This is a genomic window from Saccharopolyspora oryzae, assembly GCF_027853915.1.
Classification (GTDB): Bacteria; Actinomycetota; Actinomycetes; order Mycobacteriales; family Pseudonocardiaceae; genus Saccharopolyspora; species Saccharopolyspora oryzae.
This window is the reverse complement of sequence record NZ_JAQGLA010000002.1, coordinates 1-114,649: the sequence shown is the minus strand read 5'-3', so window position 1 is coordinate 114,649 and position 114,649 is coordinate 1. Positions and strand designations below refer to the sequence as shown.

Sequence of the window (114,649 nt, the reverse complement as noted above, 5' to 3'; positions counted from 1 at the left end):
CAAATAGTGGCACAGCAGGGCTCGCGGAGGCGGACACCTCGTGGCCCGCGGGCGCTCACATCGCCCCGCCACCAACGCACTTGACAACAGGAGAGGACCGATGACGTCCACGGGACACGGCCCGCTGACCGGGATCCGGGTCGTCGAGCTGGGCAACTTCATCGCCGCGCCGACCGCGGGCCGGATCCTGGCCGAGTTCGGCGCCGACGTGATCAAGGTCGAGCGGCCGCGCACCGGGGACGAGCTGCGCAGCTGGCGCCTGCACGGCGGCGACGTGTCGCTGCTGTTCCGGGCCATGGCGCGCAACAAGCGCTCGATCACCCTGGACCTGCGGTCCGACCGCGGGCAGGACATCGCGCGGCGGCTCATCGGCGGCGCCGACATCGTCCTGGAGAACTTCCGGCCCGGCACCCTCGAGAAGTGGGGGCTCGGCCCGGACGAGATCCGCGCGATCAACCCGGAAGCGGTGCTGGTGCGGATCTCCGGATTCGGCCAGACCGGCCCCTACCGGGAGCGCCCCGGCTTCGGCGGCGTCGCCGAAGCCTTCGGCGGAGTGCGGCACCTGACTGGTTACCCGGGCCTGCCGCCGGTGCGCACCGGGGTCAGCCTGGCCGACTCGGTCGCCGGGCTCTACGCGGTGATCGGTGCGCTGATGGGGCTGCTCCGCCGCCGCGCCGGCCAGCCGGGCGAGACCGTCGACGTCGCGCTGTACGAGGCGATCTACTCGCTCATGGAGTCCTCCGTACCCGACTTCGACGCCTTCGGCGTCACGCGGGAAGCCACCGGTCCGACGATCCCCGGCGTGGTCCCGTCCAGCACCTACCAGTGCGCGGACGGCAAGTACGTGGTCGTCGGCGGCAACAACAACGCCATCTTCGGCCGGTTCATGCGGCTGATCGACCGCCCGGACCTGGCCGAGGACCCGCAGCTGCAGACCAACGTCGGCCGGGTCGAGCGCAGCGACGAGATCGATGCGGCGATCAGCGCCTGGACCGCGACCGCCGACAGCGCGCGGATCCTGGAGCTGCTCGCGGAGGCGTCCGTCCCCAGTGGACCGATCTACGACGTGCCGGACATCGTGGCCGATCCGCACTACGCGGCGCGCGGCATGCACGAACGCCACGAGGTGCGCATCGAGCAGGACCAGACCCGCGAGGTCCTGTTCCCCGGCATCGTGCCCAAGCTCTCCGAGGAACCGGGCCGCACCCGCTGGCTCGGCCCGGAACTGGGCGCGCACACCGGCGAAGTCCTCGGCGAACTGGGGATCTCGCCCGAACAAGCCGCTGACCTGCGGGCCGAAGGAGTGATCTGAATTGGTGCTCATCACCGAGGTTTCGCTGCGCGACGGGCTGCAGATCGAACCGGTCGTCGTGCCCACCGCGGACAAGATCCGGTTCGGGGAGCTGCTGGTCGACGCCGGGTTCCGGCACCTGGAGATCGGATCGTTCGTCAGCCCGAAGCGGGTGCCGACGATGGCCGACACCGCCGAGGTCGTCGCCGGGCTCGCCGATCGGCCCGCGACCTTCCACACGCTCGTGCTCAACGAGCGCGGTGCGCAGCGCGCGGTCGAGGCCGGGGTGAAGAACGCGCGGCTGGTGATGTCGGCCAGCGAAGGCCACAGCACGTCGAACTCCGGTGTCAGCACAGCGGAAGCGATGCAGCGGCTGGCCCGGTCGGCGGAGATCCTGCACGACGCCGGCGTCAGCACCGAGGGGTGCATCGCGACGGCGTTCGTGTGCCCGTTCGACGGTGACACCCCGGTCGAGCGCGTGGTCCGGGTCGCCCGGCACTACGAGGAGATCGGCGTCGACGTGCTGCACCTCGCCGACACCATCGGCGCAGCTTCGCCCGGCGACATCAACCGGGCGGTCACCGCGGTGCGCGACGTGTTCCCGATCGAGCGGATCGGGCTGCACCTGCACAGCACCTACGGCATGGCCGACGCCAACGCCTGGGAGGCCTACCGCTGCGGCATCCGGCGCTTCGACGCCGCGCTCGGCGGACTCGGCGGCTGCCCCTTCGCGCCGGGCGCGACCGGCAACATCGCCGCCGACGACCTGATCCACCTGTTCCACCGGGAAGGCATCGACACCGGCATCGACGTCTCCAAGCTCGGCGAGCTGCGCGAACACCTCGCCGGACTGGTCGGGCACGCGCTGCCGTCGGCGCTGGCGAAGATCCCGGCCGCACCGGCCGAAGTCCGGCGGTAGGCCATGGGCGAAGCGTTCACCACGGGTGTCGGGGTGCTGGACCGGTCGGTGGCGATCCTCGACTGCGTCGAGATCAAGCCCATGGGCACCAGCGAACTCGCCAGGACCCTGGGCCTGACCACGTCCACCGCGCACCGGCTGGCCACCGCGCTCGTCGCGCACGGCCTGCTGCGACGCGACAGCGCGGGCTGCTTCCACCTCGGCTCGCGGTTCGCCACCTCGCGGCTGACCGAAGCGGCACGCCCGGTGCTGGTGGAACTGGTTGCTGCAGTGGGGGAATCCGCGCAGCTGTGGGTGCGCCGCGCGGACCACCGGCTGTGCGTGGTGAGCATCGAGTCGGCGGAGGAGCTGCGCGCGAGCCAGCCCGTGGGAAGCCTGCTCCCGCTGCCGCACGGATCGGCGGCGCAGGTCCTGCTCGGTGAGCGGGATCCGGAGGGCCACGACTGGGTGGAGAGCGTGGGAGCCCGGGCGCCGGGTGTCGGATCGGTCAGCGCACCGGTGCGCCTGCACGGCGACATCGCCGCAGCGGTCTGCCTCTCGGCCCCGACCCAACGCCACCCCAGCCCCGGCCAGAGCTTCGGAGCCGACGTGGTCGCCGCAGCGGCCCGCATCGAATCCGCGCTGAAGAAGGTCTAGCTCTTCCGGCGCACCATCTCGTTGATCCAGATGGGTGCGAACGGAGACGTGCAGTTCGGCGGGGTCGGGTAGTCCTTGAGCACCTCCAGGCGCTCGCCGATGTCGAGCGCACGGGCGCGGTGCTCGGCGTGGTCGATCCCGATCTGGGCCAGGCAGCTGTTCATCGCCCACTGGAGGCGGTCCGGGGCGTCCTTCATCTCCGCCTCGATGACGTCGAGCAGGCCGTCGAGGTCGAGCCCGTCGGGCTTCTTCGCCACGCGTTCGGTGGTCAGCGCCCAGCCGGCGCTGGCGACCACCGGGTCCGGATCCGAGGTCCAGGCCAGCCGCAGCTCCTCGGCGTGCGGGCTCTTCTTCACCACGTAGTTCACGAGCCAGTCGTGCACCTTGGGCGTGCGCGCCTCGCGCAGCATGGCGTCCAGCTCGTCGCGCTCGAAGGCCTTCGGCCGGCAGATCAGGGTCGCCAGCAGCCTCGCTGCGGAGTCACCCGTCGCCCACAGCTGCTGCGCGAGTTCCTGCTGCGTCTTCAGCTGCTTGGCGAGTGCCCGCAGCTTGCTGAGGTTCACACCGTGATCGTCACCGTGCTTCTCGTTGACCTTGCGCGCCTTCGGATCTTCGAGCGCGGCCAGCTCGGCCATCACCTCGGTCACCGCGGTCCCAACCACCCAAGCCTCCTGTCCACCACGTGGGAGGTCCACCCTATGCGAGACCACGATGCCCGAGGCGACGACGAACCGCCCGACCAAGCCCCGGCGCCAGGTCAACCGATTTTCCGCAGTTTCAATTGAAACTGCGCTCGGGCCCGGGGCAGGACCGCAGTTTCAATTGAAACTGCGGTCCGGGACCCGGCGCGGGGGACGCAAATTCAATGGAAATTGGACGTCTGAATTCCATTGAATTTGCGGGACGGAGCCAGCGCAGGCCGGGCTGGGCGGGCAGATCTGGTCAGGTCGGATTGCCGGTGAGCTCGGCGACGGTGCGGATGGTGGCGAAGCGACCGGAGAGGGCGTACTCGGTGCGGGCGATGATCTCCTCGCTGTGCAGGGTCCGGGGGTCCGCCAGGAGTTCGGGCACCGTCAGGTCGGCCGGGGCGTCGCGGTGGGGGATCGGGTTCGTCGCCGTCGCATCGGTCACGAACGTGACGTCGTAGCCGAGGTCGGAGGCGACGCGGGTCGTCGTCTCGCAGCACTGCTCGGTGCGGATGCCGGATACGCTGAGCTCGCGGATCCCGCGCTGCGTCAGCAGCTGGTGCAGGTTCGTGGTGGTGAAGGCGTTGTGCGAGGTCTTGTTCAGCAGCGGTTCGCCCTCGGCGGGGACGAGTCCGTCCTGCAGGACGTTGTGCCCGTTGACCGGGTCGAACACGCCACCGGTGCCCGGTTCGTTGTGCAGCACCCAGACCACCAGGTCGCCTTCGGCGCGGGCGAGGTCGACCAGGCGGTTGACGCGGGTGACGATGTCGGGGTTGGAGATGGCCTGCCACAGCGGGCGCTGCCGGAAGGATTCCTGGACGTCGACGACGAGGAGTGCTTTGTTCACGTCGACGAGTCTCGTCGCCCGCGCCGCGACCGGGAAGGCACGATCACGGCGCGAGGCGGAACGATCCGGTCAAGCTAGACGGCCGGGTTGGCCACCGCGGTCAGCGTGCTGAACCCGATCGGCCCCTTCGCGTCGTGGAACGTGCAGCTGCCCGCCGCGACGCCGTCCTCGCTCAGGTGGCCGGTCGCCTCGACGCCGATGGCCTCGCTCAGCGGCAGGCGGGAGAGGGTGAGCGTGTAGTCGGCGTTGATGAACTCGAGCTTGCCGTCCTCGCCGAAGTTCACCACCGGGCTGGCGAAGTCGCCCGCGATCGCGACCCGCACGAGCGGCGACATCGACTCGCCCGCCACCAGGTCGCACCGGTCCCGCACCCAGGCGCGGCGCGGACCGCTGCTGCGCCAGTCCTCGGTGGGGTTGCCGTCGGAGTCGAGGATCCAGACGTCGAACGGCGGCGGCCAGCCGTCGGAGTCGGTGCGCGGCGGCCCGATCTCCTCGGGCGCCGGAGCATCCCAAGGCGGAGTGCTCGACACCGCGCCCGCGGGCTGCTCGCCGCGGCGCAGCAGCACCGCGCTCGCCCGCGCGACCGGGGTCTCACCGGAGAACACCGTCGCATCGGCGACCCGGATCCGGCGCCCGTCGCGCACGCGCTGCGTTTCCACCCGCACCGGTGCGAGCTTGGTGTTGCGGAACAGGTCGACGGTCAACCGGCTGAAGTGCAGACCCGGCTCGCCGTGCTCGCGCTCCAGGGCCCTGGCGAGCAAACCGCCGAACAGGCGCCCGTGCATCATGTCCGGCGCCCACGGGCTGTTCGCGTGCGCAGCGGGGACGAGGTGGTCCCCGCCCGGGCTGAAGAACGGTCCCAGATCAGAGGTTCCGGCCATCGATCCTCCCAAGTTCCCAACACATCCCGCGCCCAGCACCCTACGACAAGCCCCGGACGCCGGAGCGCCGTCGCGGTGAGGCCTTCGTCATCCCGATTGAGCGGTTCTAGGCCTTGACGGGGTGAGCGACAGTTTCCGTTGACTCGTCCCCTTCGTCCCCGAACAGCGCTTGTTCCGCTGGTGACGGCGTGGTCAACTCGCTCGGCAATTCCGCACTCAGGGATGGGCGGTCTCATGGCGATGTTCGCGTTACGGGGCGCTGGTCGCTCGAAGTGGTTGACCGGCGCAGCCGCGCTGCTCGTGTCCTTGCCGATGCTCGCGGTACCCCAGGCGGCCGCGGCGCCGTCGTGCGACCCGTTCACCCCACCAGCGGTGGACGATTCGGTGCCGACGGCGCGCGACGTCCTGGGCATCGACCTCGGCGAGCGGGAGGTCACCTCGGAGGAGTCCGACACCTACCTCCAGGCCCTCGCCGACAAGAGCCCGAAGGTCGTCGACGGCACGCTGGCCACTTCGGTGGAGGGGCGTCCGCTGCACTACGCGGTGGTCGGCCAGGAGAAGTGGGTGAATCCTGGAGCGCTGCAGAACATCGGCAAGCAGCTCAACGCGTTGCGCGACCCGAAGACGCCGGAGCCCGTCGCGCAGCAGATCGTCCGCGACACCCCAGCCGTCCTGTGGCTCGGCGGGAACGTGCACGGCAACGAGGAGAGCGGCACGGACGCCGCGCTGCGCGTGCTCTACGAGCTGGCCGCCCGCACCGACTGCACCGCGCAGACGATCCTCGACAACGCCATCGTCGTGGTGCTGCCGACGCAGAACCCGGACGGGCGCGAGGCCGACACCCGCCGCAACGCCAACGGTTTCGACATGAACCGCGACTGGTTCGCCCGCACCCAGCCCGAGACCGAGGGCAAGCTGGAGAAGCTGCGCGAACTGCCGCCGCAGATGTTCATCGACGCCCACGAGATGGGCAGCAAGGGCTACTTCTTCCCGCCCAACGCCGACCCGGTCTACCACGACATCGGGGAAACACCGCTGACCTGGGTCTACGACGTGTACGGCCCGGCGATGCAGCAGGCCTTCGGCCGGTTCGGCATCCCGTACTTCAACGGCCGCTCCTACGACCTGATGTACCTCGGCTACGGCGACACCGTGCCGCTGACCGGCTTCAACGCGGCCGGGATGACCTTCGAGAAGAACTCCGAGGACCCGATTCCCCAGCGGCTCCAGGAGCAGTACACCGCGATCTGGTCGACGTTGATGGCCGCCGGTGCGCAGGACCAGCAGCTGCTCGCCGAGTGGCGCGCCGAGCACCTGGAGGCCAACCGGCAGGGCGCGGCCGGTGAGCTGGAACCGAACCAGCTGTACTGGAACGACGGCGAGATCACCAACCCGGTGCCCGACGTCAAGGTCAAGCACTACTTCCTGCGCACCGACGACCCGGCGAAGGCCGCCGAGGTGCAGCGCCTCGCGCGGCGGCTGCAGCGGATGGACGTCGACGTCTACCGGCTGACCACGCCGCTGGAGGTCCCGGACTACACCGAGTACGGGCGAGCCGAGCAGTCGACGACGCTCCCGGCCGGGACGTTGTGGATCCCGATGGCGCAGGGCCAGAAGCACTGGGTGCAGGCGATGCTCAACGAGAACAGCTACGTGCCGTTCCCGTACTTCTACGACGTCACGGCCTGGAGCGGCCCGTTGCTGGAGAACGTCAGCGGCGGACGTTCGGGCACCGACCTGCAACCGCGCGCGATGCCACTGCCGGAGCAGGCAGAACCGGCAGCGCGACCGGTCGCCGGCGCCCCGCGCACGGCGGTCTGGCAGATCTCCAACAGCGGCGCGGCGACCGAGTCGTCGGGCTGGCTGCGCTGGTGGCTGGGCGATCAGAAGATGGACTTCGGCGACGTGGCCGCCGACCAGATCGCGGCCGGTGCGCTGGCCGACTACGACGTGCTGGTGGTCCCGAACGGTTCGGACCAGGAGGCCTTCGACTCGCTCGGCGAGCAGGGCCGGGCGGCGCTGACCGAGTGGGTCCGCGGCGGCGGAACGCTGATCGCGTTGCGGGACGCCTCGCGGCTGGCGACGCGCCTCGGGCTCACCTCGGCGACCTACGCCGAACCGACCTCCGACATCCCCGGCGCGCTCGTCCGGATGCAGGTCGACCCGGACAGCCCGTTGGCCGAGGGAGTGGGCGAGACCGCTTGGGCGATGTACGAGTACGACGCGGTGTGGTCGGCCCCGGCCGAGTCGTCGGTGGCGAACTTCCCCGCCGAAGGCGACCCGGACTGGTACATCTCCGGGTTCGCGGCTGCTCCCGAGCAGCTGCACGGCAAGACCGCGGTCGTGGACGAAGCGTCCGGCAGCGGCCGGGTGGTGCTGTTCGGCTTCGACCCGAACTACCGCGCCTTCACCAACGGCACGGCGAAGCTGCTGCGCAACGCCATGACCGGACCGAAGCCGGCGAACGCGCCCCAGGCGGTCGCGAAGGCCGTCGAGGCGCCCAGCGCTGCAACGCCGGACCGGATGGTCCTCTCGGTGCGGCCGGCCGTCGCCGACCAGGTGCAGCGGCTGCTCGCCGAGCGCGGCGCGAACACCGAGGTGGTGCGCGGCGCGGACGTGGTGCGCTTCAAGGTCGACCTCGGCGGGATGAGCCCCGACGAGCACCCGTGGGCGCGCAGCGTCGCCGACCAGGTCGCCGGTTTCGGCCGCGAGGTGGTGGCGATCAGCTTGCCGTGACGGCGGCGTGGCCAGTTCCCGACGTTCACCGCCGCGACGGTCGTTCGTGATCTGCTCGATGCCCGTGATCGGCAGAATCCGGCCCGTTGTCCGATTCGCGGAAGGAGCAGTGAATGCCAGGGAAGTTCAATCGCCGCAAGGTGTTGGGCATCGGTGGTGCGAGCGCGGCCGCCGTCCTGCTGGGCACGGGAGCCTGGAGCAGTGCGGCGGCCGGCGTGCGGCTGCGCGGCGAGTACCCGTTCTCGCTGGGTGTGGCCTCCGGAGATCCGCTGCCCGGCGGAGTGGTGATCTGGACCCGGCTGGCCCCGGAACCGTTAGCGGCCGACGGTTCCGGGGGAATGCCGGCGAAACCGGTGGAGGTGCAGTACGAAGTCGCCACCGACGAGCGGTTCCGCGATGTGGTGCAGCGCGGTTCGGCCACCGCGACCCCGGAGCTCGGGCACTCCGTGCACGCCGAGATCTCCGGTCTGGAACCGGGCCGCGACTACTTCTACCGCTTCCGGGCCGCCGGCGAGCTGAGCCCCGTCGGCCGGACCAGGACCGCGCCCGCCGCTGCGGCCGCGCTGACTTCGCTGTCCTTCGCCTTCGCGTCCTGCCAGAACTGGAGCGCGGGCTTCTTCACCCCCTACGAGCACCTGGCCGCCGAGGACCTCGACTTCGTGGTGCACCTCGGCGACTACATCTACGAGTACGACCAGACCGACAACAAGCGGGGCATCGCGCTGGGCTCGGAGTTCAAGTCGGAGACCCAGACCCTGGACCGCTACCGCCTGCAGTACTCGCTGTTCAAGACCGATCCGAGCCTGCAGGCCGCGCACGCGGCGTTCCCGTGGATCACCACGATGGACGACCACGAGGTGGACAACAACTGGGCCGGTGACATCTCCCAGGACGACGACGACCCCGAGGTGTTCCGGAAGCGAAGGGCCGCGGCGTTCCAGGTGATGTACGAGAACCTGCCGCTGCGGCGCACCGCGCTGCCCGACGGCCCGCACGTGCGCCTGCACCGCCGGTTGGCGTTCGGCGACCTGGCCGACCTCACCATGATCGACACCCGCCAGTACCGCGACGACCAGCCCTGCGGTGACGGTTCGAAGTACGACTGCGACGAGCGGCTGGACCCGGACCGCACGATCCTCGGCGAGCAGCAGCGGCAGTGGCTGCTGGACGGCTTCTCCGGGAGCCGTTCGCGCTGGCAGATCATCGGCAACCAGGCCCCGATGGGCGAGACCGACCTCGACGCGGGCCCGGAGAAGAAGCTGTTCATGGACCCGTGGGACGGCTACGTGGCGGAACGCAACGCGGTGCTGGCGGGCGCGACCGAGCGCGGGGTGCGCAACCTGGTGGTGATCACCGGTGACCGGCACCAGAACTACGCCTGGGACCTCAAGAGCGACTTCGAGGACGCCGCCTCGCCCACGGTGGCCAGCGAGTTCGTCGGCACGTCGATCACCAGCGGCGGAGACGGCGCGGACATGACCGACGAGGGCCGAACGATGCTCGCGGCCAACCCGCACATGAAGTTCTTCAACTCCCAGCGCGGTTACGTCCGCTGCACCCTGACACCGGAGCTCTGGCGCAGCGACTACCGGGTGGTCCCGTTCGTCGAACGCCCCGGCGCGGAGATCTCGACCCGCGCCACCTACGTGGTCGAAGACCGCCACCCCGGGGTCAAACCAGCCTGACCCGTTCCCGCCACCGGCGCTTCTTCAGGCCGGTGGCGGGGTCGGCTTCAGCCCCGCGGTTTGGCGAACTCGACTGCGGTGGCGCAGTTCTCGCCGATGGCCGACCACGGGTTCGGCGTGCTCAGGACCGCGATCGCTGCGGTCTTGAGCACCGCGGGTTCTCCGGTGAGCAGGCTGACCAGGTCCTCCAGGCCGGGGTTGTGGCCGATGACGGCTGCGGTCATGACCGTCGGCGGGATCTCGTGGATGACCGACAGGAGTTCGCGGGCCGAGGCGACGTAGATCCGGTCGTCGTACTTCAGCTTCGGTTCGGCCGGGATCTCGGGTGCGGCCAGTTCCCAGGTCTGCCGGGCTCGGATCGCGGGGGAGCAGAGCACCAGCTCGATGGCTGCTGCGTGGTCGCGCAGCCAGTGGCCGACGGCCGGTGCGTCGCGGCGGCCGCGGGTGGCCAGCGGTCGGTCGAAGTCGTCGGCGTCGTCCGGCCAGGCCGATTTCGCGTGCCGGATCAGCACCAGCTTCCGCTGCGCGTCCACCATGTCCCACCCCACCCGCTCGCCGAGGTTCCCACCACACGGTAGAGGTCGGACCGGGCCGGCGCCTGCTTCCGGATCGCGGAGGGGATTGAGTCGGTGGGAGTCTCAGCGGGGGGACGATTCGGTATTGGACAGCTCAGGACGGGCGGTGGAAACGTGCTGGGCATGAACTTCGCCGATGCCGATCCAGCTCTGCGCCCGCTGCTCGCCCGGTACGTCGACTCGATGGAGCGGGTGGAACCCGTGCTGCGCGACGTCGGCGCGGTCGCGGCCGGGGAGCTGGACGAGCTGGCCGCGGTCGCGGAGGTCAACCCGCCGCAGCTGCGCCAGTACGACGCCGCGGGCGAGCGGGTCGACGAAGTGGTCTACCACCCGGCCTACACCGGGATGTCGCGGTTGGCGTTCGAGCGGTTCGGGTTCGCCGCGATGTCGCACCGGCCGGGCGTGCACGGCTGGCCGACCGCGGTGCCGCACGTGGTCAAGTACGGCCTGTCGTACGTGTTCGTGCAGGCCGAGTTCGGCTTGTTCTGCCCGGTTTCGATGACCGACTCGGCGGCCCGGGTGCTGCGCCGCTTCGGCGACCAGTCGCTGTTCGCCCGCGAGATCGACGGGTTGAGCTCGCCGGACTTCGACTCGCTGCTGACCGGCGCGATGTTCATGACCGAGAAGCAGGGCGGCAGCGACGTCGGCCGCACCGCCACCGAGGCCACCCCGAACGGTTCGCATTGGACGCTGCGCGGCCAGAAGTGGTTCGCCTCCAACGTGTCCGCCGACGTGATCCTCACCCTGGCCCGGGTTCCGGGCGGCCCGGAAGGCACCAAGGGGCTCGGGATGTTCATGGTGCCGAGGCTGCGCCCGGACGGCAGCCGCAACACCTACCGGATCGACCGGCTCAAGGACAAGATGGGCAGCCGCTCGATGGCCAGCGGCGAGGTGACGCTGGAGGACTGCTACGCGCTGCCCGTCGGCGACCTGTCCCGCGGATTCCTGCAGATGGCCGAGATGGTCAACGTGTCGCGCCTGTCCAACGCCATGCGAGCGGTGGCGCTGATGCGGCGCGCGCTGAACGAGTCGGTCGCGCACACCCGCCAGCGGGTGGCCTTCGGCAAACCGCTCTTCGACCAGCCGCTGATGCGCAAGACCCTGCTGCCGATGCTGCTGCACGCCGAAGCAGGCCTCGGATTCGTGCTGGAAGCCGCCGCCGCGCTCGACCGCGCCGACGCCGGCGACCCCGAAGCCCGCCGGCTGATCCGCGTCCTGACCCCGCTGGGCAAGTACCACCTGTGCAAGAAGGCGCGCGTGGTGACCGGCGAGGCGATGGAGATCCGCGGCGGCAACGGCTACATCGAGGACTGGATCAACCCCAGGCTCGTGCGCGACGCCCACCTGGGCTCGATCTGGGAGGGCTCCAGCAACGTGATCGCCCTCGACGTCCTGCGCTGCATCCGAAAGGACAACGCCCACGAGCTGCTCGCCGACACCGCCCAGCAGCGGCTGGAACGCATCACCGACCCGGACGTCGCGGCCGGAGCCGAGCCGCTGATGTCCGAAGTGGACAGTATCCGGTCCCTCGGCAAGTCCCTGCTGGCCGAGAGCGACGACTACGCCCAGGCGATGTGCGGGGAGTTCACCGACCTGGCTGCCCAGACCACGATGGCGGCGCTGCTCTTCGAACAAGCCGACCACGAAGCCCGAACCGGCCTCGGCCGCCGGAAGCTGGTGGTGGCCAACACCTACCTCCACCACGTCCTCCGAACCACCGACCCGGTCCCAGAAGCCCTGCGCCACCTGGACGAACTCGTCGACGGATGAGCAGCGGTCAGTCCTGGACGAGGAACGGCGGGACGCTGTCCCTGACCGTTCTGAACGTGAAGCGTTCGATCCACGCCTGCAGCTCGTCCGGGTCCGATGTGATCCCCACGTCCCCCAGCTCTTCGGCGCGCTTGATGCGGGACGGCGTGACGCGGCGGGTGTAGAAGACGACCGGGCCGTCGTAGATCCCCTCGGACCGCAGTGCGGCCAAGTCGTCCAGCCCGGCGTTCGGGTTGTCACCGCGGTTGATGTCCGAGATCAGCAAGTGCGGTTTGGCACGCCGCATGACGAATCGGGCGGTCTCGGGATCGGAGATCGTCTCGATCCGGATGCCGGCGCGCGCGGCGAACTCGAGCACCTGCGCTTTGGTGCCTCCGGCGAAGCTCAGGACGTCCGAACCGAAGTCGTCGTCGATCCAGAGGATCCGGGGCGCATCGGGGAGGTGGAGCGGGAGCGGTGAACTCAGCTCGCCACCGAACGGCAGCTCGTAGTCCTCGTCGTCGAGCGAAGCGGCGGGTCCGGACACCTGCGGCTCCGGGACCTCGGCCCCGACCGCGCCGGCTCGTCGGCCGTGCTGCAGGTGATCGCGGATCTCCTCGAAGTGCTCCTCGTCGGCCAGTTCGGTCACCAGCGAGGTGAAGTTCGCGTCCGCCACGAGATCGGGGAAGGACACCGGGAGCTCCTGCTCGAGCTGGCGCAGCGAGTTCAGGAGGTCTTCCGGGCCTGCGCCCGAGTTCGGCGGCGTGACCTCGTGCGCGGTGAAGAACTCCGCGGCTTCCGGTCGTTGCCCGGCTCGGCACTCGATGCGGATCCTGCTGTAGGTGAGGAACTCGTGGATGATGTCGCTGTTGGCCGGTTCGGTGACGTCCCGGTAGAAACCGGGGTAGTAGTGCTGCAACAGCACCACGCGGACCAGCGCCGATGCGCCGATCTGCTGCCACTGCGGGCTCAGGTTGTACTCGAGCACGAAGCTGTTGATCAGCCGTTTGATCCGGCGCGGGTTCCGGTTGGTGCGCCGGGCGATCAGCGCGGGCAGGTTGGTGCCGAGGAGGTGCTTGGTGCCGGAGCGGACGGCGAAGCCGTCGACCAGCCGCAGCAGCAGCTCGTTGTCCGGCGCCGGTGTCCGGTAGTTGACCTGCACGATCTTCTCCAGCAGGTCCTGCGCCTGAGCGGCTGAGCCGCCGGACTCCCGCACCTTGGCGTCCAGCACTGCCTGGTCGCAGCCGATCACGAACACCAGGCCCGGCACGTCGAGGTAGAGCTTGATCGCCTCGCACACGGTCAGCGCGACCTCGCCGGAGCACCTGTCGAGGTCGTCGACGAACACCACGAGCTGCCTGCCGCCGGTGGAGCCGTTGTCGACCCAGTCCTCGGCCATCTCGCGGACGACATCGCGAATTTCGTTGCGCGCCTTGGCGTTGACCGACAGCTCTTGCCAGATGCGGTCCACCACCGGGACCACCCGGGACGCACCCACGACGAGGTTGAACAGCACCCGGAGCACGCCGACGACGCGGCGGCGCCGCATGAGCCGGTGGTAGGCGCGCCGGACGATGTTGCGGTCGAAGGTGAGCAGCACGGTCTTGATCAGCACTTCGAGCGCATCGGGGCCGGACGTCCACGCGTTGAACCACGCGGTCGGCGTGCCCCGCTGGTCCAGCTCCGTGCGCATCAGCCGCATCAGGCTGCTCTTGCCCATGCCCCAACCGGCGTCGATGGCGATGGTGAACGGGGTGGCGGTGCGGGAGTCGGTGATCAGGTCGACCAGTCCGCGCGCGGTTGCCGAAGCCCCGAGCAGGTCCTCCGCAGCAACCTCGACGGGCTGGTCGTTGAGCACGACGAACCGGCCCTGGTCGCTCGACGAATCCGGTGGCACGAAGCGGATTATGGCAGGACGAGCACCTCGTCCGAGGCCGATCCGATCAGCTCGACCGGGTCTGGTCGACGCTGGGGTCGCTGTCGACGAGGGAGGTCAGGGCGCAGGCTGCGTCGGCGATCTGCGGATCGGCTACCAGACAGCGGCTCCGGTGATCTTCGCCGTCTCCCTGGCAGCCGCCGCACGGTCGAATCAGGGGCGAGTCCCGTAGGCGCCACACATTAACGCCATCCGACGTGGGCGACCTGCTGGCCGGAGCTCACCAATGGCCCACTCGCCCTGTGGAACACTCATGACAGTCCGCTGAACCGCAACCTTCCAGCTCGTTCCTGGGGCTGAGTGTCTGTTCACGCGTGGATGTGCGTGGACACTACCCATCGTCCGCCGCCTAGTGATATGGCCTTTCGCAGTGCCAGGTCGGCGGCCCACATTATGTGCGCCGATGTTGCGTCGGCGTCGGTATTTCGAACAGCACCTATGTTTACTGTGGCTGTGGGGCTGTGGCTGTCGGAATCGATGGGCGCGGAGAGTTTTCGGGTGGCCAGTTCGGCGAATTGTGATTCGTCTGGTGTCTGATGTGAGTGTTGAATAGCGATCGCAAAATCAGTGTCACCGAAGCATGCGAGAATACTGTTCTCGGATTCGGTTAGCTCTTCGAGGCGTTGCACAATTGTTTCGATGGCCCTCGTGCTTGGGGGGGAGTCGAAATTCAGTGCGATCCGGTAGGTGCTCAGTAGGTTGCCGCGGTGGGATCTGTTGAGTTCGTCCTGCAGACGGATGCGAAAGAAGTTGATGTTGGGTAGCCTGCTCGTGGAGTCGTGTATGGCGTTGTAGCGAAACCTTTCCTGTAGCATATGGAGATCTGTAATGTCTTCCACGTTCGCGACAAAGCTGTATGGGTCGCCGTTTGTGTCGTGTAGAACGGAGAATGCGAGGGAGGCCAGAATGGTCCGATCGCCAGCGCACATCAGGGGCAGCTCGGTTCGGCTCCGGTAGCTTGACTTTGCCTCCGTTAGGTTGGACAGGGTGGCGGCCAGGAAGTCTATGTAATCGGGGTGCACCAGCTCGTGAATTGTCATCGATGACAGGTTGTGTGTGTCGATTCCCAGTATTTCTTGCAGCGCGGGATTAGTGTCGATAAATTGTCCAGACTTGTCGAGGATTGCAATCCCGGTTGGTGCAGTATTGAATACCTTGCGAAACCGTTCCTCGCTCGATCGCAGCGCTTGATCGGCCTTTAGTTTCGCCCTCTCAATGGCCTGCTTCAACGCTTCTTTTTGTTCGAAAGCACTCGTGATCTCCGCGGCAAAATAGGAGGCCGATATAGTCTGCAGGAGGGATTTGCGAGTCTTACTGCTGGCAGTCGTCATGGCCAGGTGTTCCCGAAGAATGGCCAGGGTGCAGGGCAGGCTGTCTTGTCCAGTGGCGTGAATCTCGACCAGTCGGTTCCCCACCAGACGCGCCGCTTCGTCAACCGACTCTGGGGTCTCCAACGCGTCAGCGATGTGATCTACGAGGTCCAGCAGGCGAAGCCGAAGCTCGTCGCGAGAGAAGGGGATGTACGCGGTTGAGCGCAGTTCGGAGGCCCACCGTCCTGCGAGAACGGATCTCCAGTGCTTTCCGGGCGGGTCGAGTGTGAGTAGCCTCAGGGGAGCGGCGCCGTCGGATTCATGCAGAGGCATCCCCTCTTGTTCGAGGTGGTGTCCTCTGGTCGGCTTGGCTGCCGCTGTTGAGCCTCCGGTGCCGGGCTTCCGTGCGCGGACTGTCCGTGGTTCTGCGGTTCGTTCAGGCTCCTGGGGCGCGGTACTGGCCTCGCGCAGGTACGTGGCGAGCCTTACTGCGTAGGCAGCCTTCTCCGAGGAAGTACGAGCTTTCAGGTCACTGGTGTCGGTGCCGAATGAAGACCTTTCGAGAAGCCCTTCCAGGAGGGCTAGATCCTCGTGCCCGTTGGGGTCGATGGTGTCACTGTTCATTTCGACCTCCTCTCGCCGGAGCGGCGGCGTTGGGCCATGCGCCGCAGAACCGCGCTGACTGCTCCTGGGCTCATGCCCATCACGTGTGCGATCTCCGCTGGAGTGTGTTCGTAGAGGTGGTAGAGGCCCCAGATGGCTCGGTTGCGTTCGTTCTCCCCACTGGACAAACGCTTCAGGGCGTCCACTGCGTCGACGACGTCAACCGGTTTGATGTAGTCCTCTCGCGCAGCAACCTCCTGCTTCAGGAAGTCCTTCGCCTTGCGGTAGCGGGTTCGCTCGGATTGCCACCGGCGAAGCACGTTGGGGAACGCGAGCACGCAGCTTCCAACGAAGTAGGTGCGCAGGGACGCGCCTTGGTCCGGCTTCCAGCGCCCGGATTCGAGGGCCTGTCGAAAAGTCTCTAATCCCGTGGCCACCGCAGCGGCCACGAGTTCCTCCCGGTCTTCAGGGGTCCAGTCCCGAGGCAGCTCGACAGGTCGACCTTTCTCCCGGCACTTCCCCGCGATCACACCGGTGACGAGCCACGCCTCCATGACAGACCAGCCGAGCTTCGCGAACGTGACCGCGGCACGCTCCCACAGCGGTCCCTTGCATCCTGCCTCCCGGAGGCGGTCGCACAGCGCTTTGTCCTCATGCGGAACCTCCTCCGTGGCGGTGTCCTCTTCGATCATCCAAGCCCTCAGGTCAGGATCTCTTCTTGCCCAGGCGTAGGTCAGATGCTGGTTCCGGACGTACGGGAAGGTAGAAGTTCAGAGCGATGTATTTGCAAAAGTGAACAACGACGAAATGGGCGTACCTATGTGCCTCGTGGTGGTGCCTATACATGCGGTAGATGACCACGAACACGTCAGGTAGGTGACCGCGTGACCCCGCTCCTCGGGGCTGTACTGATCTGTCTGATCACAACAGCCCCGCTGCTGATCGCAGTCCTTGGTGCAGTGTTGTCTCGAGACCCGGACCGTCGCTCTAGCGCTCTGGCGATCGTTGAAATGCTCCGATCAAAGACCCGGGATATCCCGACGAGGAAACCGAACAGGATTCGGAGCACACCGACGACGCGGGGGCGCCGCACGAGCCGGTGGTAAGCGCAGCGGATCCGGCATCGATGGCGATAGCGAACGGGCGTGGAGATGTGCAGAGGCGATGATCAGGTTGGCTAGGCCGCGCCATCGCCGAAGCAGCGAGCAGATCGTCTTCGACGTCGTTGCGCACCACGAACCGCACGTTCGCCTGCGCTCTAGTGCTTTCCGCGCCATGTGGCGGAGCGTCGCAGGCGCAACGCCCCGCTCAGACAGTGTCGAGCACGAGCCGCCACATGATTTCGCCGTCGTGGGTGTCGGGGGTCGGGCTTAGGCCGGCGGCCTCCGCGACTGCGGCCGAGGCGCGGTGTCGCGGGTGGACGTGGGCGATGACGCAGCGCACCGGCAGTTGGCGGAGCCAGTCGACCAGGGCGAGCGCCGCTTCCTTCGCGATGCCGCGCTTCTGCCAGGGCGTTCCCACCATCCAGGCGATCTGGGCCGCCGGGCCGGGGTAGCCGGGGCTGATCGTCGCCTGCACCGCGCCGACGAGGCAGTCCTCCGCGCGCAGGCGGATCACCCAGTTGCACCACGACACCTCCGGATCCGGCGAACCCGCCAGCATCCGCTCGTATCGGGCGCGCAGTTCGGTCGCGGTGAGCGGGACTCCGCCGATGAAGTCGTAGAGCTCCGGAGCGGCGAGCACTTCGGACATCTCCTCGGCGTGATCGGCGCGCAGCGGTTCCAGGGTGAGCCGGTCGGTTCGGAGCACCGGTGGTGCGACGCGTCCTTTCATCCCAGGTCCTTTCGGAAGTGGATCAGCTCGTAGCGACCGGCCGAGGTCCGGTGCGTTTCCCGGTAGCCCAGACGCCGGTAGAGGCGCAGGTTCGAGGTGCTGTGCTCGCCGGTGAACAGCTCGATCGCGGTGATCCTCGGCGGGAGGTGCTGCTCGACGTGCGCCAGCAGGGCGGTGCCCAGACCCCGGCGCTGGCAGTCCGGCGCGACCACCAGCCGACCGAGCGCGGCCGTGGTCTCGCCCAGCTCCACGCGGACCGCGGATACCAGGCGTCCCGACTCGCGGACACCCCATGCCCGGCAGTCCGGCCGGGCGAGAGCGGCGCGGACGTCGTCGAGGCTCTCCACCAGCGGCGGCAGCCGGAAGTCGTCGTGCGCCTGCGCTTCGGTGACGTATGCAGCGCGCTGCAACGTCAGCACCTCGCCCGCGTCGGCGGTCGTCAGCGGTTGCGGGGTCACCCCAGGACCTTCTCGAACCAGTGCTCTGCGTAAGGACCGTTGTTGAAGGCGGGGATCTCCTGGTACCCGTGCTTGGCGTAGAGGCCTCGCGCCTCCACCAGGTCGTTGCGGGTGTCCAGGCGAATCGCGCGGTAGCCCAGATCCCGGGCGTGCTCCTCGACCGCGGCGAGGAGCCGGGCGCCGGCGCCGAGCCCGCGCGCCTGCGGCCTGACGTACATCCGCTTCAGCTCCGCGACACCGGGTTCGAGCTCGCGGATGCCGACGCACCCCGCTGGTTCGGTTCCTTCGCGGGCCACCAGGAACACACCGGTGGGCGGGTGCAGCCCCTTGTTGGGGTCCTCGGCGATCGCAGCATCCACCTCGGCGTCGGTCGCGGGACGACCGTAGTACCGACTGGCCATCTCGTCGGTGTACTCGCGCAGCAAGCGGACCACGGCGGGCTGGTCCACTCCGGTGGGCTCGATGCTCAGGTTGTTCACCCGTCGATTCTCACCCGGCTGTCCACCGGATATAGGCCGAACCTTCAGCTCCGTTCGCGAACCGGACTTTGACCGCTGCCGCGCGGCGTGCCTTGAATTGGCCGAGCACACCGGTGTGGAAGGGATCTGCGCATGCGTCTGGAAGGCATTTCAGCAGCGGTGACCGGCGGCGCGTCCGGTCTGGGATTGGCGACCGCTCGGAAGTTGGTCAAGGCCGGTGCGGCGGTCACCATCATCGACCTGCCCACCTCGCAGGGGGCTGAAGTCGCCTCCGAACTCGGCGAATCCGCCCGCTTCGAGGCCGCCGACATCACCGACGTGGAGCAGTTCGAGGCCGCCCTGGACGCTGCCGAGGAGGCCGGTCCGCTGCGCGCGCTGGTGCACTGCGCCGGTCGCGGGGCACGCATCAGGCTGGTCGAGAAGGACGGCCGGCCTGGAGCGCTGGAGCCCTTCGAGGACGTCATCCAGCTGAACCTGATCGGCTCGTACAACGCGCTGCGCTTGGGTGCCGCGCGGATGGCCAAGCACGACGCCGTCGACGACGAGCGCGGAGCGATCGTGCTGACCGCGTCGGTGGCCGCGTTCGAGGGGCAGATCGGGCAGATCGCCTACACCGCGTCGAAGGCGGGCATCGTCGGCATGACGCTGTGCGCGGCGCGCGACCTGGCGAGCAAGGCGATCCGGGTGTGCACCATCGCGCCGGGCATCATGGACACCCCGCTGCTGGGGCGCCTGCGCGAAGACGTCCGCAAGTCGCTCGAGGACTCGGTGCCCAGCCCCAAGCGGCTCGGCGACCCGGCCGAGTTCGGCGCACTGGCCTGTAACATCCTCGAGAACCCCTACCTCAACGGTGAGACCATCCGCCTCGACGGTGCGATCCGGATGGCGCCGCGCTGACCTGATCACCGGGCCGGGCCGGGGTCTTTAGGCCCGGTGCCCGGTGATGTGCCGGTTTGTAGGGTGGAAGTGTCTTCGTCACCGACTCATCGATCGGAGGCGGAACGAGATGCGTTCCACCTTGCGGGGCTTGGCCGGTTTCGCGTTGGTGGTGCCCTTGTTGCTCGGCGCCCCCGCACTGGCCTCCGCCACGCCGCTCGAATTGCACGCACAGGTTCCGGCGAACTGCACCAACATGAACGACTCGGTCTGCCAACCGGGGAACACGGTGATCGGGCACAACACGCACCACCAGTCGACTCAGCACGAGAACGCGAGCGAGCATCCGCACCACGGCCACAAGTGACGTTGCCGGTCAGTCGATTACGCCGAAGACGCTCACCAGGGAGTAGACGCCCAGCAGGCTGATCGCGACGCTGCTCACCACCAGCAGGGTGTTGAACGCCCGTGAGCCGTGCAGCCGCTTGTCGACCTGCGTGTTGCGCAGGTACCAGGTCGCCACCACCACCGCGGGCAGGAAGATCCCGGTCATGATGCCGCCGATCTGCACCATGACCACCGGTGAGTTGATGAACAGGTAGGTCGCGCCCCACACGATCGGCAGCCCGACCGTGAAACCGCGGATCCACTTCTGGCGGGACCGCGCGTCCGACCAGTCCAGCACGCCCAACGTCGCCAGCACGTTGACGTACATCCGCGACCAGCTCGGGATCGCCGCCCACAGGGTCGAGCCGAGCACCGCGATCGCGCCGATGAGGAACCCGACCGCCGCCCACTCGCCGATCACGTCGGTGTACATCTGCGACAGGGTGGTGATCATCGCGTTGCCCTCGAGCACCAGCCCCTGCGGGTGGAGCACCGCCGCGCCCATCACGAAGAAGGCCAGGGTGCTGAAGGTGTAGATCACCCAGGACAGGAAGACGTCCTTGTACATCACGCGGATCCAGCCCTGGGCGCGCCGCTGCCAGTCCTCGCTGCCGTCGTTCGGCCCGACCCAGCGGGCGTAGCCCTTCTCGACGCACCAGTACGTGTAGAACGTGATCTCGTCGGCGCCGACGCCGGTGATGCCGAACATCGCCACCGCCGCTCCGATCGCGCCGACCGGGATGGTGAAGGTCAGGCCGGACAGCAGGTCGCCGCCGCCGTAGCCGAACGGCGTGAACGGCAGGCCGAGCGCGATCACCACGGTCGCCACCGAGAAGACGGCGACCAGCGCGAAGGCGCCGCGCTCGATGAGGCTGTAGTTGTTGGAGTACAGCAGCGCGATGCTGCCGGCGACCAGGATCGTCGTCCACACCGCCAGCGAGGTGAAGCCGAGCGGATCTCCGCCGACCGGCACCAGCATGCTCAGCGAGACCGCCGTGCCGCCGATGATCCCGCCGACCTGCAGCAGCTTGGACAGCGCCATCAGCATCCACAGCAGGTTGATCCAGCCGATTCGGCCGATCTTCGGCGGCACCTCGTTGTAGCCGGTCAGGGCGGGCTTGCCGGTGATGATCGTCCAGCGGGCGAGCTCGGCCTGCACGGCCACCTTCACCGCGGTGGACAGGATCACCATCCACAGCAGGGCGAAACCGACTTCGGCGCCCAGCGCGGTGGTGGCGATCAGCTCGCCGGAGCCGACGATGGAGGCGCTGACGATGAGTCCGGGGCCGAGGTAGCGCAGGCTGGACTTCCAGCCGCGCGGTGGTTCTTTGATCCCGTCCGCGGTGAGGAGGTAGGGGTCGTCGCTGGTCGCGTTGGGCGCACCCATCTGGCACTCCTTCGTGCAGGCTGGGCATTTTCACATCTGTGAACGAAATGCGATGGACGTGAAAACTACAGTCGCGGACAGGGCCGGTCAACGGGCAGCGCGACAGGTTTTCGATCGTCGCGCGGCGGGCATCTCGGAAGCGCGGTCGTGTGCCCGGAGGTGCCGATGGATCCTCGCCGGTGGTCGCCGAAGGCGGGCTGGCAACTGCTGCTCGCCGCGGAAGGACTGCTGCTGATCGCGCTCGGCCTGCTGGGGCTGGCCAACGCCGGCTGGCACGCATCGGGTGACGTCCCGGTGCTCCTCGTCTTCCAGCTCAACACCGCGCACAGCCTGCTGCTGCTCAGCTTCGGCGCGGTCGCGGTGCTCGCCGCCCCGTGGCGCCGCTGCGCAGTGCTGTGCACGACGGTGCAGACGGTCGGCGGGGTGCTGCTGTTCGTCTACGGGACCGCGGAAAGCACGCTGGACAAGGGAAGAACGCCGCTCCTGCTCGGCCCGGCGGAGAACTTCCTGCACGCGGGGCTCGCGGTGCTGGGCTTCGTGATCCTCTGCGGACTGGAATCGATGCCGAGACCGACCCACCGGCGGCGCATGGTCCCCCGGCACTGAGCACACCGCTCCGAACGGCGTGCAGAAGGGACGGTGGGGTCGTTGCGGCCAGGACGTGCAGCAGCTTCGTTCGATTCCGCGACCGGGATGCTCCGGGCGTTGTCGCGCTACCTCGCGGGGCGGGACATCCCCGCGATCGGCCAGGCGCCGAGAGCGTTGGAACCGGTGCTCGGCGCCGTGCTGTCCGGGGTCAACCGGCTGCCACCGCGATGGGCGGACCGGATCTACGCGGCCAGCGGCGTGAGCGAGGCGTTGCCGCCCACGCGCTTGGGCGAGGTCGATTCCGATCGGCTCGCGTCCTGGGTCGTCGACCACTACCCGCGCCGCCGGTACCCGGTGGTTTTCATCGGCTCCTCGAACGGAGCGCTGGTGCACCTGGCCGCGGCCTTGGGCGCACCGTGGTTGCCGCAAACCCTCCTGATCCCGGTGCGGCGGCGCGGTGTGGACCGCGACGACCCGCAAGCCGAGATGGAGTGCGGGCGAGCTCCGGCCGCCAGGTTGCTGGCCGCGAACCCGGACCTCGTGCTGCACCACATGCACGACCCGAACCAGGACCGGCTGATGATCGCCGGGATGTCCTATTTCCGCGTCAAGTGGCGGCGGTTGCCGGACGCCTACCGCCGGTTCCTGCGCGACCACCTGGAGTCCGGCGGCGTGGTGGTGTCGGTCGAGTGCGGCCTGTCCTGGCCGGTGACCCGGCTCGGGCCGCGCCACGTCTTCCAGTTCGGTGCCCTCGGCGGGGCGTCCGCGGCCGAGTACCACGCCGGCGGTCCGCGCGTGGCCGACCTGCTGCGCCGCTACGGCGCGGAGCGCAGCACCTGGCGTCCGCCGGAACCCGACGAGCAGGCACCGGAAGCCGAGTGGGGCTTCGAGCCGGAGCTGCTGGTGGACCTGGACGAGGCCGCCAAGCAGCACCGCTTCTCGTTGCGGCGCATGAAGTTCGACCACCCCGAGCAGTTGAGCCCGCTGGTCGCCGACCAGTACCGGGCCTGGTACGCGCAGCGCGGCCTGCCCACCGGTCGGCTGCTGGTGGAGTCCTTCCTGCTGCTGGAACCCTGGTGGACCCTGCGCACCGGATCGGTGCCGTTCTGGATGGCGTTCAACACCGAGGGATCGCACCGCGCCCTGCGCGACTACCTCGACACCCGGACCTTCGACGAGATCAGGCTGATGCTCTTCTCGCACGGCACCGAGTCGATCGGGCTGATGGGCATCGAGGGCTGGCAGGAGCTGGTGGCGCGGGCGCAGCAGCGAGGGATGCTGCTCGGCGTGGACCGGCGGGCGTTCCCGCGGGACTTCGCCGGTCTGGTCCGCGCGCACCGGGAACTGAGCGAGGTCCGGCCGTGCTGGGAACTGCCGACGCCGCACCGCCTGGCCGAGGTGGAACCGTCGTTGTGGGAGCGCATCGGGTGAGCGCGGGAATTTCGCCGGCCTGCAGTGCGTTGATCCACTCCCGCAACCACAATTTTCGCTGCTTCGCGACGGCGTGACGGATAGGGTTTCGCACATGGTGGGTTCATTGCTGGGGACCGAGGTCCAACGGGTCGAGGACCCGGAACTGCTCCGCGGTCGGGGCACCTACGTCGGCAACCTGAACATCGACGGCGCGCTGCACCTCGGATTCGTCCGCTCGCCGGTCGCGCACGCCGAGATCACCGGCGTCGACGTCGCGGCGGCCGCCGACGCACCGGGCATCGTCGGTGCTTTCGCCGCGGCCGACCTCGACGTCCCGATCCCGCCGCCGTTCGTCGAGCTCAACCCGAACTGCGCGCGTCCGCCGCTGGCCACCGACCGGGTGCGCTTCGTGGGCGAGCCCGTCGCGGTGATCGTGGGGGAGAGCGCCGCCGCGGTGGCCGACGCGATCGAACTGGTCGACGTCGACTACGAGGAGCTGCCCGCCGTCGCCGACCCGGAGCAGGCGCTGGCCCCGGACGCCGAACAGCAGTTCCCGGAACTCGGGTCGAACGTGGCCGGCGGGTTCCGCGACCCGGCCGGTGCCGATGTGCTCGCCGACGCCGAAGTGGTGGTGCGCGCCCGCATCGAGAACCAGCGCGTCGCGGTGGTGCCGCTGGAGGGCAACGCGATCGCGGTGGAACCCGGCGGCCCGGACCAGGACTACGACGTCACGGTGCACGTGTCCACCCAGATGCCGCACGGGTTGCGGGACGGGCTGGCCAAGACGTTCGGCTGGGAACCGGAGCGGGTGCGGACGATCTCCCCGCACGTCGGCGGCGGTTTCGGCGGCAAGGCCGGAGCGATCTCCGAGCACGCGGTCGCCGTCGCGGTCGCGCTGCGCCTGGGCCGTCCGGTCCGATGGGTGGAAACGCGCTCGGAGAACATGCAGGGCATGCCGCACGGTCGTGCCCAGGTGCAGTTCGCGGAACTGGGCCTGCGCCGCGACGGCACCATCACCGGGCTGCGCTGCCGGGTGATCGGTGACGGCGGTGCCTACGCCGGTTTCGGCGGGGCTCTCGCGCTGAGCTCGACGCGGATGATGGCGCAGGGCGTCTACGACATCCCGAAGATCAGCTACGACGGCGTGGCGGTGCTGACCAACACGACCCCGGTCGGCGCGTTCCGCGGTGCTGGACGGCCGGAGGCCGCCGCGATGCTGGAGCGGATGGTCGACCTGGCCGCCGCGGAGCTGGAGATGGACCCGGTTGCGTTGCGGCGCAAGAACTTCCTCGTCCCGGAGTCGTTCCCGCACAAGACGCTGCTCGGTGCCACCTACGACAGCGGCGACTACGCGCTGCCCTACGACGAGGCCCTGCGCCTGGCCGACTACGAGGCGCTGCGCGCTGAGCAGGCCCGGCGCATCGAAGCCGGGGAGAAGGTGCTGCTCGGCATCGGGACCAGCGCCTACGTGGAGATCACCGGCGGTGGTTCGGGGGAGTACGCCGAGGTCGAGGTGCACGAGCACGGCGCCCGGATCAAGGTCGGGACCTCCGCGCACGGCCAGGGGCACGCGACCTCGTTCGCGATGATCGTGTCCGACACCCTGGGCATCCCGATGGAGGACATCGAGTTCGTCCAGTCCGACACCGCCGAAGTGCCGCGCGGGGGTGGCACCGGCGGGTCGCGGTCGCTGCAGATCGCCGGAAGCGCGGTGCAGGAGGCCGGTGGCGAGGTGCTGCGCAAGGCCAAGGAACTGGCCGCGGCCCGGCTGGAGGCCTCCGTCGACGACATCGAGCTGACCGACGGCGGGGAGCTGGGCGTGGCCGGGGTGCCCAGCGCGACCATCGCCTGGGCGGAACTGGCCCGCGCTGCGGCCGAGGACGGCGAGCGGTTGGCAGCGAACATCGACTTCGCGCCCGGTGGTGCGACGTTCCCGTTCGGCGCGCACGTCTCGGTGGTCGAGGTGGACTTGGAGACCGGTTTCGTCCGCCCGCTGCGGCACATCGCGGTGGACGACTGCGGCCGGATCATCAACCCGATGCTGGTGCGCGGACAGCAGCACGGCGGTGCGGCGCAGGGCATCGCCCAGGCGCTGTGGGAGCAGGTGACCTTCGACGCGGAGGGCAACCCGGAGACCGGTACCCTCGCCGACTACACCATCCCGTCGGCGGCGGACCTGCCCTCGTTCGAGGTGACCAACACCGAGACCCCGAGCCCGCTGAACCCGTTGGGCGCCAAGGGAATCGGCGAGTCGGCGACGGTCGGTTCGACGCCGGCGGTGCAGAACGCGGTGGTCGACGCGGTCAAGCACCTCGGAGTCCGCCACATCGACATGCCGACGACCCCGGAACGCGTCTGGCAGGCCATCCAGGACGGCGCCTCGGCGACGTACTGGCAGGAACCGCCGGCGGCCTTCGCGACCCTTCCGGTGCGGGACGACAGCACCCCGGAAGACGCCGAAGAAGCAGTCGTCTGACCGTGCCCTCCGCGTCGAGGCACCTCCGGGGCCTCGACGCGGAGGGCACGGTTCAGGGGCTGATGCCGAGCAGGAGCCGGAGGAAATCGTCTTCGAACCAGCTCCCGTGCTCGTCGGACTCCAGCACGCGCACCGTTCCGCGGCCGCGGAAGTAGTGCAGGGCGGCAGCCTCGCCGCGACTGCCGGGATGCGGGAACGCGATCTTCAGCACGGCGGGCTCATCGCCCCTCCGCACAGGGACGGCGATCGCGACCTCGCCGTGCTGCGCTTCGCCGACGATCTCGCAGCACCACTCCCCGGTGAACCGGGTGATCAGGGAAGGCAGTTCGGACAACCAACGTCGTCCTGCCTCACCCTCCCGCTGCACGGTTGCACGGGCCAGCGCAGCCGGTATCAGCACCCGTTCACCATCCCGGGTCAGGTGTCCTTGCGGCGGGCGCGGTAGGCGCGCATCTTGTGGCGGGCACCGCAGATGTCCATGCTGCACCAGATGCTGTTGTTGCCGGGGGAGCGGTCGTAGTAGAGCCAGCGGCAGTCCTCGGCCTGGCAGACCTTGAGGCGTCCGGGCTTCCCGCTCAGATCCGCCACCACCAGTGCGACCACGAGGTCGCCGATCATCCGCTCCGCCGCGGTGCTTCCGTCGACCGGGATCGCGATCTCGCCGTGTTGCCACTGAGGTGCCCGGAGCAGGCGGCGGGCGTAGTCGTTGAGCGGCGCGGAGTCGGTCCCGGCGAGGTGTTCGCGGATCGCTTCGCGCGCTCTGAACAGCTCTTCCCTCGTGGAGTCGTCCAGCTCGTCGGCGACTTCGCCCCAGCCGTGCTCGCGCAACCACGTCCGGGCGTCCCCGAGATCGACGAGCGCATCCTCGTCGTACAGGAATCGTGCGGAGTTGCCGAACGCCTCCACTGGTTGCAGCTCGGGCGGTGCGGGCGGGCGGTCGTAGGCCATGCCTCCATGTTACCGGCTTATTGACATAGGGGGTAACGTTACTGGCATAGGCAGTTAGAAGGTAACGGAGGTGCGTGATGGGTTGGGAGCTGCCGGAGCGGTTCGAGTCGGCGCACGGGACGGTTCGCTGGGCGAGCTTCGGGCAGGGGGATCCGGTGGTGCTGATGCACGGCACGCCGTTCTCCTCCTACGTCTGGCGGGACGTCGCCGCGGCGCTGAGCAGCCGGTACCGGGTGTTCGTCTGGGACATGCCGGGCTACGGGCAGTCCGAGAAGCGCGACGGTCAGAACGTCTCGCTGGCCGCCCAGCAGGAGGTGTTCGCCGAGCTGCTGCAGCACTGGGGACTGCGGGAACCGGCTGTCATCGCCCACGACTTCGGTGGTGCGGTGGCGCTGCGGACGGCGCTGCTCAGCGGGGCCCGCTACCAGCGGCTGATGCTGGTGGACGCGGTGAGCGTTCGGCCGTGGGGATCGGAGTTCTTCCGGCTGGTGCACGACAACTCCGAGGTCTTCGCCGCACTGCCCCCGCTGCTGCACGAAGCGCTGGTCCGCCGCTACATCGCCACTGCGGCCCACCGGGAACTGCGCAGCGACGTGCTGGACGAGCTGGTCGCGCCGTGGCTCGGCGAAGCGGGGCAACCGGCCTTCTACCGCCAGATCGGCCAGGCCGACGAGCGCTACACCCGCGAGGTCGAGGACCGGTACTCCGAGCTCGACTGCCCGGTGCTCATCGCATGGGGTGACCAGGACCAGTGGCTGCCGGCCGACCGGGCGGAACAGCTGGCCGAGCGCATCCCGCGCGCCGACCTGACCTGGATCGACCAGAGCGGCCACCTGGTGCAGGAGGACAACCCGGCGCAGCTGACCGCATTGATCACCGAGTTCCTGGCCCGGTGAGCGGCCGGTCAGCGCAGGGCGATGAGCCCGGCGTCGGTGGGGCGGAAACCGCAGGCGTCGAAGTAGAAACCGCGCAGGTGCGGCTCGAAGTCGACGTGCAGCCAAGTGCATCCGGCGCGCGCCGCACCGTCGGCGGCACGACGCACCAGTTCGGTCCCGATCCCGCCGCGCTGGTGCTCGGGGTTGACCTTCGTGTCGAGCAGGAACGCGTGATCGGACCCGTCCCACGCGACGTTGACGAAGCCGATCAGAGCCCCGTCGGGGAGTCGGCCGGTCACCCAGCCCAAGCTGTGCGCCCGAATCCGGTCCCACCAACCGGATTCCGGGTTCCCGCCGTGTGACAGGGTCAGGTCGACCAGCTCGTCGTCGGACACCTCGCCCCGCCAGCGGTAGTCGACGTCCCCGCCTGTGTCGGTGTTGCAATGCCGAGGCGTGTGGAGCTTGTTCGAGCGGCTGCGATCCTGCTCTGTCCGCATCTCCGGCACGTCCGTTGACTCGGTATCGGGCATGGAACTCCTCGGGCAAAACGACTGTGCCGCCCCATGATGCGCGCCGAATCTCACTGGAGCGACCGATTTTTCGGTCGGTGGGGACGTGCAGGATCCGGCTCAACGATGCGTGTTGAACTGATCGCCTCAGGTGGATTGTCCAGAACCGGCACCGTTTCCGGCGAGCCCGCAGGTGCGGCAAGACGGCCGATGTCAGGCGTCACCGCCGCGTGCATGTGGTGGTGACGTCAGCGCTCGTGCCCGAAACCGGCTCGCTGCCCGCAGCGTGAATGGTTGGATGCGGAGAGCGATCGAACGCTGGGGCTGTTGTATCCGCTGGTCTCGATTGGTTGTTGCGATCGGCAGGTCTGGTCACCGGGGGCGAGGACCGGCTCTTCTCGAAATATGGGACACGTGTGCTTGGTCGTGCTGCGCGCAGCACGAGGTGGGCCGGTCATCTCGCCTCGAAAACCGACATCAGCGGCCAGTTCCCGGTCGCTCGCGGAGAGTGCGCATCAGGTGATGATGTCCACCATTCGGGAACCCCGTCTCGGCAAGTGGTCGGCCGCGGATTACAGTGCAGTGGTCCGATCGTGTTAACGAGGAGGTTGTGGCGCCATGGCTGTCGGCCACGTCCCAGCACCAGAGGTGCGGGGATCAGGAGCATCGGGGAATCCCACCCCGCGGAACTCGACGCGACAGGTGGTCCTCGCCAGCCTCGTAGGCACGTCGATCGAGTTCTACGACTTCTACGTCTACGCGACCGCAGCCGTGCTGGTGTTCCCGCACCTGTTCTTCCCAGCGGGCGACGCCACCGCCGCGACCCTGCAATCGCTGGCCACCTTCGCGATCGCCTTCGTGGCCCGGCCGGTCGGCTCCGCGCTCTTCGGCCACTTCGGCGACCGCATCGGCCGCAAGTCGACGCTGGTGGCCTCGCTGCTGACCATGGGAATCTCCACCGTGGTGATCGGCCTGCTGCCCGGCTACGAGCAGATCGGCATCGTCGCGCCGCTGCTGCTGGCGCTGTGCCGGTTCGGGCAAGGGCTGGGCCTCGGCGGTGAGTGGGGTGGTGCCGCGCTGCTGGCCACCGAGAACGCCCCCGCGCACAAGCGCGCGTTCTTCGGCACCTTCCCGCAGCTCGGCGCGCCGATCGGGTTCTTCTTCGCCAACGGCCTGTTCCTGCTGCTGTCCGAGGTGATGGACGACCAGACGTTCCTGGCCTGGGGCTGGCGAGTGCCGTTCCTGGTCTCGGCGGCGCTGGTGATCGTCGGCCTGTGGGTGCGCCTGAGCATGCACGAGACCCCGGCGTTCTCGAAGGTCGTGGAGCGCAACGAGCGGGCCAAGGTCCCCTTCGCGCAGGTCTTCCGCAGCGACTTCAAGGCGTTGGTGCTGGGCACCTTCATCATGCTGGCCACCTACGTGCTGTTCTACCTGATGACGGTGTTCTCGCTGTCGTTCGGCACGGCCAAGACCGGTCTGGGCTACGAGCGCTCGCCGTTCCTGATCATGCTGATGATCGGCGTGGTGTTCTTCGGCCTGACGGTGCCGGTTGCGGGTCTGCTGGCCGACCGCTACGGGCGCCGGCCCACGCTGATCGTCACCACCATCGCGATCATCGTGTTCGGCCTGCTGCTGGGTCCGTGGTTCGGTGCGAACTCGTCGGTCGCGACCCTGTCGTTCCTGATCGTCGGCCTCGGCTTGATGGGCATGACGTTCGGTCCGATGGGCGCGGTGCTGCCGGAGTTGTTCCCCACCGCCGTGCGCTACACGGGCGCTTCGGTGTCCTACAACCTGGCCAGCCTGCTGGGCGCCTCCGTCGCGCCCTACATCGCGACCTGGCTGGCCAGCTCCTACGGCCTGGGCTGGGTCGGCGTCTACCTGGCGGCGATGGGCGCGATCACGCTGATCGCCCTGCTGCTCGCCAAGGAGACCAAGGAAACCTCGATCGAGGACTGAGCCCGTCCGCGCTCTGCCAGCAGCGGCAGCGAAGTTGCGCAGGTGAACGAACGAAGCCCCGCCCGGCCATCGAGCCGGGCGGGGCTTCGCTGTGGACGTGACCGGCACGTGGGTTCGCTGCTGCATGGCCACGTGCCGGGTTCTCAGTCCAGTCGGTCGGTTTCGCGGAGGAGGTTGAGGAGGCGGTCGACGAACTCCGCTTGTGCTGGGTTGAGCTTCTCCCGCGCTGTGCTCGGGTCGCACCAGAGGGCGCGGTCGACTTCCGGGAACTTCTGGCGGCGGCCTGAGCGCGGTGGCCACTCCAGCTCGAACTCGTTGCTGCGCAGGGATGTCTCGTCGAAGTCCCCTTCGACCGCCCAAGCCGCGACGAGCTTGCCGTTGCGCTGCTTGACCTCGCCGAGCGGGAGCAGGTCTTGGCTGGTCAGCGCGGTTCCGGTCTCCTCGGCGAACTCTCGGATCGCGGCAGCTCGCGCGTCTTCGTCGGGTTCGTGCTCGCCCTTGGGGACCGACCAGGCACCTGCGTCCTTGTTCTTCCAGAACGGGCCGCCCGGGTGGACCAGCAGGACCTGCGGGACACCGTCGGCGAGCCGGAACAGCAGGATGCCGGCGCTTCGCTTGCTCATCTCGCCAGTGTCGCGCACCCGAGGCCTGGCGGAATCGGCGGAACCCGTCGATGCTGGCAGCGTGGAACGGGTCGTGCTGCACGTGGATCTTGATCAGTTCATCGTGGCCGTCGAGTTGTTGCGCCATCCCGAGCTGCGAGGACGGCCGGTGCTCGTCGGGGGCAGCGGCGATCCGACGCAACGCGGTGTGGTGGCCGGCGCCTCCTACGAGGCCCGCGAGTTCGGAGTTCGCTCCGGGACTCCGCTGCGGACGGCTGCGGCCCGCTGCCCCGAAGCGGTGTTCCTGGCTGCCGATCGCGAAACCTACCTCGCCGCTTCGGCCGACGTGATGAACGCGTTGCGCGATCTGGGCGGCATCCTGGAAGTGGCCGGGTGGGACGAGGCGTTCATGCTCGTCGACACCGAGGACGCGGAGCAGACCGCGCGCGTCGTGCAGAAGCAGGTGTGGGAGCGCACTGCGCTGGCGTGCTCGGTGGGCATCGGGGACAACAAGCTGCGCGCGAAGATCGCTTCCGGTTTCGCCAAACCGGCCGGGGTGTTCCGGTTGGAGATGGCGAACTGGGTCGAGGTCATGGCCGAGCTGCCCACGGACGCGCTGTGGGGCGTCGGCGCGAAGACCGCGAAGAAGCTCGCCGCCCGCGGCATCGCGACCGTGGGCGACCTGGCCCGCACGAAGATGGACGACCTGGTAGGGGAGTTCGGCCCCAACGTCGGGCCGTGGCTGGTCGCGCACGCGCACGGGTACGACTCCACGCCCGTCACGGACGAGCCCTACGAGGCCCGTTCGCACGGCCGGGAGGTGACCTTCCAGCGGGACCTCCGCGACGTGGAGGAGATGCGCGCGGAGGTCCGGCGCTTGTCGCACGTGGTGGCCGACGACCTCGCCGTGGAGGACAAGCTGGCCCGTCGGATCGTGGTCAAGGTGCGCAACTCCAGCTTCGCCACGCACACGCACGGTGTGTCGTTGCCGAGCCCCACGCGGGACGCCGATGCCCTCGAGCGTGCTGCCCGCACCGCGCTGGACCGCTTCCCGCTGGACCGGCCGGTCCGGTTGCTGGGGGTCCGCGCCGAGCTGCCCCGGGGCAGGGGCTAGGCGCCCGCCTCCGGGAATGTGAACCCGGCTGCGATGGTCAGGAGGAGCCTCGTGCAGTGTTCGACCACGTCCGGCTCGTCCAGCCGGAGCGTGCCGTCGAGCCAGGCCGTGAGCGCTTGAGCGAGTCCGCCCACGATGAAGTGCGTGGTCAGCTCCAGGTCCGGGCTCTCGGTGATGCCGTAGAAGTCCTGCGCCTGACCGCCGAGCAGCGCGGCGAACAGCCGGGAGGAGTCCAACCGCCGCCGGGCGAGCAGCGGACTGCTCAGGCTGACCGAGAACAGCAGGCGACCCCGTCGTGGATCCCGGGCGATGGTCCGCACGATGTTCTCCACCCCGGCACGGGCCTTGGCGTGCTCGTCCGGTCCCGCGGTGGTCACCGCTTCGAGCGTGGTGCTCGCCAGGTCGTCCACCACGTGGTCGTACACAGCGGCGGCCAGCGCGTCGCGGTCGGCGAAGCTCTCGTAGAAGTAGCGTGTGGCCAACCCGGCCTGCTGGCACGCGCCGCGCACCGTCAGGGCAGGGCTGTCGCTGGGCGCGCCGAGCAGGTCCAGTCCGGCCTCGAGCAGTTGCGCTCGGCGTTCCGCCGTGCGGTCATCGCCCCGCACTCCGCCGTAGACCCGCAGGGGAGACGTGCTCATGGGCACATCTTGACAGATCGGCGGGGCTGCTGGTCTCCTAACTGAAAACGGCCGTGTGCAGATTGGCCTCGTGGCGGAGGGCGGCGACGGTGACGGTTTCGGCGGGCACGACCCCCCAGGTCCGGGACGCGGTGTTCGGGGCCGGGCTCCTCGCAGGCAACGCGAACGTCATCATGCAGCTCGCCAGGCCCGGAGTGGGTTACGGAGTGGTCGAGAGCCGAGTGGAGAGCGGTCAGCTCTTCCGGCACCCGGTCAAGCGGACCCGCACCACCCTGGCCTACATCGCCGTCGCGACGATGGGCACCGAGCGCGAGCGGGAACTGTTCCGCCGCGGCGTCAACCGCGCTCACGCTCAAGTGCGCTCGACCGACTCCAGTCCGGTCAGCTACAACGCGTTCGACCCGGATCTTCAGCTGTGGGTCGCGGCATGCTTGTACAAGGGGTTCGAAGACCTCCACCTCCTCTTCTTCGGCGAGCCCGATGCAGCAACCGCCGAGGCGTTCTACCGCGACGGTGCGGTGCTGGGCACGACGTTGCAGGTGCCACCTGATGCGTGGCCGCGCGACTTGGCCTCGTTCAGGCGGTACTGGACCGAGTCGCTGGAGCGGATCTCCATCGACGACACGGTTCGGGAGTACCTCCTGGACGTGACGATGTTGGCCTGGCTGCCGCGTCCGCTGTCGATGCTGTTCGGGCGCTTCAACAAGTTCGTCACGACCGGGTTCCTGCCCGCACCCTTCCGGGCTGAGATGCGGCTGCCCTGGACCGCCCAGGATCAGCGCCGGTTCGACCGGTTGATGGCTGTGATCGCTGCGATCGTCCGACGCTCGCCGGCAGTGCTGCGGCACTTCCCGTTCAACCTGGTCCTCTGGGATCTCCGCCGTCGGATCCGAGCGGGCCGTCCGCTGGTCTGACCGCCGACGTCCGGGCCTGCGCCGGCCACTGTGGACGTTCCGAGTCGTTGGTCGTTGTTCGCGTTTTCGTCACCTGTCTGGGGGTGGACTGCGCCCGGAAAACGTGAAAGTTTTTCCGATAACTTCGATGTTCAGGGCGCATGGGCTGGTGGACAGGTATGGCAGGGATCAACAGGCGCGGCTTCCTCCGAGTTGCGGGCATTACCGGAACCGTTCTCGGCGCCGGGTTGCTGGGTTCGACACCGTCGTTCGCGCGAGGCGCGAGCCCGCAGCTGGCGCACAGCGCCGGCACCACGCTGCAGGCCGCGGCCCAGCCGGTCGCGGGCGACGGGTACCGGCGGCTCACGGCCGGTCCGGGGTGGCCGCAGGTGGTCCGGACCGACCTGGTGGTGGCCCGGGCGGACCGCGTTGACCGCAGGGTTCCAGTTGCTGCGTTCACGCAGTTCACGGACCTGCACCTGGTGGATGCGCAGAGCCCGGCCCGCTTCGAGTACGTCCACCCGCTGGCGGCCGGGGCGCACCGCCCGCAGGAGACGCTCACCGCGCTCGGTGCGGCGCACCTCGTGCGGCGGGTGAACTCGTTGCCCGGGGCGCCGGTGACCGGACGCCCGATCGACTTCATGATCACCACTGGGGACAGCACCGACAACCACGAACTCGCCGAGCTCGACTGGTACTTCGGCGTGCTCAACGGTGGTCGGATCACGCCGAACACCGGCGACCTGACCACTTACGAAGGTGTGCAGGACTCCGGCGATCCGCTGTACTGGCATCCCGATGGGGATGTCTCGGACCGGTTCCGGGAGGCCGGTTTCCCGGTGCTGGCCGGCCTGCTCGACGACGCCATCCGCTCCTTCGACAGCCCGGGACTGCGCATGCCCTGGTACGCCGTGTTCGGCAACCACGACAACAGCGTCGTGGGAACCGTGCCGGACCAACTGATCCCAGGACTGGCCGACTGGTACACCGGATCGCGCAAGATCATCGGTCGGGACGAGCGCGAAACCCGCGAGATCGTCGCCCTCATGGAAGGGCGCAGCGAGCAGCGCACGGCCGATGTCATGGACACCCGCACCGGGCTGGTGCGCACCGTGACCCCGGACGAACGGCGTCGGCCGTTCAACACCGAGGAGTTCATCCGGGCGCACCTCGACCCGGCCAACACCGGGCCCGGTCCGGTCGGCCACGGGTTCAGCTCGGACGACGAGTCGTACTACACCTTCCCGATCGCGCCCGGCGTGACCGGGATCAGCCTGGACAGCACCAACACCGCCGGCTTCGCCGAGGGTTCGCTGGGCCTCGCGCAGTTCCGCTGGCTGGAGAAGGTGCTCACCGCCGGCAGCTCCGTCTACTACGACGAACTCGGCCGGAAGCAGCAGCAGTCGGCCACTGACGAGCTGTTCGTGCTGTTCAGCCACCACACCAGCGGGACGATGACCGCGCTGCTGCCGGACTTCCGCCGCCCCGGCGAAATCCGCATGAGCGGTGCCTCGGTGGTGCGGCTGCTCAAGCGCTTCCCGAACGTGCTGGCCTGGGTCAACGGGCACACCCACCAGAACACGATCACCCCGCACCACGCCGACGACCCGGCCTGCGGCTTCTGGGAGATCAACACCGCGTCCCACGTGGACTTCCCGCAGCTGGCCCGGATCATCGAAGTGGTGGACAACGCGGACGGCACGCTGTCGCTGTTCACCACGCTGATCGAAGCCGACAGCCCCTACCAGGTCGACTACGACGACCGGTCCCCGGAGGCGCTGGCCTCCCTGTACCGGGAGCTGTCCTTCAACAACCCGCACACCGACCTCGCCAAGCTCGGCGAGCTCGGCGACCGGAACACGGAGCTGCTGGTCCCCGGACGCATGCCGACCCGGTAGCAGCGGCCGTTCCGGCGAGCGGACCCCGGCGGACTCGCCCACCCTGGAGCTGTCGTCCTGCGCAGTGCTGGGAGGGCCGGGATGGGCGAGAACGGACACGTGGTGGCCGGGGTGGACGGTTCCGCCGTGGCGCTCAACGCCGCACGCTGGGCAGCGCGGGAGGCGGCTCGACGTCGATCCGGCTTGCGGATCGTTTACGCCGACCCCACTGCCGCGCCCGTGCTGCCGGAGTTCCCCGGCCTGCACTGGCCGGAGGAGCACCGCGAACACGTGCGCGACCAGGTCGCGCACCGGCTGGACGTCGCGGCGGAGGCGGCGCGGGAGCAGGAACCGGGGGTCGCGGTGAGCACGGCGGCCTGCCCGGGGTCGCCGGAGCACGTGCTGATCGACGAGTCCCGAACGGCGGCTCTGGTCGTCGTGGGCGACCGCGGCTTCGGCGGGTTCACCGGACTGCTCGCCGGAGCGGTCGCTGTGAAGGTCGCTGCGCACGCGAAGTCTTCCGTCGCGGTCGTGCCGGACACCGGCGACCCGCTCACCTTCCCGGTGACCGGCCCAGTGCTGGCAGGTGTCGATGACGCGCTGTCCGCCGAGCCGGTACTGGCGCACGCCTTCGGCGCGGCTGCGGACTGGGACGTCCCGCTGCACGTGGTGCACACCTGGGAAGTGGTCGGCATCGACCTGAAGTGGCTGCGTTCCCGACTTCCCTCGGAGATGGTCGGGGACGACGCCGAGAGCTTCGTCGAGGAAGTCCTCGCGGGCTGGGACGAGCGGTATCCGGGTGTGGAGGTGCTCAGGTTCGTCAGGCGTGGCGCACCGACCGCCGAGCTGCTCTCTCGGGCGAAGGAGGCGCAGCTCGTGGTGGTGGGCGCACGCGGCCGGGGCGGTGTTTCCGGGGCGCACTTGGGCTCCACGAGCCACAAGTTGCTGCACCACTCGCCATGTCCGGTGCTGATCGTTCGAACCCCCGTGCCGGCCTCGTCCACATGACATGACGGTGGGGGAGAGCGCTATCGCTGCGCCGTGGTTCACTACGGTCCATCGGTACTTCGACATCATGAGAGCGGTCCTTTCGCGTTCTGAACGGTCAATGGTCGTTCGGTGAAGGAGGATCCAGCGATCCACAGTGGATTTATGATTCGGTCCAATGGTTTTCGAGTGCCGAACCTGGATCCTGGAGGGCTGCAGTGATCGGCTGACGCGTTCCAGTGTGCCACCCGTCGAACGTGGATTCGAGTAAATATCGGTCGCCCGATGAGGTGATCAACTTTGAGGGCAATTCGCTTTTTCGTTGTCTAGACTGGGATTTGGTGATCGTCGGCGCCGGAAGACGACGTAGCGTCACCGGGACGTGCGGCAGCAGCCGCACGGGCTGTCCCTTGTGCGGTGAGGTTCGAGGGCACGCTCGATGGCGCCGGAGCGCGTGGTCGTCAGGTGGCGTGCGTTCGGACGTCCGTTCTTCCGATGCCTCCGAAATTCGGTGTGCTGGCCGAGGGCTCGGGCTCGGTGGTTCCGCGCGCGACGCTGAGTTGTGGAGCGCTTGGTGCGAAACGGTCGTGCGCGCTCGGCCCCTTGACTGCGATCACCCGACTTCCCATGCTCAGGAAGCCATAAGTCCTTCTGCGCCCATTCGACGAGGAGTGGATATGAAGACCAAGGCCGCCTTGCTGCACAGTCCCGGCAAGGACTGGGAGATCGAAGAGGTCGAGCTGGGCGATCCCGTTGCCGGAGAGGTGCAGGTGCGGTTGGCGGCCTCGGGGCTGTGCCACTCCGACGAGCACCTGCGCACCGGTGCCAACCCGGTGGAGTTCTACCCCGTCGTGGGCGGGCACGAGGGCGCTGGCGTGGTGACGAAGGTGGGTGCGGAGGTCACCGGGCTCAAGGAGGGCGACCACGTCGTGCTCGCGTTCATCCCGGGGTGCGGCACGTGTCGCCCCTGCGCGCGTGGCATGCAGAACCTCTGCGACGCGGGCATGGGCCTGTTGTCCGGCCGGGCGATCTCCGACGGGACCTACCGGACGACTTACCGGGGCAACCCGGTCATCCCGATGTGCCTGCTGGGGACCTTCTCGCCGTACGTGACGGTCAACCAGGCGTCGGTGATCAAGATCGAGGACGACATCCCGCTGGACAAGGCCGCGCTGCTGGGGTGCGGGGTGTCCACTGGGTGGGGGTCGGCGACCGAGATCGGCAACACGCGTGCAGGTGACACGGTGGTCGTCGTGGGCATCGGTGGCGTCGGCATCAACGCGGTGCAGGGCGCTGCGGCGGCCGGTGCGCGATACGTGGTGGCGGTCGATCCGGTGGAGTTCAAGCGGGAGAAGGCCCTGGAACTGGGTGCTACCCATGCCTTCTCGTCGATGGAGGAAGCCGCCGGTCCGGTCTCGGAGATGACCTGGGGGCAGAACGCCAACACGGTGGTCATCACGATCGGCGAGACCACCGGCGATCACCTGCAGCCGGCGATGTCGATGACCGCCAAGGGCGGCCAGGTGGTCGTCACGGGCATGGGGCACTTCGAGCAGACCGACGCCAAGGTCGGCCTGTTCGAGCTGACCCTGCTGCAGAAGCGGATCCAGGGCGCGATCTTCGGCGGGGTCAGCCCACGCACTCAGATCCCGCGGCTGCTGGAGCTCTACCGGCACGGCACGTTGAAGCTGGACGAGCTGATCACCACCACATACCGGCTCGAAGACATCAACACCGGCTACCAGGACATGCGCGACGGGAAGAACCTGCGCGGCGTCGTGATCTACGACGAATCCGACTACTGATCGGACGGGGCCGGGTGTCGTGCCACCGCGTCATGGCACCCGGCCCGGCTGGTCGGTCGTTTCCGAACCGGCGAACCCGGTGGCGAGCTCGCGCATCGCTGCGTCCAGCAGATCGGTGAGCTCGGCGTCCGGCTCGTCGAGCCACCGCTCGTAGGCCGCTAGCGCCACGCCCAGCGTCGCGTGCGCGATGGTCTGGGGAGCGAGCGCGTCAGCGGGTTTTCCGGTCTGCGCGCCGACGAACTCGGCGATGACCTGGCGCCACGCCTGGAACCGCAAGGTCGAGTGGGCTTGCAGCGCGGGGATGCCGAGGATCAGGCGCATCCGGCGCCAGTGCGCCGGGACCTGCTCCGGCGGCACCCGGTTGAACTCGACCAGGCAGTGCCGGATGTTGTCCATGAGCGGAGTTCCGGCGGGGGAGGCGCGCAGGTCCGCGCGCAGTCGCGCCAGCTCGGCGTCGAAATCGCCCCACGGGACATCGTTCTTCGACGGGAAGTAGTGGAAGAACGTGCGGCGCGCGATGCCGGCGGCACGCGCGATGTCGGTGACCGTGGTGTTCTCGAACCCCTGCTCGTCGAACAGGTCGAAGGCCACCTGCTCCAGCTCGGCAGCGCTGGTCGCCCGCTGCCGTCCACCGGTTCGCGCGGTTGCTCCAACAGTGTTGCGTCCCAAGATTTCCTGCTCCACGTCTTTCAAAATGCACCGGGTGCAAATACGGTGTCGGCGGTGGATCGGTCAACGTCGACAGGAGCATCCCATGGCTGAGGAACAGGTCGAAGCGGGAACCACCGAGCCGGTCGTCGAGGAGGAACTGCTCGTCGAAGAGGTCTCGATCGACGGGATGTGCGGGGTCTACTGATGGCCACCGCAGCGGAGTTCGACACGAGCCTGGGCTACCGGTTGAATCCGCAGGTCGCGTTGCGCCCCGAGCCGTTCGGGGCGCTCGCGTACCACTTCGGCAACCGGAAGTTGTCGTTCTTGAAGGTTCCCGAGCTGGTGGATCTGGTGCGCGGGCTGGGCGAGCACACCAGCGTCGAGGACGCGCTGCTGGCCGTGCCGCAGCAGCGGCGGCCGCAGTTCCGGCGGGCCCTGGCCTCGCTGGCCGCCTCGGACATGATCCGGCCTCGTTGACCCGGCCTCGTTGACAGAGTGGAGACGACGTGACTGCGGTGGAACCGGTGCCCTCCCTGGTCGAGCAGTTCAAAGGTGGTTTGGACGCCCCGATCTGCCTGACCTGGGAGTGGACCTACGCCTGCAACCTGGCCTGCGAGCACTGCCTCTCGTCCTCGGGCCGGCGCGATCCGCGGGAGTTGAGCACCGCGGAGATGAAGTCGGTGATCGACGAGCTGCAGCGGATGCAGGTGTTCTACGTCAACGTCGGCGGTGGTGAACCGACGGTGCGGCCGGACTTCTGGGAGCTGCTGGACTACGCCGTCGAGCACCAGGTGGGGGTGAAGTTCTCCACCAACGGCCTGCGGATCGACCGCGAGCGGGCGGAGCGGCTCGCCGCCACCGACTACGTGGACGTGCAGATCTCGCTGGACGGCGCCACGCGGGAGGTCAACGACGCGGTCCGCGGACCCGGTTCGTTCGACATGGCGATGCGGGCGTTGCGGAACCTGTCGGACGCCGGGATGCGGGACTTCAAGATCTCGGTGGTGATGACCAGGCAGAACGTCGCGCAGCTGGACGACTTCCTGGCCATCGCCGACGAGTTCGGCGCGCAGCTGCGGATCACCCGGTTGCGGCCGTCGGGGCGCGGCGCGGACGTGTGGGACGAGCTGCACCCGACCGACGCGCAGCAGCACGAGATCTACTCGTGGCTGATCGAGCACGGCGATCGCGTGCTCACCGGTGATTCGTTCTTCCACCTCAACGCGTTGGGGCCCACTCCGCTGCCGGGGCTGAACCTGTGCGGTGCGGGCCGGGTGGTGTGCTTGATCGACCCGGTGGGCGATGTCTACGCCTGCCCGTTCGCGATCCACGACGTGTTCAAGGCGGGCAACGTCCGGGACGAGGGCGGTTTCGCCCGGGTGTGGCGTGAATCGGAGCTGTTCACCGAGTTGCGCCAGCCGCAGTCGGGCGGCGCGTGCCAGTCCTGCTCGGAGTTCGACGCCTGCCAGGGCGGGTGCATGGCGGCGAAGTTCTTCACCGGCCTCCCGCTGGACGGTCCCGATCCGGAATGCGTGAAGGGGCACGGTGAAACCGCGCTGTCCGTTGTGGACAGAGGTGGGTTGCCGAAGCCGTCGCAGGACCACTCCCGGTCGTCCCGGCGCAAGGTGAGCCTGGGGTTGCCCGCAGTTCCGGCCAAGCCCTGCGACTCCAGTCCGCTGGCGGCCGGCACATGAGACTCACCGAAGGCCTGCGGCTGGGCTCCGCGGACGCCCCGTCCCGGGTTCTGTTCGGGCCGCACGAGACGAATTTGGGGCGTGGCCGGGCCATTTCGGACCGGCACGTCGCCTACTACCAGGCGCGCGCTGCCGGTGGTGCCGGTGTGATCGTCACCGAAAGCGCCAGCGTGCACGCCTCGGACTGGCCCTACGAGCGGGCACCGCTGGCCGCTGAGTGCGCTCCCGGGTGGGCGGCGGTTGCCGAAGCGTGCCGCCCGCATGGCACGGTCGTCCTCGCCGGGCTCGGCCACTCCGGTGCGCAGGGATCATCGGCGTTCTCCCAGCAAGTGCTGTGGGGACCTTCCCGAATCCCGGACGTCGTCAGCCGAGAGCTGCCGATGGAGATCGAGCAGGAGCAGATCGACGAGCTGGTCGCCGGTTTCGGCGCCGCGGCGGCCTCGGCCGTGCGTGCCGGGTTGCACGGCGTGGAGCTGGAAGCAGGGCAGTTCTCCCTGCTCAGGCAGTTCCTCTCCGGGCTCACCAACCAGCGCTCGGACGGCTACGGCGAGGACCGCAAGCGGCTGCTGCACGAGGTGCTGACCGCGGTCCGGGACGCTGTTGGCGAGGGAGTCGTGGGTCTGCGGCTGTCCTGCGACGAACTCGCACCGTGGGCGGGCATCACCCCGGAACAGGCGACGGAGATCGCCCAGGCGGTCTCCGACCTGATCGACTACCTCGTGGTGGTGCGCGGATCCGCGATGGCGATCTCGGCGACCCGCCCGGACCTGCACACCGAGCCGGGGTTCAACAGCGACCTCTGCCACCAGATCCGCCAAGCCGTGAGCGGTCCTCAGGTGGTCCTGCAGGGCAGCGTCGTGGACCCAGGGCAGGCGCAGCAGGCCCTGGACGACGGTGTTGCGGACCTGGTCGAGATGACGCGGGCGCAGATCGCCGAGCCGCGGCTGGTCGAGCTCGTCCGTTCCGGCCAGCCGGGTCGAGTCAGGCCGTGCGTGCTGTGCAACCAGAAGTGCCGGGTGCGGGACAACCGCAATCCGATCGTTTCGTGCATCGGCGAGCCGTTCAGCGGTCATGAGGGGACCGAACAGATCGGTGTCCCGTCGGCTCCGCGCGAGGTGCTCGTCGTCGGTGGTGGTCCGGCCGGCATGGAGGCCGCGCGGGTGCTCGCCCTGGCTGGGCACGCAGTGGAGATCGTCGAGCGCGGGCAACGCCTGGGTGGCTCGTTGCTGCTGGCAGCGAAGGTGGGCGGCCGCGAACGGCTGCGACGGCTCGCGGACTGGCTGGAGGCGGAGGTGCGTCGGCTCGGCGTCCGCGTCACCCTCGGCACCGAGATCGGCGACGCTGACCTCATCGGCCGGGACGTGATGGTCGCGACGGGCTCCATTCCAGGCCCGCGCGCCTACCAGGACTTCGGCGGTGAGGTCCTCGACGTCGCTGACCTGCTGGCGCGCGAAGCACTTCCGGAAGGGCCGGTCGTGGTGGTCGATCCGATCGGCGACGCGGTGGGCGTCGGGGTCGCTGAGCTGCTCGCCGAGCAGGGGCGGGAGACCGCGATCGTCACCCAGGACCAGGTCGTGGGCACCCAGCTGGCCCTGACCGGAGACCTGGCCGATGCGAACGGGCGGCTGCAACGAGCTGGCGTGCGCCTGGAGAAGCGTTCCCTGCTGCGCGAGGTCCATCCAGGTCACGTTGTGCTGGAGGACGTCTTCACCGCCCAACGCCATGAGGTGCCGTGCGCGGTGGTCGTCCACTGCGGACATCGCCTGCCGAATCCGGAACCCGCCGGTGCGCTGCGTGCCGGGGACTGCGTGGCGCCGCGCACGATCCACGAAGCGATCCTGGAAGGCCGACGCGCCGCGCACCGGATCACCGCACTCGAGGGAGCGCGATGAGCGAACACCGCTACCTGTTCTCGCCGCTGCGCATCGGGCCGCTGACCGTCCGGAACCGGATCGTGTTCTCCGCGCACCTGACGAACTACGCCCGGGACGGAGTGCCGACCGACCAGCACGCCGCTTACTACGCGGCGCGTGCCGAGGGCGGTGCTGGGCTGATCATCACCGAGGAGCACTCCACCCACCCGACCGACTGGCCCTACGAGAAGCTGATCCACGGGTTCCGGCCTGAGGTGGTGTCCGGTTACCGGCGGATCACCGAGGCAGTCCACGCCCACGACGTCCCGATCCTCGCGCAGCTCAACCACAACGGAGGACAGGCGTCCTCGATGTACTCGAGGCTGCCGGTGTGGGCGCCGTCCGCGGTGCCCGACCCGATGTTCCGCGAGGTGCCCAAGGCCATCGACACCGGTGAGATCGCCGAGGTCGTCGCGGGTTACGGCACCGTGGCCGGCCACTGCGCGGAAGGCGGGTTCGACGGTGTCGAGCTGCAGTGCTCGCACTCCTCGATCGTGCGCGGATTCCTGTCCCCGGCGACGAACACGCGCACCGATGCCTACGGCGGTCCGCTGGTCAACCGCGCCCGGATCCTGCTGGAGATCATCGACGTCGTCCGGGAGGCGATCGGACCGGATCGGGCTCTCGGGGTCCGGTTGTGCGGTGACGAGCTGATCGAGGGCGGCACCACCATCGAGGAGGCCGTCGAGGTCGCGAAGCTGGTCGAGGCCACCGGCAAGGTCGACTACATCAACACCTCGATCGGCGTGGCCACCTCCACGCTCTACATGATCGAGGCCTCCATGACCGTTCCGCCCGGGTACGCGCTGTTCATCTCGAACGCGATCCGACGTGCGGTGAACCTGCCGGTCGTCGGTGTCGGGCGGATCAAGGATCCGCTGCAGGCCGAACGCGCTCTGGAAGAGGGGCACTGCGATCTGGTCGGCGTGGTGCGCGGCCAGATCGCGGACCCGGACTTCGCGGCCAAGGCCCGTTCCGGGCATCGCAACGACATCCGGACCTGCTTGTCCTGCAACCAGGAATGCGTCGGCAGGATGGGGCTGAACCGCTGGCTGGGCTGCATCGAGAACCCGCGCACCGGTCGCGAGTCCACCCCGCTGCCGATGCCTCGCCTGCGCAAGCGGGTGCTCGTCGTCGGTGGTGGACCGGCCGGTCTGCAGGCCGCGGCGACCGCAGCCGAGCGCGGCCACCACGTGACCCTGTTCGAGCGCGAACCGTCCACCGGGGGCCAGGTCGCGGTCGCGGCTTCGGTGCCCAGTCGTGCGGAATTCCTCGACGTGGTGCGCAACCTCCGCGCGGAGTGCGAGCGCTTCGGCGTGGACGTCAAGACCAACGTGGCAGCCACGGCCGAGATGCTGCGCGGTGAGCACCCCGACGTCGTCGTGCTGGCCACCGGCGCCCGGCCGCAGCCGGTCCACTGGGCCGGGGATGCGGAGCGGGTGGTCGACGTCCGCGACGTGCTGGAGGGACGCGTCGCGCCTGAAGGTGATGTGCTGGTGGTCGATGAGCTCGGCTTCCACCAGGCCGCTTCGGTCGCCGAGCTGCTGGCCGATCGCGGTTGCCGGGTGCAGATCACGACGCCGGGCATGGTGGTCTGCCAGGACCTCGGCGTGACCCTGGACATGGAGACCTTCAACATCCGCGCGCACGCCAAGGGCATCGAGCAGCGCACCGACGAGGTCGTGATGTCCGCGGCCGGTGACTCCGGTGGTGTGGTGCTGCAGATCCTCAAGCACACCACGGGGGACATGGCCGAGGCGCGCTTCGACTGGGTGGTTTGCGCTGCTCACCAGGCGCCCGAGGACGATCTGTGGCATGAGTTGAAGGGCTCGGCGTTCGCGGTTCACCGCGCGGGCGACTGCATCGCCCCGCGACGTGCGCACGCCGCTGTGGTCGAAGGACATCGATTGGCGGTGGGCTTGTGACCGAGCTGCCCGAGGTGCTGGCCGTCGTGGTCGTCCGCGACGCGGCGCTACCCAGCGGAGCTGACGAAGCCATCGCCGAGTGCGGGGGAGCGGTCCTGCTGGTCGGGACGGGAACGCGGGCCGCGGCTGGCGAGCTGACCGCTGCCCGGACTGTCTGGACCAGCGAGGTGCCGAGAGTTGCGCCCGGCGCGTTGGCTGCAGCCCTCGCTCCGGTTCTGGACAGCGTTCCGGTCGTGTTGCTCCCCGCGTCCCCCGACGGACGTGATCTCGCAGCGAGACTGGCTTTCCAGATGGACCGGCGGTTGTTCGCCGGTGCCACCAGCTGCACGTCGACGCACGTTGAACTGTCCAGAGTGGATGATCAGCTGGCGGTGGAGGTGCAGCTCAAAAGCCCGGTCGTGGTGACGCTCCAGCCCGGAGCGCGGGGAGTGCCCGAACCGGTGCCGAGCTCGGAACCGGTCGAGCTGCCCTTGGAACTCCCCGACGACGTCCTCGACGCCGAGACGGTCCAAGTCCTGGCACCTGACCCGGAAACGGTGGAACTCACCGAAGCCGACCGGATCCTCGGCGCAGGCGCCGGACTCGTGCGACCAGGCGAGGACGGCACCACCGCGATGCGCACGCTCACCGAGGTCGCCGCCGCGCTCGGGGCTTCCGCCGGCGCGACCAGGGTCATCACCGACGCAGGATGGGCCGGGCACGACCGCCAGATCGGCACCACCGGGGTGGTCGTCGACCCGGACCTCTACGTCGCGTTCGGCATCTCCGGTGCCTCCCAGCACGTCGGTGGGCTCGGCCGCCCCGAGCACGTGATCAGCGTGAACACCGATCCGTCCTGTCCGATGACGGCGATGGCCGACCTCGGCATCATCGCCGATGCACCAGCCGTCCTGGACGAACTCGCCCGCCGACTGAACGGAGCCGCCGATGAGCGTTGAGCGGGTGGATGCGGTGGTGGTCGGCGCCGGGCCAGCCGGTTCGGCCGCCGCGCTGGAACTGGCCCGTGCCGGGCGGAGCGTCATCCTGCTGGAACGCGGGCCCTTCCCCGGCGCCAAGAACGTCTACGGCGGGGTCGTCTACGGCCGAGTGCTCGACGAGGTCCTGCCGAACTGGTGGGAAGAAGTGCCGGTGCAGCGCTGGGTCACCCGCCGCAGCACAATGGTGCTGACCGACACCCAGGCCCTGACCGTCGACTTCCGCACGCAGGACTGGGGGAGAGCCCCGCACAACGGCATGACGACCTACCGCGCCGACTTCGACTCCTGGCTGGCCGGCAAAGCGGTCGCGGCCGGAGCGCAGCTGGTGACTTCCACCGTGGCCACCGAGCTGCTGCGCGAGGGCGGGCGCGTGGTCGGGGTGCGCACCGATCGCCCGGACGGCGACATCCGCGCCGACGTGGTCATCGCCTGCGACGGCGTCAACTCCTTCCTGGCCAAGCAAGCCGGTCTGCTCCCCACGGCCGATGCCCAGCACCACACGCTCGGCGTCAAGGAAACCCTCGCGTTGCCGCGCCGCGCCATCGACGAGCGGTTCGGGCTGCGGGGCGACGACGGTGCGGACTTCGAGGTCCTCGGCTGCACCGGAGGCATCCCGGGCGGCGGATTCCTCTACACCAACCGGGACACGATCAGCATCGGCGTGGTGCTGTCGCTGACCGGCCTGGCCGAGGCGGGGCGCCGCCCCGAAGACGTGCTCGCCGACTTCAAATCCCACCCGGCGATCGCGCCGTACCTGCGCGGCGCCGAGCTCAAGGAGTACTCGGCGCACATGATCCCCGAAGGCGGCTACCGCAGCATGCCACCGCTGAGCACCGACGGAATGCTCGTCGCAGGCGATGCCGCCGCGATGTGCTTGGCGGCCGGGATCTGGCTGGAGGGCGTCAACTTCGCCATCGGATCCGGACTGGCGGCAGGCCGCGCGGCAGCCGAAGCGATCGCCACCGGCAGCCGGGACCTGTCCGGCTACCGCCGGCGGCTGCGCGACAACTTCGTCCTGACCGACCACGAGAACCTGCAGCGCGCCCCGCACCTGGTGCTCTCCGAGCGGGTCCAGCGGCAGTACCCGAAGCTGCTCTGCGACCTGGCCCAAGAGGTCTTCACGGTCCGCAACCCGGAACCGAAACCGGGGTTGCGCAAGCTTTTCCGACGAACCGCCGCCAGGCACGGCATCCGCCTCCGCGAACTCGCCGCGGATGCCTGGGCGGGCTTCCGGACCTTCGGCTGAGGAGCGAACATGCACGAGATGTCCTTCGCGGACCGGATGGCCACCGTCGAGTTCGACGTCGGGGACCGCCCGCACATCGCGGTCGACACCGAGGTCTGCCGCTCCTGCACGACCAAGGCGTGCGTACCGGCGTGCCCGGCGAAGCTGTTCGTGCCCACCGATGACGGCGGAATCCTGTTCAACTACGAGCAGTGCTTCGAATGCGGCACCTGCTACCAGCTCTGCAACTCGGCCGGCGCCATCACTTGGACCTACCCCGACGGCGGGCACGGCGTCGTGTTCCGGAAGGGCTGACATGCAGATCGTCGCAGCGCTGAGCTGGTCCTGGCAGCGCACCCAAGTGGACCCGCTGACAGGAGCTGTCACCGCCGAGCATCGGGGCTCCAACGCTGCGGAGCTCGCGGCGCTCGAACATGCTCTAAGGCTCGCTGAGGAACTGGACGGCCATGTCCTGGCTGTGACGGTTGGGCCGCCAGAGGCGGATGAAGTGCTGCGCACCGCGCTGGCCGCTGGAGCGCACGAAGCGATCCGAGTGGAGTGCGACGGCTCACCGGATCCTCGCTTGTTGGCATCCAATGGCGCCGAGACCGCTAGAGCGATCGCAACCGCGCTGAGCACAACCCCTGACCTGGTGCTGTGCGGCGACAGGTCGTCCGACGGTGCAACCGGCACCACGCCGGCGTTCCTGGCCGCTCGCCTAGGCGCCGCGCAGGCTCTTGGCGCGGTCAGGCTCGAAACGGAGGGGAGCAAGGTCCTGGCCCACCGGCGTTTGGACGGAGGTAGTCGCGAAGTCCTCCGCCTGCCGGCTCCAGCGGTCGTCTCCGTTGAAGGCGGCACTCGCCTGCGCCGCGCGAGCCTGCCAGCGGTGCTGGCCGCTCAGAACACCGCAATCCCCTCGGTGCCCTTCGAAACTCAGCCGGGCCCAGCGGTTTCCACCCGCCCGCGCCGCCCACGTCCGCGAGAACTCCCGCCCCCGGCTGCACCGGCCGCGCACGACCGGATCTTGGAGCTGACCGGCGCGTTGGTCGAGCGCACCCCACCGACGATCGTCGGCCCGCTCTCGGCATCAGAAGCCGCCGACGCTCTGCTGGAGTACCTGCAACGCCACGGCTACTCAACTGTCCAGCGAGAAGCAGCGGAGCAGTCATGAGCAGGGTCGCGATCGTCACCGGCGCGGCACGCGGCATCGGCGCAGCGGTCGTCCGCCAGCTCGCCGCAGGCGGTTGGCGCGTGGTCGCAGTCGACGTCTGCGAGGACATCCCGGGCGCGTCCTACCCGCTCGGCACCCGGGCACAGCTGCGAGAACTGGCCGAGCAGTGGCCGGAGTCGGTGCGCGACGTCGTCGCAGACGTTCGCGACGAGACCGCCGTTCGACGAGCCGCCGGGGTGGCGGAGGCCGAATTCGGCGGGATCGACGCAGCAGTCGCGGCGGCAGCCGTCATGGCAGGCGGCCAACCGCTGTGGGAAACCACCGACGAGCAGTGGAACGCGCTGTTCGACGTAGGTGTCCGAGGCGTCGCGAACCTGGCCCGCGCCACCGTGCCGACGATGCTGCAACGACCCGAACCCCGCTCGGGACGCTTCGTCGCCCTGGCTTCCTCCGCTGCGCACCAAGGCCTCTACCACCTCGCCGGGTACAACGCGGCCAAGCACGCGGTGGTCGGCCTGATCCGCGGCCTGGCCACCGACCTGCGCGGCACCGGGATCACCGCCACCGCGGTGTCGCCCGGATCGACCCGCACCGACATGCTCACCGCCACCGCGGCCTACTACGACCTGCCCGACGTCGAGGAGTTCAGCCAGCACCAACTCGTCGAACGACTCCTGGAGCCCGAGGAGGTGGCGGCGGCGGTGTGCTGGCTGTGCGACGAGAAGTCCTCGGCCATCACCGGCACCGTGGTGCACGCCGACGGAGGTTTCACCGCATGACCCTCCGGCTGGCGCCCGACCCCGGACTCCGCCGCTTCGCCGACGGCCGGACCCTCGCCGGCGGATCACCGTTCCGCATCCTCCGGCTGAGCGCAGCCGGAGCGAGCCTGGTCGATGGCTGGGTCGCAGGTGAACCGGTGACAGCGGGAGCAACGCTCGCGCAACGCCTGGTCCGAGCAGGCATGATGCACCCCCGCTACGACCAGGCGCGGTTCCGGCCGGAAGACGTGACGCTGGTGCTGCCGGTGCGCGACGACCACCACCGAGCGCCGGACTCGGCGATCGTCGTGGACGACGGATCCCAGCCCCCGGTTCCCGGCGCGGCGATCCGGCACGAGACCCCGCGGGGCCCGGCAGCGGCCCGCAACGCGGGCTTGCGGCTGGTCGACACGCCGCTCGTGGCGTTCCTCGATGCGGACGTCAGCGTCGAACCAGGTTGGCTCGAACCGCTGCTCCGCCACTTCGAAGATCCGGAAGTCGCGGCGGTGGCGCCCCGCGTTCGCAGCGTGTCAGGCGACACCGCGCTCGCCCGCTACGAGTGCGCGAGATCCCCGCTCGACCTCGGCGAACAACCAGGGCTGGTCCAGCCGGGCAGCCGGATCAGCTACGTGCCCACGGCGGCCCTGGTGGTCCGGACCGACGTCCTCCGCGAAGTCGGCGGGTTCGACGAGAGCCTCCGCTTCGGCGAAGACGTCGACCTGATCTGGCGCCTGGCCCAACACCACCAGGTCCGCTACGAACCCGCGGCGACGGTGCACCACCGACCACGCCGGACCTGGATGGCCCTGATCCGCCAGCGCTACGGCTACGGAACCTCGGCCGGCCCCCTGGCAGTCCGCCACGGCACTGCGGTCGCCCCGGCCCGGACGTCGCTGTGGAGCGCTGCTGCGTGGGCGCTGATCAGCACCCGCCGCATCGGTCCAGCTCTCGCCGTCATCGGAGGCTCGGCGGCACTGCTCGCCCGAAAGCTCGGCAAGACCGGAGTCCCGACGACGGAGTCACTGCGACTGACCGCACTCGGAACCCTCGGCGCGGGTCGCTGCTTGGCCGACGCCATCGGCAGACCTTGGGCCCCGATCGCCATCCCGCTGCTGGCCACGACCCGCAGCGGTCGGCGAGTGCTGACCGCAGTGGCGCTGCGGCACCTGCTGGACTGGGCCCGCGAACGCCCACCCCTGGACCCGGCCCGCTGGACCCTCGCACGCATCGCCGACGACGCGGCCTATGGCTGCGGAGTGCTCCGCGGCGCGCTTAAAGCACGCACCGCGACGCCGCTGCTACCGGTCCTGTCAGACGTCGGCGGCCGCAGCAGCGTCCCGACAGCGGGGGAGCGGTCATGACGAACCTGGCGGACCTGACCTGGCCGGAGATCGACGAGTCGGCCCTTCTGGCGGTGCCGGTGGGAGCCACCGAGCAGCACGGCCCCCACCTGCCCTTCACCGTGGACACCGAAATCGCGGTCGCCCTGTGCGAACGGTTGGCGCAGCAACGTCCGGTCCTGGTGGCCCCGCCGGTGGCCTACGGCTCGAGCGGCGAGCACGCGGGCTTCCCGGGAACCCTGTCGATCGGCCAACGAGCCGTGGAACTCCTCCTCGTCGAACTGGTCCGCTCAGCCGATGCCTACGCAGGAGTGGTCCTGATCTCGGCCCACGGAGGCAACGCCGACCCCCTCCGCCGAGCGCTCCGAACCCTCACCGAGGAGAACCGCCGAGCCCTCGCCTGGTCCCCACCCGGACGACCCACCGACACCCACGCAGGCCGCACGGAAACATCGGTGATGCTGGCCCTGCGCCCAGAGGCAGTCCACCTCGACCGCGCGGAACCAGGAACCACCACGCCGCTCCCGGAGCTCCTCCCCACCCTCCGCGCGAAGGGCCTGGCCGCGGTGACGCCCAACGGCGTCCTCGGTGACCCCAGAGGAGCGACGGCAGCCGAGGGCGAGCGAATCCTGACCACCTGGACCCACTCCCTGACGACGGCAGTCGACGCCTGGACCAGCGAAAACACCAAACGAGGGGGGTAGATGATCGCCCGTTCAGCGGTGCGGTAGGCTATCTGCACACCCAAGAGGTGGGCCGGGACGTAGCGCAGCTTGGTAGCGCACTTGACTGGGGGTCAAGGGGTCGTGGGTTCGAATCCCGCCGTCCCGACGGTCTGAGAAGCCCGTTGATCAGCACGAAAGTGCAGGTCAACGGGCTTCTTTGCGTACGATTGTGGATCTTCGATGATCGTCCCGGAGGGGCCTGTCTCGAATTTCGGCGATTTTTGGGAGGATTTTGGGAGGATGGCCTTTGACCAGTCGGAATGGGGTCGGGGTTGAGCGTGATCGGATATGCGCCCGTCTGGGTGAACTGAGCTGTGGCGTGGGTCACTGTTGATCATCTGGGTGGTGTTGCGCCCCGCGGTCCTGATGACCTTGAAAGTGCGAGCCTGATTGACCGCGTAGCTCGCTGGCGGCTCCCGTGGTGCTGGGTGGTGACCGGCAGGGGGCGACGTTTGCTCTTGGTTGCTGATTCGGAAGCAGCTGTGACACGTGAAGCGATCTGCTGACGAAACAGGAACTTCGTGATGGTGCGATTTTCTTAAGTGTTCTATGTGCTAAGGGAATTCCGCCGGGATTCGGGTGTCCGAAGAGGGGACTTGAACCCCCACGCGTAGCAGATTCGCGCAAAGCGTGTCTGCATGCGCCCGATCTTAACTGAGTTTTCCATCAATCCGCCACGGACTCACGGGGCGCGGTGAGGGGCCTCCGGTTTGAGCTGCGAGGGTGGTAGCGACGCAGGGTTCGTCCTGTCGCGACCGGGATGGAAGGCAGACATCGTGTGGTTTCGGTGGTTAGTCGGTTTGGCTGCGGGCACCTCTGAAGTCCGCGAAAACGGCTCCGGTAGGTCGTCGTCGGCCAGGATTTTCTCGCCCGTCCTTCGACAGGGTGAGTTTCGAGCGGCGTTGATGCTTCTGGCTTTCGGGTCCGTGTGTTGATCAGGAGTTGAGTCGCAGGCATGCTCCCGGCCGTTGCCGCGCCGCTGTCAGGCCGCGGAGCCCGGGCGGGGCTTGCAGCGGCGCAAACCGAGGCGACGCCCCGGGCTTCCCATTGCGCGGCCGGTTGAGTACCGCAGCCGGATAGTCGGCCCAGAGCGTGTCCTGCTCGTCGACGCTGTCGAGGAATTCGGCCGCCTCATCGGGAATCACGGCGGTGCCGTGCCCGGCCACCACCCCTTGGGGTGGTGGCCGGGCATAGATCGGCTGCGATGCTGTACCTCGTCAGAAGATTATCGACGAGCCGCCTCGAGGATCTTATCTGTGTGATGTGGTGACGGGTGATGCCAGACGTCACAACTGTTCACAGTCGGTTTCACTAGGTCGAGTGACACGCTAGGGGTGTGCTGCCCGGACGGCTAACGTTTCTTTGGTGTCAGCGCTAGGTCCAGCCGTGCCCAACGGGATGGCATGGCAGATGATTTTGCACCAAGCCGCTGCCCCGGTATCGGTGCTCGACTTGGAGGGACGCATCGTTTACTCCAACCCGGCCGTATGCGATCTCGTTGGTTACGACCTTGCTGACCTGCTGGGCCGCCCAGCCCGGGAGTTCGTCCATGCCGATGACCCCGCGGTGGATCGTACGTTCGTCCAGGACATGATCACGAATGGCCTGGACAAGTTAAGCGCGGAGGTACGCGCCGTGCGATCCGACGGCGAGGTCGTCTGGGTGCTCGTCAGCTACGCGCTCATCAAGGACTCGGAAGGCAACCCGCGGTTCGTTCTGGTGCAATTCCAGGACATCACCGAGAGACGCGCGGCTGAGCTGCGCTGGCGCCAGACTTTCGCGAATGCGCCGATCGGCATGGCCCTGCTCGATCTCACCGGACGCTGGTTGGAGGTCAACGACAGGTTGTGCGAGATGGTTGGGTACGCCCGTGAAGAGATGCTGACCATGCGCTTCACCGACCTGACCTACCCCGACGATGAGTCCGGGATGTCTCTTCTCGCTGATCAGGTCGCAGGCCGACGGGACACCGCCAGCATTGAGAAGCGCTACCGACACAAGGACGGACATCCGATCTGGATCCTCATCCGAACCACCGTCGTCGCAGGACCCGATGACCAGCCGGCCTATCTGGTCGGACAGTACGAAGCCATCGGCGACCGGGAGACACGGGACCTCCACTTAGCACACCTGGCCCTGCACGACCCGTTGACCGGCCTGGCCAACCGCGTCCTGCTCATGGACCGACTCGACCAAGAGCTCGCGGCGCTTCCGCAGCACGGTGGCGTCCTGACCGTCCTCCTGGCCGACCTCGACAACCTCAAACCGATCAACGACAGCTACGGCCACGCCGTTGGCGACCAACTCCTGATCACCGCCGCGGACGAGCTACTGAACGCCGTCCGACCCGGTGACACGGTGGCGCGCCTCGGCGGCGACGAATTCGTCGTGCTCACACGAATGCCCAACCTCCACGACGCCAAAGCATTCCGCAACAACGTCGCCCAACGCCTAGACACCACCATCGTGCTGGCCGGTCACGAAACCAAGCTCAGTGCCAGCGTCGGACTCGCCACCACCCAGACTGCTGCCGCCGCGTCGGATTTGCTGCACAGCGCCGACATCGACATGTACACGTACAAGATCGCCAGCCGTCCGTAGGCGGCAGACGAGCTGCGCCCCGGGGCACGGCAGGAACGACACCGGACTCGCCGGTGCGACGACGTCCTAGTTGGTCCCGACCAGCAATCCCCGCTAGTAGCGTGTCTCGTTTGGATCTTGGTCGTGGTTCGCGGCGGTTGGTGCCTGATGAGCTGTGGGCGCCGTGCTGACCAGTGGGTGCGCCTGGCGGCACCCTCCGCCCAGCTTCGGAGTGAAGGTCCCCACCGCGCATTGCCGCTTCACCGAGTGGACGAAAGCCGGATTATGGCGCAAGTTGCATAGCGCTGTTCATACGCTGGTGACCATCGATCCGTGATCGACCTGGTCCGTGCGGGGAAGATCGACCTGGAGCCCTTCATCACCGCGCGGATCGAGGTGAAGGACTTCGTCGAGGGCGGCCTGAAGCTGCTCCAGGCCGAGACGGACTCGCAGGTCAAGATGCTCGTTCGGCTCTGACCCGCACGTGCAGCGCCCGAGAGAACTCGCGCGGCCTTGTCGTCCACGGCGCTTCGGTCGGCGGGGCCATCGGGTTTCGGCCGCGCGGTGGACCGAGCAGCGTGCTCGTGGGGGACAGCAGGCGGTGAGTCCGCGCGACCTTCCGGCTGGGGGCAGCAAACCGTTCGATGTGCTCAGGGGCAGGAGGACATCGCTGTCAGCGCTCCTGTCCGGTCCCGACCTCGCGCGGGTCCAGGGTGTCCGACGCGTTCAGGAGTGCGCTGACGGAAGTCATGCCGAGGATGCCACGACGGTCGAAGACGGTCGCGTTGCCGACCGCGACGCCATCCTCTTCGATCCGCTGCTCGCACGCCAGCCCCATCTCCTGGCTGGTTTCGGGGAGCCGGGCCAGTGCGAGCGTGACGTCGGCGTTGATGAACTCAAGGCCGGCGTCACCCCAGTTCGTCACGATGTTCACCACGTCGGCGACCATCGCCGCCTGTTGAAACGGGGTCGGCTGCTCTCCTTCGACGACCGGACTGGGGAAGTGCCATGTCATCTTCCTGCTGGAGTTCTGGTGCGGCTGGGGCGATCCGGTCCAGCCGATGTCGTCGCTGTAGTAGAGCCGTGGTTCCGCGGTCGACGGGTGCAACGCCGGTGGTGGAGCGCTGGGGGAGGTGTCCGGGCACCAGACCTTCCCGCGCGCGGGTCCGCCCGCCGCGAGGAACAGAGCGCTACCCCTGGCCACGATTCGGTCCTGCTGGTGCAGAACGGAGTCGACGAGGCAGATGCGGCGCCCTCGGCGCACGACCGTGGCCGCGACTGAGCACGGAGCGACCGAGGCGGGTCGAAATAGGTCCAGGGTCCACCGCGCCGGGCGAAGGTTTCCGGTGCTGTCGGGCTGGTGGGCCGCTTGCTCGGCCACGCGTGCCAGCGCGCCGCTGACCGCCATGCCGCGCAACTGGCCGCCGCCGCCCCACTGGGCACGCGCCCGGGACTGGGGATGAAGAATCTCGGAGCCAGGTGCGCCCTCGGCCTGGAAGAAGGCAGTGTGCATCTAAAATATATAGCATATTGAATTATTCATTCCCCCGTCGAAGGCATGGCTGCAGGAGACAGCCGTCGGTTCCGCCTGCTCGATTTCGGTTCTTCGAAGTGCCGATTCGAGAACTGTGAATTGATTCCTGGTTTCTGGTCCACCTAATATCTTCCGTGCGGTGGCCGGGCGCTGGGATCGCCGGTGAGAATGCGATCTGCTGCCGATTGGCGCGCCGCCGACGGACCTTCCACGCGCATGTGCAGAAGGAGACTCAACGATGAGCGGACCGACGCGGAGTGCGTACTCGGCAGGGGTAGTTCCGTGCTGACCCGGGGAGCGGTGCTGCGGGAGGTGCCGGGTCGCTACGAGGTCGTCGAGCTGGAGGTCGACGATCCGCGTCCCGGCGAGCTCCGGGTGAAGATGGTCGCCAGCGGCATGTGCCACTCGGACGACCACTTCGCCACCGGCGACCAGACGCCCCCGATCCTGCCCCTGGCGGGCGGGCACGAGGGCGCCGGCATCGTCGAGGCCGTGGGCCCGGCGACCAGCGGGTTCGCTGAGGGCGACCACGTGGTGTTCTCGTTCCTCCCGGTCTGCGGACGGTGCCGGTGGTGCGCCCGCGGCCAGCAGAACCTCTGCGACCTGGGCGCCTCGATCGGCACCGCGGCGCGCCCCGAAGACCCGACCTCGTTCCGGCTTTCCCTCGACGGGCGCCCGGTCGGGCAGATGGCGGGACTGTCGACCTACTGCGAGTACACGACGGTTTCCACGGCCGCCGCCATCAAGATCGACCCGTCGATTCCGCTCGACGTCGCATGCCTCACGGGATGTGGTGTCGGCACCGGCTGGGGTGCGGCGGTGAATTCGGCGGAGGTCCGGCCCGGGCAGGTGGTCATCGTCATGGGCATCGGTGGCATCGGGATCAACGCCGTGCAGGGTGCCTCCCACGCCGGGGCTGCTGCGGTGATCGGCGTCGATCCCGTGGCGTTCAAACGGGAATCCGCGCTGAAACTCGGCGCCACCCACGCCGTCGCGAGCATCGAGGAGGCTACCGAGCTGGCGCGGTCGATGACCAACGGCCAGGGCGCCGACGCGGCGATCGTCACCGTCGGCGTGGTGACCGGTCAGCACGTGGGGCAGGCGCTGCACGCTGTCCGCAAGGCCGGCACGTGCGTCGTCGTGGGGCTGGGCGACGCGTTCGTCCGGGACGGCGACATCAACCTGCATGAGCTGACGCTGTACCAGAAGCGGTTGCAGGGTTCGTTGTTCGGCGCGAGCTCTCCGACCGCGGATATCCCCGCGCAGCTGGAGATGTACCGGCGGGGTGCGCTCAAACTCGACGAGCTCATCACCGCCCGCTACGCCCTCGACGAGGTCGCCACCGGCTTCGACGACATGAAGGCCGGGCGCAACCTCCGCGGCGTCATCGTCCATGACGCCTGATCAGCTACGGAATGGGGAACGATGTCGACTCAGGCCGCGCCCCGGAAATCGGTGGACGTCGGGACCGGGATGGCCGCTCCGGGAACGGTCACCGAGTACTTCGAGATCGAGTCGTCGGCGGTGGGCGGTTGCTTCGGGATCAGCGTTTCCCTGCCGCGGTCATATGCGCGGGAAAGCAGGGATTATCCGCTGATCTACGCGACGGACGGGAACCTCATTGCGCCGTTGGCGGACGCGCTGCGCACCGGTCTGTCGGACCGTCAGGCCGAACGCTACGTCGAGCCGTACATCCAGGTGAGCATCGGCTACACGGCGGTCGATGCGCCGAACCAGCTGGTGCTCCGCAACCGCGATCTCGTGCCGCCGGGGGAGGGCGTTCCGGATTTCATGCCCGCTCACATCCGGCAACGGCTCGGAGCGGGCTCACCGGAGTCGGCTGTCGAGGACTTCTTCGCGCAGCAGAAGAATGGGCGAGCGGACAACTTCCTGACGTTCATCGAGGACGAGCTGCACGCCGAGATCGCCGCCCGCTACCGCTTCCGGGCCGATGACGTGGGGCTTTTCGGCTACTCCTACGGCGGGCTGTTCACGCTCTACGCGCTGACCTCGGGCAGCGAGCTGTTCTCCCGCTTCGGTGCCTGCAGCCCGGGGATTCTGCTTCCGGACAGCAGGATTTTCGCGCGGTACGACGAGCTCATCTCGAGTTCGGACGTCGTGGAGCGGAGCGAACATCTGCATCTGACGCTGAACTCGTACGAAATGCTCGGCCCAAGCAGGGTCTACCGGCACCTGTCGATGGAGTTCCTCAGGTTCCTCGACGTGGTGAGCGAAAGGCCGCTGCCAGGGCTGCGGGTGACGACGGAGTTGATCCCCGGTGAGTCGCACGGCAGCGGGATCGCGGACGCGTACCGGAGCTTCCTCCGCAACTGCTACCCGGGAGGCGACGAATGAAGACGATGCCGCTGGAAGTCGTCGAGTGCGCGAGTTCCGTCGCCAGGCCCGCGGGAGGGATGACACCCGCGCAGCTCGGCGCGGACGTCGTGCGCATCGATCCGATCGGGGCGGCTACCACCGCTGGCCGATGAGGGCCGTGAGTTCGGCCTGACCGACCCAGCTGCTCGGGAGGTCTTCGCCAGGCTGCTGACCAAAGCCGACGTGCTGGTCAGCAGCCTGGCGCCGGGACGGCTGGGGCAGGCGGAGCTGCTGGAGCGGCATCCGCGGCTGGTCGTGGTCGACATCCTCGAGCTTCCGCCCGGAATGGGTGTCGGGTACCTGCTTGACCAGCGCAACAACATTCATTTCCAGCAACGCCTTTCTGCGCCACCGGCGGTGAAGGCGCGTGCCGTCAGAACTCGAAGACCCCTTTGCCATCGGACTGCTTGTCGAACCACTGGTAGGCCTCTTCTGCTCGGTCGAGTGACCAGCTGTGGCTGAAGAGCTCGTCGACTGGCAGCCGCCGCGAGACGACGAAGTCGGCGCAGCGCTTCTGCTCGATCGACGACATGGTCCACGAGGTCATGAGGGTCCACTGCTTCTTGTAGACCTCTTCGGTCTTGATCCGCACGTCACCGGGAAGCCCGATGAAGCAGGCACGTCCCCACTTGCCGAGGACGCTGAGCGCGTCGTCGGCGGCGACACCCGAGGTCTCCAGGACCAGTTCGGCGCCTCGCCCCCCGGTGAGGTCGGCCATCGCTTCGGCGAGGTCCGCCGAGGCGGAGTTGATCACCTCGCTCGCACCGAATTCGCGCGCGCGGTCGAGCCTCGAATCCTCGACGTCCACGGCGATGACCCGCGCCCCCAAGGCGGCTCCGAACATGGTGCCGGACAGGCCGACCGGGCCCTGGCCGAAGACGACCAGCGTGGAGCCGCCCACGTCGCCCAGGCGCTTGATCCCGCCCCACGCGGTGCCGGTCCCGCAACCGATGGCGGCACCCGCCTTGTAGCTGAGCGAGTCGGGCAGCGGCAGCAGCGTCCTGGCCGGGACCAGCAGGTAGGGAGCATGCCCACCGTGGGCGGTGAGGCAGAGGGTCTTCCCGGATCCCCGGGCGCACATCTGCGGCCACCCGGACCGGCACTGCTCGCACGAATCGCAGCCCCAGTAGTGGTGGATCATGACCCTGTCGCCGACGGACGCCAGGTCCGCGGTGACGCCCGGGCCCACCGCGTGCACATCGCCGCACGGCTCGTGCCCCTGGATGGTGTCCGCGCCCCCGCCGAAGGAGGCCGTGCCTCGGTAGAAGTGGAGATCGCTCCCGCACATCCCGGAGGCCCGCACTCTGACGACGACTTCTCCCGGCCCCGGTTCGGGGTCCGGGAAGTCCTTCAGGACCGCGCGGCGGTCTCCTGGGAACGTGATTCCTTGCACGGGCACTTCCTCCTCTTCTCAGCTCACCGGACTTCGCCGATCGGAGCGCTCCCGCCGCGATGTGCGAAAGAGCGGGGTTGCGGCCAATCCAAGTGATGGTTTTCGAATCCGGGATTCGTTCGCGTCGAATCCGTCTGTCCTCAATGGATCGTCAGGCCGCCAGTGGGGCTGACGGTCGCGCCGGTGAGGTAGCGGGCGTCGTCGGAGGCGAGGAACGCCACGACGTTGCCGATGTCGTGCGGGTCGGCGACGCCGAGCGGACTGCGTTCGATGATCTTCTCGTACTGCCGGCGGTGCCGTTCGGACACGCCGCCCTCGAGCTCGAAGGCAGCCTCCCAGGACGGCGAGTCGCGCACCACGGTCACGCACACGCAGTTCACGCGGATCTGGTCGCGGGCCAGCTCTTTGGACAGCACCTTGCCGGCCATGATCAGCCCGCCGGAGAAGGTGGCGATCGCGGTCTGCCCGGGTGTTGGCACCCGTCCGCCTTCTGAGGTGACGAAGACGACGCTGCCGCCACCGCGTTCCCGCATGTAGGGCACGGCGGCCTGCGCCACGAGCAGCTTCGCCGCCACCGCCTGCCCGACGAACGTCGTCACGCGGGAGAGGTCGATGTCGGCGAAGGGGCCGCGGACCTCGGGTGAACGGGCTTCGTCGTCGTTGCCACCGGCATTGGGCACCACGATGTCGACGCCGCCGAAGCGGCGCGCGGCTTCCGCCACCACCGCATCCATGTCGCTCTTCGAACACACGTCGCCGGCGACGAAGCACCCCGATGCGCCCGAGTCGTGGATCTCGGCGAGCACGGCCTCTGCCTTGCGCTCGTTCCGGCCGTTGATCACGACCGTCGCGCCGTCGGCGGCGAGCCGCAGCGCCACGCCCCTGCCGATCCCACCGGTACCACCGGTAACAACGGCCACCTTGTCCTTGAGCCTGCTCATCGCGAAATCCCCTCGCTGGTGCCGTTGGCGAGGCTGACCGCATGCAGTGCGCGTGCGGGGTCGTCGTAGACGGGGATTCCGGCGTCGCGGAGGACGCTGAGGCCGCGGGCAGCGAGCTCGGCGGCGATGGTCCAGGCCACGATGACGGGGTTGGTGGTGGTGGCCACCTGGTCGACGATCTGCTCGGCGAGTTGTTCGGCCATAGGGTCGGCGACGGTGGTGACCATGACGGCGACGGCGTCGGTTTCGTCGGAGGCGAGGATCGCTTCGAGGCTGCGGCCGAAGATGGTCGGATCAGCGGTGACCCGGCCGGTCACGTCGACGGGGTTGGCGAATGCGGCGTATCCGGGCAGGATTCCGCCGAGCTCGGCCTGCAGCTCGGCGCTGAAGGTCGGCACCTGGAATCCGTAGTGCGTGCACAGGTCGGCGGTCATCGAGCATGCTCCGCCGGAGGTGGACATGATCGCCATCCGGGCGCCTGCGGGGAGCCCACCGGTGGACTGGCGGAGCTGGAGTGCGTCGAGCAGGTCCGTCGTGGTGTCCACGGGAGTGGCGCCGCTGCGTTCTAGGAGCGCGCGGTAGACCGCGTAGTCACCGGCGATGCTGCCGGTGTGCGACTGGACGGCGCGGGCGCCGGCAACGCTGCGGCCATTCTTGAGCACGAGCACCGGCTTACCTGCGGCGGTGGCGCGTTGGATGGAAGCCAGCAGGGCGCGGCCGTCGGTGACGCCTTCGAGGATCACCGCGATCGTGTGGGTGGCCTCGTCGGTGGTGAGGTGGTCGATGTAATCGCTGGTGTTGAGGGCGGCTTGGTTTCCGACGCTGATGAACCGGCTGATGCCGATTCCGCGCTCCCACGCCTGCGAGGCGAGACTTCCTCCGATCGCGCCGCTCTGGACCACCAGTGCGACCCCGCCGTCGGGAATCCGGGTCATGTCCTGGGCCTGGCTGAAGGAGACGTGCACGTGCTTGCCGGGGCTCATGATGCCGACGGTGTTGGGCCCGCACAGGGTGATTCCGTGCCGGTCGGCAGCCTCGACGAGTCGTTGTTCGAGCTCGGTGTCGCCGACCTCGGAGAACCCGGAGCTGAGCATCACCACGGCGGGCACGCCGACGGCGCCGCACTGTTCGACCACCTCGACGCAGCCCGAGGCGGCCACGGCGACGCAGGCGAGGTCGATCTCGCCGTGGGGGATGTCGGCGATGCTGCGCACCGCCGGGTAGCCGTCGACCTCGTCGGCGGTCGGGTGGACGACGGTCACGCGCCCCTGGTAACCGCGTTTGCGCAGGTAGCCGAGGACCCGGTTGCCGGGTTGGACGGTGCTGGCGCTGGCGCCGATCACCATGACCGACTCGGGTTCGAGCAGTGCGCTGAGGTGCAGCTGGGGGGCATCGCCGGCCGCGGGCTCGGACTCGGGCGCGATGTCCTCGGCGGCGACGCGGGCGTCGACGACGAGCGGCCCGTGTTCGGTGATCACGATCGGGTTCAGGTCGGCCTCGACGAGCCCGGGGATCACCTCCGGTAACCGGGAGGCTGCTGCGACCACGCCTGCCACCTCGTCGATGACGTCCCGCTGACCGCGGTAGCCGCCCAGAGCCTTGCCGAGCGCGGTGCTGCGCAGCATGTTCGCGGCCTCGTCGGTCGTGACCGGGCAGCCGGCGATCGCCCGGTCCGGCAGCAGCTCGACCAGCCGGCCGCCGGCGCCCACGACGACGATCGGCCCGAACACCGGGTCGCGCTTGAGACCGGCGAACACCTCGATCGTGGTGGACTCGACCATCTCCTGCACCAGGATCTGCCACCCGGCCACGCCCAGGGACAGTTCCGAAGCCAGCTCGGCCAGGCGCCCAGCGGCCTCCACCGCGGCGTCATGCCCGCGGACGTCGAGAAGCACCGCGCCCACATCGGACTTGTGCACCAGTGCCGGGCTGACGAGCTTGAGCACGACCGGCACCCCGAACTCGTCAGCGGCCGCGACGGCCTCGGCGGCGTCAGCGGCCAAACGCTCCTTCACCAGCGGAACGCCTGCTGCGGACAGGCTCTTCGCCATCTCGTCGTAGTTCAGCAGCACGAGGACTCCTCGCTGCGCCGCGGGACTCCCGCACCGTCCACCGGATCGAGCCGGTACCGAGCGGGCACGGCCTCCACGCTTCTCACAGCAATCCTCCTACAGCTTCGTTGCAGTGCGAGGGTTCGACGTCACGCGTGATCACATTTCGATCGACGGTTCGACCATTCCGATGGGGTCCTTCAGGCGATCGGCTGCGTTCTGCTCGTTCTTCGAAAAGATTTGATTAGTTCAGGGTCTCCGTCGGCCTGATTGCTGATACATTAAATCTAGTTCTCTTCTAATTCAAGTGACGATTTTCGAATCCGCGATTCGCAGACGTTGAATCAGTCGGTCACGGGTGTGTTCTGCAACGCCGTCGCCAAGGGTGTCCGGGAGGTGGCATGCCGCCTGAACTGCGGGTATGTCGGAAGTCTGATCAGATTTGGCTGGGACGGCGAGGTACGAGTCCCGGCGTCGGCAGGCGCGCCGGGTCGAGAAAGTTATCGACGGTCGATCGTCGAGTTATAGGGGTACTGATGGCCCCTCCCTATTCTGTGGCGAGATGTATAGAATGAGGAATTGGGCCTGATTTCTAGTGCGCATCGGCCGCTTTGGCCGTTCGTGGCGCACAGTATTTGTACCCGTCTACACCTGCCGCCAGTCCCGTGCAGTTGGTCAGGAGCACACGAGCATGATCACAGAAACCGAATCCCACTACATCGGTGGAGGCTTCCGGGTCGCACACTCCGCCGCGAGGATTCCCGTCATCAATCCGGCAACGGAGGAGCCGTTCGCGTCCGTCGTCGACGGCGACGCCGCCGACATCGATGCGGCTGTCCGGGCTGCCGACGCGGCTGCGGAGAGGTGGGCTGCCACCGCCCCGGCCGAACGAGCCGAGCACTTGCGCCGGTTGGCCGATGCTTACGAAGCGCGCGTCGACGAGATCGCCGAGCTGGTGACACGCCAGAATGGCACGCCGATCAGCTTGTCGCGGGCGATGCAGCAGCAGGTGCCGCTGAACTACCGGTACTTCGCGTCGCTGGCCGAGAGCATGGTCGAAGAGGAACCGCTGAAGACGTCCGTGGGCGATGCGATCCTGCAGCGTCAACCCGTCGGCGTGGTCGGCGCCATCACCCCGTGGAATGGGCCGCAGCCGTTGCTCGCGTGGAAGATCGGTCCCGCGCTCGCGGCGGGGTGCACCGCGGTGATCAAGCCGGCGCCCGAGACATCGCTCGATGCGTTCCTCTTCGCGGAGATCGCGGCAGATGCGGGCATCCCGGCCGGTGTGCTGAACGTCGTCACCGGGGGGCGGGAAACCGGTTCTGCCCTGGTGGAACACCCGCTCGTGCGCAAGGTCGCGTTCACCGGGTCCACCGTCGCGGGCAAGGCCATCGCCGCGGCCTGCGGGCAGGACCTCAAGCGAGTCACGCTCGAACTGGGGGGCAAGTCCGCCGCGATCTTGCTGGAGGACGTCGACCTCGACGCGTTCAAGCCGTTCGTCGCCTCGGCGTGCTCGCCGAACACCGGCCAGATCTGCCGGTCGCTGACGCGGGTGCTCGCTCCCCGGTCGCGGTACGACGAAGTGGTCGACGCGGTCAGCGCCGCCATGAGCGAGATCCCGATGGGTGATCCCACCGATCCGGGCAACCTCTTCGGGCCGCTGGTTTCCGAGCGACAGCGGGACCGGGTGGAGTCCTACCTGGAGCTGGGACGGCAGGAAGGAGCCAAGGCCGTCATCGGCGGTGGCCGCCCCTCGGCTCTCCCGCGCGGCTTCTACGTCGAACCGACCGTGTTCCGCGACGTCACCAACGACATGCGCATCGCCCGCGATGAGATCTTCGGTCCGGTCCTCGTCGTGATCCCGTACGAGGACGAGGAGGAGGCGATCGCGATCGCCAACGATTCCGAGTATGGGCTGGGCGGGGGAGTCTTCTCGCCGGACCGCGAACGCGCGACCGCAGTGGCACGCCGGGTCGTGACCGGCACGATCGGCGTCAACAGCGCGTCGTTCCCGATGGAAGCGCCGTTCGGCGGCGTGAAGAACAGTGGCATGGGCCGCGAACTGGGGCCCAGCAGCCTCGATCCGTACCTGGAGCTGAAGACGATCTTCCGGAGTTGACGAGTTGCGCCGTGGCTGAGCGGGGCTGCGTCCGCATCTGACAACGTCCTATGCGGATAGTTCTCGTCCGATGCCTTCCGGACATATCAGGGAATCAGGCGCCGGTCGCTGGGGGCCGTGTGGAAAGTACCGGTCGGTCTTCAGCGGCACGTCGAAGAGCGGGGATTGCGTCCAGCTGACCTCGGAACGGACGCGATCGCGCGAAACAGAAAGGAAGGCACGGATCATCACATGTCTGAGCCAGCGCCCTTCAACTCGGCCATGCCGAGTCCGCGTCCGCAGCCGGTAGTGGGCTCGTGATGGATCTCGGGACCATCGGGCAGGCCGCGCTGCGCGGGTTGAAGCCGGGACGGCCACTTCGCGATCCGGCGAGGCTGTTCCGCGTCGCGGTCGGAATGATCGCAGCAGCCATCGTCGGCCACTTCTTGTACGACTTCGACCGGCAAGTCCTCGTCTGCGTCGGAGCTTTCCTCGGCGGCATCGCATCTTTGATGCCGCACAACCGTTCGCGTCTCGTCGCGGCGACCCTGACCGGGGGCGCCGAAGTCGTTGCCGCGTTCGCCGGAGTCCTCTTGCACGGCCTGTGGTGGGTCATCCTCCCGCTGATCTTCATCGGCTTCTTCGCCGCCGGCATCCTCCGGGTGGTGGCTCTGGGCATCAGCATGCGGGCGCTCGTCGTCACGATCATCTTCGTCGCCTTCGCCGAGATCACCCCGTCGTTGCGCGTTGGTTTCCTGGAGATCGGGCTGTTCGGCATAGGCGTGGCGATCATGCTGCTGGCGCAGTTGCTCCCACCGTACGAACCGCGCCACGCAGTGCAGCGCCGTGTTGTGGGGGCGTTCTACGACACGCTGGCCACTGGAGGGCCCTACGGCCCTGCTCTGCTGGCCGCGGATCGCAGCCTCGCACTGCTGCACCGGCACAGCCACCGTGAGATCGATCGGCTGTACCAACTTGTGGAGCGGGGCGAGGAGATCGCCCAGTTGCTGCAAGCCCTCGACAACCGAGCTGGCGACAACGCGTCGCGCCCGATGGTATCCCGGCAGCTGAGCGAGATCAGCGCTGCTGTCCGTCGAGGTACGACCAAGGAATTGCCATCCGCCCCGACGCCGGCGAGCGAGCAGGATCGGCTGCAAAGCGCACTGGCCAACGCGGTCAACGCAGCCACGCAGGTCGCCGCTGGCGATGCGATCCCCCCAGCATCGGACGAGCGCCGGCCACCGACTTCCCCTGAACTGGTGCGTGACGAGCTGCGAGGAATTCACTCTTGAAGCTAGCCGACGCAATCGGGCTCGATCGCGTCGGCACCTGACCACCGGGGCAGGTCATGCCGGTGGCTCCTACGATTCGGGCCTACGCGGGTACGCCGGTTCGGTCGTGGATGCTTCTGCTTCGCGATCAGCGGTATCGCGCGTCTTGGCCCCAGCTGGCGAGCAGGAGGGACTCGTGGGTGGCGAGTTCGCCGGGCTGGGCTGTGAAGCAGAACAGGCTGCCCCGATCGCTCAGTCGACCGGGTCGTGCGCGGCCTGCCGGTGTTGGGCGCTCCAAGAGGCGAGGATGCGCAGTCCGTCGTGTGACGGTGAGCCGGCTTCGGCGGTCCAGGTGATCAGCTGCTGGCCGGGGTCGGTGGCGGAGGTGAGGGCGTTCCAGTCGAGGGTGAGGTCGCCGACGACGGGGTGGTGCATGGTCTTGGTGCCCATGCCGCGGCTCGCCACGTGGTGGGCGCCCCACCACTGGCGAAATTGATCGTCCTGCACGGACAATTCGCCGACGAGCGCGGTCAGTTGCGGGTCGTCGGGGGAGTCGGCGGCTTCCATGCGCAGGTGTGCGACGCAGGTCCGGGCGACGGTCTCCCAATCGTCGTAGAGAGTCCTCGTCGCGGGGTCGGTGAACACCATCCGGATGTAGTTGCGCTTGTTCGCCGGGATTCGGGAGAAGTCGGTCAGCAGCGCGGAGGCGAGGGGGTTCCACGCCAGGACCTCCTGGCGGCGCCCCATGACGATGGCGGGAACGGTGACGAGCTCGTCGAGCAGGCGTTGCAGCGGGGGCTGGACCTTCTGCCGCGCGCGCCTGCGCGGGCGGGCGGTGTCCTTGCCTGCCAGCTCGAACAGGTAGTCGCGCTGGTCGTCGTTGAGCTGCAGGACGCGGGCGATGGTGTTCAGGACCTGTGCGGACGCCTGCATGCGGCCCTGCTCCAGCCGCGTGTAGTAGTCGGTGCTGATCATCGCGAGCTGGGCCACCTCTTCGCGGCGCAGGCCCGGCACCCGACGCACCGCACCGGTCTCGGGCAGGCCCACTTGCCGCGGGCTCAGCTCGCCGCGCCGGGCCCGGAGGAACTCGCCCAGCTCGCTGCGGTGTGCATTCGTGCTGCTCATGACAACCCAGTGTCCCAGGCGTCGCTTTGAACGTCAGGGGGAGAGTTCTATCCCCGGAAGGCCACCTCCCCCGGTGCGGTCGGCTGAACTGTTCTGGCCGTCGGCCACGAGGCCCATGATTTCCGCCGCTCGGGACAGCGTGCTGCGCGCGTCATCGCTGGACTGCTGGGCCAGCCGCTGTTCCTGTCAGCGTTCCCGCGCCGAGTCCCCGTGCTCGATGCGAGCGCACCCGGCGGCGTTTAGCAGCGAAGCGCTGGGTGGCGGTCGCGGTCTACATCAGCGGTGCGTCGGTGCTGTCTCTGATCAGTTCGTTGGCGCTCAAGGAAGTTCCGGATGCGACCGCCGGCCGGGTGACGGTCATCGACGGCTGACGCCCCTCCGGTCCGGTGCACGGCCGCGATGGGCTCCCGCGCATCCGCAACTCGCTACACCTTGACGGACAAGGGATTCTTCGTGCAGACGTCTACAACGCTGAACGGGACGAACATGCACCTCGTCCCAGGCTGTGACGGTGCAGGACGGCAAGGCGGTCTCGGCTGAGGAGTACATCGGGCCGGAGAGGGACATCGCCGTGTAGGTGGTGCTCGCAGCCGTTCGTTCCCCGGACGACTCAGCGGCGATCCCGGTGGGTTGTCCGGGGATCCCTGTGTCCGGCGGCGTGCCGCGCGCGGATCGGCGGCCGGGACACGGGACGAATGGATACGGGTTGTACATCCAGGGATGTCAGTGCACGGCTTCGGCGGTCCAGGACGGGCGATCTGCGGCAACGAAGTTCGACCGCTCGGGAAGGGCGCAGCTTGCGTCCTTACACGGCGGATTCGCCCTCCCGCCCGAACTCCGCCACCAGACTGGTGCGGGGCCCAGCGGACTCGCCACCGGGGCCGAGCAGATCGAGGCTGAAGCCGTCCGCGGTCGGCTCGCCGTGGAGCTTGGCGGCCTGGCCGCAGAACAGCGGGGCCCGGTTCCGGTGCGTAAATCGGGTGGGGCGCCCGGGAGGCTGCTCGAGCCGGAGCACTTCGGCCAGGGTGAGCGTCATGAGCGGGCCGTGCACCACCAGGCCGGGATATCCCTCGACCACGGTCGCGTAGGGCCAGTCGTAGTGGATGCGGTGAGCGTTGGCAGTGGCGGCGGAGAAGCGCATGAGCAAGCTCGGATCGGTGGCGAAGTCCCAGGCCCACTCGCCCGTTCGCCGCAGCGGACGGCCGACCGGATGCAGCTCCGCGGCAACGTCGGCACGGGCTGTCGGTGCCGATGGCGCGGCCGCTTCCCGGTAGATGAGGTCTTGGCGCTCCTCGATCGCCAGCCGTCCGTTCGCGCCGAACAGCCGGGTGCGCACCACCACGATCACGAGCTTGCCGGAGCGACCGGACTTCTCGGACACGGACTCCACCGTGGACTCGCGTCGGACGACCTCGCCGATGCGAACATCGGCGTGGAAGGTCACCTCGCCGCCGGCGAACATCCGCCGCGGCAGTTCGATCGGGGGCAGGAACGCGCCTCGTGCAGGGTGGCCGTCGAGCGCCAATTCCGAAGAGACCGGCCACCGGGGCAGCGCGACCCAGTGCCACAACGGCGGGAGAGCGTCACCGGTCCCGGGTGCCGGTGTCCCGTCGTCGAACAGCTTGGCCAGCGTGGTCACGGGCCCTGGATCGACAAGTTCGTGCGTGGTTGCGGTGTGCGGTTCCCATTGCGTCATCGCTGTTCTCACGAACCTTCCGCCGGTCGCTTCTCGCTGACTGCCGGCATCTCTGAACTGACTGTCCTTGACGGTTGTGCGCCCGCCCGCGGTCGGTACCCCTTCCGGAGGTGCCGTCGGTCAGGACTTCGGCCAGATGCGGGTCTGGTCGTCGACGTGGTAGTCGAACACCAGCAGTCCGACCTCCTCCGCGGTGATCCAGTCCGCGAAACGCAGGTGGACCGGATGTTCCTGGTAGCGCCTCAGGGAGTGCTCGTCGTCGAACTCCATGAACAGCAGGTGGGAGTAGCCGCGGGTGCGAGCGCCGGTGAGGTCGGGGCCGAAGCGGATCACGCGCGCTTCCCCGATGGTCGAGAGCGATTCGATCCCGGCCGCCATCTGGCTGAGCTGATCGTCGGTGGGCGGGTGGCCGAAGCGGAAGGCCACGACGTGCTGAAGGGGCATCAGTTCCTCATCGTTTCCCGGGCCGTACCCGCATCACGCGCTGGATCCCCTCGGCGCGTGGTGGACGGCGGCTTCCAGCTCGGTTCGAACAGGCGCACACTTGCAGAAAAATAATATATAATGTCAACTTGAGTCTCAAGTAGCCGGCGGCATTCCAGAGCTGAAAGGCGTTCCATGCGTGAGACCGATGCCCCGAGGCCGTTGTCCGGCCTGGAGATCACCGAATGCGCGAGCTTCGTCGCCGGGCCGACCGGTGGGATGACGCTGGCGCAGTTGGGTGCGGACGTCGTGCGCATCGATCCGATCGGGGGCGGTAGTGACCATCGGCGCTGGCCCGTGGTGGGCGATGGCAACGGTGCCGCGGATGCGGAGTCGTACTACTGGACCTCGCTGAACAAGGGCAAGCGGTCGATCGCCGTGGACATGCGTTCGGATGAGGGGCGAGAGCTCGTCATCGCACTGGCCACCGCGCCGGGTGAGAACCGCGGTGTGCTGGTGGACAACGTGGTGGGCCGCCGGTGGATGTCCAACGAGGCGTTGGCCGCGCACCGGCCAGACCTCATCCACCTGCGGGTGCAGGGGTATCCCGACGGGAGCCCGGCGGTGGACTACACGGTCAACGCCGAGATCGGCATCCCGGGGATCACCGGACCAGAGGCCGTCGGAGCACCGGTGAACCACGCACTGCCCGCGTGGGATCTGGTGGCGGGGCTGACGGTGTCGACAGGAGTGCTCGCCGCGCTCTACGAACGGTCTCGAACTGGCCGAGGTGCCTACGTCGAGCTGGCGCTCTCCGACATCGCGCTGGCCGGTGTGGCGAACCTGGGCTGGCTGTCCGAGGTCGCGGAGCGGGGGAGCGAGCGGTCCCGGCACGGCAATCACGTCTACGGCAGCTTCGGCGTCGACTTCGCCTGCGCGGACGGTCAGCGGGTGATGGTCGTGGCACTGACCCCGGGGCAGTGGTCCGCGCTGTGCAAGGCGACCGGCACGGTCGAGGTCTTCGCCGCGCTGGCGACGGCGCTGGGGGCGGACTGGGCGGACGAGGCCGACCGCTACCGGAATCGGGAGACGATCACCGCGATCCTCAAGCCCTGGTTCGCCGCCCGCGACAGTGCGCAGGTGCGCGACGAGCTCGACGCCGCACGGGTGCTCTGGGGCAAGTACCAGGGGATGGGCGAGGTCGTCGCCGAACATCGGGCCGGGCGGCACGCCGTGCTGGCCGACGCGACCTTGCCCGGTGGTGCCGAGGCGATCACGGCCCGGTCTCCGATGCGTTGGAACGGCGATCACGGCGGCGCGGGAGTGGCGCCGGAGCTGGGGCGCGAGACGGACCAGGTGCTCGCTACCCGGCTCGGGCTCAGCGGTGCGGAGATCAGCGCTCTCCGCTCGCGTGGAGTGGTCGCGGGACCGCGCGGCGACTGAGTTCTCCGTTCCCCGTTGACCAGAACAATGATTGAACATAATATATTTTGCACTGGTGGAACGCGGAGGCGAACCGACCCGAGCGCCCTCGGTGTCCCGAGGGCCGTCATGGAAAGGAGCTGCCGCGTGAGCGCTCCCCTGGAGGGGATCACGGTCCTGTCGATCGAGCAGGCGATCTCGGCCCCGCTGTGCACCCGTCATCTCGCCGATCTCGGCGCCCGCGTGATCAAGGTGGAGAATCCCGGGTTCGGGGACTCCACCCGGCACTACGACGGGGTGGTGCGCGGGATGGCAGCGCACTTCGTCTGGCTCAACCACGGCAAGGAGTCCGCTGAGCTGAACCTGACCGACCCGGCCGACGCCGAGGTCTTCGCGCGACTGCTGACCAAGGCCGACGTGCTGGTCAGCAACCTTGCGCCGGGCGCGCTGGGACGGCTGGGCCTCGACCCGGCGGATTTGCTGGAACGCTACCCGCGGTTGATCGTCGTCGACATCTCCGGCTACGGAAGGGGTGGGCCGCTCGACCACAAGCGAGCCTACGACCTGCTCGTGCAGGCCGAGGGCGGGTCTGCTTCGATCACCGGGCTGCCGGGGCAGCCGGCCAAACCGGGTATCCCCGTCGCAGACATCGGCACCGCTCTCTACGCCTACTCTGCGGTTCTCGCCGCGCTGTATGACCGTGATCGGACCGGGCGGGGCACCGTCATCCCGATCGCGATGCTCGACGTGGTCGCGGAGATGATGGGCTTCGCGCTCAACGCGGTGCTGCACGGCGGCGAGGAGCCGGAGCCGGTCGGCATGGGCTCGCCGATGATCGCCCCGTACGGCGCGTACGCCACCAAGGACGGCCAGACGGCGGTGCTCGGCACCACGAGCGATCGCGAGTGGCGACGCTTGGCCGGGGACCTCCTGCAGCGCCCGGACCTGGTCGAGGACACCCGCTACGCGCGCAACGCGGACCGGGTGGCCCGGCGCGCGGAGCTCGACGAGATCCTCGGTGCCTGGTGCGCGGTCCGCGACCTCGCCGACATCCAGCGACTTGCCGACGAAGCAGGCATCGGCAACGCCAGGCTGAACAGCGTCCGCGACCTCGCCGAACACCCGCAACTGGCCCAGCGCCACCGCTGGCGCCAGGTCGGATCCCCCGTCGGTCCCGTCGCGGCACTGCTGCCGCCGGCCCTGGGGCAGGGATGGGAGGTGCCCGAGGGGCGCGTCCCGGCACTCGGGGCGGACACCGCGGCGATTCGCGCGGAGGCGGCCGAACTGCAACTGCCGGACCGAGCGGACGACGACTCCGTCTAGGACTGCATCACGCTGCCGGAGCCGCGGCAGTCGGAACAAGCGCTGCTGTGCAGCTTTAGCCAAGGAGATTTCACCGTGCTTGCTTCGAATTCGGTGCGCCGCGCCGCGATCGTCAGCCCGTTGCGAACCCCGGTCGGCGCCTTCGGCGGCGCTCTCCGCGACGTCCCTGTGGAGGACCTCGCCGCCACCGTGGTCAAGGCCGTGGTGGCGCAGTCCGGTGTCGACGCTGAACGCATCGACGACGTGGTCTTCGCCCAGTCCTACGCCAACTCCGAGGTGCCGTGCGTCGGTCGCTGGGTGGCGCTGCACGCGGGCCTGCCGATCAGCGTGCCCGGCATGCAGCTGGACCGCCGGTGCGGTGGCGGGCTCCAGGCTCTGGTGACGGGCGCGATGATGGTGCAGACCGGCGCCGCTGACGTGGTGCTCGTGGGTGGCGTGGAGTCGATGAGCCGCATCGAGTACTACTCCACCGCGACCCGGTGGGGAGCTCGCGCCGGAACGGTCTCGCTCTACGACCGGCTCGACCGCGGCCGGGAGCGTTCACAGCCCGAAGCGCGCTTCGGCCGGATCTCGGGAATGATCGAGACGGCGGAGAACCTCGCGTCGGACTACGGCATCGAGCGCGCGCAGGCCGACGCCTACGCGGTACGCAGCCACCAGAGGGCCGCTGCGGCCTGGAAGGACGGCCGGTTCGCCGACGAGGTCGTCCCGGTCGAGGTGCCGCGGCGCAAGGGCGACCCGATCGTGGTCGACACCGATGAGGGAGTGCGGCCCGATTCCACGCCGGAGACCCTGGCACGGCTGCGGACCATCGTGCCGGACGGGACCGTCACCGCGGGCAACGCCAGCCAGCAGAACGACGCGGCCGCCGCCTGCTTGCTCGTCGCCGAGGACAGGCTCGCGGACCTCGGCCTGGAACCGCTGGGGTTCCTGGACTCCTGGGCCGCAGCGGGATGCGACCCTGCTCGGATGGGCATCGGTCCGGTGCCCGCCTTGGACAAGCTCGCGGCGCGCAGCGGGACCGACACGCGCAGCCTGCTCGACGGCCTGGACCTCGTGGAGCTCAACGAGGCGTTCGCGGTGCAGGTGCTGTCGGTGCTGGAGGGATGGGACTGGCGCGACCACGACCGGCTCAACGTCAACGGTTCCGGGATCTCCCTGGGACACCCCATCGGTGCCACCGGCATGCGCATGGTCACCACGCTGCTGCACGAGCTGAGGCGGCGCGGTGGCGGCAGGGGCCTGGCCACGATGTGCATCGGCGGCGGACAGGGCCTGGCCGCGACCTTCGAAACGGCCTGACGTACCGGTTCGGAGAAGTCCGACCCATCAGTAACTGTACATAATATATAACAATTTCCCTGGTATGCCCCGTCGAGCGCACCCCGGCGATCAGCGCGCAGGTGCGGTGGGACTTCCGCGAGCGGAACGTCCCGATGAGTTCGATCTCGGGGTGATCACCGATTCACAGGAGGCGTCATGGCAGCCGCTCCGTTCTCGGCGAACTACTGGAGCGCCGTGGAAACCCTTTCACCGGCGGAGGCGCGCGCGGTCCAGGACGAACGCCTGCGTGAGCAGCTGGACTACCTGGCTGCGCACAGCGAGTTCTACCGGGCGAAGTTCGCCGAGCACGGCGTCGACGTGGCGAAGGTCCGCACCGTCGAAGACCTGGCGGACCTGCCCTTCACCGAGAAGCAGGAGCTGCGCGACAGCCTGGCCGCCGCGCCACCCCTGGGTGCGCACGCGGCGGCGGACGCCGCGGACATCGTGCAGGTGCAGGCGTCGTCGGGGACCACGGGAAGCCCGTCCTACGTCGGGCTGACCGCCGGCGACGTCGTCACCTGGTGCGAGCTGGGCGCCCGCGCGCTGTATGCGAACGGGTTCCGGCCCGGTGACCGGCTGCTGCACGCCTTCGGGATGAGCAAGGGCTTCGTCGGTGGCCTGCCGGTCATCCAGATCCTGCAGTACATGGGGATCGTGGACATCCCGATCGGCGCGGAGGCAGGCGCCGAACGGTTGTTGCGGGTGCAGGCCGACCAGCGTCCGAACGCGATGATCGGCACGCCCAACTTCCTGGCCCACCTGGCCGAGCAGGCACCGCGGATCGTCGGCCGCCCGGCGAACGAGCTCGGCGTCCGCGCGATCAGCGTCGGCGGTGAGCCGGGCGGCGGGCTGCCCTCGGTCCGGGAGAAGATCGAGTCGCTGTGGGGCGCGAGCTCGCGCGAGATGCTGGGCGGCACGGACATCGCCTGCACCTACTGGGGCGAGTGCGAGGCGGCGGACGGGATGCACTTCCTGTCCCCAGACCTCATGGTCGCCGAGCTGATCGACCCGGACACCGGCCAGCGCATCGAGCCGGTGGCGGGTGCGCAGGGCGAGCTCGTCTACACCGCGCTGCGCCGCCAGGCGTCGCCGCTGCTGCGGTTCCGCACCCGGGACCACGTGGTGGTCACCGGTACCGACTGCTCCTGCGGGCGGACCGGGTTCAAGGTCCGCTGCATCGGCCGCACCGACGACATGCTCATCGTCCGCGGCATCAACGTCTTCCCCTCGGCCATCAAGGAACTGGTCGCCGAGCTGGTCCCCGCCACGACCGGCGAGCTGCGCATCCGCGCGGACTTCGAAGGTCACTCGACCCAGCGGCCGCTCCCGCTGGTGGTGGAGCACGCGCAAGGGATGGGTGAGGCGAAGCAGGCGGAGCTGCGGACGGCCATCGAGACCCGGATCCGCTCGGCGCTCAACGTCAAGACCACCGTCGACCTCGTCCCCGACGGCACCCTCAAGCGCCCGGACCACGTCAAGGTCAACCTGATCGAACGGGTCTGAAGAGGGCGGAGAGCTGGTCCCGGGTGAGGGGGCGGCCCGGGGCCAGCAGCAGGTGCCTCCTCGGTAGCGTGGACCGATCTCGCGAGAGTACCGGTCTGCGCTGCGGTACTGCGGCGAGAACAGAGGTCCGCACGCGCGGCTCAGGCGTCCTGCGGGCGGTCGAGCAGCTGCTTGAGCAGTGCGCGCGCGGCCGGACTCGGACTGCGCCCGTGCGCGGTGGCGATGTGGATCTTGCGCACCGCCCACGGCTCGGTGAGTTCGACGACCGCGACACGGGTGCGGAGGTCGTGGTCGAGCAGGCACTCGGGCACCGCGGTGACGCCGAGCCCGGCTTGGACCAGGCTGATGGCCACGCTCGCGCTCTTCACCACGTGCCTGGACTCGAAGTCCAGGCCGAGGCGGCGGGCGGCGGAGCGGAACGCGCCGGCCATGGCGCCGACCGCGATGAGGTTCTCGGGCAGGAAGTCCTGGAAGGTCGCGCCGGAGCGGCCGGCGAGCTGGTGGTCGGCCGGCACGACGGCCACGATGCGGTCCTGCCGGTAGGGGGTGACGTCGATGCCGTCGAGATCGAGTTCGTAGGCGGCGGCGAACACACCGATATCGGCCTCGCCGCGCGCGACCTGGTGGATGATCTCGGCGTTCTCGAGTTCGCGCACGGTCAGGTCGACCAGCGGGTACTCGCGGCAGTAGTCGCCCAGTTCGCGGGCCAGGAACGGATTGATGATGGATCGGGCGGACGCGATCGCCAGCTCACCGCGCACTCCGTCGGTGAAGGTGGCGATCTCGGACCGCATGTCCTCGAGGCTGTCGAAGATCGCGCGAACGTAGCGCTCCAGGACCGCGCCAGCAGGGCTCGGCGCGACTCCTTTCGGGCCGCGCTCGAGGAGCTGGATGCCGGCGATGTCCTCCAGGGTCTGGATCCGCTTGGTGGCCGTGGAGGCCGCGATGTTCTCCCGGATCGCGGCGAGCCCGATCTGCTTCTCCTCGATCGCGGACAGGAACAGCCGCAGCGTGAACAGGTCGACCTGGCGGATCAGGTGTAGCCGGTTGAACATGCGTCCCTCGCCTTCGGACCGCCTCGCGGCGCTCGCTGCCCTTCCGCCCTTGATGAACACAATATATATTAAGTTTTCGCGACCGTCACGGAGTCGCGAGGAGAGGCGGCGATGCCGGAATGCGCCTATGCCCGCTGGCCAACGGGGAATGCATCGGGCCCCAGATGGACATCGCGGCTCAGGCTGGAGCGCCCGGACGCGCCGTCCGGGCAGGTTTCCCTCACGTCCCTCGGCCGGATGTCCAGAGCTCGAACTTGTGAGGTGCTACCTCTGCCATGACCAAATTCCCTGCTGCAGAATCGGTGTCCATCGGTGAGCTGGTGGACCTGACGGGCAAGACGGCCCTCGTCGTCGGCGGCGCTATGGGCATCGGCCTCGGCATCGTGCGCCGCCTGCACGAAGCCGGTGCCAACACCGTGCTGTCGGACATCAACGGCGCCGCCGCGGAGCAGGCGGTGGCGGAGTTCTCGGAATCCGACCGGATCCACGCGGTCGTCGGCGACGTCAGCGATCCGGAGGACGCGGAAGCCATGGTGCGCGCAGCCGTCGACCGGTTTGGCGCCCTGGACATCTTCGTGAACAACGCTGGTATTTACGGGATCTCGCCATTCCTGGAGACGAGCTTGGAGACCGCCCGGCGCACGCTCGAGGTCAACCTGCTGGGCGTCATGGCCTGCTCGCAGGCGGCCGCCCGGCAGATGATCGCGCAGGGCAGCGGTGGCCGGATCGTCGTGGTGAGCTCCATCGAATCCCTGACCCCGTCGTTGGTCGGGATGGGGCACTACGGCGCGTCGAAGCACGGCGTCGCCGGCTTGATCAAGACCATGGCACTGGAGCTCGCCCCGCACGGCATCTCGGTCAACTCCGTTGCACCCGGCGGCATCCGAACTCCCGGCCTCGGACCGCTCGACGACGACGTGCTCGATGCGTTCGAAGCGGTGGTCCCGATGGGGCGGATGGGCCTGCCGGACGAGATCGGCCGGGTGGCCCTGTTCCTCGCCTCCGACCTCGCGGCCTACATGACCGGAACCCAGGTCGTCGTGGACGGCGGCCGAACGCTGCGCGGCGCAGCAGTCTGACGGAAGGAATCCCCGCAATGCCCAACACCATCGTCGAACAGCTGGCGGACTTCACCGCTCGCAGCGATTTCACCCAGCTGCCAGCGGATGTCGTCGAGGAGTCCAAGCGCATCGTGCTGGATTCGATCGGTTGCGCACTTGGCGCGGTCAACCAGCCCAAGGGCCGAATCGGCATCGACTACGGCCGGATGACGGGGGGTTCGGACGGTGATGCCACCATCATCGGTACGCCGGAACGGGTTTCGGTGTTCGGGGCGTCGTTCGCCAACGGCGAGCTGATCAACACGCTCGACTCCGATGCGGTGCTCCCGCCCGGGCACGTCACCCCGTACGTGCTGCCCGGCGCGCTCGCCGTTGGGGAGAGCTCCGGTGCTTCGGGCAAGGACCTGATCACCGCGGTCGCCGTCGCGCACGAGATGTCCTACCGCATCGGCAAAGCGATGGACTACCTGCGCGACGTCAAGGACGGCGAGGTGAACACCCCGAAGGTCTACGGCTACAGCAGCACCGTCTTCGGGGCGACCGCGGCGATCACCAAGCTGAAGGGGCTCGCACCCGAGGTCCAGGCGCACGCGCTCGGCATCGCCGGCCTCGTCGCTCCGGTCAACTCCTTCCGCTCGTGGAGCATGCACACGCCGACCTCCACGATCAAGTACCTGCTGGCCGGTACGCTGACCCAGTCCGCGTTGACCGCCGCGCACATGGCAGAGCTGGGGCACCGCGGAGACCTGCAGGTGCTCGACGACCGGGAGTTCGGCTTCCCGCGCTTCATCGGGACGACGCGCTGGGAGCCCGAGAACATCACCGATGCGCTGGGGAGCGAGTGGCGGTTCCCAGCCGAGCAGACCTTCAAGCCGTACCCGCACTGCCGGATCCTGCACGCGCTGCTGGATTCGCTTGGCGAGATCGTGGTGGACAACGACCTGAAGCCGGAGGAGATCGACAGCATCAAGGCGCTGGTCGAGGGTTTCGTCGAGCAGCCGCTCTGGCTCAACCGCACCATCGAGCATCCGCACGACGCGCAGTTCAGCATCGCTCACGGACTCGCGGTCGGGGCGCACCGCGTGCCGCCAGGACCGGCCTGGCACGACCCGGAGCTCATCCACAGCAAGTCCGTGCTCGACCTGATGGACCGGACGACGCACGAGGTCCATCCGGACTACGTTGAGATGCTCAAGGGCAACGCCGCCAGCCGTCCGGCCCGCATCGAGGTGTCGGCGCGCGGTGAGGTGTTCGTGGGGGAGCGGCGCTACCCGAAGGGCAGCAAGTCGCCGGAACCGGAGACCACGATGACCAACGACGAACTCGCCGACAAGTTCCGCCGCAATGCGGAGGGAATCATCCCCGAGTCCAACGTGGACCGAATTGTGGACGCCGTCCTGAACCTCGAAACCGTCGCCGACATCGGCACGATCATGAAGGACACCGCGGTCCGGAGCTGATCGCGAGGCTGGCGCCGCAGTTCGCTCTGCTGCGTCGGCCTCGCTCGCTCTGCGCAGTGGTAGTCTGCAGCCAATAATTTATCGTTGCTAACTAATGAAGTGGGGGCGCCGGTGACCGAGGTGAGCCCTCGCCCCGCGCTGGTACTGCTCAGGGATCGCCGCTTCGGTACGTTCTTCTTCGGCAAGACGCTCTCCCTCGCGGGGTTGTGGAGCCACAACGTCATCGCCGCAGTGCTCGCGTACCAACTCACCGGCTCGGTGCTCTACGTCGGGCTGGTCAGCGTCGTGCAGTTCGGTCCGCAGTTGCTCTTCGTGGGTGCGAGCGGTGTCGCCGCCGACCGAGGAGATCGGCGGCTACAGATCATCCTCGGCCGCCTCGTCTGCACCGCCGGATCCGCCGCGCTCGGCGTCTGGTGCCTGCTCGACGGCAGCGACGGTCCCGTGGGCAGGGTGATGATCCTGGCTGCATCCCTGGTCATGGGCATGGGGCTCGTGCTGGGCGGGCCGGCGCTGCTCGCGATCGTCCCCGCGCTGGTCCGGGAAGCCGAGATCCCGACGGCTGTCCGGTTGGACTCGCTGCCGATGCTCGTGGGCAGGTCCACCGGCCCGGCGCTCGGCGCGCTGCTGATCGCCTGGTCCGGTCCCGGGGCGGCGTTGTTCGTCGCCGCTGCGACCAACGTGCTCTTCTCCGCCGTCGTCGCCGTGCTCCGCGTCGACGAGCCCGAGGAGCGCGATCCCGAGGCGGACAACTCGATGCGGGTGGCGGTGCAGTACGTGCGCCGCGAGCGCAGGATGGGGTTGATCCTGCTCGGGATCGTCACCATCGGCGTGGCAGCCGACCCGGCGCTCACCCTCGCCCCGGCCATCGCCGAGGCCGCAGGGGGTGACACGGCCACGGTCGGGATCTTCGCGTCGGCGTTCGGCATCGGAGCCGCGCTCGGCGTCGTGGTCATGGGGCCGCTGGAGCGGTGGTTCGGGCGTTCGCAGCTCGTGGCCGGCGGGCTGTGCGTGCTCGGCGCGGCCACCGCCGTGCTCGCGTTGTCGCCGCCCATCGCGGTGCTGGTAGGCGCATTCGCCTTCGCTGGCGCCGGGATGTCCGTGGCGCTCACCAGCTTGACGACGTTGCTCCAGGTCGCCGTCCCGGACTCGCTGCGCGGGCGCGTGATGAGCTTGTGGCTGGCATGCTTCGTCGGGTCGCGCCCGATCGCTGCGCTGCTCAACGGGGCGTTGGCGGACGTGTTCTCCGTTCCGGTGGCCCTGGTGATCGCCGCCGCGCTGGTGGCGGTCACCGCGTGGGCCTGCCGCCCTGCCAAGATGCGCGGCAGCCAGCGGGAATGCTGAGCAGCGGGACCCCGGCCGGAGGTGTTCCGGCCGGGGTATCCGGTCAGTCTGCAGATGCCCGGCTAGCGGTGGTCTCACCCGAGTCAACGCCGGTCGAGCCGGTGGGGTTCGCCGCTGATCGGGAATCGACGCGGTGCTTCTGGTCGAAGAGCGCGCCCAGGAGCACCAGGACAGCAGAAGCCGCGATCAGCAGGGACACGCCCCAGGTCGAGTGGCTGGGCGACATGGTGACCATGGCCAGCGCGGCCAGCGGGGCGAGACCGCCGGCCACCGCACCGCTGATCTCCCGTCCAGCGCCGAGGCCCGAGGAACGGACCTCTGTCGGGAACTGCTGTGCCATGAACGGGCTGCTCGCCACGATGATGATCGGGGCGAGGACACCTGTTGCCAACATCAGCAACGCCCAGATGTAACCGGGGCGTCCGGTGTCGAGGACCCAGAACATCGGGAAGGAGAGCAGGAGGACCCCGATCGCGCCGACCACCATGACGCGGCGGATCGAGGTCCGGTCGCAGATGCGGCCGATGAGCGGGACCGCGATGATGGCGACCGCGCTGGCCAAGGTGATGCCGAACGATCCCACGTTGGCGGCGACGCCTTGGAATTCGGTGAGGTAGGACAGGGAAAAGGTCTTGAAGGTGTACGAGATCGCTGCGTAGCCCCCGTAGACCGCCGCCACGACCAGCAGGCCGCGCCAATCGGACCGCACCAGGTCGCGCAGGACGTGGATCCCCTTGCGCTTGCGGGCATCCTTCGCCACCTGCTCGAATTCCGGTGTCTCGGGCATGTTGCGGCGGATCCACCAGCCCACGCCGACGAGGGCGAAGCTGGCGATGAACGGGATCCGCCAACCCCAGCTGTAGAGGAACTCGTTGCCGAAGCTGGTGACGGCGGTGACCGCCAGCGATGCCGCCAGCAGACCGATCTGCGCTCCCAGCGCGGGAAGCGCTGCGTAGCGCCCCTTCGTCTTCTCGTCGGCGTACTCGTAGGCCACGGTGATGGCGCTGCCCAGCTCCGCGCTCGCCCCGAAGCCCTGCAGGATCCGCAGGACCACCAGGAGCACTGGCGCCGCGATGCCGATCGACGCAAAAGGGGGCAGCAGGCCGATGAGCCCCGATGCGATGCCCATGAGCAGCAGGCTGAGCGAGAGGACTGCCTTCCGGCCGATCTTGTCGCCGAGCGCTCCGAAGAGCACCCCGCCCAGCGGGCGGGCCAGGAAGCCGACCGCGAAGGTCGCGAAGGCCGCCAAGGTGCTTAGGGACGAGTTGCCCGAGGGGAAGAAGATCTTCCCGAACACCAGCGCCGCCATGGAGGCGTAGAGGTAGAAGTCGAACCACTCGAGCGTCGTGCCGATCACGACGGCGGGGCCCACGCTCTTCGGGGGCTGCGGTGGTGCGGATCCGGTTGCGGGTGGTCCAAGCGTCATCGATCGACCCTTCGCTGTTGCAGTCCCGTGTGGTTGCCACCACATGGACAGGAGGGCCATAAGATACACAAAATATTATGTGAAACAAAGAGGTCGCCTGGTCGGACGGACATGTCTGCCCGACCAGGCGTCGTTGGCGATCAGCTCCGCGTCTTCAGCGCTGCGTCGAGCTGGTCGTTGTCCGCGCCGATGTCGCGCGCGGCGTGCAGCGGCGGTGGGCGCTTGCCGTCGAAGGACAGGGGCAGGCCGACCAGGCCGAGGCCGTCCTCCTCGGTCTTGCCGATGATGTCCAGTTCCCGGGTCTGCTCGTGGGCGACCACGTCGGCGACGGTCTGGACGGGGGCCACCGGGATCCCGTGTTCCTGCAGCAGTTCCTGCCAGTGGACGCTGGGCTGCTGACTGAGCTGGTTGCCGATCAGCCGGTCGATCTCCGCCCGGTTCCGCAGCCGGGCCTGGTTCGTCGCGAACCGCTCGTCGGCGGCCCACTCCGGATGCTCGAGCGCCTCGCACAGCATGGCGAACAGCGAGTCGTTGGCGCAGCTGACGATCAGGTCTCCGTCGGCCGTCGAGTAGGCGCGGTGCGGCACGATGAAGACGGCGCCCGAGCCGTGCCGGCCACCGGGGTGGCCGTCGGCGTTGTAGTTGGCGATACCAACGGACATCCACGCGATGGCGGTCTCCAGCAACGAACCGCTGACCGTCGCACCGCTGTGCTTCGCCTGGCGCCGGTACAGGGCCGAGAGGATGCCGATCACAGCCCACATCGCGGATCCGAAGTCGATGATGGACACACCGGCGCGCACCGGCGGCTGCCCGTCCTCACCGGTGATGCTCATGATTCCGGAGAACGCCTGCATGAGCGGGTCGTAGCCGGGGTAGTTGCGCAGCGGTCCGACGTGCCCGAACGCCCCGATCTCGCAGTGGACCAGCTCGGGTTTGGTGACCCGGAGGCTGTCCGCGTCCAGCCCGTACTTCGCGCTGGTGCCGGGCCGGAGGTTGTGGATGAAGACGTCGGCTCGTTCGGCGATCAGCCGGTGCAGCGTCGCGAGCTGGTCCCGGTCCTTGATGTCCAGGCTGACGCAGCGCTTGCCGCCGTTGAGCGCGTGGAAGGCGGCACCGCTGCCCTTCCATGTGCTCGGGCCCCAGCCGCGCGCAGAGTCGCCCGTGGGCCGTTCCACCTTCCACACCTCGGCGCCGAGCTCCGCGAGGATCTTCCCGGCGAACGGCGCGGAGGCGCTGTCGCTCAGCTCCACCACGACGACCCCGGACAGGGGCAGGTCACGTAGCATCATTGCTCTCCGCTTCCCTAGACGACCGTTTGTTGCAGTTGTGAGGAATGCGTTTCCCGCGAACCGGGGTTCAAACGCCCCGGACCGGATCGGCGGCGACCGCGGCACCAGAGGCCAGCAAGTCGTCGATCTCGGCCCGGGCGAAGCCGTACTCGGTCAGCAGCTGTTCGGTGTGCTCGCCCAGCCGCGGCGCGGGGAAGCGCAGCTCCGGCTTGCTCTCGCTCCACTGCTGGGGGATCCCCAGCATCCGGAGCCGGCCTTCCGTCGGGTGCTGCTCGTCGACGAAGAAGCCCACCTCGGCCAGGTGCGGGTCGTCGAGCAGCGTCTCGGGGGTGTTCATCCGGATGACCGGGATGTCGGCCTCGGTCAGCAGTTCTAGCCACTCGTCGGTGCTCTTGGTCTCGAAGACTTCCGCCAGGAACTCGTACAGCAGGCCGATGTGCTCGGTCCGGCCGTGGATGTCGGCGAAACGCGGATCCTCGGCCAGGTGCGGGTGCCCGGACAACTCGAAGAACCGCCGCCAGTGCCGGTCGGTGTAGACGTTGACCCCGATGTGCCCGTCCGAGGTCCGGTACGGACGCCGGTCCGGGTTCATCATCCGCGCGTAGCCGGAGTCGCCGATGGACGGGACGAAGGTGTGCCCGTAGAGGTGATCGCCCATCACGAAGTGCGCGAACGTCTCGAACATCGGCACCTGGACTTCCTGCCCTCGTCCGGTCCGCTCCCGTCTGAACAGCGCCATCGACACCGCCGAAGTGGCGGCCATGCCGACGACGCGGTCCGCGATCGCGGTGGCCACGTACTCGGGCGGGCCCGACTTGCGGCTCTGCAGAACGGGCATCCCCACGGCGGCCTGGATCAGGTCGTCGTAGGCCGGGCGGTCCGCGTGCGGACCGTTCTGCCCGAAACCGAAGGCCCCGCAGTAGACGAGCCGCGGGTTGATCGAGCGGGTGTCTTCGTAGGACAGACCGAGCTTGGTCATCGACTTCGGCCTGATGCTGTGCAGCAGGACGTCGGCGCTGCTCAGCATCCTCTTGAGCGCGGCATTGCCCCCGGCGGTCTTGAGGTCCAGGACGATGCTGCGCTTGTTCCGGTTGAGGTGCAGGAAGATCGCGCTCATACCGGGGTTGCGACATGGCCCGACGCCACGGGTCGTGTCGCCTTGCAGTGACTCGACCTTGGTGACGTCGGCGCCCATGTCGGCGAGCAGCAGCGAGGCGTAGGGACCCATGAAGTTCGACGTCAGGTCGATGACCCGCACGCCGTCCAGCGGCCCGGCCACGTCACTGCTCCGGTCCGTCGTCGACCAGTGCGAAGACCGGCAGCTTCTGCTCCCCGCGCTGCACGTAGCGGACTGCCACCGCGCGGCCGATCTCGATCTCTTCCGGATCGCCGTCGATCTGGGCGAACAGGAAGTAGTCCTCTTCCAGGTGCACGAATCCGACGGTGTAGGGCACGATCGAGGCCCACACCGGTGTCGGGCCGCGCATGATCGTGCTGTGCGAGTAGATCGTGCCGCGCCCGTTGGAGCGCTTCCACGTCAGCGCGGTGGAAGAGCAGCCGGGACAGTGGGAATGCGCGGGCCACACGGCCTGCGCGCAGTCGGCGCAGTGCTGGAAGGCCAAGTCCTCGCCCGACAGCGCGTGCCAGTACGGCTGCGCGTCGAGCAAGCGGTACGGCTGCGGCCAGTCGTGCAACGTCGTTGTCTCACCCATGCCGTGCTCCCAATCGTGGCTCAGGTCGAAGTGGACAGCAGCAGCACGCTGCCTGCGGCGAGCATGCCGCCCGCACCCTGGACCAGCGCGGTCTTCGGACGACGGGTCGGGGCGTGGCCGAGTGCGGTGCCGCGCAGTTGGCGGGTCGCCTCGATCATGCTGTCCATGTTGCAGGAGATCCCGGGCTGGCCGAAGGACAGCCAGCCTCCGTTGGTGTCGGTCGGCAGGTCCCCGTCGATACCGGTGCGGCCTTCGCGGTAGACGTCGATACCGCTGCCCTTCTTCGCGAACCCGAGGTCCTCCATGACGATCGGACCCATGTGCGCGAAGTTGACCGAGATCTGCGCCATGTCGACGTCGTCGGGGGTGAGCCCGGACATGGCGTAGGCCTGGCGCGCTGCCTCCGCCGTGGCGGTGTGCGTGAGGTTCGGGAACGTTCCCAGACCGGGGAACTTGCAGCTGCGCATGTTCATCCGGTCGGTCAGGTATTCGTGCGTGGTGGCCGACCCGTATCCGAGCAGGTAGACCGGATCGCGGGCGTGCCGGGCGTTCTCCGGCGACGTCACGACCAGCGCGCCTCCGGTCCCGCCGCCCCAGGTGGAGCACATCCACCGGCGCAGCGGAGTGGCGACGTACGGCGAGGACAGCACCTTTTCGCGGTCGATCTCGCCGTGCTTGGCCTTCGCCGCGTGCGGGTGGTGGGCGCCCCATCGTTGGTTGGCCACCGCGACGTCGGCGAGGTCCTCCTCGGTCACGCCGAACTCGTGGAAGTACCGCTGCGCCGCCTGCGCGTACAGCGAGGGGATCGTCGGGCCGTAGGCCACCTCGAACTGGGGGTCCGCATCGGCTTCGGCACCCATCGCCACCGCGTCGACGAACAGCTCGGTCGCATCGCTCTGCAGGCACAGCACGTACTCCGCGGTCCCCGCGGCGATCTGCTGCGACGCGATGGCCAGCGATGCGGTCAGCCCGGCGCCGTGCAGCGTGAGCTCGCTGGTGAACGTCACGGGCATCTGCATGTGCGAGATGAAGATGTTGCTCCACTGCGAGCGCTTGTCGGCCCACGGCGAGCGCCCGGTGAACACGGCGTCGACCTGGTCCTTGCGGATGCCGGCTTCCGCGAGCGCGGCCGTCGTGGCCTCCGCCGCGAGCTGCAGCGGGTCCTTGCGGTCCGCCTTCGAGGCGTAGGCATCACCCATGCCCACGATGGCGGCGACCGGTTCGCCTGCCATGGCGGTCACTTCCCCTCCGGCTGCTTCTCCGTCGGCAGCGAAGCCGCCAGCAGCGCTTCGAGGTCCGCGCGGCGGCGCAGCATGAGCAGGCTCCACTCGCTGCGCTGCACGACGTACCCGTCCTGGTTGAGCGCCTTCATCAGGAAGGTCGTGACGCCGTACTTCTCGTCCTTCTCCTTCTTGGCGGTCACCTCGGCGGTGACGTAGATGGTGTCGTCGATGGCCACCGGCTTGAGGTAGCGCAGGTTGTCGATGCCGTAGTTGGCCTGGATGGCGGGGCCGAACTGGATCAGCCCGGTCATGATCGAGTAGGTCAGCGAGCCCTGCACGAGGCGCTTGCCGAAGCGGGTCTGCTCGGCGTAGTGCTTGTTGGAGTGGATTTCGATCCAGTTCCCGGTCAGCGCGCAGTAGTTGACCACATCGGCCTCGGTGATCGTGCGCCCGCCGGTCCGGAAGACCTGCCCGATCTCAAGCTCGTCGTAGGGCATGTCGATGCGATTGTTGATGGTGCTCATGGGGTTCTGCCTCTCGTTCGGGCGGTGGATCAACGGCGCATCGACTTGGCGATGATGGTGCGCTGGATCTGGGAGGTGCCGCCGCCGATGGTGGACTGGATGCTCTCGCGCAGGTAGCGCTCCATGTCGGCCTCGGGGAGGTTGGCGTAGCCGCCGAGGATCTGCATGCCGTCCAGGGCGCAGGCCTTCAGCGTCTCGGAGCCGTACAGCTTGGCCATCGAGGTCTCGCTGGCTGCGGGGAGGTTCTCGGCCTTCATCTGCGCGGCGCGGTAGCAGAGCAATCGCGCGGCGTCGACCCGCGTTTGGTTCTCGGCCAGCATGTGCTTGAGCACCTGGAAGTCGTAGATCGGCCGGCCGAACTGGGTCCGCTCGTGGGCGTACTTGTTGGCCGCGTTCACGGCTTCCTGGGCGTTGCCGACGTAAGCCGCGGCCACCGCGCAGCGCTCCAGTTCGAGGTGCTCGGTGATGATCTTCCACCCCTGGCCGACCTCGCCCAGCAGGGCCTCGGCGGGAACGCGGACCTCGTCGAGGAAGATCTCCGTGGTGCCGGTCGCGTGGCGGGACAGCGTCGGCAGCTTGCGGATGTCCAGGCCGGGGGTGTCGTTGGGGATCAGCAGCACCGACAGGCCGTTGTGCTTGTCGTCGGGGTCGGTGCGCACCAGCATCGCGATGACTGTGTCGTTCGCCGCCGCCCCGCTGCACCACAGCTTCGAGCCGGAGACGATCCAGTCACCGTTGGCGTCGCGGCGCGCGCGGGTCTTGGTGTTGGCGGCGTCCGAACCCGCGTCCGGTTCGGAGATCGACACCGAGAACCGGATCTGGCCGTCGATGAACGGCTTGACGTACTGGGCCTTTTGCTCCGGTGTGCCGTACTTGATGATGTTCATAGCGGTGAAGGTGGGCACCAGCACCGAGCACGCGAAGTCGAAGCCGAACTTGCCCAGGCCCTCGGCCATCAACGAGTAGTCGAAGATGTCCCCGCCGGAGCCGCCTTCCTCCTCCGGGATGAGGATGCCGAGCCAGCCCTGCCGGGCGATCTTCTCGTACGCCTCGTAGGGGTACTCGCGGTTGGTGTCGCAGTTGCGCACGTATTCCACGGTGATCTCGTTGTCCATGAAATCGTTCACCGCGGTCAACCAGTCGGACTGGGATTCGTTCAAGAAATTAGCGCACATTTCGCCTGCACTCCGAATTGATGCGATTCGGTGCGGGAACATCGCCCGCAACCCGGGATGTTCATATATTAAATCTGATCTTCGGTCCAACCAAGTGATGAATTCCGAATTGGCGGTTCGACGGCGTCGAACCGTCAGGTGATCGCACCTGCCTCCCGCAGCGCGACCAGTTCGCCGGGGGTGAATCCCCAGTCGCCGAGGACTTCCCCGGTGTGCTGACCGGGATGCGGGGGAGGCCCTTGCACCGCGCCGGGAGTGCGGCTGAAGCGCGGGGCAGGTGCGGGCTGGACCACGCCGTTAACCTCCACGAACGTCTCCCGCGCGCGGAGGTGCGGGTGGTGCGGGGCTTCGGTCAACGACAGCACCGGTGCGAGGCAGGCCTCCTCGCCTTCGGCGAGTGCGCACCACTCGTCGCGGGTGCGCGTGCGGAACACCGCAGCGAACTTCTCGCGCACCTCTGGCCACCGCGACCGGTCGTGCTGGTCGGGCATCTCGTCCTCGCTGAACCCGAGCAGGCGCAGGACGTTGCGCCAGAACCGCGCCTCGTTGGCGGCGATGCTGATCCACCGGTCGTCCGCCGTGGCGTAGACCTGGTACCAGGGCGCACCCGAATCGAGGCGGTTCGTGCCGCGCTCGTCGTTCCAGTACCCGGCGGCGTAGAGCCCGTAGATGAGCGTCATCAGCGATGCCGAACCGTCGACCATGGCGGCGTCGATCACCTGGCCCTGCCCGGAGGCCCTGCTCTCCAGCAGCGCGGACACCACGCCCAGCGCGAGGTAGAGCGAACCGCCGCCGAAGTCCCCTGCGAGGTTGAGCGGGATCGCCGGCGGCCCGCCGGCAGTTCCGATGGAGTGCAGCACCCCGGTGAGCGAGATGTAGTTGACGTCGTGCCCGGGTTCCTGCGCGAGCGGCCCGTCCTGGCCCCAGCCGGTCATCCGGCCGTAGACCAGCGCCGGGTTCGCCGCCAGGCAGGCATCGGGGCCGAGGCCCAGCCGCTCCGCGACTCCCGGCCGGAACCCCTCGATCAGCGCGTCCGCCCGGCGGACCAGTGCCAGGACCGCATCGACCGCCGCGGGGTTCTTCAGATCCAGCGCAGCGCTGCGCCGCCCGCGGTTGAGCAGGTTGAACTTCGGGTCGATTGGCGCACCGCCGTCGTAACCGGCGGGACGGTCGATGCGGACGACGTCCGCGCCCAGGTCCGCGAGGAGCATCCCGCAGAAGGGCACCGGCCCGACGCCGCCCAGCTCCACGATTCTGACGCCCGCGAGCGGGCCCTTCTGCTTCGGCGTCATCTCGGCTCCAGCCAGGTTCGTCCGCACGGATCGCTGTGACGATAGCCCGCGGTCCACGCCGTTCCAATTGCGAAATCGCGAATCGCGGATTCGACGGAGGCGAATCGAATTCCGCAGTTGCCCGTTCGGGTTCGGATGGTACGAGTGAGCTTGACAACATCATATTTCCACCATTAACTTGCCCGAAATCGCCGACCGCGGCGGGAGCCGATTCTGGTGATCGATGCGGAAAAAGCGTCGTGTCGTCGTGATCTGTTCGATCCGACCCGGCTTCGTGCATTTCCATCAGGTCGGTCGGCCTGCGAGTCCGAGCGTCCCCAATTCAGCTGACGTGGAGGTCAGGAGATGGCGGAATACGGCGAGATCCGACGGTTGTGGGCGCTGGACGCCCCGCAGCTCACCGTGGACAGGGGGCTCCTGGTGGTCGGGGCGGGCGGTGAACCGGTGACGATTCCCGCGCCATCGTTCCTGATCGAGCACGACGAAGGGTTGATGATCTTCGACACCGGGCTGGCCGCCGACGGCGCCGGTGATCCGGCTGCGGCCTACGGTCCGGTCGCGGAGGCGTTCCAGATCGACTTCCCGGCGGAGCACCGGCTCGACCGGCAGATCGAGGCGCTGGGCTTCCAGACCTCGGACGTCCGCCAGGTCATCATCTCCCACCTGCACTTCGACCACACCGGCGGGCTGGTGCACTTTCCTGGTGCGGAGGGCTTCATCGGCGCCGGGGAGATGCGGTACGCGCGGACTGCGGATCCCGTGCTGCACGGCTTCTTCCGGGAGCAGGACCTCGATGCGGCGGCGAAGATCCGGTGGCGCGAACTGCCCGCGGGGTACGACCACGACGTGTTCGGCGACGGCAGCGTGACTCTGCTTTCGCTGCCCGGGCACACGCCGGGATCCCTCGGCCTCGGACTGCGGTTCCAGGACCGGTACCTGGTGCTCTCCGGAGATTCGGCGCACCTGCACGGCAATGTCGACGCCACCATCGGCATGACGCTGGACGCCGACACGGTCGGCAAGCTCGACTCGTTGCGGAAGCTGCGGCTGCTGGAATCCCGGCCGGACACCACGCTCTGGGTCAACCACGACCCGGCCGACTGGCAGGAGTACCGCGCGAACGGCAAGGAGGTCTCCTTCGGCCGGTAATCGGTTCCGGCGCGGGGAATTCCATGCGCCGCTCGCGTCACCGTGCTCGGTGGGGCGGTGCGCGCCGACCGTCCGTTGCACGGCGAGCCGCGCATAGTGGCACATAATATATCAAACTTCGAGTCTTCATCTGACTGTCGGAGGGTTATATCCTCGCCAGCAGCTCCTCCGGTGCCCGATCCAGGGCGCCACGGTGTTGATCCGCCGGCGAGGGCGCTTGTGGCGACCGGGTGATCGATCCCCCGGTAAATGACTTTAGCTAATGAAATTAGTTTGTCCAGGCATCGCGGTGCGCCGAGAAGGCGAACACCGAACCGAGCGGGTACCGGTCCACGGTGGACTTCCGCGTCTGAGATGAGGGAACCATGAGAGTACAAGGACGTATCTCACCGGCGGTCGAGTCGGCCGCGCCCGCCAAGGGGCGGGGGCGGGTGCTGTTCGCGACCATCGCCGCGCAGTCGATCGAGTACTACGACTTCCTGATCTACGGGACCGCGGCCTCGCTGATCTTCAGCGCGCACTTCTTCCCGGCGGCGAACCCGGTGGCCGGGATCCTCGCCTCGTTCGCCACGTTCGCGGTCGGGTTCGCCGGACGGCCGCTCGGTGCGGCGGTCTTCGGCCACTTCGGCGACAAGTTCGGGCGCAAGCCGGCGTTGCTGGTGGCCATGATGCTGATGGCCGTGTCCTCGATGCTCATCGGTTTGCTGCCGACCTACGCGACCATCGGCGTGGTGGCGCCGGTCCTCCTGGTGGTCCTGCGCCTGGCCCAGGGGATCTCGGTCGGCGGACACTTCGGCGGGGCAACCCTGATGTCGCTGGAGAACGCACCGCCGAACCGCCGTGGTCTCTTCGGCGCGCTACCTCAGCTCGGGGTGGTCGTCGGCATGGTCGGTGGAACGCTCATCTTCCTGCTGATCAGCAACATCACCACACCCGAGCAGTTCGCGGCGTGGGGCTGGCGGATCCCGTTCCTGCTCAGCTTCGTGATGTTCCCGGTCGCCTACTTCGTGCACCGCTACATCGAGGACACCCCGGAGTTCCGCCGGGCCGACGACAAGCTGGCCGAGAGCAAGCGATCGAAGCCGCGGTCCTCGGTGGTGCAGGTGCTGCGCAACCCCAAGCAGGTCCTGCTGGTCGCGTTCACCTTCATCCCCGCCACCATCAGCTTCTACGTCATCGTCACCGGCCTGCTGCACTACGCGACCAGCGATCTGGGGATCAGCCGGAACACGATGCTGTCCGTGGTGATGCTCTCGATGGTCGCGTTCGCGGTGGGCACGATCGGGTTCGCGCTGCTGTCCGACATCGTGGGGCGGCGTGCGGTCTACGCGGGAGGCGCGCTGTTCGCCGGGGCGTGGGGTTTCGCGCTGTTCCCCTTGGTGGAGACCGGTAGCTTCCCGCTGATGCTGCTCGCCGCGTGCGTCGGGCAGCTCGCGGTCGGCGCGATGTTCGGGCCGGGCACCGCACTGTTCGCCGAGGCGTTCCCGCCCAGCGTGCGCTACTCCGGGGCCTCCATCGGCAACCAGCTCGCGAACATCCTCGGCGCCGGTTTCGCCCCGTTCATCATGGTGTCGCTCCTGGCGGCGACGCACACCTCGGTGTCGGTGTCGCTCTACATGCTCGCGGGCTCGCTGGTCAGCCTGGTCGCGATCTCGATGCTCCGCGTGTCGACCGGGAAGGCCGCGGCGGCGAGCTGACTGTAGTCGTGAATGCGCGGCGGTGCTCAAGCGCCGCCGCGCATTTTGATGCCGAACGGAGAGTGCTATATATAAAATATTCTAGTCGAGACTTGATTCCCCCAGTGAAGGAGCGACGCTGTGCACACCCGCGGCCCTGCTGAGGGCTTTCCGGAGATCGGAGGAGCGATGGGCGTGAGCAGGGGTGAGGTGGCATGAGCGGGCCGCTGGTCGGCGTTCGGGTTGTCGTTCTGGCCGGGATGGGCCCGGTTCCCTTCGCCGGGATGCTCCTGGCCGACATGGGCGCCGAAGTGGTGAGGGTGACGCGGCCGGCGAACCGGTCGCAGCGCGCCCTGGCCAACACCGACGGGATGCGACCCGAGCACGACCTGGCCAACCGGGGTGTCGAAGCGGTCGCTGTCGACCTCAAGGACCCGCGAGGTGTGGAGTCGATCCGGCAGCTCGTGGCAGAGGCGGACGTGTTCGTCGAGGGGTACCGCCCAGGCGTTGCCGAGCGCCTAGGTCTGGGCCCGGAGGTACTCCTCGAGCGAAATCCGGCGCTCGTCTACGCCCGGCTCACCGGTTACGGCCAGTCCGGTCCGATGGCCAAGCAGGCCGGGCACGACATCAACTACGTGGCGCAGTCCGGTGCGCTGCACGCCATGGCCCGCGCCGGTGAGGCGCCTCGGCCTCCGATCAACCTGCTCGGCGACTACGCGGGCGGCGGGACGATGGCCGCTTTCGGCATCGTGTGCGCGCTGCTGGAGGCGCGTGGTTCCGGGCGTGGACAGGTGCTGGACGCAGCGATGGTGGACGGAGTCGCACTGCTGACTGCCAAACTGCAGGGCCTGCGAGCTGCGGGCCTGTTCGCTGACGAACCCGGCACGAACTGGCTCGACTCCGGCGCGCCGTACTACGACACCTACCAGTGCGCAGACGGCCGCTACCTCGCCGTGGGGGCGCTGGAGGCGGACTTCTACCGGGAGTTCCTCGTGCGGCTCGACGTGGACGTCAGCGGCTGGCCGGAGCAGCACGACCGGGCGGCGTGGCCGGAGCTGCGGGAGCGGATCGCCGCTGCGGTGGCGGCGAAGACCCAAGCAGAGTGGGCCGCGATCTACGCGGGTACCGACGCGTGCGTCACACCGGTGCTGACGTTCGACGAGGCGGCCGAGGACCCGCACAACGCCGAGCGGCAGGTGTTCCAACGGATCGACGGAGTACTGCACCCGTCGCCGGCGCCGCGCTTCAGCCGGACCGCGCCGCGCGAACCGGCCGCGCCGCGTCCGCAGCCGCTCGACCTGCAGAGCCTGCTCGAGTCCTGGGGCGGCGGGAGCTGACATCCGCAAAACCAGCCGCGTCCCGGAGACCGAGATCTCCGGGACGCGATTCGAGTCAGGGCCGGTACCGGCCCTGCACCTCGTTCAGCTGCTCAGTCCTCGGAATCCTCTTCGTCCCAGAAACCGCTCTCCTCGAGCATCTCGATCACGTAGTCGGCGCTTTCGGCGATGTGCTCTTCCATGAGAGTCCGCGCCTTGCGCACGCTGCGCTTGCGCAGAGCCTCGACCATGAGCGGGTGCTGCTCCCGGGTCGAGCTGACCCGGGACTCCAGCGAGGCGTAGAAGCGGTTGGGCATGTGCTTGACGATCCCCGCGAGCAGCAGCGCCAGGCGGTGCGAGCCTGCGGCGAGGTTGATCTCGCGGTGGAAGGCGTGCCCGAGGTCGGCGATCAGGTCCTTGTCCCGGGCCTTGACCGCCTTCTCCAGCTCCTTGATGATCGCTTCGAGCTTGGTGATCTGCTCGGGTGTGATGTTCTTGGCCGCGCGCGCGGCGAGCTCCCCCGCTAGCTTGGCCTGGGCCCAGAACAGGTCGCGGACGTCCTGCCTGGTGAAGGGGGCGACGATGAAGCCGCGGCGGGGGACCAGCTGGACGAAGCCCTCGTTGTGCAGGGTCAGCAGTCCCTCGCGGACCGGGGTGTTGCTGACGCCGACAGCTTCGGCGATGGGCTCCATGCGGAGGAAGTCGCCCGGCTTGAAGTGCCCGGACATGATCTGCTCGCGGACGTAGCTCGCCACCTCGTCGGGCAGCTGCCGCCGCTTGTTCCCGCGGACTGCGACCAGGTCGCTCGCAACCGACATCCTCACTCCAGCTTCTCGAGGGACTGCCGGAACATTATATACCCGGAGTTACTGGCGCGTACGGCACATAGCGCGGTGAGTCGCCGTCGGCGAGTGCGGTGCTGCGCGCGTACCGCCTGGTTGTGCTGTCGGCTACCACGGGTGCAACCAGAGGTAAATACTGAACATTATATATTTTAGGGGGTACTGTTCTGGTTTGCCGACGGCACGCGGTGCACGAACACAGCGGCCGATCCAGCAGCGCACGAGAAGGAGACCAGCAGTGCTCGACAAGTACCAGGATTTCTCGGCGTTGACCTTCGAGAGCCACCAGCCAGGGGTGCTGGAGGTCGTGTTCAACGCTCCGAACCTCAACGCCGTGGACGCCACCGCGCACGCGCAGCTTCCGCAGATCTGGCCCGTGATCGACGCGGACCCGGAGGTGCGCGCGGTCGTGGTGCGGGGTGAGGGCAAGGCGTTCTCCGCGGGTGGCAGCTTCGACCTCGTCGAGGAGCAGATCGCCGATTACGTGGTGCGGATGCGGGTGCTGCGCGAGGCGCGGGATTTGTACTACAACATCCTGGCTTGCAATAAGCCGATCATCTCCGCCATTCACGGCCCGGCAGTGGGGGCTGGTCTGGTGGTCGGGTTGATGGCGGACATCTCGATCGCCGCGCGGACGGCGAAGATCGTTGACGGGCACACCAGGTTGGGGGTCGCCGCTGGTGACCATGCCGCGTCCGTGTGGCCGTTGCTGTGTGGCATGGCGAAGGCCAAGTACCTGTTGCTGACTTGCCGCAAGATCACTGGCGAGGAGGCTGAGCGGGTCGGTCTGGTGTCGCTGACCGCCGACGAGGACGAGCTGCTGCCGACTGCCCGCGAGATCGCTGGGGAGCTCAGCGGCGGGGCGCAGGATGCGATCCGGTGGACGAAGTACTCGCTCAACCAGTGGTACCGGCAGGCGGGTCCGATTTTCGATGCCTCGCTGGGGCTGGAGTTCCTCGGTTTCGGCGGTCCGGACGTCGTTGAGGGTGTGGCGTCCTATCGGGAGCGACGCGCCCCGAACTTCCCCGGCCCAGCGACCGCCTGATGGGACTCGGCCTGCATCGCCGTGCACTGCGCGATGAGGGCGAGTTGAAGCCCTGCGCAGTCGGGGACCGCCGGATTCGCGGTCGGTGGACATTCACCTGGAACGGAAGCGAGATCTCACCTCATGCAGCACATCCCCTCTGTCGAAGCGGCTGTCGCGCGTCTGATCACCGAGCTGGAATTCGACGAGCTCCCGGCCGGTGCGGTGCGGGGCGCACGGCGGCTGATGCAGGACCAGTTGGCCGTCCAGATCGGGTGCGCGGACCTGTCCTGGAGCCAGGTGGTGCTGAACCTGACGCGGCGGCAGCACGCTGCGGGCGCTGCGCGGGTCACGGCCTCCGGTGACGCGATGAGCGCTGCGGACGCGGCGTTCGTGAACGCGACCTTCGGGCATGGTTTCGAGTACGACGACGCACACCGGGCCAGTTCGAGCCATCCCGGGAGCTGCGTGGTGCCCACCGCCCTGGCTGTGGGGGAAGAGATCGGCGCGTCGCTGCGCGAGGTGCTGGCGGGCATCGTCGCGGGCTACGAGGTCTACACGCGCATCGGTGTGCTCGCCGCGCCGGAACTGCTGGAACGCGGCTTCCACCCGCACGCGGTGCTGTCGAACTTCGGAGCCGCAGCGGTGGTGGCGAAGATGCGCGGCTTCGACCTGGAGCAGACCGTGCACGCGCTGTCCATCGCGATGAGCCACTGCTCGGGAACCACCGAGTACACCTCGTCGGGCGGTTCGGTGAAGCGTGTGCACGCGGGGATCGGCACGCGCAACGGCATCCGGGCTGCTGAGATGGCCGAGGCGGGTCTCACCGGCCCGGTTGGTTTCTTGACCGGTGGCAAGGGTTTCTTCCGCGTCTTCGCCGGACGCGAAGTGGGGGAGGACGCAGCGGATTCCTTCGGGCCGGGTGCGCAGTTCGAGATCGAGCGGCTCTGGATCAAGCCGTACTGCTGCTGCGGTATCAACCACGCCTACATCGACGGTGCGCGGCAGCTGGCCGGTTCGCCCGACCAGGTCGAGTTGATCGAGCTGGGGATCCAGACCGGCGGCAACATCATCGTCGGCAATCGCAACGTGAACGCCTACGCACCGAAGAGCATCGAGAACCTCCAGTACAGCCTGCCCTTCCAGTTCGCCCTGTCGATGTTGGGGCGCGGCAACGGCTTCACCACGCACCACGACTACCTGACAGGGCGGCTGGACCTGTCCGATGGCGGCGAGATCGCCGAGCTGGCCAACCGCATCCGCATCACGCCCGACCCGGAGCTCGACACCGCGCACCCCGGCAAGTGGGTCGCCGACATCACCGTCACCTACCGCGACGGGCGCAGCGAGCACCTGTTCGTCGACAACCCGCTGGGCACAGCGGAGAACCCGATCTCGCAGACCGACCTGGACGCGAAGTTCCGAGACCTGACGGTCTCGACCATGGGTGCCGACCGAAGTGAGGAGCTTCTCCGGACGATCACCGACGGCGACCCCGACCTCCCAGTTTCGACCCTGGTCGACCTCCTGGTGCTCTGACCGGCTCGTGAGTGCTGACGGCGGCGTGGAACCAGTTCGCTGCAATTGCCGCCAGCGCGGCGGCCGGATCGGCGGGGGCGCGGCGAAATTGGGCGGCTTGCGCGCATCGCGACGGCGGGGAGGCGGTCCGGAATCCGGATCCGGCGACTCCCCGCCGTCTTCCACTCATGTGTCCGTTGTGGACTTGGGCGTGGTCAGCCCGCCATGTAGCCGCCGTCCACGACGAACGAGCCGCCGGTGGCGTAGGACGCGCGGTCGGACAGGAGCCAGCAGACCATCTCGGCGATGTTTTCGGGCTGGCCGAGGGCGCCGGAGGGGATGCGGGACATGATGGTCGAGCCGCCGCGAGCCATCGCGTCCTTCATCAGGTCGGTGTCGGTGTACCCGGGGCACACCGCGTTCACCCGCACGACGGGTGCGTACTCGATGGCCGCGGTCTTGGTCAACCCGATGACGCCGTGCTTGGCCGCCGAGTAGCCCGCGGTGGTCTTGAAGCCGGCGAGGCCGGCCAGCGACGCGGTGTTCACGATGGTCCCGTGGCCCTGGGCGACCATCTGCTCGAGCTCGGCGCGCATGCACCGCCAGACCCCTTTGAGGTTGACCGCCAGCACCAGGTCGAAGGCGTCCTCGTCCCAGTCGGCGACGAGCTTTCCGCCCTGGCCGACCTGCCCACCGCTGACACCGGCGTTGTTGAACGCGCCGTCGATGCGGCCGTAGTGGTCGATGACGGCGGAGAACATCGCTTCGACGGAATCCCCATCGGTGAGGTCGGCGGCTGCTGCGAAGGACTCTCCGCCCGCGTCGCGCACCAGCTGCGCCGTCTTCTCGGCACCCTCCGCAGATACGTCGGTCGCCGCGACCTTTGCGCCTTCCGCGGCCGCCAGCAGGCATGTCGCGCGACCGATCCCGCCGGCAGCTCCAGTGATGAAAACGACCTTTCCGTCCAGCAATCCTGACATCTCTGTCCTCTTCCTGCTTCTGAAGTGTTTTGGGGAGATGGCACGCGTTCAGGTGCTGTGGGCTGGGGCATCGCACCGGCGCCCCCGAACGCGTGCCGTGGGGGCGGATCAACCGAGGCGCGAGGGGGCCCAATCGCGGGTGGGGGAGCGCCAGGCCGGCCAGTTGTCCGCCGGCTCGGGCCGGGTCACTGACAGGTGGGTGAAGCAGTCCTGGCACTTCACCACCATCCGCGGGCCCTGGTAGTTCGCCACCGGGTAGCGGGCGATGTTCGTACCGCCGCAGGACGGGCAGCTGGCATCCACCGGGGTCCGCTCCACCGAGACCCGCGGGGTCTCCGGGCGCGGGAAGAGCAGTCGGTCGAGTGACATCGGAGGTCTCCTTCTCAGATGGTCCAGGTCAGCGGTGCGGCGGTGGGTACCGACCAGCGCCCCTGCTCGCGGAGCGCGGCGAGCTCCGCGCGGCGCTCCGCAGTCGCGCTGCGATCGATGTGGTCCCCGGACAGGACGGCTCCATACGCCTGGGCCGCGAACTCCGCGCTGCACAGGCCGTTGCGCACGTCTTCCTCGAGGCGATCGAGGTCGCGCAGCAGCGGGTCTCCCCAGCCGCCGCCCCCGCCGATGATGAACCGGAACGCGTCGCCTGCCTTGAGGACGAGACCGGAGATCTTGCCGGTGCGGTAGCGGGCACCCTTGCAGAACTCGCCGCCGTTGGGATCGGGCCTGCCGTCGTCGTCGAACATGCCGAACAGCGGTTCCAGCCCCCGAAGATCGAGCGGATCGGAGTGCCGTTCGAGGTCGAAGTCCGGGATGTACCAGCCGAACGCGGGCGCACCGGATCCAGCTCCGGCGGCGCCGGGCGCACCGGTGCGGACGCGGTCGCAGGTGACGGTGACCATCGTGTCGGACTGGGCGGTCAGCGTGTACACCGAACCCAACCCGCCCCGGTACTGACCGGCGCCGGCCGTGTCGAGGACCATCTCGTGCTGCGCGACGATCAGCGGGCTCTCGATCTCGACGTGCTCCTGCACCGAAGTGCGGCAGTTGCCGATGGGCGTCACGCAGAAGGAGACGCCGTCTTCCTTCCACGTACCGCCCCAACCGCCGCCGGTGAGCGCGAAGGCACCCCACGGCGTGCCCTCGTGCCCGGGCCGCGTGTCGATCCCGCCGAGGCTGATGACCAGCGCGGTGCCCGTGTCGCAGGCGATCGAGCGGTCCCCGACGGCTTCGCTGAGCGCGCTCGCGACGGCGTTGATGCACCGCGGGCCGATGTCGGCGTGGTTGGAGCAGCTCGACGGCGGCAGCACGCACACCACGCTGCCCTGGGGGAGGATGGTCTCGATCGGGCGCAGCGTGCCGCTGTTGACCGGAGTGCTCGGGTCGACCATCAGCTTCACCGCTTCGATGCACCGCACGGCCTCGCACCAGGCTGTGCCGCAGTTGCCCAGCGGCTGCCTGCCCGACCCGGAGAAGTCGATCTCCATACTGTCGCCGCGGACCTTCACGGTGACCCGCACCGGGATCGGTTCGTCGGTGATGCCGTCGTCGTCGAGGAAGTCCTCCACCGTGTAGTCCCCGTCGGGCACGGCCGCGATGCCCCGGCGCATGCTCTGCTCGGTGGCTTCGATGGCGTACCGCCCGGCGGCCTTGACCTTCTCCAGGCCGCCGCGGTCGATGAGCGCCCGCAGCTGCCGCTCACCCACCACCAGGCAGCCGTAGAGCGCCCGGAGATCGCCGAGTACCAGGTGCGGAACCCGGTTGTTCTCCAGCAGGAAGTTGAACAGCGGCCGGACCGGGACGTCGTTGGCGTACAGCAGCGTCGGTGGCAGCTTGAGCTGCTCCTCGAAGGCGGTCTGCGTGCCGTTGGAGAAGCCGCCGGGGATCGGGCCGCCGAGATCGACCAGGTGGGAGGTCGAGTGCAGGATGAACTCGACGCGCCCGTCCACGAACACCGGCCGCAGCAGGTTCACGTCGGACTGGTGGATGGTCCCGCGCCACGGGTCGTTGACGAAGATGACGTCACCGGGCTGCATCGAGTCGACGTCGAAGTCGTCCATCGCGAAGTTGACGATGTGCGGGGAGGTGAAGGCGTGCTGCATGCAGCCCTCCCACTGGGCCACGGTCTCCCACCCGTCGCCGCTGTGCACGTGGATCGCGGTCGTGCAGTCCAGGATGTCCCGGCACACCGGGGAGAAGGCGCTGCGCATCAGCGCGTCGTTCATCTCCCGGGCGACCTCGATCAGGCCGTAGCGGAGGATGTCGAGCTCGAACTCCGCTGGAGTGCCGGTGGTTTCAGCTGAGATGGTCATGGTGGTCGCTCCTCAGCGGTCGCTCTCGATGATCAGCAGGCCGTGGTCGTCGACGTGCGCGCTGCGGCCGGGCAGCACCAGCGTCGTGGCGAACTTCTCCGCCACCAGCGCCGGACCCGCGACGCGCTCGCCGGGCTGGAGCCGCTCCCGGACGTGCACCGGTACGTCCACCCGTTCACCGGTTCCCGGTACGCGCACCGGTCGGTGGCCGAGGAGCGACTCTCCCGGTTCGGGCACCGCCGCGGGCACCTTGTGCGGGCGGGGGAGGACTGCCGTGACCTCGACGGTGGAGACCACCACGGGGATCTCGGTCGCGGAGAACCCGTAGGAGTCCTGGTAGAAGGCGTGGAAGTCGGCGGCGATTGCGTCCGCGGACTCCGCGGTGACCGGACCGCTCGGGATGGGCAGCCGGTTGTCCCAGGTCTGGCCCCGGTACATCGCGAACACGGCGCGGTCGAACATCAGCCCCTCGACGTCCACGCCCTGCGACACCAGGTCGTCGGTGAGCTTGCGCTCCAGTGCGGTGAAACCTGCCTCGATGTCCTCGGCGTTGTCCGGCAGCAGCGGGATCATCAGCGATTGCGCGCTCGTCGCGCGCAGGTCGCTCTGCAGCAGGCCCAGCGCCGAGAACTGGCCCGGCGTGTTCGGCACCACGACGCTGTCGAGGCCGAGGATCTGCCCGACCCGGTCCGCCAGCATCGGTCCGGCCGAGCCGAAGGGCAGCAGCCCGAACTCGCGGACGTCGAGCCCGCGGTAGACCGAGATGGTGCGGATCTTGGCCGCGATGTCCTCGCACGCCACCTGGTAGGCAGCTGCGGCGAGCTCGTCGGCGGACATGTGCCACCGCCTGCCCGCTTCGGCGAGGGCGGCGCGCGCGACGTCGACGTCGGGGTGGATCTTGCCGTTGGCGAACAGGTCGGGCTGCAGGACTCCGAGCACCAGGCACGCATCGGTCAGGGTCGGCTCGGTGCCGCCCCGTCCGTAGCAGACCGGGCCGGGGTTGGAACCTGCCGAGCGCGGCCCGACGGCGACCTGGCCCAGCGAGTTCGGCGCGATGATGCTGCCTGCGCCGGAACCGACGCTCTCCACGTCGACCAGCGGCAGTGTGAGGGTCAGGCCCGTTTCGAGCGTCCACAGGTCGGTCAACGGGGTCTGGGCCCCGACGATGGCCGCGACGTCCGTGCTGGTGCCGCCCACGTCCATGGTCAGCAGGTCGGTGCGGCCCGACTCGCGGGCGAGCTGGATGGTGCCGGTGACACCGCCGACCGGGCCGGAGACCAGCTGGAAGACCGGTGCCTTCCCGGCAGCCTCGTAGGTCGCCACCCCGCCGTTCATCATCATGATCCACAAGGTGCCGCCGAAGCCCGCGGTGTCCAGCGCCGCCGACAGCCGTTCCAGGTAGCCGACCACGGCTGGGCCCACGTAAGCGTCGAGCGCGACCGTCGTCGTCCGCTCGTGCTCCTTGGAGACGGGGTAGAGCTGGGACGTCTGGATGTAGGCGTCCGGGAGCTCTTCGGCGAGGATCTCGGCCGCGCGCCGCTCGTGGTCGGCGTTGCGGTAGGAGTTCATGAAGCAGACGCCGACCGCCTCGACACCGCGGGCGGCGAGCTCCTTCCCGGCCGTGCGAACGGCTTCTTCGGACAGCTCCACCCGTACGGAACCGTCGTGGAGCACCCGTTCCGGCACTCCGATGCGGTTCTGCCGCGCGACCACCGGCCGCTCCTGGTGCGGGCGCAGCCAGGTGGGGTCGTAGAACCGGTTGCCGAACTCGCGGTGCATCCGGCCGACGTCGAGCAGGTCGCGATGCCCCTGGGTGGCCAGCAGCCCCGTCGTCGCACCGGCCCGGCTGAGCAGCGCGTTGATGCCGACGGTGTGCCCGTGCACGATCTCCGCGACTTCCGGCACCGATACGTCGATCGCGGAAATCGCTTGCAGCACACCGATTTCCTGTTCCTTCGTGGACAGCACCTTGCCGTCGCGGATCTCGCCGGTCGCCCGGTTGAGTCCGATGATGTCGGTGAACGTTCCGCCGACGTCGATGCCGACCAACCAGTCGACGGAGCCTCTTTGCTCAGTCACCTCACGCCTCCGCGGTCATCCGTGCGTGCGATCAGATTCCGCCACCGAAGCCGGGAATCCCGGTCGGTGGTCGATGTGTCGCAGGTCATTCTGCGGAGGCGGTCCGAGCCGGGGCGTCCTCAAAAGGTCCGAGATCGTCTCCGACCTTCGGACAGGTCTGCGACGCCGGCCGTCCGCGAGCGGTGTCGAACACGCGGTACATCGACACCTGCCGACTAGCCGAGGTGGTTGGGCGGTGAAGGGTGCGGGAAGCGGAGAGGTCAGCGAGTTCGGCGCAGCCAGCGTGAGATCGCTTCGGCGCGGCTGGCGGCGTCGAGCTTGCGCAGGACGTGGGTGACGTGGGACTTCACGGTGCTCTCGGAGATCAGCAGATGCCGGGAGATGTACCGGTTGGAGTGCCCGGCGGCCAGGAGCTCCATCACCTCGGTCTCCCGTGCCGTCAACGGCACGTTGTCGTCCGGTGCCGCAGGTGACATGGGGTCGGGTGCCGTTGGGGGGTGCGTCATGAGCTGGTCGACGCTGTCGCGCAGGGCGGTCAAGCCCGCGAGCATGCTGAGCCGGCCCAGCGAGTGACTGAGACCCTCGGCCATCAGCGACAGCATCGTCTGGTCCGTCGCGTCGAGGTCGCGGCGCTGGTGGTAGCAGTCGCCGTGGAGGAGTCCGACGACCTCGCCGTGCACGGTGAGCGGTGCGATGCCGTACGAGGCCGACCTGGTGACCCGGATGAGATTGCGATCTACCCGGTCGCTGTTCTGCGCGTCGAATACCAGCGACGGCTGGGCTCGGGTGACGACATCGGCCTCGACGAGGCCGCCGTCGAGCTGCGGCGGGTGGGCTTTGCCAGCGGCCACGATCTCCTCGGCCCACCGGGGTTCGCGGACGACGCACATCGTGTGCAGCTTCCAGACCGAGTTCTCGACCTGGGAGACCAGGACCCGGTCGAAACCCAGTCGGCACCCGGCCTCGGGCACCCGGCTCAAGAAGTCGTCGACCGTCCGCGCTTCGCGAACCGAGGCCAGCGCGTCCGCGACCCGGCGCAGATCGGTCCGCCCCTGGCTGATCCGGGCTTCGGCCACTTCGGACTCGATGCCACGAATGCGCCCGAGGAGTTCGAGCAGTTCCACCTGCCGGGTGGGCGAGGTGGTGCGGTCCTGTGCGCAGCGCAGCGTCTCGCTCAGTACGGCGTTCCAGAGCCGACTCAGCACCGCCCTCACCGCGCTCGCCGGTGAAACTTCGCCATCCGGCTGCGGGACGTCGGCGTCGAGCGCGGTCCGCACCTCGGCGTACAGTTCGCGGAGCTTGCTTCTCAACGCGGGACCGATGTCGGGATCACGGCTGAGTGCCGGAAGGCCGGCCACCCGGTGACGGAGCGGCATCTGCTCGAGTTCCATCGTCCACCTCGACATCCCACGACGTGCGGAGTCGCCGAGCCCGGGCATTCCGGTGCTGGGCACGACCCCGAGCCGCAGCGAACGAAGAATAATATATATTCTGAGTCGCCGAGGCAACATTCGAACACCGGAGTGCTGTCCGGGTGTGATCACCCCGTCGATGGCATCGGCGTGCGATCGGCAACTTGAATCTTCTGCAGTGCTGCCCCGAGCCTCGCTCTCCGGCTCGCCCGGCCTCAGTGCTGTTGACGAGCCGTAGTGCACATGAAATATTTTATTCGACTGGCATGGCAAATGTGCGGCCGCGAGATCCGTGACTCGGCCGGCCCGGTCGGGCGTTGCGGCTCCGCCGTGGCCGAGCGCATTGATGGTTTGCCGCTGTCGGGAATTCTCACTCGGCTCGGGGCGATTCAACCCGCTCATGGCGGAACTGGCCCGTTGCTGATCCATTCGAACCTCAATTCTCCTCGGAGGGAGACGGCATGACTGCGATTGCGCCGATGCGAGAAGCCGCGTGCTACATCGACGGGAAGTGGTGGACGGGGGAGGGTGCGGAGATCCGGTCCGTCGACCCCTCCACCGGGAAGGAGATCGCGGTCTCCCCATCCGCCTCCGCGGCGCAGGTCGCGGCTGCGACCTCGGCGGCGCGACGCGCGTTCGAAGGCGGAGAGTGGAGCAGGCTCGGGCCGCGGGAGCGCAGCGACCTGCTGCACCGGCTCGCGGACTTGATGGAAAGAGACCGGGACGAACTCGTGCGCCTGACCGCGATCGAGGTCGGTTCCCCGCTCAGCGGCGCGAGCCTGCACGTGGACGGTCCGATCAAGGTCTTGCGGTGGTACGCCGAAGCGGCGCGGCGCGGGCCGAAGGACGGGTGGGAGCAGCACCTCCCCCTGCACCACGACCCCATCACCTCCAGCAGCATGTTGCTGCGTGAGCCCGCAGGCGTGGTCGCGGCGATCACCGCTTACAACGTCCCGCTCGTGCTCGCCGCGTGGAAGCTGGGCCCGGCGTTCGCCGCCGGTTGCCCAGCCGTCCTAGTTCCGTCGCCGAAGGCCGTGCTGTGCACGACGGCCCTCGTGAAATTGATCGAGGAGGCCGGTTTCCCGGCAGGCGCGGTGAACCTCGTGTTCGGGCCGCCCGCCGTCACCGAGCAGGTGGTCGGCGCAGCCGAGGTCGACATGGTCAGCTTCACCGGCTCGGCGGCAGTGGGCAGCAAGATCCTGTCCTTGGCTGCGCCGTCGCTGAAGAAGGTTCTGCTGGAGCTAGGTGGGAAGTCGCCGAACATCCTGCTGCCCGGCACCGACGTCGAGGCGACGGTCGGGCCGTCGGTGCTGCGCTTCTGCCGCAACGCCGGGCAGGCCTGCGGAGCGACCACGCGGACGCTGGTGCCCGAGTCCGACTTCGACGAGTTCGTGGCGAAGGCCGCTGCGTTCATGGGCGGGCTCGTCGTCGGCGACCCGCACAGCTCGGACACCATGATCGGGCCGTTGATCACCGCTGAGCACCACAGCAACGTTTCCGGCTACCTGGCGCGCGCTGTCGACCAGGGTGCCGAAGTGGTGACCGGCGGTGGCCGCCCGGTGGGCCTGGACGAGGGGAACTTCCTCGAGCCCACGCTGCTCACCGGGGTCGACAACGACGACGAGGTCGCCCAGGAGGAGCTGTTCGCACCGGTGGGCGTGGTGATGCCGTACCGCGAGGTCGACGAGGCGATCCGCATCGCCAATGACTCCAGGTACGCGCTAAACGCCAACGTGTGGGGGCCGACGGCCGAGGCGATCTCCGTCGCCCGCCGCATCCGCTCGGGCACCGTCACCGTCAACGGTGGTGGTGGCAGGCGGGACGACGCTCCGTGGGGCGGCCCTGGCTACAGCGGCATCGGCCGGGAGTGCGGCGAAGAGGGGTTCCGCGAGTTCTTCGAGGTCAAGCACGTGCAGTGGCCGCTCTGACCGAGCGAGTAGGCGGGCGGGGTGCGCACCCCGCCCGCTTTCAGCGCGTTTCGTCCGGGACGGCCCACAGGGCGCGTTCCTCGATCATCTTGATGACGCCGTCGGCGCCGACCAGGATGTGGTTCTCTGCGATCGACCGCGCCCGCTCCGGATCGTGATCGCGCAGTGCCTCGATCAGCTCCGGGTGGTCGTGGCTGGTGGTGGCCACGCGGCCCTCCAGCGAGGTGTAGAAGCGGTTCGGGAGGTGGTTGACCACCGCACCGAACAGCAGCGTCAGCCGGCGCGAATCCGCAGCCAGGTTGATGGCCCGGTGGAAGTCGTGGCCGAGGCTGGTGATGCGGTCATGGTCACCGGCCTCGACGGCCTCGTTGAACGCCTCGTTGATCTCCACCAGTCCGGCCAGCTCTTCCGGGGTGATCCGACGCGCGGCCCGCGCGGCCAGCTCGCCGGCGAACTGGGCCTGCGTCCAGAACATGTCGTGCACGTCCTGCCGCGAGACCTGGGCTACGACGAAGCCCCGGCGGGGGACCAGTTGGACGAAGCCCTCGCTGCGGAGGGCGAGCAGCCCCTCGCGAACGGGGGTGTTGCTGACGCCCAGGGCTTCGGCGATGGGTTCCATCCGGAGGAACTCGCCTGGCCGGGCCTGCCCGGTCATGATCAGCTCCCGCACGTAGCTGGCCACCTCCTCGGGCAGCTGCTTGCGCCGGGTTCCGCTGCCCCGCAACGGGTTCGAGTGGTCGGCCATACCTGTCGCCTCCCGGTTCAGGTTGAATACGTCATGCGCAACATCTGAACTGCTGTGACCCCGGTGGCGGGCCGCTCCGGCAGGACGGCTTGGCCACGCGTCGCGAAGCGGGGCGGGGTGCGGTCAGGGCACCAGCACGACCAGCATTTCGGCCACGCACGCTGGTTTCGCCGCACCTTCGAGATCGACGGTGTAGTGAGTGGTCAGGGTGGCCCCGGTCGCGCTCTTCTGGAGGTCGGCGAAGGTCGCCCTGGCCCGCAGCGCGGACCCGACCGGGACCGGGGCGGGGAAGCGGACCTTGTTCAGCCCGTAGTTGATCCGGGCGGTGCCGAAGTCGAGCGCGAACAGCTGCTGGCCGAAGTGGGGGAGCAGCGAGAGGGTGAGGTAGCCGTGCGCGATGGTGCTGCCGTACGGACCGCTCGCGGCGCGTTCGGGGTCGACGTGGATCCATTGGTGGTCGCCGGTGGAGTCGGCGAACGCGTTGATCCGTTCCTGGGTGATCACCAGTGGTTCGGTGGGGCCGAGTTCTTCGCCGAGTGCGGCCTCGACCTCGCCGAGGGATGTGAAGGTGCGGGGCATGGGGTGCCTTTCTCCTGTTGCGGCCGCCAGAAGGGGGTGGTCCCGGGGCACTGCGCCGGCCCCGGGACCGCGGGTCACATGAAGCGTCCGCCGGTGACTTCCAGGACGGTGCCGGTCATGTAGGACGACAGGTCCGAGGCCAGGAACAGGGCCACCGAGGCGATCTCGGAGACCTCCCCGGCGCGACCCATCGGGATCTCGACCATCTTCTGGTCCCAGGCCTTCTGCGGCATCGCCTCGGTCATCGCGGTGCGGATCAGGCCGGGCTGGATGGCGTTGACCCGAACCCCGTGGTGGGCCATCTCTTTGGCAGCGGCCTTGGTCAGGCCGACGATGCCGGCTTTGGCGGCCGAGTAGTTGGTCTGACCGACCATGCCGACCTTGCCGGACAGCGACGAGAGGTTCACGATCGCCCCGCGCTTCTGCTCGCGCATGATGGCCGAGGCCTTGCGGGTGCCGTTCCAGGTGCCCTTGAGATGCACGTTGATGACCTGGTCGAACTGCTCCTCGGTCATCTTGCGCATCGTCGCGTCGCGGGTGATGCCCGCGTTGTTGACCACGACGTCCAGGGAACCGAAGGAGTCGACGGCGGTCGCCAGCAGTGCGTCCACATCGGACTCGACGGTGACGTCGCAGCGAACGCCCCGGGCGACCCGCAGGCCGCCGAGCTTCTCGGCTGCGACCTCGGCCGAGATTCCGTCGACGTCGCCGAGCACCACGCGAGCACCTTCGGCGACGAAGCGCTCGGCGATGGCGTAGCCGATGCCCTGGGCTCCTCCGGTGATCACCGCAGTGCGCTCGTTCAGCAGTGGCTGTGACATGTCAGCTCCGTTCCTGGCGTCAGATCTTGTTGCGGGCGATGAGCTGCGCCGCGATCACGTTGCGCTGGACCTCGTTGGTGCCTTCGCCGACGATCATCAGCGGTGCGTCGCGGAAGTAGCGCTCCACGTCGAACTCCTTGGAGTAGCCGTAGCCGCCGTGCACGCGGATCGCGTCGAGGGCCACCTGCATCGCCGTTTCCGAGGCGAACAGCTTCGCCATCCCGGCTTCCATGTCCGTCCGGTCACCGGCGTCCAGCCGTTCGGCGGCATCGAGGGTGAGCAGCCGGGCGGCCTGCATCTTGGTGGCCATGTCCGCGAGCAGGTTCCCGACGGACTGGTGCTTCCAGATCGGCTTGCCGAAGGACTCCCGCTCCTGGGCGTACCGAACGGCCGCGTCGAGCGATGCCTGCCCCACGCCGAGCGCGCGCGAGGCGACCTGGATGCGCCCGACCTCCAGGCCCCGCATCATCTGCGACCAGCCCTGGTGCGGTGTCCCGCCGAGCACGGCGTCAGCGGGTACGTGCATCGAATCGAAGACCAGCTCGCAGGCCTCCACACCGCGGTACCCGAGCTTGGGCAGCTTCTTGGAGATGGTGAGACCGTCACCGGGCTCCACCAGGAGCACGCTCATGCCGCGGTGGGCGGGCTTGGCCTCGCGGTCGGTGATGCACAGCAGGCCGATGAGACCGGAGTGCGCCGCGTTGGAGATCCACGTCTTCGACCCGGTGATCGACCATCCCTCGCCGTCCGGCACGGCATGGGTGCGCATGGCCTGCAGGTCGCTGCCGCCGCTGGGCTCGGTGAGCGCCATCGTGGCGCGGATCGTGCCGTCGGCCATCGCGGGGAGGTAGCGTTCGCGCTGCTCCGGCGTACCGAAGGTCTTGATCAGGTAGGTGATCACCGAGTGGCCGCCGATCGCCCCGGCCAAGCTCATCCAGCCCCGCGCGAGCTGTTCGGTGATCTGCGAGAAGCAGGCGGTGCTGACGTCGACACCGCCGTGCTCCGCGGGTGCGAGCAGCCCGAAGAAACCGAGCTTCTTCATCTCGTCGATGAACTCGGCGGGGTAGATGTCGTCCTCTTCGAACTCGCGCACCCGCGGGCGAACCCGCTCGTCCACGAACTCGGAGACGAGTGCGACCATCTGCTGCTCATCCGGGCTGAGTTTCATCGGGGATTCCCTTCTTCCGCCTGTCGGAGGACGCGTCGTGCCCGGTCCACCACCGGCTTGTCGATCATCTGCCCGCGCACCGCGACGACGCCGCCCTGCGCGGCAGCGTCGACGACTTCCCGCGCCCAGCGCTGTTCGTCGTCGGTCGGGCGCAGCGCAGCGGTGGTCGTGGCGACCTGCTTCGGGTGCACGCAGAGCTTTCCGGTGAACCCGAGGAGCCGCGCGTGCCGGACGTCGTCCACGAGGAGTTCGTCGTCGTGCAGGTCACCGGTCACTCCGTCGACCGGCCCGGGAAGTCCCACGGCGGCCGACGCGAGCACCAGCGCGCTCCGGGCGGCGGCGAGCGCTTCGCGGTCTCCCGGAGCGACGCCCAGCTGGGCGGCCAGGTCGAAGCTGCCGAACGCGAGGCGCTGCACCGCAGCCACGCGCCCGATGTGCCGGGCATCCAGCACACCCTGCGCTGTCTCGATCAGCGCGATCAGCGGCGAGGTGCCGAGCGCGTCGGCCACGCCCCGCACTGTCTCGGCGTCCTCGGCCTTCGGCAGCATCACCGCGCAGCGCTGCTGCGCGAACGCGGCCAGGTCCGCCTCGTGCCACTCGGTGCCGGGAGGGTTGATCCGCACCGCGCATTCGTGGTTTCCGGCAACCCACTCGGCCACGTGGACACGGGCCTCAGCTTTGCGGTCGGCCGCGACCGCGTCCTCCAGGTCCAGCACCACCAGTCCGGCGCCGGATGCGGCGGCCTTGGTGAAGCGTTCCGGCCTGTCTCCTGGAACGAACAGCAGCGTCGACGTGTCCCGCACCTTCTCCGCGAGCGCGCTCATGCTTTGCGCCGTTCGGCTCGGACCAGGCCCCCGCCGATGATGAGCCGCTGGATCTCGCTGGTGCCTTCGTAGAGCCGCAGGAGGCGCGCGTCGCGGTAGATGCGCTCGACGGGGACTTCGCGCATGTAGCCGGAGCCGCCGTGGACCTGGACGGCGAGGTCGGCGACCTTGGCGAGCATCTCGGTGCAGTAGAGCTTGGCGACCGACGGGCTGATGCGGCGGTCCTCACCGCTGACGTAGCGCTGGGCAGCGTCGCGGACGGTCGCGCGGCCGGTCATCACGCCGGTCTGCTGGTCGGCGAGCATGGCTTGGACCAGCTGGAACTCCCCGATGGGGGTGCCGCCCTGGGTGGCAGTGGCGGCGTAGACGACGGACTCGTCGAGGGCGCGCTGCGCGCTGCCGACGGCCAGGGCGGCAATGTGCACGCGGCCGCGGGCCAGCGAGGTCATGGCGGCGCGGTAGCCGTCGTCCTCGTTGCCGCCGACCAGGGCTTCGGCGGGGACGCGCACGTCGGTGAAGGTGACGTCGGCGGTCCAGGCGCCTTCCTGGCCCATCTTCTTGTCCTTGGTACCGACTTCCAGGCCAGGGGTGTCGGCCGGGACGAGGAACACGGCGATGCCCGGCCCGGTGTCGTCGGCTGGGCGGGTGCGGGCGAAGACGACGAACAGGTCGGCCAGCGGAGCGTTGGTGATGAAGCACTTGCTGCCGTTGATCACCCAGTCCTCGCCGTCGCGGACGGCTTTGGTGCGCAGTCCGGCGGGGTTGGAGCCGGCGCCGGGTTCGGTGAGGGCGAAGGAGGCCACGACCTCGCCGGAGGCGATGCGCTCCAGCCAGGTGGCCTTCTGCTCGTCGGTGCCGAAGTTGACCAGCACCTGGCCTGCGATGCCGTTGTTGGTGCCGAACATCGACCGCAGGGCCAGGGAGGTGTAGCCGAACTCCATGGCCAGCTCGACGTCTTGGGTGAGGTCCAGGCCGAGCCCGCCCCACTCCTGGGGGATGGCGTATCCGAACAGACCCATCTCCGCGGCCAGCTTGCGCAGGTCGTCGGGGATGGCGTTGGTGTCCATGATCTCCTGCTCGCGCGGCACCACCTTCGTGCGGACGAAGTCCCGCACGTGCGCCAGGATCGGTTCGAAGTCCTCGGGGCTCACAACTGCCATGTCAACACCATCGACTCTTCTATCCATAATGTAAAATATTTTATCCTGAACGTGTCTTGTATCACACCGCTCTGTCGGAGAGTGCTCCGGCCTGGCCTGTACGGCCTACGAGTTCCGCGAGCGTGCTGCTTGTCCGTCGAGGACGTCGGTGGTGAGGAACTCGAAGAGGTGAGTGGCGAAGATGTCGTTGTCGTCGCCCGCGATCATGTGTCCGGCGGTGACCTCGACGGCGCGTGCGGTCGGGACGAGTTCCAAGAGCTCCGCCACGGCCTCCGGTGTCACGAGGTTGGACTTGTTGCCCCGCACGACCAGGGTCGGGGCGGTGACCTTGCGCGCGGCCGTGTTCAGCCGCGCGGTGGTCTCGTCAAGGTCGGTCTCGGCGTAGCGGAGGAACGCCGGGTCCCAGTGCCAGTACCAGCGCCCGTCGGCGTGCAGCCTGAGGTTCTTCTTCAGGCCCTCCAGATTGCGCGGACGCCTTCGGCTCGGGTTGTAGGCGTTGATGGCCTCGGCGACTTCTTCCAGCGAGGCGTACCCGTTGGGGGCGCTGGCCATGAACTCCCGGACCTCCGAGCGCCCGGACTCCTCGGTGCGGGCCGCGATGTCGACCAAGACCAAGCCCGAGATCGAGTCCGGGTGGTCGCCAGCGAGAGCCAGCGAGGCACGCCCGCCCAGCGAAGCCCCGATCAGCACAGGTGGGTGGTCGCAGTCCCGTGCGATGCCGTGGACGTCCCCGGCGAAGTGGTCGAGCGTGTAGGAGCCGTCGGGGGATCGGTCGCTGTCGCCGTGCCCGCGGGCGTCCACTGCGATCGCGGTCCAGCCCCGGGAAGCCAGGACCTGCGCAGTGCGTGCCCACGAGTGCCGCGTCTGACCGCCACCGTGGAGTAGCAGTACTGTCCCGAGTGAGTCCCCCGGTTCTTCTGGCTCCCACCGGTCGGCCACGAGCTTGATGCCGTCCAGCCCGCGGAACTCCACGCGGACACGCGGATCATCGGCCACCACGGTGAATCCTCCATCCGATGTGGTTCGAGATTTCCCTTTGAGGGAAGGAGAAAGACCAGTGCGCAGCGGTTCGCCCGGCGACTTCGGGCCTCGGTTCTGCACCTAGTGCAACGTAGCACAATATATTATTTTCGGCTCTGCTTGTTCGCAGATCAAGGGAGATCATTCGATGCGCACCCGCGGAGCGATCATTCGGCAGGCACCCGGCGAACTCGAGGTCGTCGACCTCGATGTGGACGACCCCCGGCCGGACGAGGTCCAGGTCGAGCTCGTCGCGTCCGGCCTCTGCCACTCCGACGACCACCACGTCAAGGGCGACATCCCGGTCGGCACGTATCCCTTCGCCCTCGGGCACGAAGGGGCCGGCATCGTCACCAAGGCCTTCCCCAACAGCAAGGGCATCGAGGAAGGTGACCACGTCGTGTTCACGGCGATCCCGGCGTGCGGGCACTGCCGCTGGTGCGCCACCGGCAGGCAGGGCCTGTGCGACCTGGCCGCCGGCATCCTGGCCGGGCCGCGCTTCACCGACGGCACCTACCGGCTGCACACCGAGGACGGCACCCCCGTCGGGCAGATGTGCGGCATCTCCACCTTCGTCCGGACCACGACCGTGTCGCTGGGCTCGGTGGTGAAGATCGACCAGGACATCCCGCTGGACAAGGCGTGCCTGGTCGGCTGCGGGGTCAGCACCGGCTGGGGATCGGCGGTCAACTCCGCGGAGGTCGAGCCCGGTGACACGGTGATCGTGATGGGCATCGGCGGCATCGGCGCGAACGCCCTCCAGGGCGCCATGCACGCGGGAGCGGAGAACATCATCGCGGTGGACCCGCTGTCGTTCAAGCGGGAGCAGGCCGCGGTGTTCGGCGCGACGCACGCCGTCGCTTCGATGGAGGAGGCCACCGAGCTCGCCAAGCAGTTCACCAACGGCCAGGGCGCTGACTCGACGATCATCACCGTGGGGGTCGCCAGGCCCGAGTACGTCGCGCAGGGGCTGGCTTCGGTCCGGAAGGCGGGTACCTGCGTGGTGACGTCGGTGGGCGACCAGGCCGAGATCGGCGCGCCTATCTCGATGTTCGAGCTGACGCTGCACCAGAAGCGGCTGCAGGGTTCGGTCTTCGGGGCCACCAACGGCAACTGGGACATCAAGCGGCTGCTGAACCTCTACCGCGACGGTCTGCTGAAACTGGACGAGCTGGTCACGCGGAGCTACACCCTGGACGAGGTGGGGCAGGGCTACCGGGACCTGCTCGACGGCAAGAACATCCGGGGCATCATCCGCTTCGACTGAGCCGACGAGGTGGCCCGCGCGCCGAAGCCGGCGCTCGGGCCACCTCGCGATCGGGGTTCAGCAGCCGTTGGTGACGACCGGCTGGGCATCGGCCGAGGTCGGCTCGCCGTCGGCGAACAGGACTCCTCTGGCGAGCAGGTCTTCGATGCGGTCCTCGTCGCAGACCTCGGCGGCGATCTCGCGGGTGTGCTGCCCGACCCGCGGGGCGGCGCCGTCGCGCTCGGGCCGCACGCCGTCGAACCGCCACGGCGGGCGCAGGAGGTGGAGACCGTTCTCCTCCGGCTCCGGTTCGAGCATTTCGAGCCACTTGACCTGCGGGTGCTTGACGTAGTCGGCCATGGTCAGCACCGGGGCGAAGGGCACGTCGAACTCCGTCAGCAACTTCTCCCACTCGTCCAGCGGTCGCTTGGCGAATTCCGCCTTCACAGTCTCCACGAGCTCGAAGTAGTTCGCCTCGCGCGCCCGGTAGGCCGAGAACCGCTCGTCCTCGGCCAGGTCCGGGCGGTTCATCGCGCCGCACAGGCTGCCCCAGAACTTCTCGGACGAGGACAGGTGGACCACGAGGAACTCTCCGGACGCGGTCTCGAGGCAGAAGTTCTGAGCCTGCGGGTGCCGGGTCTGCCGCGTGGGGTTCACTCCGGTGTCGTAGTACTGGGCCAGTGCGTCGGCCGCCAGTGTGCTCATCGCTTCCATGAGCGAGGTGTCCACGCGCTGCCCGACTCCGGAGCTGAGGCGGCCGACCAGCGCGGCCAGCACGCCCGTCGCCGTGGACAAGCCGGTGACCAGGTCGGCGATGATGGTTCCGGACAGCTGGACGTCCCCATCGTCGCTGAGCACGGAGTACATGCCGCCGAAGGCCTGGCCGATGGTGTCGTAGGCCGGGCGGTTCTCCAGAGGACCGCCGTTGCCGAACCCGGTGACCGAGCCGTAGACGAGGTCGGGCCGGAGCGCCTTGCACTCCTCCGGGCCGAGGCCCAGGGCGGTGACTTTGCCGGGCCGCATGTTCTCCAGCACGACGTCGAACCGGGGGATGAGCTCCTTGACCAGGGCAACGCCTTCGGGAGTCTTGATGTCGACGGACAGGCTCCGCTTGCCGGCGTTGTGCTGGGCGAAGTAGGGGCTCTGCTCGTTGGCGAGGCGCCGGAAGTCATCGCCGTTGACGGTCTTCTCCACCTTCACCACCTCAGCGCCCAGCGCGCACAGCAGGGAGGTGGCGTAGGGCAGGGATATGTAGCCTCCGAGCTCCAGGATCCGAATGTCCTTGAGGGGCTTGTGCTGCATCCGTGACCTCGCTCCGTTGGGATGGCCTATTCGATTATCCCATACTATGTAAAATATATTCGAAGGCAATGGCTCGAATCGGACGGATCCGCGCCGGCTTCGGATTTCCGTATGCATTCAGCACCGCTGCTCGCGCATTCTTCACCTGACGAGTCGTGATCGCCAAGTGTCCAATCCTGCGCGAGGCGCGAGGCGCGAGGCGAGCGCCAGGGGGCTGGCGACTCCGTTTCTTCCGGTGGCTGCGACTGCCTCCGCTCGGGGTGCAGGCGTCTTGACTGGCGCGGCGCGGCCGGTGTAAACATTATATATTGTGCATCGCGGCAACGTCGGGTCGCTGGCGCTTCCCGGTGGGGCGTCGGGATTCCTCGTGCCGCGTGCGCGGAGCGGTTCGAGGACTTCGGAGGCTCCGGTCACCAGCCCCCACGAATGCAGAGGACGTCTGACATGCCTGGTCTTTACTTCGAGGAGTTCGAGCCCGGCGCGGTGATCGAGCACGCGACGCGGCGTACGGTCACCGAGGCCGACAACGTGCTGTTCAGCACGCTGACGTTGAACCTGGCGCCCCTGCACCTGGACGCCGAGTACAGCAAGGACAGCATCTACGGGCAGCGGCTGGTGAACAGCCTGTTCATCCTGGGGCTGGTCTCGGGCATCACGGTGCCGGACACCACGCAGGGCACGACGTTGGGCAACCTCGGCTTCGGCGAGATCAAGTTTCCCAAGCCGGTGTTCCACGGCGACACGATCCACGTGCGCACCGAGATCCTGAGCAAGCGGGAGTCCAAGAGCCGCAACGACTCGGGAATCGTGCAGTTCCGGCACTACGGCATCAACCAGCGCGACGAGATCGTCTGCACGGCGGACCGCGCCGGGCTGATGCTCAAGCGCCCCGCCGCTGCCGCCTGAATCCGCGGCTCCGGACAGCGCATTCCAGGGAAACTGCAGAAGGAGAACGATGACCTCCACCGAAGAGAGCAACGTCGAGGTCGTGCGCAAGGCGACTCGTGAGCTCGCGCGGAAGTTCGACTACGAGTACTGGCTGGAGAAGGACCGCAAGCACGAGTACCCGTGGGAGTTCGTCAAGGCCTTCGCCGATGGTGGTTGGCTGGGCGCGATGATCCCGGAGGAGTACGGCGGGATCGGGCTGGGCCTGGCCGAGTCGGCGGTCATGATGTCGGAGATCGCTGCCTCCGGCGCCGGGATGAGCGGCGGCTCGGCGATCCACTTCTACGTCTTCCCGCCCGCGCCGATCCTCAAGCACGGCTCGGAGGAGATGAAGCGCAAGTGGCTCCCCAAGCTGGCCAAGGGCGAGATCCTGATGGCCTTCGGCGTCACCGAGCCGACCGCGGGTGTGGACACCTCCCGGATCACCACCAGGGCCGAGAAGATCGACGGCGGCTGGGTGGTCAACGGTCAGAAGGTGTGGATCACCAACGCGCAGAACGCGCACAAGATCCTGCTGCTGGCGCGCACCTCGCCGCGTCGCGAGGACAAGCCGCTGCACGGCATGACCCTGTTCTTCACCGACCTGAACCGGGACCGGATCACGGTCCGGGAGATCGAGAAGCTGGGCCGGGCCTCCATCGACTCCAACGAGCTGTTCATCGACAACCTCGAGGTCAGCGATGACGAGGTCGTCGGTGAGGTGGACAAGGGCTTCTACTACCTGATCGACGGCCTCAACCCCGAGCGCGCCGTGGTCGGGATGGAAGGCATCGGCCTCGGCCGGGCCGCTCTGGAGCTGGCCACGAAGTACGCCAACGACCGCGTCGTCTTCGACCGCCCGATCGGTAAGAACCAGGCGGTCGCGCACCCGCTCGCGGACTCGTGGATCCGGCTGGAAGCCGCCGAGCTGATGGCGATGAAGGCGGCCGAGCTCTTCGACGCGAACCAGCCCTGCGGCCCAGAATCGGCCGCAGCGAAGTTCCTGGGTGCCGAGGCAGGCTTCGAGGCGTGTGACCGCGCGCTGTCGACCCACGGTGGTTACGCCTACGCCAAGGAGTACCACGTGGAGCGGCTGTGGCGTGAGGTCCGCCTGTTGCGCAACGCGCCGTTCTCGCAGGAGATGGTGCTCAACTACGTGTCCTCGAAGGTGCTCGGACTGCCCCGCGCCTACTGATCGCGGGCATCGACGCGGGGAACGGCCCAGATGCGTTCGGGCTGGGCCGTTCCCCGCACTCAACGGGCCTTACCTCGTCGGAGGCCAAACCATCCGCATCCGATCTCGGACAGCTGTCAGCACCGGCGCCGGGAGGGGAGTCGGCGCAGAAAGGCGTTACTGGAAATGAACATCGTCGTCCTGGTCAAGCAGGTGCCCGACACGTATTCCGAGCGGAAGCTCACGGATGCGGATCACACGTTGGACCGCGAATCGGCCGATGCGGTTTTGGATGAGATCAACGAGCGCGCCGTGGAGGAAGCGCTGCTGATCAAGGAGGCGCAGGGCGGTGAGGTGACTGTCGTGTGCATGGGTCCGGACCGTGCCACCGACGCGATCCGCAAGGCGCTGTCGATGGGTGCCGACAAGGCGGTGCACCTGTCTGATGAGGCGCTGCACGGCACCGACGCCCCGGCGACCGCTCGGGCGCTGGCGAAGGCGA

101 protein-coding genes, 1 tRNA gene and 1 pseudogene are annotated in these 114,649 nt (G+C 68.5%); 56 read left to right on the top strand and 47 right to left on the bottom strand.

The features are described from left to right. Window positions 1-100: 100 nt before the first annotated feature. The 3 genes from OU415_RS01830 to OU415_RS01820 are packed head-to-tail and all read left to right on the top strand — an operon-like array spanning window position 101 to window position 2,846. Window positions 101-1,312 carry a CaiB/BaiF CoA transferase family protein gene (locus OU415_RS01830; protein ID WP_270946719.1) on the top strand — a complete coding sequence of 404 codons (1,212 nt, stop codon included), beginning with the start codon at window positions 101-103 and terminating at the stop codon, window positions 1,310-1,312. Window positions 1,313-1,316: 4 nt separating this feature from the next. Continuing rightward, complete coding sequence (locus OU415_RS01825; RefSeq protein ID WP_270946718.1) at window positions 1,317-2,210, top strand: hydroxymethylglutaryl-CoA lyase; 894 nt, start codon at window positions 1,317-1,319, stop codon at window positions 2,208-2,210. Between the two features lie 3 nt (window positions 2,211-2,213). Then, window positions 2,214-2,846 carry an IclR family transcriptional regulator gene (locus tag OU415_RS01820; protein WP_270946717.1) on the top strand — a complete coding sequence of 211 codons (633 nt, stop codon included), beginning with the start codon at window positions 2,214-2,216 and terminating at the stop codon, window positions 2,844-2,846. Here OU415_RS01820 and OU415_RS01815 read toward each other — a convergent pair. The 3 genes from OU415_RS01815 to OU415_RS01805 all read right to left on the bottom strand — a co-directional run bounded on the left by OU415_RS01815 (window position 2,843) and on the right by OU415_RS01805 (window position 5,260). Next, the gene (locus OU415_RS01815; RefSeq protein ID WP_270946875.1) at window positions 2,843-3,481 is read right to left on the bottom strand and encodes a DNA alkylation repair protein; all 639 of its coding nucleotides are present in this window, start codon (window positions 3,479-3,481) and stop codon (window positions 2,843-2,845) included. The two genes, OU415_RS01820 and OU415_RS01815, sit on opposite strands and share 4 nt — an antisense overlap. A gap of 307 nt (window positions 3,482-3,788) precedes the next feature. Further along, window positions 3,789-4,379 (bottom strand): cysteine hydrolase family protein, encoded by a 591-nt coding sequence (locus OU415_RS01810; protein ID WP_270946716.1) that lies wholly within the window; start codon window positions 4,377-4,379, stop codon window positions 3,789-3,791. A 74-nt stretch (window positions 4,380-4,453) separates the two neighbouring features. Further along, complete coding sequence (locus OU415_RS01805) at window positions 4,454-5,260, bottom strand: thioesterase family protein (RefSeq protein WP_270946714.1); 807 nt, start codon at window positions 5,258-5,260, stop codon at window positions 4,454-4,456. A 240-nt stretch (window positions 5,261-5,500) separates the two neighbouring features. Between OU415_RS01805 and OU415_RS01800 the strand changes: the two genes are divergently transcribed. After that, window positions 5,501-7,996 (top strand): M14 family zinc carboxypeptidase, encoded by a 2,496-nt coding sequence (locus OU415_RS01800; protein ID WP_270946713.1) that lies wholly within the window; start codon window positions 5,501-5,503, stop codon window positions 7,994-7,996. A gap of 113 nt (window positions 7,997-8,109) precedes the next feature. Continuing rightward, window positions 8,110-9,681 (top strand): alkaline phosphatase D family protein, encoded by a 1,572-nt coding sequence (locus OU415_RS01795; RefSeq protein WP_270946712.1) that lies wholly within the window; start codon window positions 8,110-8,112, stop codon window positions 9,679-9,681. Window positions 9,682-9,728: 47 nt separating this feature from the next. Here the strand turns inward: OU415_RS01795 and OU415_RS01790 are convergent, their stop codons facing one another. Beyond that, window positions 9,729-10,217 carry a SixA phosphatase family protein gene (locus OU415_RS01790; protein ID WP_270946711.1) on the bottom strand — a complete coding sequence of 163 codons (489 nt, stop codon included), beginning with the start codon at window positions 10,215-10,217 and terminating at the stop codon, window positions 9,729-9,731. A 162-nt stretch (window positions 10,218-10,379) separates the two neighbouring features. Here OU415_RS01790 and OU415_RS01785 point away from each other — a divergent pair, with 162 nt between their 5' ends. Further along, window positions 10,380-12,026, top strand: a complete 1,647-nt coding sequence (locus OU415_RS01785; RefSeq protein WP_270946710.1) for an acyl-CoA dehydrogenase family protein — start codon at window positions 10,380-10,382, stop codon at window positions 12,024-12,026. A gap of 7 nt (window positions 12,027-12,033) precedes the next feature. On the opposite strand, the gene OU415_RS01780 is transcribed toward OU415_RS01785, so the two are convergent. The 6 genes from OU415_RS01780 to OU415_RS01755 form a co-directional block, all read right to left on the bottom strand. Beyond that, window positions 12,034-13,902 carry a P-loop NTPase fold protein gene (locus OU415_RS01780; RefSeq protein WP_270946709.1) on the bottom strand — a complete coding sequence of 623 codons (1,869 nt, stop codon included), beginning with the start codon at window positions 13,900-13,902 and terminating at the stop codon, window positions 12,034-12,036. A 347-nt stretch (window positions 13,903-14,249) separates the two neighbouring features. After that, window positions 14,250-15,875, bottom strand: coding sequence for a PAS domain S-box protein (locus OU415_RS01775; protein ID WP_270946708.1), 1,626 nt, complete (start codon window positions 15,873-15,875; stop codon window positions 14,250-14,252). Beyond that, a complete protein-coding gene (locus OU415_RS01770; RefSeq protein WP_270946707.1) occupies window positions 15,872-16,546 on the bottom strand; it encodes an RNA polymerase sigma factor in 675 nt (224 codons plus the stop codon). Before OU415_RS01770 ends, OU415_RS01775 begins: the two co-directional genes overlap by 4 nt. 616 nt (window positions 16,547-17,162) lie before the next feature. Continuing rightward, window positions 17,163-17,687, bottom strand: coding sequence for a GNAT family N-acetyltransferase (locus OU415_RS01765; protein ID WP_270946706.1), 525 nt, complete (start codon window positions 17,685-17,687; stop codon window positions 17,163-17,165). Next, on the bottom strand, window positions 17,684-18,145 hold the full coding sequence (locus OU415_RS01760; RefSeq protein WP_270946705.1) for a GNAT family N-acetyltransferase: 462 nt from the start codon (window positions 18,143-18,145) through the stop codon (window positions 17,684-17,686). The genes OU415_RS01765 and OU415_RS01760 overlap by 4 nt, the downstream gene beginning before the upstream one ends. Further along, a complete protein-coding gene (locus OU415_RS01755; protein ID WP_270946704.1) occupies window positions 18,142-18,624 on the bottom strand; it encodes a GNAT family N-acetyltransferase in 483 nt (160 codons plus the stop codon). The genes OU415_RS01760 and OU415_RS01755 overlap by 4 nt, the downstream gene beginning before the upstream one ends. Window positions 18,625-18,756: 132 nt before the next feature. Between OU415_RS01755 and OU415_RS01750 the strand changes: the two genes are divergently transcribed. Both OU415_RS01750 and OU415_RS01745 read left to right on the top strand, forming a co-directional pair. Further along, entirely contained in the window at window positions 18,757-19,521 is a 765-nt protein-coding gene (locus OU415_RS01750; protein WP_270946703.1) for an SDR family NAD(P)-dependent oxidoreductase, read from the top strand. A gap of 130 nt (window positions 19,522-19,651) precedes the next feature. After that, a complete protein-coding gene (locus OU415_RS01745; protein ID WP_270946702.1) occupies window positions 19,652-19,867 on the top strand; it encodes a hypothetical protein in 216 nt (71 codons plus the stop codon). Between the two features lie 9 nt (window positions 19,868-19,876). On the opposite strand, the gene OU415_RS01740 is transcribed toward OU415_RS01745, so the two are convergent. Beyond that, a complete protein-coding gene (locus tag OU415_RS01740; protein WP_270946701.1) occupies window positions 19,877-21,274 on the bottom strand; it encodes an Nramp family divalent metal transporter in 1,398 nt (465 codons plus the stop codon). Window positions 21,275-21,439: 165 nt separating this feature from the next. On the opposite strand from OU415_RS01740, the gene OU415_RS01735 reads away from it, so the two are divergent. The 3 genes from OU415_RS01735 to OU415_RS01725 all read left to right on the top strand — a co-directional run bounded on the left by OU415_RS01735 (window position 21,440) and on the right by OU415_RS01725 (window position 25,751). After that, complete coding sequence (locus OU415_RS01735) at window positions 21,440-21,880, top strand: DUF4383 domain-containing protein (protein WP_270946700.1); 441 nt, start codon at window positions 21,440-21,442, stop codon at window positions 21,878-21,880. 99 nt (window positions 21,881-21,979) lie between these two features. Further along, window positions 21,980-23,293 (top strand): hypothetical protein, encoded by a 1,314-nt coding sequence (locus tag OU415_RS01730; protein WP_270946699.1) that lies wholly within the window; start codon window positions 21,980-21,982, stop codon window positions 23,291-23,293. Window positions 23,294-23,387: 94 nt separating this feature from the next. Further along, window positions 23,388-25,751, top strand: coding sequence for a xanthine dehydrogenase family protein molybdopterin-binding subunit (locus OU415_RS01725; protein ID WP_270946698.1), 2,364 nt, complete (start codon window positions 23,388-23,390; stop codon window positions 25,749-25,751). Between the two features lie 52 nt (window positions 25,752-25,803). Here OU415_RS01725 and OU415_RS01720 read toward each other — a convergent pair whose 3' ends face one another. Both OU415_RS01720 and OU415_RS01715 read right to left on the bottom strand, forming a co-directional pair. Next, window positions 25,804-26,085, bottom strand: coding sequence for a protein kinase family protein (locus OU415_RS01720; protein WP_270946697.1), 282 nt, complete (start codon window positions 26,083-26,085; stop codon window positions 25,804-25,806). 83 nt (window positions 26,086-26,168) lie between these two features. Beyond that, a complete protein-coding gene (locus tag OU415_RS01715) occupies window positions 26,169-26,699 on the bottom strand; it encodes a CGNR zinc finger domain-containing protein (RefSeq protein WP_270946696.1) in 531 nt (176 codons plus the stop codon). Window positions 26,700-26,776: 77 nt separating this feature from the next. Here OU415_RS01715 and OU415_RS01710 point away from each other — a divergent pair, with 77 nt between their 5' ends. Next, window positions 26,777-27,595, top strand: a complete 819-nt coding sequence (locus OU415_RS01710) for an alpha/beta fold hydrolase (RefSeq protein WP_270946695.1) — start codon at window positions 26,777-26,779, stop codon at window positions 27,593-27,595. Between the two features lie 8 nt (window positions 27,596-27,603). On the opposite strand, the gene OU415_RS01705 is transcribed toward OU415_RS01710, so the two are convergent. Further along, complete coding sequence (locus OU415_RS01705; protein ID WP_333776850.1) at window positions 27,604-28,104, bottom strand: GNAT family N-acetyltransferase; 501 nt, start codon at window positions 28,102-28,104, stop codon at window positions 27,604-27,606. A 681-nt stretch (window positions 28,105-28,785) separates the two neighbouring features. Between OU415_RS01705 and OU415_RS01700 the strand changes: the two genes are divergently transcribed. Then, entirely contained in the window at window positions 28,786-30,039 is a 1,254-nt protein-coding gene (locus OU415_RS01700; RefSeq protein WP_270946694.1) for an MFS transporter, read from the top strand. Between the two features lie 143 nt (window positions 30,040-30,182). Here the strand turns inward: OU415_RS01700 and OU415_RS01695 are convergent, their stop codons facing one another. Continuing rightward, window positions 30,183-30,662 (bottom strand): NUDIX domain-containing protein, encoded by a 480-nt coding sequence (locus OU415_RS01695; RefSeq protein ID WP_270946693.1) that lies wholly within the window; start codon window positions 30,660-30,662, stop codon window positions 30,183-30,185. A gap of 61 nt (window positions 30,663-30,723) precedes the next feature. On the opposite strand from OU415_RS01695, the gene OU415_RS01690 reads away from it, so the two are divergent. Next, window positions 30,724-31,755 carry a DNA polymerase IV gene (locus OU415_RS01690; RefSeq protein WP_270946692.1) on the top strand — a complete coding sequence of 344 codons (1,032 nt, stop codon included), beginning with the start codon at window positions 30,724-30,726 and terminating at the stop codon, window positions 31,753-31,755. Here the strand turns inward: OU415_RS01690 and OU415_RS01685 are convergent. Further along, window positions 31,752-32,393: a TetR/AcrR family transcriptional regulator gene (locus tag OU415_RS01685; RefSeq protein WP_270946691.1), complete on the bottom strand. Its 642-nt coding sequence runs from the start codon at window positions 32,391-32,393 to the stop codon at window positions 31,752-31,754. The genes OU415_RS01690 and OU415_RS01685 overlap by 4 nt on opposite strands. Window positions 32,394-32,482: 89 nt before the next feature. On the opposite strand from OU415_RS01685, the gene OU415_RS01680 reads away from it, so the two are divergent. The 4 genes from OU415_RS01680 (at window position 32,483) to OU415_RS01665 (ending at window position 37,955) form a co-directional block, all read left to right on the top strand. Further along, window positions 32,483-33,307 (top strand): oxygenase MpaB family protein, encoded by an 825-nt coding sequence (locus OU415_RS01680; RefSeq protein ID WP_270946690.1) that lies wholly within the window; start codon window positions 32,483-32,485, stop codon window positions 33,305-33,307. Window positions 33,308-33,465: 158 nt separating this feature from the next. Then, window positions 33,466-35,184 (top strand): TIGR03767 family metallophosphoesterase, encoded by a 1,719-nt coding sequence (locus OU415_RS01675; RefSeq protein WP_270946689.1) that lies wholly within the window; start codon window positions 33,466-33,468, stop codon window positions 35,182-35,184. Window positions 35,185-35,265: 81 nt separating this feature from the next. Then, window positions 35,266-36,171 (top strand): universal stress protein, encoded by a 906-nt coding sequence (locus OU415_RS01670; protein WP_270946688.1) that lies wholly within the window; start codon window positions 35,266-35,268, stop codon window positions 36,169-36,171. Between the two features lie 656 nt (window positions 36,172-36,827). After that, window positions 36,828-37,955, top strand: coding sequence for an NDMA-dependent alcohol dehydrogenase (locus OU415_RS01665; RefSeq protein WP_270946687.1), 1,128 nt, complete (start codon window positions 36,828-36,830; stop codon window positions 37,953-37,955). A 30-nt stretch (window positions 37,956-37,985) separates the two neighbouring features. On the opposite strand, the gene mftR is transcribed toward OU415_RS01665, so the two are convergent. Beyond that, window positions 37,986-38,624, bottom strand: coding sequence for a mycofactocin system transcriptional regulator (gene mftR, locus OU415_RS01660; RefSeq protein WP_270946686.1), 639 nt, complete (start codon window positions 38,622-38,624; stop codon window positions 37,986-37,988). A gap of 85 nt (window positions 38,625-38,709) precedes the next feature. Between mftR and mftA the strand changes: the two genes are divergently transcribed. The 16 genes and pseudogenes from mftA (at window position 38,710) to OU415_RS01580 (ending at window position 53,391) form a co-directional block, all read left to right on the top strand. Continuing rightward, window positions 38,710-38,811 carry a mycofactocin precursor MftA gene (gene mftA / locus OU415_RS01655; RefSeq protein WP_093149417.1) on the top strand — a complete coding sequence of 34 codons (102 nt, stop codon included), beginning with the start codon at window positions 38,710-38,712 and terminating at the stop codon, window positions 38,809-38,811. Beyond that, window positions 38,811-39,083 carry a mycofactocin biosynthesis chaperone MftB gene (mftB, locus tag OU415_RS01650; protein ID WP_270946685.1) on the top strand — a complete coding sequence of 91 codons (273 nt, stop codon included), beginning with the start codon at window positions 38,811-38,813 and terminating at the stop codon, window positions 39,081-39,083. Before mftA ends, mftB begins: the two co-directional genes overlap by 1 nt. A gap of 29 nt (window positions 39,084-39,112) precedes the next feature. After that, complete coding sequence (gene mftC / locus OU415_RS01645) at window positions 39,113-40,300, top strand: mycofactocin radical SAM maturase (protein ID WP_270946684.1); 1,188 nt, start codon at window positions 39,113-39,115, stop codon at window positions 40,298-40,300. Next, window positions 40,297-42,192 carry a mycofactocin system FadH/OYE family oxidoreductase 1 gene (locus OU415_RS01640; RefSeq protein ID WP_270946683.1) on the top strand — a complete coding sequence of 632 codons (1,896 nt, stop codon included), beginning with the start codon at window positions 40,297-40,299 and terminating at the stop codon, window positions 42,190-42,192. Before mftC ends, OU415_RS01640 begins: the two co-directional genes overlap by 4 nt. Continuing rightward, complete coding sequence (locus tag OU415_RS01635; RefSeq protein ID WP_270946682.1) at window positions 42,189-44,138, top strand: mycofactocin system FadH/OYE family oxidoreductase 2; 1,950 nt, start codon at window positions 42,189-42,191, stop codon at window positions 44,136-44,138. The genes OU415_RS01640 and OU415_RS01635 overlap by 4 nt, the downstream gene beginning before the upstream one ends. Then, window positions 44,135-45,076 (top strand): mycofactocin-associated electron transfer flavoprotein alpha subunit, encoded by a 942-nt coding sequence (locus OU415_RS01630; protein ID WP_270946681.1) that lies wholly within the window; start codon window positions 44,135-44,137, stop codon window positions 45,074-45,076. The genes OU415_RS01635 and OU415_RS01630 overlap by 4 nt, the downstream gene beginning before the upstream one ends. Then, entirely contained in the window at window positions 45,066-46,361 is a 1,296-nt protein-coding gene (locus tag OU415_RS01625; RefSeq protein ID WP_270946680.1) for an FAD-dependent oxidoreductase, read from the top strand. Before OU415_RS01630 ends, OU415_RS01625 begins: the two co-directional genes overlap by 11 nt. 9 nt (window positions 46,362-46,370) lie before the next feature. Then, complete coding sequence (locus tag OU415_RS01620; protein WP_270946679.1) at window positions 46,371-46,655, top strand: ferredoxin family protein; 285 nt, start codon at window positions 46,371-46,373, stop codon at window positions 46,653-46,655. A 1-nt stretch (window position 46,656) separates the two neighbouring features. Further along, window positions 46,657-47,511 (top strand): mycofactocin-associated electron transfer flavoprotein beta subunit, encoded by an 855-nt coding sequence (locus tag OU415_RS01615; protein WP_270946678.1) that lies wholly within the window; start codon window positions 46,657-46,659, stop codon window positions 47,509-47,511. Continuing rightward, window positions 47,508-48,290, top strand: a complete 783-nt coding sequence (locus tag OU415_RS01610; protein WP_270946677.1) for a mycofactocin-coupled SDR family oxidoreductase — start codon at window positions 47,508-47,510, stop codon at window positions 48,288-48,290. The genes OU415_RS01615 and OU415_RS01610 overlap by 4 nt, the downstream gene beginning before the upstream one ends. Continuing rightward, a complete protein-coding gene (gene mftF / locus OU415_RS01605; protein ID WP_270946676.1) occupies window positions 48,287-49,630 on the top strand; it encodes a mycofactocin biosynthesis glycosyltransferase MftF in 1,344 nt (447 codons plus the stop codon). Before OU415_RS01610 ends, mftF begins: the two co-directional genes overlap by 4 nt. Next, window positions 49,627-50,313 carry a mycofactocin biosynthesis peptidyl-dipeptidase MftE gene (mftE, locus tag OU415_RS01600; protein ID WP_270946675.1) on the top strand — a complete coding sequence of 229 codons (687 nt, stop codon included), beginning with the start codon at window positions 49,627-49,629 and terminating at the stop codon, window positions 50,311-50,313. The genes mftF and mftE overlap by 4 nt, the downstream gene beginning before the upstream one ends. Window positions 50,314-50,366: 53 nt before the next feature. Beyond that, window positions 50,367-50,440, top strand: a tRNA-Pro gene (locus OU415_RS01595). A 1,280-nt stretch (window positions 50,441-51,720) separates the two neighbouring features. Beyond that, window positions 51,721-52,935 carry a PAS domain S-box protein gene (locus OU415_RS01590; protein ID WP_270946674.1) on the top strand — a complete coding sequence of 405 codons (1,215 nt, stop codon included), beginning with the start codon at window positions 51,721-51,723 and terminating at the stop codon, window positions 52,933-52,935. A gap of 151 nt (window positions 52,936-53,086) precedes the next feature. Further along, window positions 53,087-53,224, top strand: a pseudogene (locus OU415_RS01585) (transposase); the annotation flags it as partial. Between the two features lie 23 nt (window positions 53,225-53,247). Beyond that, window positions 53,248-53,391, top strand: a complete 144-nt coding sequence (locus OU415_RS01580) for a hypothetical protein (RefSeq protein ID WP_270946673.1) — start codon at window positions 53,248-53,250, stop codon at window positions 53,389-53,391. A 196-nt stretch (window positions 53,392-53,587) separates the two neighbouring features. Here OU415_RS01580 and OU415_RS01575 read toward each other — a convergent pair whose 3' ends face one another. Further along, window positions 53,588-54,427 (bottom strand): acyl-CoA thioesterase domain-containing protein, encoded by an 840-nt coding sequence (locus tag OU415_RS01575; protein WP_270946672.1) that lies wholly within the window; start codon window positions 54,425-54,427, stop codon window positions 53,588-53,590. 303 nt (window positions 54,428-54,730) lie between these two features. Between OU415_RS01575 and OU415_RS01570 the strand changes: the two genes are divergently transcribed. From OU415_RS01570 to OU415_RS01560, 3 genes are all read left to right on the top strand, one after another. Then, on the top strand, window positions 54,731-55,852 hold the full coding sequence (locus OU415_RS01570) for an NDMA-dependent alcohol dehydrogenase (RefSeq protein WP_270946671.1): 1,122 nt from the start codon (window positions 54,731-54,733) through the stop codon (window positions 55,850-55,852). 21 nt (window positions 55,853-55,873) lie between these two features. Further along, window positions 55,874-56,803 (top strand): alpha/beta hydrolase, encoded by a 930-nt coding sequence (locus OU415_RS01565; protein ID WP_270946670.1) that lies wholly within the window; start codon window positions 55,874-55,876, stop codon window positions 56,801-56,803. Between the two features lie 204 nt (window positions 56,804-57,007). Beyond that, window positions 57,008-57,286 (top strand): hypothetical protein, encoded by a 279-nt coding sequence (locus tag OU415_RS01560; protein ID WP_270946669.1) that lies wholly within the window; start codon window positions 57,008-57,010, stop codon window positions 57,284-57,286. On the opposite strand, the gene OU415_RS01555 is transcribed toward OU415_RS01560, so the two are convergent. From OU415_RS01555 to OU415_RS01545, 3 genes are all read right to left on the bottom strand, one after another. After that, on the bottom strand, window positions 57,198-58,217 hold the full coding sequence (locus OU415_RS01555) for a zinc-dependent alcohol dehydrogenase family protein (protein ID WP_270946668.1): 1,020 nt from the start codon (window positions 58,215-58,217) through the stop codon (window positions 57,198-57,200). The genes OU415_RS01560 and OU415_RS01555 overlap by 89 nt on opposite strands. 140 nt (window positions 58,218-58,357) lie before the next feature. Then, on the bottom strand, window positions 58,358-59,158 hold the full coding sequence (locus OU415_RS01550) for an SDR family NAD(P)-dependent oxidoreductase (RefSeq protein ID WP_270946667.1): 801 nt from the start codon (window positions 59,156-59,158) through the stop codon (window positions 58,358-58,360). Beyond that, window positions 59,155-61,230 (bottom strand): acetate--CoA ligase family protein, encoded by a 2,076-nt coding sequence (locus OU415_RS01545; protein WP_270946666.1) that lies wholly within the window; start codon window positions 61,228-61,230, stop codon window positions 59,155-59,157. The genes OU415_RS01550 and OU415_RS01545 overlap by 4 nt, the downstream gene beginning before the upstream one ends. A gap of 574 nt (window positions 61,231-61,804) precedes the next feature. On the opposite strand from OU415_RS01545, the gene OU415_RS01540 reads away from it, so the two are divergent. Beyond that, a complete protein-coding gene (locus OU415_RS01540; protein ID WP_270946665.1) occupies window positions 61,805-63,328 on the top strand; it encodes an aldehyde dehydrogenase in 1,524 nt (507 codons plus the stop codon). A gap of 299 nt (window positions 63,329-63,627) precedes the next feature. Then, complete coding sequence (locus OU415_RS01535; RefSeq protein WP_270946664.1) at window positions 63,628-64,599, top strand: hypothetical protein; 972 nt, start codon at window positions 63,628-63,630, stop codon at window positions 64,597-64,599. A 231-nt stretch (window positions 64,600-64,830) separates the two neighbouring features. Here OU415_RS01535 and OU415_RS01530 read toward each other — a convergent pair whose 3' ends face one another. The 3 genes from OU415_RS01530 to OU415_RS01520 all read right to left on the bottom strand — a co-directional run bounded on the left by OU415_RS01530 (window position 64,831) and on the right by OU415_RS01520 (window position 67,843). Next, window positions 64,831-65,703 (bottom strand): helix-turn-helix domain-containing protein, encoded by an 873-nt coding sequence (locus tag OU415_RS01530; RefSeq protein WP_270946663.1) that lies wholly within the window; start codon window positions 65,701-65,703, stop codon window positions 64,831-64,833. A gap of 805 nt (window positions 65,704-66,508) precedes the next feature. Beyond that, a complete protein-coding gene (locus tag OU415_RS01525) occupies window positions 66,509-67,342 on the bottom strand; it encodes an FAS1-like dehydratase domain-containing protein (RefSeq protein ID WP_270946662.1) in 834 nt (277 codons plus the stop codon). A gap of 177 nt (window positions 67,343-67,519) precedes the next feature. Continuing rightward, complete coding sequence (locus tag OU415_RS01520) at window positions 67,520-67,843, bottom strand: Dabb family protein (protein WP_270946661.1); 324 nt, start codon at window positions 67,841-67,843, stop codon at window positions 67,520-67,522. 174 nt (window positions 67,844-68,017) lie between these two features. On the opposite strand from OU415_RS01520, the gene OU415_RS01515 reads away from it, so the two are divergent. From OU415_RS01515 to OU415_RS01500, 4 genes are all read left to right on the top strand, one after another. Beyond that, on the top strand, window positions 68,018-69,265 hold the full coding sequence (locus OU415_RS01515) for a CoA transferase (RefSeq protein WP_270946660.1): 1,248 nt from the start codon (window positions 68,018-68,020) through the stop codon (window positions 69,263-69,265). 126 nt (window positions 69,266-69,391) lie between these two features. Continuing rightward, on the top strand, window positions 69,392-70,567 hold the full coding sequence (locus OU415_RS01510) for a CaiB/BaiF CoA transferase family protein (protein ID WP_270946659.1): 1,176 nt from the start codon (window positions 69,392-69,394) through the stop codon (window positions 70,565-70,567). 75 nt (window positions 70,568-70,642) lie between these two features. After that, the gene (locus OU415_RS01505) at window positions 70,643-71,869 is read left to right on the top strand and encodes an acetyl-CoA C-acetyltransferase (RefSeq protein ID WP_333776831.1); all 1,227 of its coding nucleotides are present in this window, start codon (window positions 70,643-70,645) and stop codon (window positions 71,867-71,869) included. Window positions 71,870-72,046: 177 nt separating this feature from the next. After that, window positions 72,047-73,393 carry a phenylacetate--CoA ligase family protein gene (locus tag OU415_RS01500; RefSeq protein WP_270946658.1) on the top strand — a complete coding sequence of 449 codons (1,347 nt, stop codon included), beginning with the start codon at window positions 72,047-72,049 and terminating at the stop codon, window positions 73,391-73,393. Window positions 73,394-73,533: 140 nt separating this feature from the next. Here OU415_RS01500 and OU415_RS01495 read toward each other — a convergent pair whose 3' ends face one another. After that, window positions 73,534-74,448, bottom strand: coding sequence for a LysR family transcriptional regulator (locus tag OU415_RS01495; RefSeq protein ID WP_270946657.1), 915 nt, complete (start codon window positions 74,446-74,448; stop codon window positions 73,534-73,536). A 275-nt stretch (window positions 74,449-74,723) separates the two neighbouring features. Here OU415_RS01495 and OU415_RS01490 point away from each other — a divergent pair, with 275 nt between their 5' ends. From OU415_RS01490 to OU415_RS01480, 3 genes are all read left to right on the top strand, one after another. Further along, window positions 74,724-75,527, top strand: coding sequence for an SDR family NAD(P)-dependent oxidoreductase (locus OU415_RS01490; RefSeq protein ID WP_270946656.1), 804 nt, complete (start codon window positions 74,724-74,726; stop codon window positions 75,525-75,527). A 17-nt stretch (window positions 75,528-75,544) separates the two neighbouring features. Beyond that, complete coding sequence (locus OU415_RS01485; RefSeq protein WP_270946655.1) at window positions 75,545-76,969, top strand: MmgE/PrpD family protein; 1,425 nt, start codon at window positions 75,545-75,547, stop codon at window positions 76,967-76,969. A gap of 120 nt (window positions 76,970-77,089) precedes the next feature. Continuing rightward, window positions 77,090-78,310, top strand: coding sequence for an MFS transporter (locus tag OU415_RS01480; RefSeq protein ID WP_270946654.1), 1,221 nt, complete (start codon window positions 77,090-77,092; stop codon window positions 78,308-78,310). Window positions 78,311-78,353: 43 nt separating this feature from the next. Here OU415_RS01480 and OU415_RS01475 read toward each other — a convergent pair whose 3' ends face one another. The 8 genes from OU415_RS01475 to OU415_RS01440 all read right to left on the bottom strand — a co-directional run bounded on the left by OU415_RS01475 (window position 78,354) and on the right by OU415_RS01440 (window position 86,954). Beyond that, window positions 78,354-79,736: an MFS transporter gene (locus OU415_RS01475; protein WP_270946653.1), complete on the bottom strand. Its 1,383-nt coding sequence runs from the start codon at window positions 79,734-79,736 to the stop codon at window positions 78,354-78,356. A 140-nt stretch (window positions 79,737-79,876) separates the two neighbouring features. After that, the gene (locus OU415_RS01470) at window positions 79,877-81,028 is read right to left on the bottom strand and encodes a CaiB/BaiF CoA transferase family protein (protein WP_270946652.1); all 1,152 of its coding nucleotides are present in this window, start codon (window positions 81,026-81,028) and stop codon (window positions 79,877-79,879) included. Between the two features lie 67 nt (window positions 81,029-81,095). Further along, window positions 81,096-82,307, bottom strand: coding sequence for a CaiB/BaiF CoA transferase family protein (locus OU415_RS01465; protein WP_270946651.1), 1,212 nt, complete (start codon window positions 82,305-82,307; stop codon window positions 81,096-81,098). Window position 82,308: 1 nt separating this feature from the next. Then, window positions 82,309-82,740 carry a Zn-ribbon domain-containing OB-fold protein gene (locus OU415_RS01460; RefSeq protein WP_270946650.1) on the bottom strand — a complete coding sequence of 144 codons (432 nt, stop codon included), beginning with the start codon at window positions 82,738-82,740 and terminating at the stop codon, window positions 82,309-82,311. A gap of 20 nt (window positions 82,741-82,760) precedes the next feature. Continuing rightward, entirely contained in the window at window positions 82,761-83,972 is a 1,212-nt protein-coding gene (locus tag OU415_RS01455; RefSeq protein ID WP_270946872.1) for a thiolase family protein, read from the bottom strand. 5 nt (window positions 83,973-83,977) lie between these two features. Then, on the bottom strand, window positions 83,978-84,487 hold the full coding sequence (locus OU415_RS01450) for a MaoC family dehydratase (protein WP_270946649.1): 510 nt from the start codon (window positions 84,485-84,487) through the stop codon (window positions 83,978-83,980). Window positions 84,488-84,516: 29 nt separating this feature from the next. After that, a complete protein-coding gene (locus OU415_RS01445; protein ID WP_270946648.1) occupies window positions 84,517-85,647 on the bottom strand; it encodes an acyl-CoA dehydrogenase family protein in 1,131 nt (376 codons plus the stop codon). A 149-nt stretch (window positions 85,648-85,796) separates the two neighbouring features. Further along, on the bottom strand, window positions 85,797-86,954 hold the full coding sequence (locus OU415_RS01440) for a CaiB/BaiF CoA transferase family protein (protein WP_270946647.1): 1,158 nt from the start codon (window positions 86,952-86,954) through the stop codon (window positions 85,797-85,799). 345 nt (window positions 86,955-87,299) lie between these two features. On the opposite strand from OU415_RS01440, the gene OU415_RS01435 reads away from it, so the two are divergent. The 3 genes from OU415_RS01435 to OU415_RS01425 all read left to right on the top strand — a co-directional run bounded on the left by OU415_RS01435 (window position 87,300) and on the right by OU415_RS01425 (window position 91,116). After that, window positions 87,300-88,103: an N-acyl homoserine lactonase family protein gene (locus OU415_RS01435; RefSeq protein ID WP_270946646.1), complete on the top strand. Its 804-nt coding sequence runs from the start codon at window positions 87,300-87,302 to the stop codon at window positions 88,101-88,103. Window positions 88,104-88,468: 365 nt separating this feature from the next. After that, the gene (locus OU415_RS01430) at window positions 88,469-89,800 is read left to right on the top strand and encodes an MFS transporter (RefSeq protein ID WP_270946645.1); all 1,332 of its coding nucleotides are present in this window, start codon (window positions 88,469-88,471) and stop codon (window positions 89,798-89,800) included. 194 nt (window positions 89,801-89,994) lie between these two features. Further along, on the top strand, window positions 89,995-91,116 hold the full coding sequence (locus OU415_RS01425; protein WP_270946644.1) for a CaiB/BaiF CoA transferase family protein: 1,122 nt from the start codon (window positions 89,995-89,997) through the stop codon (window positions 91,114-91,116). Between the two features lie 92 nt (window positions 91,117-91,208). Here OU415_RS01425 and OU415_RS01420 read toward each other — a convergent pair whose 3' ends face one another. After that, window positions 91,209-91,913, bottom strand: coding sequence for a GntR family transcriptional regulator (locus OU415_RS01420; RefSeq protein ID WP_270946643.1), 705 nt, complete (start codon window positions 91,911-91,913; stop codon window positions 91,209-91,211). A 262-nt stretch (window positions 91,914-92,175) separates the two neighbouring features. Between OU415_RS01420 and OU415_RS01415 the strand changes: the two genes are divergently transcribed. Together OU415_RS01415 and OU415_RS01410 are read left to right on the top strand one after the other, a co-directional pair. After that, window positions 92,176-92,982 (top strand): enoyl-CoA hydratase/isomerase family protein, encoded by an 807-nt coding sequence (locus tag OU415_RS01415; protein ID WP_270946642.1) that lies wholly within the window; start codon window positions 92,176-92,178, stop codon window positions 92,980-92,982. Between the two features lie 123 nt (window positions 92,983-93,105). Then, window positions 93,106-94,500, top strand: coding sequence for an MmgE/PrpD family protein (locus OU415_RS01410; RefSeq protein WP_270946641.1), 1,395 nt, complete (start codon window positions 93,106-93,108; stop codon window positions 94,498-94,500). 194 nt (window positions 94,501-94,694) lie between these two features. Here the strand turns inward: OU415_RS01410 and OU415_RS01405 are convergent, their stop codons facing one another. The 5 genes from OU415_RS01405 to OU415_RS01385 all read right to left on the bottom strand — a co-directional run bounded on the left by OU415_RS01405 (window position 94,695) and on the right by OU415_RS01385 (window position 101,685). Continuing rightward, window positions 94,695-95,459, bottom strand: coding sequence for an SDR family NAD(P)-dependent oxidoreductase (locus OU415_RS01405; RefSeq protein WP_270946640.1), 765 nt, complete (start codon window positions 95,457-95,459; stop codon window positions 94,695-94,697). A gap of 108 nt (window positions 95,460-95,567) precedes the next feature. Further along, window positions 95,568-95,828: a hypothetical protein gene (locus OU415_RS01400; protein ID WP_270946639.1), complete on the bottom strand. Its 261-nt coding sequence runs from the start codon at window positions 95,826-95,828 to the stop codon at window positions 95,568-95,570. Between the two features lie 14 nt (window positions 95,829-95,842). Continuing rightward, entirely contained in the window at window positions 95,843-97,765 is a 1,923-nt protein-coding gene (locus tag OU415_RS01395) for a hydantoinase B/oxoprolinase family protein (RefSeq protein ID WP_270946638.1), read from the bottom strand. 12 nt (window positions 97,766-97,777) lie between these two features. After that, complete coding sequence (locus OU415_RS01390; RefSeq protein WP_270946637.1) at window positions 97,778-99,844, bottom strand: hydantoinase/oxoprolinase family protein; 2,067 nt, start codon at window positions 99,842-99,844, stop codon at window positions 97,778-97,780. Between the two features lie 260 nt (window positions 99,845-100,104). Beyond that, the gene (locus OU415_RS01385; RefSeq protein WP_270946636.1) at window positions 100,105-101,685 is read right to left on the bottom strand and encodes a LuxR C-terminal-related transcriptional regulator; all 1,581 of its coding nucleotides are present in this window, start codon (window positions 101,683-101,685) and stop codon (window positions 100,105-100,107) included. Between the two features lie 32 nt (window positions 101,686-101,717). Between OU415_RS01385 and OU415_RS01380 the strand changes: the two genes are divergently transcribed. Then, window positions 101,718-103,184 (top strand): aldehyde dehydrogenase family protein, encoded by a 1,467-nt coding sequence (locus OU415_RS01380; RefSeq protein ID WP_270946635.1) that lies wholly within the window; start codon window positions 101,718-101,720, stop codon window positions 103,182-103,184. A 40-nt stretch (window positions 103,185-103,224) separates the two neighbouring features. Here the strand turns inward: OU415_RS01380 and OU415_RS01375 are convergent, their stop codons facing one another. The 7 genes from OU415_RS01375 to OU415_RS01345 form a co-directional block, all read right to left on the bottom strand. After that, window positions 103,225-103,929 carry a GntR family transcriptional regulator gene (locus OU415_RS01375; protein ID WP_270946634.1) on the bottom strand — a complete coding sequence of 235 codons (705 nt, stop codon included), beginning with the start codon at window positions 103,927-103,929 and terminating at the stop codon, window positions 103,225-103,227. Between the two features lie 123 nt (window positions 103,930-104,052). Then, window positions 104,053-104,508 (bottom strand): MaoC family dehydratase, encoded by a 456-nt coding sequence (locus OU415_RS01370; protein WP_270946633.1) that lies wholly within the window; start codon window positions 104,506-104,508, stop codon window positions 104,053-104,055. A gap of 74 nt (window positions 104,509-104,582) precedes the next feature. Next, window positions 104,583-105,329 (bottom strand): 3-oxoacyl-ACP reductase FabG, encoded by a 747-nt coding sequence (gene fabG, locus OU415_RS01365; protein ID WP_270946632.1) that lies wholly within the window; start codon window positions 105,327-105,329, stop codon window positions 104,583-104,585. A 19-nt stretch (window positions 105,330-105,348) separates the two neighbouring features. Beyond that, window positions 105,349-106,497: an acyl-CoA dehydrogenase family protein gene (locus OU415_RS01360; RefSeq protein WP_270946631.1), complete on the bottom strand. Its 1,149-nt coding sequence runs from the start codon at window positions 106,495-106,497 to the stop codon at window positions 105,349-105,351. Further along, window positions 106,494-107,321: an HpcH/HpaI aldolase/citrate lyase family protein gene (locus OU415_RS01355; RefSeq protein WP_270946630.1), complete on the bottom strand. Its 828-nt coding sequence runs from the start codon at window positions 107,319-107,321 to the stop codon at window positions 106,494-106,496. The genes OU415_RS01360 and OU415_RS01355 overlap by 4 nt, the downstream gene beginning before the upstream one ends. Further along, the gene (locus OU415_RS01350; protein WP_270946629.1) at window positions 107,318-108,481 is read right to left on the bottom strand and encodes an acyl-CoA dehydrogenase family protein; all 1,164 of its coding nucleotides are present in this window, start codon (window positions 108,479-108,481) and stop codon (window positions 107,318-107,320) included. Before OU415_RS01350 ends, OU415_RS01355 begins: the two co-directional genes overlap by 4 nt. A 105-nt stretch (window positions 108,482-108,586) precedes the next feature. Next, window positions 108,587-109,480 (bottom strand): alpha/beta fold hydrolase, encoded by an 894-nt coding sequence (locus OU415_RS01345; RefSeq protein ID WP_270946628.1) that lies wholly within the window; start codon window positions 109,478-109,480, stop codon window positions 108,587-108,589. 169 nt (window positions 109,481-109,649) lie between these two features. Between OU415_RS01345 and OU415_RS01340 the strand changes: the two genes are divergently transcribed. After that, window positions 109,650-110,768, top strand: a complete 1,119-nt coding sequence (locus tag OU415_RS01340) for an NDMA-dependent alcohol dehydrogenase (RefSeq protein WP_270946627.1) — start codon at window positions 109,650-109,652, stop codon at window positions 110,766-110,768. Between the two features lie 57 nt (window positions 110,769-110,825). Here the strand turns inward: OU415_RS01340 and OU415_RS01335 are convergent, their stop codons facing one another. Continuing rightward, window positions 110,826-112,049 (bottom strand): CaiB/BaiF CoA transferase family protein, encoded by a 1,224-nt coding sequence (locus OU415_RS01335; protein WP_270946626.1) that lies wholly within the window; start codon window positions 112,047-112,049, stop codon window positions 110,826-110,828. A gap of 444 nt (window positions 112,050-112,493) precedes the next feature. Here OU415_RS01335 and OU415_RS01330 point away from each other — a divergent pair, with 444 nt between their 5' ends. From OU415_RS01330 to OU415_RS01320, 3 genes are all read left to right on the top strand, one after another. Then, the gene (locus OU415_RS01330) at window positions 112,494-112,955 is read left to right on the top strand and encodes a MaoC family dehydratase (protein ID WP_270946625.1); all 462 of its coding nucleotides are present in this window, start codon (window positions 112,494-112,496) and stop codon (window positions 112,953-112,955) included. Window positions 112,956-113,004: 49 nt separating this feature from the next. After that, complete coding sequence (locus OU415_RS01325; protein ID WP_270946624.1) at window positions 113,005-114,168, top strand: acyl-CoA dehydrogenase family protein; 1,164 nt, start codon at window positions 113,005-113,007, stop codon at window positions 114,166-114,168. Window positions 114,169-114,333: 165 nt separating this feature from the next. Further along, window positions 114,334-114,649 (top strand): electron transfer flavoprotein subunit beta/FixA family protein (locus tag OU415_RS01320; RefSeq protein WP_408641763.1); only part of this gene is annotated, 316 nt, incomplete at its 3' end.

Bases quoted from the DNA above. Each gene is read 5' to 3' on its own strand.
- OU415_RS01550 (WP_270946667.1), bottom strand. From the start codon at position 59,158: ATGAGCAGGCTCAAGGACAAGGTGGCCGTTGTTACCGGTGGTACCGGT.
- OU415_RS01450 (WP_270946649.1), bottom strand. From the start codon at position 84,487: ATGAGCACCATCAACAATCGCATCGACATGCCCTACGACGAGCTTGAG.
- OU415_RS01535 (WP_270946664.1), top strand. From the start codon at position 63,628: ATGGATCTCGGGACCATCGGGCAGGCCGCGCTGCGCGGGTTGAAGCCG.
- OU415_RS01325 (WP_270946624.1), top strand. From the start codon at position 113,005: ATGACCTCCACCGAAGAGAGCAACGTCGAGGTCGTGCGCAAGGCGACT.
- OU415_RS01665 (WP_270946687.1), top strand. From the start codon at position 36,828: ATGAAGACCAAGGCCGCCTTGCTGCACAGTCCCGGCAAGGACTGGGAG.
- OU415_RS01500 (WP_270946658.1), top strand. From the start codon at position 72,047: ATGGCAGCCGCTCCGTTCTCGGCGAACTACTGGAGCGCCGTGGAAACC.
- OU415_RS01470 (WP_270946652.1), bottom strand. From the start codon at position 81,028: ATGATGCTACGTGACCTGCCCCTGTCCGGGGTCGTCGTGGTGGAGCTG.
- OU415_RS01370 (WP_270946633.1), bottom strand. From the start codon at position 104,508: ATGCCCCGCACCTTCACATCCCTCGGCGAGGTCGAGGCCGCACTCGGC.
- OU415_RS01515 (WP_270946660.1), top strand. From the start codon at position 68,018: ATGCGTGAGACCGATGCCCCGAGGCCGTTGTCCGGCCTGGAGATCACC.
- OU415_RS01800 (WP_270946713.1), top strand. From the start codon at position 5,501: ATGTTCGCGTTACGGGGCGCTGGTCGCTCGAAGTGGTTGACCGGCGCA.
- OU415_RS01790 (WP_270946711.1), bottom strand. From the start codon at position 10,217: ATGGTGGACGCGCAGCGGAAGCTGGTGCTGATCCGGCACGCGAAATCG.
- OU415_RS01405 (WP_270946640.1), bottom strand. From the start codon at position 95,459: ATGTCAGGATTGCTGGACGGAAAGGTCGTTTTCATCACTGGAGCTGCC.
- OU415_RS01575 (WP_270946672.1), bottom strand. From the start codon at position 54,427: ATGCACACTGCCTTCTTCCAGGCCGAGGGCGCACCTGGCTCCGAGATT.
- OU415_RS01435 (WP_270946646.1), top strand. From the start codon at position 87,300: ATGGCGGAATACGGCGAGATCCGACGGTTGTGGGCGCTGGACGCCCCG.
- OU415_RS01775 (WP_270946708.1), bottom strand. From the start codon at position 15,875: ATGAACAGTGACACCATCGACCCCAACGGGCACGAGGATCTAGCCCTC.
- OU415_RS01750 (WP_270946703.1), top strand. From the start codon at position 18,757: ATGCGTCTGGAAGGCATTTCAGCAGCGGTGACCGGCGGCGCGTCCGGT.
- OU415_RS01635 (WP_270946682.1), top strand. From the start codon at position 42,189: ATGAGCGAACACCGCTACCTGTTCTCGCCGCTGCGCATCGGGCCGCTG.
- OU415_RS01350 (WP_270946629.1), bottom strand. From the start codon at position 108,481: ATGGCAGTTGTGAGCCCCGAGGACTTCGAACCGATCCTGGCGCACGTG.
- OU415_RS01705 (WP_333776850.1), bottom strand. From the start codon at position 28,104: ATGCCCGATACCGAGTCAACGGACGTGCCGGAGATGCGGACAGAGCAG.
- OU415_RS01420 (WP_270946643.1), bottom strand. From the start codon at position 91,913: ATGTCGGTTGCGAGCGACCTGGTCGCAGTCCGCGGGAACAAGCGGCGG.
- OU415_RS01725 (WP_270946698.1), top strand. From the start codon at position 23,388: ATGGTGGGTTCATTGCTGGGGACCGAGGTCCAACGGGTCGAGGACCCG.
- OU415_RS01425 (WP_270946644.1), top strand. From the start codon at position 89,995: ATGAGCGGGCCGCTGGTCGGCGTTCGGGTTGTCGTTCTGGCCGGGATG.
- OU415_RS01625 (WP_270946680.1), top strand. From the start codon at position 45,066: ATGAGCGTTGAGCGGGTGGATGCGGTGGTGGTCGGCGCCGGGCCAGCC.
- OU415_RS01795 (WP_270946712.1), top strand. From the start codon at position 8,110: ATGCCAGGGAAGTTCAATCGCCGCAAGGTGTTGGGCATCGGTGGTGCG.
- OU415_RS01710 (WP_270946695.1), top strand. From the start codon at position 26,777: ATGGGTTGGGAGCTGCCGGAGCGGTTCGAGTCGGCGCACGGGACGGTT.
- mftF (WP_270946676.1), top strand. From the start codon at position 48,287: ATGACCCTCCGGCTGGCGCCCGACCCCGGACTCCGCCGCTTCGCCGAC.
- OU415_RS01620 (WP_270946679.1), top strand. From the start codon at position 46,371: ATGCACGAGATGTCCTTCGCGGACCGGATGGCCACCGTCGAGTTCGAC.
- mftB (WP_270946685.1), top strand. From the start codon at position 38,811: ATGGCCACCGCAGCGGAGTTCGACACGAGCCTGGGCTACCGGTTGAAT.
- OU415_RS01640 (WP_270946683.1), top strand. From the start codon at position 40,297: ATGAGACTCACCGAAGGCCTGCGGCTGGGCTCCGCGGACGCCCCGTCC.
- OU415_RS01615 (WP_270946678.1), top strand. From the start codon at position 46,657: ATGCAGATCGTCGCAGCGCTGAGCTGGTCCTGGCAGCGCACCCAAGTG.
- OU415_RS01485 (WP_270946655.1), top strand. From the start codon at position 75,545: ATGCCCAACACCATCGTCGAACAGCTGGCGGACTTCACCGCTCGCAGC.
- OU415_RS01475 (WP_270946653.1), bottom strand. From the start codon at position 79,736: ATGACGCTTGGACCACCCGCAACCGGATCCGCACCACCGCAGCCCCCG.
- OU415_RS01675 (WP_270946689.1), top strand. From the start codon at position 33,466: ATGGCAGGGATCAACAGGCGCGGCTTCCTCCGAGTTGCGGGCATTACC.
- OU415_RS01440 (WP_270946647.1), bottom strand. From the start codon at position 86,954: ATGACGCCGAAGCAGAAGGGCCCGCTCGCGGGCGTCAGAATCGTGGAG.
- OU415_RS01740 (WP_270946701.1), bottom strand. From the start codon at position 21,274: ATGGGTGCGCCCAACGCGACCAGCGACGACCCCTACCTCCTCACCGCG.
- OU415_RS01340 (WP_270946627.1), top strand. From the start codon at position 109,650: ATGCGCACCCGCGGAGCGATCATTCGGCAGGCACCCGGCGAACTCGAG.
- OU415_RS01385 (WP_270946636.1), bottom strand. From the start codon at position 101,685: ATGGATCAGCAACGGGCCAGTTCCGCCATGAGCGGGTTGAATCGCCCC.
- OU415_RS01685 (WP_270946691.1), bottom strand. From the start codon at position 32,393: ATGAGCACGTCTCCCCTGCGGGTCTACGGCGGAGTGCGGGGCGATGAC.
- OU415_RS01805 (WP_270946714.1), bottom strand. From the start codon at position 5,260: ATGGCCGGAACCTCTGATCTGGGACCGTTCTTCAGCCCGGGCGGGGAC.
- OU415_RS01375 (WP_270946634.1), bottom strand. From the start codon at position 103,929: ATGGCCGACCACTCGAACCCGTTGCGGGGCAGCGGAACCCGGCGCAAG.
- OU415_RS01495 (WP_270946657.1), bottom strand. From the start codon at position 74,448: ATGTTCAACCGGCTACACCTGATCCGCCAGGTCGACCTGTTCACGCTG.
- fabG (WP_270946632.1), bottom strand. From the start codon at position 105,329: ATGTCACAGCCACTGCTGAACGAGCGCACTGCGGTGATCACCGGAGGA.
- OU415_RS01830 (WP_270946719.1), top strand. From the start codon at position 101: ATGACGTCCACGGGACACGGCCCGCTGACCGGGATCCGGGTCGTCGAG.
- OU415_RS01785 (WP_270946710.1), top strand. From the start codon at position 10,380: ATGAACTTCGCCGATGCCGATCCAGCTCTGCGCCCGCTGCTCGCCCGG.
- OU415_RS01430 (WP_270946645.1), top strand. From the start codon at position 88,469: ATGAGAGTACAAGGACGTATCTCACCGGCGGTCGAGTCGGCCGCGCCC.
- OU415_RS01770 (WP_270946707.1), bottom strand. From the start codon at position 16,546: ATGATCGAAGAGGACACCGCCACGGAGGAGGTTCCGCATGAGGACAAA.
- OU415_RS01815 (WP_270946875.1), bottom strand. From the start codon at position 3,481: ATGGCCGAGCTGGCCGCGCTCGAAGATCCGAAGGCGCGCAAGGTCAAC.
- OU415_RS01520 (WP_270946661.1), bottom strand. From the start codon at position 67,843: ATGCCCCTTCAGCACGTCGTGGCCTTCCGCTTCGGCCACCCGCCCACC.
- OU415_RS01735 (WP_270946700.1), top strand. From the start codon at position 21,440: ATGGATCCTCGCCGGTGGTCGCCGAAGGCGGGCTGGCAACTGCTGCTC.
- mftE (WP_270946675.1), top strand. From the start codon at position 49,627: ATGACGAACCTGGCGGACCTGACCTGGCCGGAGATCGACGAGTCGGCC.
- OU415_RS01380 (WP_270946635.1), top strand. From the start codon at position 101,718: ATGACTGCGATTGCGCCGATGCGAGAAGCCGCGTGCTACATCGACGGG.
- OU415_RS01395 (WP_270946638.1), bottom strand. From the start codon at position 97,765: ATGACCATCTCAGCTGAAACCACCGGCACTCCAGCGGAGTTCGAGCTC.
- OU415_RS01360 (WP_270946631.1), bottom strand. From the start codon at position 106,497: ATGAAACTCAGCCCGGATGAGCAGCAGATGGTCGCACTCGTCTCCGAG.
- OU415_RS01670 (WP_270946688.1), top strand. From the start codon at position 35,266: ATGGGCGAGAACGGACACGTGGTGGCCGGGGTGGACGGTTCCGCCGTG.
- OU415_RS01715 (WP_270946696.1), bottom strand. From the start codon at position 26,699: ATGGCCTACGACCGCCCGCCCGCACCGCCCGAGCTGCAACCAGTGGAG.
- OU415_RS01410 (WP_270946641.1), top strand. From the start codon at position 93,106: ATGCAGCACATCCCCTCTGTCGAAGCGGCTGTCGCGCGTCTGATCACC.
- OU415_RS01565 (WP_270946670.1), top strand. From the start codon at position 55,874: ATGTCGACTCAGGCCGCGCCCCGGAAATCGGTGGACGTCGGGACCGGG.
- OU415_RS01765 (WP_270946706.1), bottom strand. From the start codon at position 17,687: ATGAAAGGACGCGTCGCACCACCGGTGCTCCGAACCGACCGGCTCACC.
- OU415_RS01355 (WP_270946630.1), bottom strand. From the start codon at position 107,321: ATGAGCGCGCTCGCGGAGAAGGTGCGGGACACGTCGACGCTGCTGTTC.
- OU415_RS01335 (WP_270946626.1), bottom strand. From the start codon at position 112,049: ATGCAGCACAAGCCCCTCAAGGACATTCGGATCCTGGAGCTCGGAGGC.
- OU415_RS01400 (WP_270946639.1), bottom strand. From the start codon at position 95,828: ATGTCACTCGACCGACTGCTCTTCCCGCGCCCGGAGACCCCGCGGGTC.
- mftA (WP_093149417.1), top strand. From the start codon at position 38,710: ATGGCTGAGGAACAGGTCGAAGCGGGAACCACCGAGCCGGTCGTCGAG.
- OU415_RS01490 (WP_270946656.1), top strand. From the start codon at position 74,724: ATGACCAAATTCCCTGCTGCAGAATCGGTGTCCATCGGTGAGCTGGTG.
- OU415_RS01460 (WP_270946650.1), bottom strand. From the start codon at position 82,740: ATGGGTGAGACAACGACGTTGCACGACTGGCCGCAGCCGTACCGCTTG.
- OU415_RS01820 (WP_270946717.1), top strand. From the start codon at position 2,214: ATGGGCGAAGCGTTCACCACGGGTGTCGGGGTGCTGGACCGGTCGGTG.
- OU415_RS01610 (WP_270946677.1), top strand. From the start codon at position 47,508: ATGAGCAGGGTCGCGATCGTCACCGGCGCGGCACGCGGCATCGGCGCA.
- OU415_RS01330 (WP_270946625.1), top strand. From the start codon at position 112,494: ATGCCTGGTCTTTACTTCGAGGAGTTCGAGCCCGGCGCGGTGATCGAG.
- OU415_RS01695 (WP_270946693.1), bottom strand. From the start codon at position 30,662: ATGAGCAAGCGAAGCGCCGGCATCCTGCTGTTCCGGCTCGCCGACGGT.
- OU415_RS01530 (WP_270946663.1), bottom strand. From the start codon at position 65,703: ATGAGCAGCACGAATGCACACCGCAGCGAGCTGGGCGAGTTCCTCCGG.
- OU415_RS01455 (WP_270946872.1), bottom strand. From the start codon at position 83,972: ATGGCAGGCGAACCGGTCGCCGCCATCGTGGGCATGGGTGATGCCTAC.